The sequence below is a fragment of the Streptococcus sp. WB01_FAA12 genome (assembly GCF_012843315.1).
GTDB lineage: Bacteria > Bacillota > Bacilli > Lactobacillales > Streptococcaceae > Streptococcus.
In genome coordinates, this window is the sequence record NZ_JABAEX010000003.1 from 57,672 (window position 1) to 155,864 (window position 98,193).

General features: G+C 39.7%; 101 protein-coding genes, 1 tRNA gene, 1 pseudogene and 1 riboswitch (1 of these 104 cut by a window edge). Of the genes and pseudogenes, 90 read left to right on the forward strand and 13 right to left on the reverse strand.

Annotation, left to right across the window (positions count from 1 at the left end):
- The 11 genes from HF881_RS05450 to pflA form a co-directional block, all read left to right on the forward strand.
- On the forward strand, positions 1-30 hold the 3' portion of the coding sequence (locus tag HF881_RS05450; RefSeq protein ID WP_169446741.1) for an SDR family NAD(P)-dependent oxidoreductase. It extends 825 nt beyond the left edge of the window; the window shows 30 of its 855 coding nt (coding positions 826-855); the start codon falls outside the window, past its left edge; it ends in the stop codon at positions 28-30.
- Positions 31-247: 217 nt separating this feature from the next.
- Entirely contained in the window at positions 248-544 is a 297-nt protein-coding gene (locus HF881_RS05455; protein ID WP_169446742.1) for a hypothetical protein, read from the forward strand.
- 12 nt (positions 545-556) lie between these two features.
- Positions 557-1,429, forward strand: coding sequence for a 16S rRNA (adenine(1518)-N(6)/adenine(1519)-N(6))-dimethyltransferase RsmA (rsmA, locus tag HF881_RS05460; protein WP_169446743.1), 873 nt, complete (start codon positions 557-559; stop codon positions 1,427-1,429).
- A 1-nt stretch (position 1,430) separates the two neighbouring features.
- Positions 1,431-2,309, forward strand: a complete 879-nt coding sequence (gene rsgA, locus HF881_RS05465; protein WP_169446744.1) for a ribosome small subunit-dependent GTPase A — start codon at positions 1,431-1,433, stop codon at positions 2,307-2,309.
- Between the two features lie 10 nt (positions 2,310-2,319).
- Positions 2,320-2,976, forward strand: coding sequence for a ribulose-phosphate 3-epimerase (gene rpe, locus HF881_RS05470; protein WP_169446745.1), 657 nt, complete (start codon positions 2,320-2,322; stop codon positions 2,974-2,976).
- Positions 2,939-3,601, forward strand: a complete 663-nt coding sequence (locus HF881_RS05475) for a thiamine diphosphokinase (protein ID WP_169446746.1) — start codon at positions 2,939-2,941, stop codon at positions 3,599-3,601. The genes rpe and HF881_RS05475 overlap by 38 nt, the downstream gene beginning before the upstream one ends.
- Position 3,602: 1 nt before the next feature.
- Positions 3,603-4,859 carry a DNA recombination protein RmuC gene (locus HF881_RS05480; RefSeq protein ID WP_169446747.1) on the forward strand — a complete coding sequence of 419 codons (1,257 nt, stop codon included), beginning with the start codon at positions 3,603-3,605 and terminating at the stop codon, positions 4,857-4,859.
- On the forward strand, positions 4,849-5,790 hold the full coding sequence (locus HF881_RS05485) for a 3'-5' exoribonuclease YhaM family protein (protein ID WP_169446748.1): 942 nt from the start codon (positions 4,849-4,851) through the stop codon (positions 5,788-5,790). Before HF881_RS05480 ends, HF881_RS05485 begins: the two co-directional genes overlap by 11 nt.
- 104 nt (positions 5,791-5,894) lie before the next feature.
- Positions 5,895-6,722 carry a pur operon repressor gene (purR, locus tag HF881_RS05490; RefSeq protein ID WP_002874197.1) on the forward strand — a complete coding sequence of 276 codons (828 nt, stop codon included), beginning with the start codon at positions 5,895-5,897 and terminating at the stop codon, positions 6,720-6,722.
- A 66-nt stretch (positions 6,723-6,788) separates the two neighbouring features.
- The gene (locus HF881_RS05495) at positions 6,789-8,045 is read left to right on the forward strand and encodes a diaminopimelate decarboxylase (RefSeq protein ID WP_169446749.1); all 1,257 of its coding nucleotides are present in this window, start codon (positions 6,789-6,791) and stop codon (positions 8,043-8,045) included.
- Positions 8,046-8,162: 117 nt separating this feature from the next.
- Positions 8,163-8,957 (forward strand): pyruvate formate-lyase-activating protein, encoded by a 795-nt coding sequence (gene pflA / locus HF881_RS05500; RefSeq protein ID WP_169446750.1) that lies wholly within the window; start codon positions 8,163-8,165, stop codon positions 8,955-8,957.
- 73 nt (positions 8,958-9,030) lie between these two features.
- On the opposite strand, the gene yidC is transcribed toward pflA, so the two are convergent.
- Both yidC and HF881_RS05510 read right to left on the reverse strand, forming a co-directional pair.
- Positions 9,031-9,951, reverse strand: coding sequence for a membrane protein insertase YidC (gene yidC / locus HF881_RS05505; protein ID WP_169446800.1), 921 nt, complete (start codon positions 9,949-9,951; stop codon positions 9,031-9,033).
- Between the two features lie 77 nt (positions 9,952-10,028).
- Entirely contained in the window at positions 10,029-10,307 is a 279-nt protein-coding gene (locus HF881_RS05510; protein ID WP_001174620.1) for an acylphosphatase, read from the reverse strand.
- 33 nt (positions 10,308-10,340) lie between these two features.
- On the opposite strand from HF881_RS05510, the gene HF881_RS05515 reads away from it, so the two are divergent.
- From HF881_RS05515 to HF881_RS05565, 11 genes are all read left to right on the forward strand, one after another.
- Positions 10,341-11,081, forward strand: a complete 741-nt coding sequence (locus tag HF881_RS05515) for an RNA methyltransferase (protein ID WP_169446751.1) — start codon at positions 10,341-10,343, stop codon at positions 11,079-11,081.
- A gap of 54 nt (positions 11,082-11,135) precedes the next feature.
- Positions 11,136-11,819 carry a Bax inhibitor-1/YccA family protein gene (locus tag HF881_RS05520; RefSeq protein WP_125398448.1) on the forward strand — a complete coding sequence of 228 codons (684 nt, stop codon included), beginning with the start codon at positions 11,136-11,138 and terminating at the stop codon, positions 11,817-11,819.
- Positions 11,820-11,927: 108 nt separating this feature from the next.
- Positions 11,928-12,920 carry an aspartate--ammonia ligase gene (asnA, locus tag HF881_RS05525; RefSeq protein ID WP_061418164.1) on the forward strand — a complete coding sequence of 331 codons (993 nt, stop codon included), beginning with the start codon at positions 11,928-11,930 and terminating at the stop codon, positions 12,918-12,920.
- Between the two features lie 64 nt (positions 12,921-12,984).
- Positions 12,985-13,524, forward strand: coding sequence for a 16S rRNA (guanine(966)-N(2))-methyltransferase RsmD (gene rsmD / locus HF881_RS05530; RefSeq protein WP_169446752.1), 540 nt, complete (start codon positions 12,985-12,987; stop codon positions 13,522-13,524).
- Positions 13,514-14,002, forward strand: coding sequence for a pantetheine-phosphate adenylyltransferase (coaD, locus tag HF881_RS05535; protein WP_169446753.1), 489 nt, complete (start codon positions 13,514-13,516; stop codon positions 14,000-14,002). The genes rsmD and coaD overlap by 11 nt, the downstream gene beginning before the upstream one ends.
- Entirely contained in the window at positions 13,986-15,023 is a 1,038-nt protein-coding gene (locus HF881_RS05540; protein WP_169446754.1) for a SepM family pheromone-processing serine protease, read from the forward strand. Before coaD ends, HF881_RS05540 begins: the two co-directional genes overlap by 17 nt.
- Before the next feature lie 55 nt (positions 15,024-15,078).
- Entirely contained in the window at positions 15,079-15,309 is a 231-nt protein-coding gene (locus HF881_RS05545) for a DUF1146 family protein (RefSeq protein ID WP_080980999.1), read from the forward strand.
- Between the two features lie 23 nt (positions 15,310-15,332).
- Positions 15,333-16,613, forward strand: a complete 1,281-nt coding sequence (gene murA / locus HF881_RS05550) for a UDP-N-acetylglucosamine 1-carboxyvinyltransferase (RefSeq protein WP_169446755.1) — start codon at positions 15,333-15,335, stop codon at positions 16,611-16,613.
- On the forward strand, positions 16,603-16,794 hold the full coding sequence (locus HF881_RS05555) for a DNA-directed RNA polymerase subunit beta (protein WP_000791880.1): 192 nt from the start codon (positions 16,603-16,605) through the stop codon (positions 16,792-16,794). Before murA ends, HF881_RS05555 begins: the two co-directional genes overlap by 11 nt.
- Positions 16,795-16,834: 40 nt before the next feature.
- On the forward strand, positions 16,835-17,659 hold the full coding sequence (locus tag HF881_RS05560) for a DNA/RNA non-specific endonuclease (RefSeq protein ID WP_169446756.1): 825 nt from the start codon (positions 16,835-16,837) through the stop codon (positions 17,657-17,659).
- Positions 17,660-17,799: 140 nt separating this feature from the next.
- Positions 17,800-19,131 (forward strand): hemolysin family protein, encoded by a 1,332-nt coding sequence (locus HF881_RS05565; protein ID WP_169446757.1) that lies wholly within the window; start codon positions 17,800-17,802, stop codon positions 19,129-19,131.
- 137 nt (positions 19,132-19,268) lie between these two features.
- Here HF881_RS05565 and HF881_RS05570 read toward each other — a convergent pair.
- Positions 19,269-19,339, reverse strand: a tRNA-Cys gene (locus tag HF881_RS05570).
- Positions 19,340-19,643: 304 nt separating this feature from the next.
- Here HF881_RS05570 and HF881_RS05575 point away from each other — a divergent pair.
- From HF881_RS05575 to HF881_RS05595, 5 genes are all read left to right on the forward strand, one after another.
- Entirely contained in the window at positions 19,644-21,623 is a 1,980-nt protein-coding gene (locus tag HF881_RS05575; RefSeq protein ID WP_125425129.1) for a peptide ABC transporter substrate-binding protein, read from the forward strand.
- 66 nt (positions 21,624-21,689) lie between these two features.
- The gene (locus HF881_RS05580; RefSeq protein WP_125448778.1) at positions 21,690-23,186 is read left to right on the forward strand and encodes an ABC transporter permease; all 1,497 of its coding nucleotides are present in this window, start codon (positions 21,690-21,692) and stop codon (positions 23,184-23,186) included.
- Positions 23,186-24,112 carry an oligopeptide ABC transporter permease OppC gene (gene oppC / locus HF881_RS05585; protein ID WP_169446758.1) on the forward strand — a complete coding sequence of 309 codons (927 nt, stop codon included), beginning with the start codon at positions 23,186-23,188 and terminating at the stop codon, positions 24,110-24,112. Before HF881_RS05580 ends, oppC begins: the two co-directional genes overlap by 1 nt.
- 8 nt (positions 24,113-24,120) lie before the next feature.
- Complete coding sequence (locus HF881_RS05590) at positions 24,121-25,188, forward strand: ABC transporter ATP-binding protein (RefSeq protein ID WP_169446759.1); 1,068 nt, start codon at positions 24,121-24,123, stop codon at positions 25,186-25,188.
- 10 nt (positions 25,189-25,198) lie between these two features.
- The gene (locus tag HF881_RS05595) at positions 25,199-26,128 is read left to right on the forward strand and encodes an ATP-binding cassette domain-containing protein (protein ID WP_169446760.1); all 930 of its coding nucleotides are present in this window, start codon (positions 25,199-25,201) and stop codon (positions 26,126-26,128) included.
- Positions 26,129-26,216: 88 nt separating this feature from the next.
- Here the strand turns inward: HF881_RS05595 and HF881_RS05600 are convergent, their stop codons facing one another.
- Positions 26,217-27,656, reverse strand: coding sequence for a TrkH family potassium uptake protein (locus HF881_RS05600; protein WP_169446761.1), 1,440 nt, complete (start codon positions 27,654-27,656; stop codon positions 26,217-26,219).
- Between the two features lie 3 nt (positions 27,657-27,659).
- On the reverse strand, positions 27,660-29,009 hold the full coding sequence (gene trkA, locus HF881_RS05605; RefSeq protein WP_169446762.1) for a Trk system potassium transporter TrkA: 1,350 nt from the start codon (positions 29,007-29,009) through the stop codon (positions 27,660-27,662).
- Between the two features lie 399 nt (positions 29,010-29,408).
- On the opposite strand from trkA, the gene HF881_RS05610 reads away from it, so the two are divergent.
- The 10 genes from HF881_RS05610 (at position 29,409) to rpsI (ending at position 39,279) form a co-directional block, all read left to right on the forward strand.
- Complete coding sequence (locus HF881_RS05610) at positions 29,409-29,912, forward strand: tRNA (cytidine(34)-2'-O)-methyltransferase (protein ID WP_169446763.1); 504 nt, start codon at positions 29,409-29,411, stop codon at positions 29,910-29,912.
- A gap of 40 nt (positions 29,913-29,952) precedes the next feature.
- A riboswitch (FMN riboswitch) is annotated at positions 29,953-30,170 on the forward strand.
- A 153-nt stretch (positions 30,171-30,323) separates the two neighbouring features.
- The gene (locus HF881_RS05615; protein WP_132972649.1) at positions 30,324-30,887 is read left to right on the forward strand and encodes an ECF transporter S component; all 564 of its coding nucleotides are present in this window, start codon (positions 30,324-30,326) and stop codon (positions 30,885-30,887) included.
- Positions 30,877-31,527 (forward strand): phosphatase PAP2 family protein, encoded by a 651-nt coding sequence (locus HF881_RS05620; RefSeq protein WP_206283174.1) that lies wholly within the window; start codon positions 30,877-30,879, stop codon positions 31,525-31,527. Before HF881_RS05615 ends, HF881_RS05620 begins: the two co-directional genes overlap by 11 nt.
- 27 nt (positions 31,528-31,554) lie before the next feature.
- Positions 31,555-31,974 (forward strand): chromosome partitioning protein ParB, encoded by a 420-nt coding sequence (locus HF881_RS05625; RefSeq protein ID WP_169446764.1) that lies wholly within the window; start codon positions 31,555-31,557, stop codon positions 31,972-31,974.
- A 316-nt stretch (positions 31,975-32,290) separates the two neighbouring features.
- Positions 32,291-33,337 carry a phenylalanine--tRNA ligase subunit alpha gene (pheS, locus tag HF881_RS05630; RefSeq protein WP_169446765.1) on the forward strand — a complete coding sequence of 349 codons (1,047 nt, stop codon included), beginning with the start codon at positions 32,291-32,293 and terminating at the stop codon, positions 33,335-33,337.
- A gap of 127 nt (positions 33,338-33,464) precedes the next feature.
- On the forward strand, positions 33,465-35,870 hold the full coding sequence (pheT, locus tag HF881_RS05635) for a phenylalanine--tRNA ligase subunit beta (protein ID WP_169446766.1): 2,406 nt from the start codon (positions 33,465-33,467) through the stop codon (positions 35,868-35,870).
- Between the two features lie 251 nt (positions 35,871-36,121).
- Positions 36,122-37,015: an ABC transporter ATP-binding protein gene (locus HF881_RS05640; RefSeq protein WP_093585940.1), complete on the forward strand. Its 894-nt coding sequence runs from the start codon at positions 36,122-36,124 to the stop codon at positions 37,013-37,015.
- The gene (locus tag HF881_RS05645) at positions 37,012-38,211 is read left to right on the forward strand and encodes an ABC transporter permease (protein ID WP_169446767.1); all 1,200 of its coding nucleotides are present in this window, start codon (positions 37,012-37,014) and stop codon (positions 38,209-38,211) included. The genes HF881_RS05640 and HF881_RS05645 overlap by 4 nt, the downstream gene beginning before the upstream one ends.
- Positions 38,212-38,421: 210 nt before the next feature.
- The gene (gene rplM / locus HF881_RS05650; protein WP_001044624.1) at positions 38,422-38,868 is read left to right on the forward strand and encodes a 50S ribosomal protein L13; all 447 of its coding nucleotides are present in this window, start codon (positions 38,422-38,424) and stop codon (positions 38,866-38,868) included.
- Between the two features lie 18 nt (positions 38,869-38,886).
- Positions 38,887-39,279, forward strand: a complete 393-nt coding sequence (gene rpsI / locus HF881_RS05655; RefSeq protein WP_000075973.1) for a 30S ribosomal protein S9 — start codon at positions 38,887-38,889, stop codon at positions 39,277-39,279.
- A 105-nt stretch (positions 39,280-39,384) separates the two neighbouring features.
- Here rpsI and HF881_RS05660 read toward each other — a convergent pair whose 3' ends face one another.
- The 7 genes from HF881_RS05660 to HF881_RS05690 form a co-directional block, all read right to left on the reverse strand.
- A complete protein-coding gene (locus HF881_RS05660; RefSeq protein ID WP_169446768.1) occupies positions 39,385-40,602 on the reverse strand; it encodes a site-specific integrase in 1,218 nt (405 codons plus the stop codon).
- Positions 40,603-40,668: 66 nt separating this feature from the next.
- Entirely contained in the window at positions 40,669-40,932 is a 264-nt protein-coding gene (locus HF881_RS05665; protein ID WP_061418099.1) for a helix-turn-helix domain-containing protein, read from the reverse strand.
- 13 nt (positions 40,933-40,945) lie between these two features.
- Positions 40,946-41,599 carry a replication protein gene (locus HF881_RS05670; protein WP_061418095.1) on the reverse strand — a complete coding sequence of 218 codons (654 nt, stop codon included), beginning with the start codon at positions 41,597-41,599 and terminating at the stop codon, positions 40,946-40,948.
- A 204-nt stretch (positions 41,600-41,803) separates the two neighbouring features.
- Entirely contained in the window at positions 41,804-42,304 is a 501-nt protein-coding gene (locus HF881_RS05675; protein ID WP_231077322.1) for a hypothetical protein, read from the reverse strand.
- 102 nt (positions 42,305-42,406) lie between these two features.
- The gene (locus tag HF881_RS05680) at positions 42,407-43,495 is read right to left on the reverse strand and encodes a cell division protein FtsK (RefSeq protein WP_061418089.1); all 1,089 of its coding nucleotides are present in this window, start codon (positions 43,493-43,495) and stop codon (positions 42,407-42,409) included.
- Complete coding sequence (locus HF881_RS05685; protein WP_346775286.1) at positions 43,495-43,809, reverse strand: hypothetical protein; 315 nt, start codon at positions 43,807-43,809, stop codon at positions 43,495-43,497. The genes HF881_RS05680 and HF881_RS05685 overlap by 1 nt, the downstream gene beginning before the upstream one ends.
- An 87-nt stretch (positions 43,810-43,896) precedes the next feature.
- On the reverse strand, positions 43,897-44,346 hold the full coding sequence (locus HF881_RS05690) for a sigma-70 family RNA polymerase sigma factor (protein ID WP_061426700.1): 450 nt from the start codon (positions 44,344-44,346) through the stop codon (positions 43,897-43,899).
- Between the two features lie 466 nt (positions 44,347-44,812).
- Here HF881_RS05690 and HF881_RS05695 point away from each other — a divergent pair, with 466 nt between their 5' ends.
- The 53 genes and pseudogenes from HF881_RS05695 to HF881_RS05960 all read left to right on the forward strand — a co-directional run bounded on the left by HF881_RS05695 (position 44,813) and on the right by HF881_RS05960 (position 96,643).
- Entirely contained in the window at positions 44,813-45,313 is a 501-nt protein-coding gene (locus HF881_RS05695; RefSeq protein WP_101776660.1) for a modification methylase Sau96I, read from the forward strand.
- A gap of 224 nt (positions 45,314-45,537) precedes the next feature.
- A complete protein-coding gene (locus tag HF881_RS05700; protein WP_101776662.1) occupies positions 45,538-45,798 on the forward strand; it encodes a hypothetical protein in 261 nt (86 codons plus the stop codon).
- 92 nt (positions 45,799-45,890) lie between these two features.
- The gene (locus tag HF881_RS05705) at positions 45,891-46,082 is read left to right on the forward strand and encodes a hypothetical protein (protein ID WP_101776663.1); all 192 of its coding nucleotides are present in this window, start codon (positions 45,891-45,893) and stop codon (positions 46,080-46,082) included.
- A 101-nt stretch (positions 46,083-46,183) separates the two neighbouring features.
- On the forward strand, positions 46,184-46,531 hold the full coding sequence (locus HF881_RS05710; protein ID WP_101776664.1) for a hypothetical protein: 348 nt from the start codon (positions 46,184-46,186) through the stop codon (positions 46,529-46,531).
- A 309-nt stretch (positions 46,532-46,840) separates the two neighbouring features.
- Positions 46,841-47,257 carry a hypothetical protein gene (locus tag HF881_RS05715; RefSeq protein ID WP_169446771.1) on the forward strand — a complete coding sequence of 139 codons (417 nt, stop codon included), beginning with the start codon at positions 46,841-46,843 and terminating at the stop codon, positions 47,255-47,257.
- Positions 47,258-47,283: 26 nt separating this feature from the next.
- Positions 47,284-48,402, forward strand: coding sequence for a hypothetical protein (locus HF881_RS05720; RefSeq protein WP_169446772.1), 1,119 nt, complete (start codon positions 47,284-47,286; stop codon positions 48,400-48,402).
- A 93-nt stretch (positions 48,403-48,495) separates the two neighbouring features.
- The gene (locus HF881_RS05725; RefSeq protein ID WP_169446773.1) at positions 48,496-49,998 is read left to right on the forward strand and encodes a primase C-terminal domain-containing protein; all 1,503 of its coding nucleotides are present in this window, start codon (positions 48,496-48,498) and stop codon (positions 49,996-49,998) included.
- 88 nt (positions 49,999-50,086) lie between these two features.
- Entirely contained in the window at positions 50,087-50,248 is a 162-nt protein-coding gene (locus tag HF881_RS05730) for a hypothetical protein (RefSeq protein ID WP_169446774.1), read from the forward strand.
- Positions 50,249-50,256: 8 nt separating this feature from the next.
- Positions 50,257-50,460, forward strand: coding sequence for a hypothetical protein (locus HF881_RS10490; protein WP_000878299.1), 204 nt, complete (start codon positions 50,257-50,259; stop codon positions 50,458-50,460).
- A 15-nt stretch (positions 50,461-50,475) separates the two neighbouring features.
- Positions 50,476-50,898, forward strand: coding sequence for a hypothetical protein (locus tag HF881_RS05735; RefSeq protein ID WP_001292118.1), 423 nt, complete (start codon positions 50,476-50,478; stop codon positions 50,896-50,898).
- Positions 50,895-51,341: a thioredoxin domain-containing protein gene (locus tag HF881_RS05740; protein WP_101776668.1), complete on the forward strand. Its 447-nt coding sequence runs from the start codon at positions 50,895-50,897 to the stop codon at positions 51,339-51,341. The genes HF881_RS05735 and HF881_RS05740 overlap by 4 nt, the downstream gene beginning before the upstream one ends.
- Entirely contained in the window at positions 51,334-51,564 is a 231-nt protein-coding gene (locus tag HF881_RS05745; protein WP_009730751.1) for a hypothetical protein, read from the forward strand. Before HF881_RS05740 ends, HF881_RS05745 begins: the two co-directional genes overlap by 8 nt.
- A gap of 9 nt (positions 51,565-51,573) precedes the next feature.
- On the forward strand, positions 51,574-51,798 hold the full coding sequence (locus HF881_RS05750) for a multidrug transporter MATE (RefSeq protein ID WP_101776669.1): 225 nt from the start codon (positions 51,574-51,576) through the stop codon (positions 51,796-51,798).
- Between the two features lie 52 nt (positions 51,799-51,850).
- Positions 51,851-52,852 carry a hypothetical protein gene (locus HF881_RS05755; protein ID WP_169446775.1) on the forward strand — a complete coding sequence of 334 codons (1,002 nt, stop codon included), beginning with the start codon at positions 51,851-51,853 and terminating at the stop codon, positions 52,850-52,852.
- Positions 52,853-52,868: 16 nt separating this feature from the next.
- The gene (locus HF881_RS05760; RefSeq protein ID WP_169446776.1) at positions 52,869-53,696 is read left to right on the forward strand and encodes a hypothetical protein; all 828 of its coding nucleotides are present in this window, start codon (positions 52,869-52,871) and stop codon (positions 53,694-53,696) included.
- 119 nt (positions 53,697-53,815) lie between these two features.
- Positions 53,816-54,172: a hypothetical protein gene (locus tag HF881_RS05765; protein WP_169446777.1), complete on the forward strand. Its 357-nt coding sequence runs from the start codon at positions 53,816-53,818 to the stop codon at positions 54,170-54,172.
- Positions 54,173-54,205: 33 nt separating this feature from the next.
- Positions 54,206-54,493 (forward strand): hypothetical protein, encoded by a 288-nt coding sequence (locus HF881_RS05770; protein ID WP_084939918.1) that lies wholly within the window; start codon positions 54,206-54,208, stop codon positions 54,491-54,493.
- Between the two features lie 404 nt (positions 54,494-54,897).
- The gene (locus HF881_RS05775) at positions 54,898-55,233 is read left to right on the forward strand and encodes a hypothetical protein (RefSeq protein ID WP_169446778.1); all 336 of its coding nucleotides are present in this window, start codon (positions 54,898-54,900) and stop codon (positions 55,231-55,233) included.
- Positions 55,226-55,573, forward strand: coding sequence for a hypothetical protein (locus HF881_RS05780; RefSeq protein ID WP_169446779.1), 348 nt, complete (start codon positions 55,226-55,228; stop codon positions 55,571-55,573). The genes HF881_RS05775 and HF881_RS05780 overlap by 8 nt, the downstream gene beginning before the upstream one ends.
- A 2-nt stretch (positions 55,574-55,575) precedes the next feature.
- The gene (locus HF881_RS05785) at positions 55,576-56,364 is read left to right on the forward strand and encodes a DNA/RNA non-specific endonuclease (RefSeq protein ID WP_169446780.1); all 789 of its coding nucleotides are present in this window, start codon (positions 55,576-55,578) and stop codon (positions 56,362-56,364) included.
- Positions 56,365-56,374: 10 nt separating this feature from the next.
- Positions 56,375-56,824, forward strand: a complete 450-nt coding sequence (locus HF881_RS05790) for a hypothetical protein (protein ID WP_169446781.1) — start codon at positions 56,375-56,377, stop codon at positions 56,822-56,824.
- 10 nt (positions 56,825-56,834) lie between these two features.
- Positions 56,835-57,395 (forward strand): hypothetical protein, encoded by a 561-nt coding sequence (locus tag HF881_RS05795; RefSeq protein WP_169446782.1) that lies wholly within the window; start codon positions 56,835-56,837, stop codon positions 57,393-57,395.
- Positions 57,396-57,413: 18 nt separating this feature from the next.
- Positions 57,414-59,783: a MobP2 family relaxase gene (mobP2, locus tag HF881_RS05800; RefSeq protein WP_169446783.1), complete on the forward strand. Its 2,370-nt coding sequence runs from the start codon at positions 57,414-57,416 to the stop codon at positions 59,781-59,783.
- Positions 59,784-59,900: 117 nt separating this feature from the next.
- Positions 59,901-60,161 (forward strand): hypothetical protein, encoded by a 261-nt coding sequence (locus HF881_RS05805; RefSeq protein ID WP_169446784.1) that lies wholly within the window; start codon positions 59,901-59,903, stop codon positions 60,159-60,161.
- An 11-nt stretch (positions 60,162-60,172) separates the two neighbouring features.
- Positions 60,173-66,052 (forward strand): PBECR4 domain-containing protein, encoded by a 5,880-nt coding sequence (locus tag HF881_RS10495; protein ID WP_240956787.1) that lies wholly within the window; start codon positions 60,173-60,175, stop codon positions 66,050-66,052.
- 162 nt (positions 66,053-66,214) lie between these two features.
- The gene (locus tag HF881_RS05820; protein WP_169446785.1) at positions 66,215-67,960 is read left to right on the forward strand and encodes a DNA topoisomerase; all 1,746 of its coding nucleotides are present in this window, start codon (positions 66,215-66,217) and stop codon (positions 67,958-67,960) included.
- A gap of 2 nt (positions 67,961-67,962) precedes the next feature.
- Complete coding sequence (locus HF881_RS05825) at positions 67,963-69,813, forward strand: ATP-dependent Clp protease ATP-binding subunit (RefSeq protein ID WP_084910566.1); 1,851 nt, start codon at positions 67,963-67,965, stop codon at positions 69,811-69,813.
- A gap of 92 nt (positions 69,814-69,905) precedes the next feature.
- Complete coding sequence (locus HF881_RS05830) at positions 69,906-70,244, forward strand: hypothetical protein (protein ID WP_061409490.1); 339 nt, start codon at positions 69,906-69,908, stop codon at positions 70,242-70,244.
- A gap of 13 nt (positions 70,245-70,257) precedes the next feature.
- The gene (locus HF881_RS05835; protein ID WP_169446786.1) at positions 70,258-71,331 is read left to right on the forward strand and encodes a hypothetical protein; all 1,074 of its coding nucleotides are present in this window, start codon (positions 70,258-70,260) and stop codon (positions 71,329-71,331) included.
- 16 nt (positions 71,332-71,347) lie between these two features.
- The gene (locus HF881_RS05840; RefSeq protein ID WP_169446787.1) at positions 71,348-72,163 is read left to right on the forward strand and encodes an LPXTG cell wall anchor domain-containing protein; all 816 of its coding nucleotides are present in this window, start codon (positions 71,348-71,350) and stop codon (positions 72,161-72,163) included.
- A gap of 21 nt (positions 72,164-72,184) precedes the next feature.
- Positions 72,185-75,892, forward strand: a complete 3,708-nt coding sequence (locus HF881_RS05845; RefSeq protein WP_169446788.1) for an SspB-related isopeptide-forming adhesin — start codon at positions 72,185-72,187, stop codon at positions 75,890-75,892.
- Between the two features lie 77 nt (positions 75,893-75,969).
- Positions 75,970-76,407 carry a single-stranded DNA-binding protein gene (locus HF881_RS05850; protein WP_169446789.1) on the forward strand — a complete coding sequence of 146 codons (438 nt, stop codon included), beginning with the start codon at positions 75,970-75,972 and terminating at the stop codon, positions 76,405-76,407.
- 171 nt (positions 76,408-76,578) lie between these two features.
- Positions 76,579-76,824 (forward strand): hypothetical protein, encoded by a 246-nt coding sequence (locus HF881_RS05855; protein WP_000113751.1) that lies wholly within the window; start codon positions 76,579-76,581, stop codon positions 76,822-76,824.
- Positions 76,825-76,828: 4 nt separating this feature from the next.
- The gene (locus HF881_RS05860) at positions 76,829-79,957 is read left to right on the forward strand and encodes a VirD4-like conjugal transfer protein, CD1115 family (RefSeq protein ID WP_169446790.1); all 3,129 of its coding nucleotides are present in this window, start codon (positions 76,829-76,831) and stop codon (positions 79,955-79,957) included.
- An 82-nt stretch (positions 79,958-80,039) separates the two neighbouring features.
- The gene (locus HF881_RS05865) at positions 80,040-80,540 is read left to right on the forward strand and encodes a hypothetical protein (RefSeq protein ID WP_134805412.1); all 501 of its coding nucleotides are present in this window, start codon (positions 80,040-80,042) and stop codon (positions 80,538-80,540) included.
- A gap of 123 nt (positions 80,541-80,663) precedes the next feature.
- Positions 80,664-82,817, forward strand: a complete 2,154-nt coding sequence (locus HF881_RS05870; protein WP_044021374.1) for a pLS20_p028 family conjugation system transmembrane protein — start codon at positions 80,664-80,666, stop codon at positions 82,815-82,817.
- Between the two features lie 8 nt (positions 82,818-82,825).
- Entirely contained in the window at positions 82,826-83,107 is a 282-nt protein-coding gene (locus tag HF881_RS05875) for a BRCT domain-containing protein (protein WP_006151897.1), read from the forward strand.
- A gap of 147 nt (positions 83,108-83,254) precedes the next feature.
- Positions 83,255-83,563, forward strand: coding sequence for a DUF5592 family protein (locus HF881_RS05880; RefSeq protein ID WP_000274176.1), 309 nt, complete (start codon positions 83,255-83,257; stop codon positions 83,561-83,563).
- Positions 83,563-84,210, forward strand: coding sequence for a hypothetical protein (locus HF881_RS05885; RefSeq protein WP_044021373.1), 648 nt, complete (start codon positions 83,563-83,565; stop codon positions 84,208-84,210). Before HF881_RS05880 ends, HF881_RS05885 begins: the two co-directional genes overlap by 1 nt.
- 10 nt (positions 84,211-84,220) lie before the next feature.
- Positions 84,221-86,167 carry a virulence factor gene (locus tag HF881_RS05890; RefSeq protein WP_169446791.1) on the forward strand — a complete coding sequence of 649 codons (1,947 nt, stop codon included), beginning with the start codon at positions 84,221-84,223 and terminating at the stop codon, positions 86,165-86,167.
- Between the two features lie 19 nt (positions 86,168-86,186).
- The gene (locus HF881_RS05895) at positions 86,187-86,438 is read left to right on the forward strand and encodes a hypothetical protein (protein WP_001107251.1); all 252 of its coding nucleotides are present in this window, start codon (positions 86,187-86,189) and stop codon (positions 86,436-86,438) included.
- A gap of 15 nt (positions 86,439-86,453) precedes the next feature.
- Positions 86,454-87,794 (forward strand): CHAP domain-containing protein, encoded by a 1,341-nt coding sequence (locus HF881_RS05900; protein WP_169446792.1) that lies wholly within the window; start codon positions 86,454-86,456, stop codon positions 87,792-87,794.
- A gap of 14 nt (positions 87,795-87,808) precedes the next feature.
- Positions 87,809-88,399, forward strand: coding sequence for a hypothetical protein (locus tag HF881_RS05905; protein ID WP_169446793.1), 591 nt, complete (start codon positions 87,809-87,811; stop codon positions 88,397-88,399).
- 123 nt (positions 88,400-88,522) lie between these two features.
- Positions 88,523-89,341, forward strand: a complete 819-nt coding sequence (locus HF881_RS05910; RefSeq protein ID WP_044021366.1) for an AAA family ATPase — start codon at positions 88,523-88,525, stop codon at positions 89,339-89,341.
- A complete protein-coding gene (locus HF881_RS05915) occupies positions 89,338-89,610 on the forward strand; it encodes a hypothetical protein (protein WP_049510582.1) in 273 nt (90 codons plus the stop codon). Before HF881_RS05910 ends, HF881_RS05915 begins: the two co-directional genes overlap by 4 nt.
- 26 nt (positions 89,611-89,636) lie before the next feature.
- Positions 89,637-90,017, forward strand: coding sequence for a replication initiator protein A (locus tag HF881_RS05920; RefSeq protein WP_049510624.1), 381 nt, complete (start codon positions 89,637-89,639; stop codon positions 90,015-90,017).
- Positions 90,018-90,037: 20 nt separating this feature from the next.
- Complete coding sequence (locus HF881_RS05925; RefSeq protein WP_049510581.1) at positions 90,038-90,364, forward strand: hypothetical protein; 327 nt, start codon at positions 90,038-90,040, stop codon at positions 90,362-90,364.
- A 109-nt stretch (positions 90,365-90,473) separates the two neighbouring features.
- Positions 90,474-91,811, forward strand: a complete 1,338-nt coding sequence (locus HF881_RS05930; protein WP_169446794.1) for an ISLre2 family transposase — start codon at positions 90,474-90,476, stop codon at positions 91,809-91,811.
- 340 nt (positions 91,812-92,151) lie between these two features.
- Positions 92,152-92,847 (forward strand): annotated as a pseudogene (locus tag HF881_RS05935) (AEC family transporter); the annotation flags it as partial.
- 493 nt (positions 92,848-93,340) lie between these two features.
- Positions 93,341-93,952 (forward strand): rhomboid family intramembrane serine protease, encoded by a 612-nt coding sequence (locus HF881_RS05945; protein ID WP_084925547.1) that lies wholly within the window; start codon positions 93,341-93,343, stop codon positions 93,950-93,952.
- 226 nt (positions 93,953-94,178) lie between these two features.
- The gene (locus HF881_RS05950; RefSeq protein WP_169446795.1) at positions 94,179-94,865 is read left to right on the forward strand and encodes an XRE family transcriptional regulator; all 687 of its coding nucleotides are present in this window, start codon (positions 94,179-94,181) and stop codon (positions 94,863-94,865) included.
- A 3-nt stretch (positions 94,866-94,868) separates the two neighbouring features.
- Positions 94,869-96,284: a Y-family DNA polymerase gene (locus HF881_RS05955; protein ID WP_084925551.1), complete on the forward strand. Its 1,416-nt coding sequence runs from the start codon at positions 94,869-94,871 to the stop codon at positions 96,282-96,284.
- Positions 96,281-96,643 carry a hypothetical protein gene (locus HF881_RS05960; protein ID WP_084925553.1) on the forward strand — a complete coding sequence of 121 codons (363 nt, stop codon included), beginning with the start codon at positions 96,281-96,283 and terminating at the stop codon, positions 96,641-96,643. Before HF881_RS05955 ends, HF881_RS05960 begins: the two co-directional genes overlap by 4 nt.
- 320 nt (positions 96,644-96,963) lie before the next feature.
- On the opposite strand, the gene HF881_RS05965 is transcribed toward HF881_RS05960, so the two are convergent.
- On the reverse strand, positions 96,964-98,193 hold a 1,230-nt coding region (locus HF881_RS05965; RefSeq protein WP_169446796.1), incomplete at its 5' end, for an LPXTG cell wall anchor domain-containing protein.

A 98,193-nucleotide genomic window follows, 5' to 3' on the forward strand; every position in this document is an offset into this window, starting at 1 on the left:
CACCTGACTTTTTCAAGAGACAATCCATAAAGGATGAGAAAAATAAATTTCATGGGCTGTTTCAATAGTGGAAGGAAATTCAGATATCTAAATCTGTTTGGAGTGACCTTGGCAGAAGTGGAAGAGGTTATGAAATCTTATGATAATAGTTGAGCAGACCTCAAAATGCATGGAGAATGTGTTACAATAAAGGTACTTAGATTTATTTTGATAGCGTTCGAATAGAAACTTATAAGGAGAGAGCAAAATGAAAATACAAGTTGACAGAGAGTCTATCTGCATGGGGGATGATGTTTTTTCTCATCAGATGGATCTTGATATCCCGGAGGATATGACAGTTGAGGAGCTTTGTAGTTTTCTTCAAAAGGACAGATATCTGCCTGGATTGGATACGGAATGGCTTCTTCGACATGGTGGAAAGACAATAACAAGTTATAATACGGAAACAAAAGAACTAACAAATCCAAATGTTTATTTAAAAGACCTGATTCATCAGGGTTCTAGAGGAAATGATTTTGTTTGGATATATCGTCGTTCATATTAGAAAAGAGAATAAATGAGAATTGCAGATTATAGCGTGACCAAGGCAGTGCTGGAGCGTCACGGTTTTACCTTTAAAAAGTCCTTCGGGCAAAATTTCCTGACGGATACCAATATCCTTCAAAAGATCGTGGATACGGCTGAAATTGATGACCAGGTCAATGTCATCGAAATCGGGCCAGGAATTGGTGCTTTGACGGAGTTTTTGGCTGAGCGTGCGGCAGAGGTCATGGCTTTTGAGATTGACCATCGTTTGGTGCCAATCCTAGCTGATACCTTGCGTGATTTTGATAATGTAACAGTAGTCAACGAGGACATTCTCAAGGTCGATTTGGCGCAACATATCCAGAATTTTAAAAATCCTGATCTGCCAATCAAGGTAGTAGCCAACTTGCCCTACTATATTACAACGCCTATTCTCATGCACTTGATCGAGAGTGGCATTCCTTTTAGTGAGTTTGTCGTCATGATGCAAAAAGAAGTGGCGAATCGCATCTCAGCACAGCCAAATACCAAGGCTTACGGTAGTTTGTCTATCGCTGTGCAGTATTACATGACAGCCAAGGTTGCCTTCATCGTGCCTCGTACGGTCTTTGTTCCTGCGCCAAATGTGGACTCAGCTATCCTGAAAATGGTACGCCGCCCAGATCCAGCCGTAGCAGTAGAAGACGAGAACTTCTTCTTTAAGGTTTCCAAGGCTAGTTTCACTCATCGTCGCAAGACCTTGTGGAACAACTTAACAGGCTACTTTGGGAAAACTGATGAAGTCAAGGATAAGCTGACCAAGGCTTTGGACCAGGCAGGCTTATCTCCATCTGTGCGTGGTGAAGCTCTCAGCTTGGAAGAGTTTGCCAGTCTAGCAGATGCACTTAAAGGACAAGGACTCTAAGATGCAGGGACAAATTATTAAAGCCTTGGCAGGATTCTACTATGTAGAGAGTGATGGCCAAGTCTATCAGACACGTGCGCGTGGGAATTTCCGCAAAAAAGGTCATACACCCTATGTTGGGGATTGGGTAGATTTTTCTGCAGAGGAAAATTCCGAAGGTTATATCCTCAAGATTCATGAACGGAAAAACAGTCTGGTTCGTCCGCCTATTGTTAATATTGACCAAGCTGTGGTGATCATGTCCGTCAAGGAACCAGACTTCAACAGCAATTTGCTGGATCGTTTCTTGGTTCTTTTGGAGCACAAGGGCATCCATCCTATCGTCTATATTTCTAAAATGGACTTGCTGGAAGATAGGGAAGAATTAAGTTTTTACCAACAAACCTATCGTGCCATTGGTTACGACTTTGTGACTAGTAAAGAAGAACTTTTGCCTTTGTTGACAGGAAAAGTGACGGTCTTTATGGGGCAGACAGGTGTTGGAAAATCAACCCTCCTCAATAAAATCGCACCAGACCTCAATCTTGAAACAGGAGAGATCTCAGACAGTCTGGGTCGCGGTCGTCATACCACTCGAGCTGTTAGTTTTTACAACCTCAATGGTGGGAAAATCGCAGACACGCCAGGATTTTCATCACTGGATTATGAAGTGTCAACGGCTGAAGACCTTAATCAGGCCTTCCCAGAGCTTGCTAGTGTCAGCCGAGATTGTAAGTTCCGTACTTGTACCCATACCCATGAGCCGTCTTGTGCAGTCAAACCAGCTGTTGAAGAGGGTACCATTGCAACCTTCCGTTTTGACAACTACCTGCAATTCCTCAGTGAAATTGAAAATCGCAGAGAAACCTATAAAAAAGTCAGCAAAAAAATTCCAAAATAAGGAGAAACCTATGTCTCAATACAAGATTGCTCCGTCAATTCTGGCAGCAGATTATGCCAACTTTGAACGTGAAATCAAACGCCTAGAAGCAACTGGAGCAGAGTATGCCCATATCGATATCATGGATGGTCACTTTGTACCACAAATCAGCTTTGGTGCAGGTGTAGTCGAGAGCCTTCGCCCCCATAGTAAGATGGTCTTTGATTGCCACTTGATGGTGGCGAATCCTGAGCATCATCTAGAGGATTTTGCGCGTGCAGGGGCAGATATCATCAGTATCCATGTAGAAGCAACACCTCATATTCATGGAGCACTTCAAAAGATTCGCTCTCTTGGTGTCAAACCTTCGGTTGTTATCAATCCTGGTACACCTGTGGAGGCGATCAAGCACGTGCTTCACCTAGTTGACCAAGTCTTGGTCATGACAGTTAATCCTGGCTTCGGTGGTCAAGCCTTTCTGCCTGAAACCATGGACAAGGTTCGTGAGTTAGTTGCCCTTCGTCAGGAAAAAGGTTTGAGCTTTGAAGTTGAAGTCGATGGCGGGATTGATGACCAGACCATTGCTCAAGCCAAAGAAGCTGGTGCGACCGTTTTTGTAGCAGGATCCTATGTCTTTAAGGGAGATGTCAATGAACGAGTGCAAACTCTCAGAAAACAATTGGACTAGGGTTGCCGTTTTTGCAGGTGGAGACCGTGGTCATTATCGGACGGATTTTGATTGCTTTGTCGGTGTGGATCGTGGTTCGCTCTGGGTCTTGGAAGAAGATCTGCCTCTCGCTCTAGCAGTTGGGGATTTTGATTCGGTAACCGCAGACGAACGTCAGTTGATTCAAAAACGTGCTCAGCACTTTATCCAAGCTCGGCCGGAAAAAGATGATACGGATCTGGAACTAGCACTCTTAACGATTTTTGAAAAAAATCCTCAAGCTCAGGTGACTATTTTCGGTGCTCTTGGTGGTCGCATTGATCATATGCTGGCCAATGTCTTTTTACCTAGCAATCCCAAGTTGGCACCCTATATGTGTCAGATAGCGATTGAAGATGGGCAAAATTTGATTAGCTATTGTCCAGAAGGGACCAGTCAGTTAGAACCGCGTTCAGGCTACGACTATCTAGCTTTTATGCCAGTTCGGGATAGCAGGTTGACCATTCTCGGAGCTAAGTACGAATTGACTGAGGAGAATTTTTTCTTTAAAAAAGTGTACGCTTCTAACGAATATATAGATAGGGAAGTTTCGGTGACTTGCCCAGATGGCTATGTCGTCGTGCTGCATAGCAAGGACAGGAGGTAGGATGGAGACTGTATTATTACTATTATTAATTGCCAACCTAGCTGGACTCTTTCTCATTTGGCAAAGGCAGGATAAGCAGGAGAAACACCTAAGCAAGAGTTTGGAGGATCAGGCAGACAATCTTTCAGATCAATTGGATTATCGTTTTGAACAAGCCAGGCAAGCCAGCCAGCTAGATCAAAAAGATTTGGAAGTGGCTGTCAGCGATCGTTTGCAAGAAGTGCGAATGGAGTTGCATCAAGGCTTGACTCAAGTCCGTCAAGAAATGACAGATAATCTCCTCCAAACCAGAGACAAGACCGACCAACGTCTCCAAGCCTTGCAAGAATCCAATGAGCAACACTTGGAACAAATGCGCCAAACGGTCGAGGAAAAGTTGGAAAAGACCTTGCAGACGCGCTTGCAGGCTTCCTTCGAGACAGTTTCTAAGCAACTGGAGTCTGTCAATCGTGGCCTTGGAGAAATGCAGACAGTTGCCCGCGATGTCGGAGCCCTCAATAAGGTTCTCTCTGGAACCAAGACGCGAGGGATTCTGGGAGAATTGCAACTGGGGCAAATCATCGAAGACATCATGACACCAGCCCAGTATGAACGAGAATACGCAACGGTTGAGAACTCTAGCGAGCGAGTAGAGTACGCTATCAAGTTACCTGGACAGGGTGATCGGGAATATGTCTATTTACCGATTGACTCCAAGTTTCCACTGGCAGATTATTACCGCCTAGAAGAAGCCTATGAAGCGGGTGACAAGGACGAGATTGAACGCTGTCGCAAATCTCTCTTGGCAAGCGTTAAGCGTTTCGCCAAGGATATCAAGAGCAAGTATATAGCGCCACCTCGGACAACCAATTTTGGGGTCTTGTTTGTTCCGACAGAAGGACTTTATTCAGAGATTGTTCGCAATCCGGTCTTCTTTGATGATTTGAGACGGGAGGAGCAGATTATTGTCGCAGGTCCAAGTACCCTATCAGCCCTGCTTAACTCTCTATCAGTTGGCTTCAAGACTCTCAATATCCAAAAGAGTGCCGACCATATCAGTAAGACCCTTGCTAGCGTTAAGACCGAGTTCGGCAAGTTTGGGGGAATTTTGGTTAAGGCACAAAAACATCTTCAACATGCCTCTGGCAATATTGATGAATTATTAAACCGTCGTACTACAGCTATTGAGCGGACGCTCCGTCACATTGAGTTATCAGAAGGTGAGCCTGCGCTTGATCTACTCCATTTCCAAGAAGATGAGGAAGAATATGAAGATTAGTCACATGAAAAAAGATGAGCTGTTTGAAGGTTTTTACCTGATTAAGTCAGCTGACCTGAGACAGACGCGTGCTGGGAAAAACTACCTAGCCTTTACCTTCCAAGACGATAGTGGCGAGATTGAAGGGAAACTCTGGGATGCCCAACCTCATAACGTTGAGGCCTTTACCGCAGGGAAAGTAGTCCACATGCAAGGGCGCAGAGAAGTTTATAACAACACTCCTCAAGTCAATCAAATTACTCTCCGCCTGCCTCAGCCTGGCGAACCCAACGATCCAGCTGATTTCAAGGTCAAGTCACCAGTTGATGTCAAGGAAATCCGTGACTACATGTCGCAGATGGTTTTCAAGATTGAAAATCCTGTTTGGCAACGAATTGTTCGAAATCTCTACACCAAGTATGATAAGGAATTCTACTCCTATCCAGCTGCCAAGACCAACCACCATGCCTTTGAAACGGGTTTGGCCTATCATACAGCGACCATGGTGCGCTTGGCAGATGCCATTAGCGAAATCTATCCTCAGCTCAATAAGAGCCTCCTCTATGCGGGGATTATGTTGCATGACTTGGCTAAAGTCATTGAGTTGACGGGACCAGACCAGACGGAGTACACAGTGCGAGGCAATCTCATCGGCCATATAGCCCTCATCGATAGCGAAATTACCAAGACAGTCATGGAACTCGGCATCGATGATACTAGAGAAGAAGTGGTGTTACTGCGCCATGTCATCCTCAGTCATCATGGCTTGCTAGAGTATGGAAGTCCAGTCCGTCCACGCATTATGGAGGCAGAGATTATCCATATGATTGACAATCTAGATGCCAGCATGATGATGATGTCAACAGCTCTGGCTTTGGTGGACAAAGGAGAGATGACCAATAAAATCTTCGCTATGGACAATCGTTCCTTCTATAAACCAGATTTAGATTAATAATTTAAGAAAAACGAGCATTTTTTACGCAATAATGTTCGTTTTTTTATGTGAATGTGGTATAATGGATAAGATATCAAAATTAAATGGAATGGTAAATAAAAATGAAATTAAGAAGAAGTGATCGGATGGTTGTCATTTCCAACTATTTGATTAATAATCCATACAAACTAACAAGTCTCAACACCTTTGCAGAAAAGTACGAATCTGCTAAATCATCGATTTCAGAGGATATCGTGATTATCAAGCGTGCCTTTGAGGAAATCGAAATCGGCCATATTCAGACTGTGACTGGAGCAGGTGGTGGCGTTATCTTTACACCATCAATTTCTAGTCATGAAGCTAAAGAAATGATTGCAGACTTGCGTGACAAACTTTCAGAAAGTGATCGTATCTTGCCGGGCGGCTATATCTATCTGTCTGATCTGCTTAGTACGCCTGCCATTTTGAAAAATATTGGTCGTATCATTGCCAAGAGCTTTATGGACCAAAAAATCGATGCCGTTATGACAGTAGCAACAAAAGGTGTTCCGCTCGCAAATGCAGTTGCCAATGTCCTCAATGTTCCATTTGTCATTGTGCGCCGTGACTTGAAAATCACAGAAGGTTCAACGGTCAGTGTCAACTATGTATCAGGTTCCAGTGGTGACCGCATTGAGAAAATGTTCCTTTCAAAACGTAGCCTCAAAGCAGGCAGTCGTGTCTTGATTGTGGATGACTTCTTGAAAGGCGGCGGAACTGTCAATGGGATGATTAGTCTCTTGCGTGAGTTCGACTCTGAACTAGCTGGTGTCGCAGTCTTTGCAGACAATGCCCAAGAAGAACGTGAAAAGCAGTTCGATTACAAGTCACTCTTGAAAGTAACCAATATTGATGTCAAGAACCAATCCATCGATGTCGAGATTGGAAATATCTTTGACGAAGACAAATAAGAGGTAGAACTAAAGGTTGGAACGATTGTCCCAGCCTTTCTTTGCAAACAGAATAGAAGGAAGCTTATGAAAACACCATTTATCAGCCGAGAAGATTTAGAAACAATTGTTGCAGAGTTCCCGACTCCCTTTCACTTGTATGACGAGAAGGGGATTCGCGAAAAAGCAAGAGCGGTCAACCAAGCTTTTTCCTGGAACGAGGGCTTTAAGGAATATTTTGCAGTCAAGGCCACCCCAACACCAGCCATCTTGAAAATCCTCAAAGAGGAAGGCTGTGGTGTGGACTGTTCCAGTTATGTGGAGCTCCTGATGAGCCATAAACTTGGATTTGCAGGTCCTGAGATCATGTTCTCATCAAACAATACACCAGACCAAGAGTATGCCTATGCCCATGAATTGGGTGCAACTATTAACTTGGATGCCTTTGAAGACATTGAGCATCTAGAGCGAGCTACAGGTATCCCAGAAATCATCTCTTGTCGTTACAATCCAGGCGGAGTCTTTGAATTAGGAACAGACATTATGGACAATCCTGGGGAGGCCAAGTTTGGTATGACCAAGGATCAACTCTTTGAAGCCTTTGCAGTTTTGAAGGAAAAAGGAGCCAAGACTTTTGGGATTCATTCCTTCCTAGCATCCAATACCGTGACCCATCTCTACTATCCAGAGTTGGCTAGTCAGCTCTTTGAATTAGCTGTGGAAATCAAAGAAAAATTGGGCATTTCACTGGACTTTATTAACCTTTCTGGCGGAATCGGTGTTAACTACTGCCCAGATCAGGAGCCAAATGACATCGCTGTGATTGGTGAGGGCGTGCGAAAGGTTTATGAAGAAGTCCTCACACCTGCAGGACTTGGTCAGGTCAAGATTTTCACCGAATTGGGTCGTTTTATGTTAGCCCCTCACGGAGCTTTAGTCACAAGAGTCACTCATAAGAAAAAAACTTATCGTACCTATCTAGGTGTGGATGCATCAGCAGTCAACCTCATGCGCCCAGCCATGTATGGAGCCTATCACCATATCACCAATCTGACCCATCTAGATGGGCCAGTTGAGGTCGTAGACGTGGTCGGTTCACTCTGTGAAAACAATGATAAATTTGCCGTCAATCGCGAACTGCCTCATACAGAAATCGGTGATTTACTGGTGATTCATGATACAGGTGCACATGGATTCTCCATGGGTTATCAGTACAATGCCAAACTGCGCTCGGCAGAAATCCTCTATACCGAAGAAGGCAAAGCCCGTCAAATCCGCCGTGCAGAGCGTCCTGAGGACTATTTTGCAACCTTGTATGGTTTTGATTTTGAACCCGATCATTAAAAAAATGAAAATGAAAGTGAAAAACAGATTGCTTTCTAAAAAATAGACAAAAATCTTGTTTTTCCCTCAAGTCGTGATATAATAAAACTATAAAACGGTTTCAAGGAAGGTGACGATATGTCTGAAGAAACAATTGACTATGGACAAGTGACAGGAATGGTGCATTCGACAGAGAGTTTTGGGGCGGTAGATGGTCCTGGGATTCGTTTTATTGTCTTTTTGCAGGGTTGTCACATGCGTTGCCAGTACTGCCATAACCCAGACACATGGGCTATGGAGACCAATAAATCACGTGAACGGACAGTAGACGATGTCTTGACAGAAGCCCTTCGCTATCGTGGTTTCTGGGGAGACAAGGGAGGAATCACTGTCAGTGGAGGAGAGGCTCTCTTACAGATTGATTTCTTGATTGCCCTCTTTACCAAGGCTAAGGAACAAGGAATCCACTGTACCTTGGACACCTGTGCCCTGCCTTTCCGTAATAAACCACGTTACCTTGAGAAGTTTGACAAACTTATGGCTGTCACTGACTTGGTTCTCTTGGATATCAAGGAAATCAACGAAGAACAGCACAAGATTGTCACTAGCCAAACCAATAAAAATATCTTGGCCTGTGCCCGGTACCTATCAGATATTGGAAAACCTGTCTGGATTCGCCATGTGCTAGTTCCAGGTTTGACAGACAGAGATGAGGACTTGATCGAACTTGGTAAGTTTGTCAAGACCCTTAAAAACGTTGACAAGTTTGAAATCCTACCTTATCACACTATGGGTGAGTTCAAATGGCGTGAATTGGGAATTCCTTATTCGCTCGAAGGGGTAAAACCTCCAACAGCAGATCGCGTTAAGAATGCCAAGGAATTGATGGATACAGAAAGCTATCAAGACTATATGAAACGTGTACATGGATAAAAAGAAGCCTGATGGAAACATCGGGCTTTTGTGATGCAAAAAGACTTAGCCTTTCAGCTAAGCTTTTTGAGTCTTATCTAGATCGTTGTTTGCCAGAGTTGCGGTTTTTCTTTTTCTTATTGGTTGTGATAGCCTGAGGCTGCTTAGGAGTCACATCTTTTCTTGCACCTGCAGAAGGGCTGACTTTCGGAGGGTTCTTTTCGTATTCTTCACGTACTTTTTGACGAAGTTTTGGACGAACGACATAGTTGACGATAAACTGTTGGAGAATCATCATGAAACCACCGACAACCCAGTAAAGTGTTACACTGGCTGGTGAGAAGAGGGAGAAGATAACAATCATGAGTGGGCTCATGTAGATCATTTTCTTAAGTTGTTCTCTTTGCATCTCATCTTCTACTCCATGAAGCGAGAGGAGAGATTGGATGTAGTAAAGAATACCTGCAAAGGCTACGAGGAGCATGCTTGGTGAGCCTAGTTCGATACCGAGAAAGCTAGATCCTGCGACCCCTTCAGTATGTTGGGCTGCAAAGTAGATAGCAGAGAAGAAAGGCATTTGGAGCAAGATAGGGAAACATCCGACGCCTCCTAGCATGCTGATACCATGTTCTTTTTGGGCGGCAAAGAGAGCTTGTTGAGCCTCAAGTTTTTCTTCTTGAGTTGTTGCTTCTTTAAGACGTGTTTGATGTGGTTCAAGCACGTGTTTGAGGGCGTTCATCTTTTCAGAGTGAAGCGTCGCCTTCCACGATTGGTAGATACCGAGTGGCAAGATAATCAAGCGTACGATAATGGTGACGATGATAATCCCCATCCCAAAACCAAGTCCCATATCATTAGCAAAGTATTTGATGGCCTCTGCCATAGGCGCTCCGATGGTGTTCCAGATAAATCCAGTCGGTTCTCCAGTAGTTTTATCAACAGAAACACAGCCTGTCAAGATAAGTAGCATAGCCACTCCCATAGCAGAGAGGGCAAAACGTTTAATAGATTTCAATGTTTTCATTCCTTCTTTAAAAATTATACCTTTCTATTCTACTGTTTTTTTGTAAAATATACAATAGTTCTGGAGACCTAATTTGCGACTTTGAAGTCTGAATAGGAGGAAAAGTTGCTCATTTGTACATCTAGATAGGTAACTTTTGAGAAAGGTGTCGGACCTTTTCGGATTTCTTGGATAAATTTTGCCATAGTGGCAGAGGAGTCTGCCTGAGCGAGAATTTCCACTGTGCCATCGTCATTATTCCAGACACGACCAGTGATGCCACCGATTTCAAGCGCTAGAGTATAAACGCCCCAACGAAAACCAACACCCTGCACCCTACCTTGGGCAATCATTCTAACCTTTTGCATACTAACCCCCTTTAATTGTGTTATAATGTTTCTATGACTATTATAACCTCAAAAGCTAATTCTGTGGTAAAAAATGCCAAGAAATTGCATCAAAAAAAATATCGAAAGTCTGCTTATTTGATTGAAGGCTGGCACTTGTTTGAAGAAGCTGTTCAAGCAGGAGTAACGATTGAGAAAATCTTTGCTCTGGAAAGTCACCGAGATCAGTTAGCTGCTTTTCCTCAAACTGTCTGGGTTTCAGAGGAGATTTTGCGGGACTTAGCAGATACGCAAACCCCTCAAGGCATTGTCGCAGTTATTCAAAAAGAAGAAATGGGACTGCCTGATCTCCGTCAGGGTAAGTTTCTATTTTTAGAAGATGTTCAAGATCCTGGTAATGTTGGCACCATGATTCGGACGGCGGATGCTGCAGGTTTTACAGGGGTCATTGTTTCAGACAAGTCAGCGGATATCTACAGTCTCAAGACTTTGCGTTCCATGCAGGGAAGTCATTTTCATTTGCCCATCTATCGTATGCCTGTTGCCACCTTTGTAGAAGGGGCTAAAAAGAGTGGCTTGCCCATTCTGGCAACGACCTTATCTAAAGAATCCAAGGACTATCGTGAACTTTCTCCCCTAGAAAACTTTGCTTTAGTCATGGGAAATGAAGGACAGGGAATTAGTTCTGTCATGGTTGAGAGTGCTGATCAGTTGGTTCATATAAGCATGAAAGGTCGAGCAGAGAGTCTCAATGTTGCCATTGCAGCAGGCATTTTGATGTTTTATTTCAGCTAATTTATAAAATCTTTGTTATAATCAAGACATATTTATAGAAAAAGGAGAATCGGAATGAATCAAACAATTATTCAAGAACGTTCAGGGCTCAATCAATTTTACGCTAAGGTTTACGCCTTTGTGGGACTTGGGATTGGTCTATCAGCTCTCGTGTCAGCTTTGATGTTGACAGTCTTTCAATCCCAATTGGTCTATTTTCTAATGCATGGCCGTCTCTGGCTGATGATTGCAACTTTTGCAGAACTTGCTTTGGTCTTTGTTGCAAGTAGCATGGCTGCAAAAAATAGCCCAGCAGCTCTCCCAGTATTTTTAGTTTATTCTGTTTTAAATGGCTTCACACTTAGCTTTGTCGTAGCCTTCTATACACCTGGGACCGTATTATCAGCCTTTGTATCCAGCGCCCTTCTCTTCTTTGTCATGGCGGCAATCGGAATTTTCACTAAGAAAGATTTGAGTGGAATGGGCCGAGCTTTGATGGCGGCGCTTGTTGGTCTCATCATTGCCATGATTGTGAATATTTTCTTAGCTAGCGGCTTCTTTGACTACATGATTAGTATTGCCATGGTCTTGGTTTTCTCAGGTTTGATTGCTTGGGACAACCAAAAGATTCGCTATGTTTATGAGCAGTCACGAGGACAAGTAGCGACAGGTTGGGTTATCTCAATGGCGCTCAGTATCTACCTAGACTTTATCAACCTCTTCCTTAGCATTTTACGAATCTTTGGTCGAAACGATTAAAGAATTATAGAGTCAGTGTTCTAAAGAGCACTGACTTTTTCTTATTTACTCTTTCCTTTTCTTGAAAATAGGTGTATAATGCTTTTAACTAATTTTTTAGGAGTAGTTATGAAGAAAAGCTTTATTCATCAGCAAGAAGAAATTTCTTTTGTTAAAAACACCTTTACCCAGTATTTGAAAGATAAGTTAGAAGTTGTCGAGGTTCAAGGTCCTATCTTGAGCAAGGTCGGGGATGGGATGCAGGATAACCTGTCTGGTGTCGAACATCCAGTATCGGTGAAGGTCTTGCAGATTCCAGATGAAACCTATGAAGTCGTTCACTCACTTGCCAAATGGAAACGTCACACTTTGGCTCGCTTTGGTTTCGGTGAAGGAGAAGGTCTGTTTGTTCACATGAAGGCCCTTCGTCCAGACGAAGATTCGCTTGATGCGACCCACTCTGTTTATGTGGACCAGTGGGACTGGGAAAAAGTGATTCCAAATGGTCAACGCAATATCGCTTATCTCAAAGAAACAGTTGAGAAGATTTACAAGGCCATTCGTCTGACAGAGCTAGCAGTAGAAGCCCGCTATGATATCGAATCTATCTTGCCAAAACAAATCACCTTTATCCATACAGAAGAGTTGGTGGAACGTTACCCAGACTTGACACCGAAAGAGCGTGAAAATGAAATCTGTAAAGAGTTCGGTGCAGTCTTCTTGATTGGTATTGGTGGCGAGTTACCTGACGGGAAACCTCATGACGGTCGTGCCCCTGACTACGATGACTGGACAACAGAGTCTGAGAATGGCTACAAGGGATTGAATGGGGATATTCTAGTTTGGAATGAACCTCTTGGTTGTGCCTTTGAACTTTCCTCAATGGGGATTCGGGTAGATGAAGACACGCTTCGTCGCCAAGTTGCCCTTACAGGAGACGAAGATCGTCTTGAGTTGGAATGGCATAAGGCTCTGCTTAACGGCCTTTTCCCATTGACAATCGGTGGAGGTATCGGACAGTCTCGGATGGCCATGTTCCTTCTTCGTAAGAAACACATCGGAGAGGTTCAGACCAGTGTTTGGCCTCAAGAAGTTCGCGATACGTACGAAAATATTTTGTAGAGAATCGAACCGTAAGGTTCGGTTTTCTTTCTCTTTTTGCCTATAATTTGGTATAATAAACGGTATGAAAATCGTATCAGGAATCTACGGAGGGCGTCCTCTCAAGACGCTAGAAGGCAAGACGACTAGGCCGACATCAGATAAGGTGCGTGGAGCTATCTTTAATATGATTGGCCCCTATTTTGAGGGTGGACGTGTCTTGGATCTTTATGCTGGCAGTGGCGGTTTATCTATTGAGGCAGTATCGCGTGGCATGTCCCATGCTGTTTTAGTAGAACGGGATCGAAAGGCACAAGCTATCGTCGCTGAAAATATCCAGATGACCAAAGAAGTTTCTAAATTTCAACTCTTAAGGATGGAGGCTGAACGGGCCTTGGAGCAAATGAATGGTCCCTTTGACCTGGTCTTTTTAGATCCTCCCTATGCCAAGGAACAAATCGTTGCAGATATCGAAAAAATGGCAGAAAGAAACCTTTTCTCCGAAGAGATCATGGTCGTCTGCGAAACCGATAAGTCTGTAGAACTTCCGGAAGAAATCGCCTACTTAGGCATCTGGAAGGAAAAAATATATGGGATTAGTAAGGTGACAGTCTATGTCAGATAAAATTGGATTATTTACAGGTTCATTTGATCCGATGACAAATGGACATCTGGATATCATTGAACGTGCCAGCAGACTCTTTGATAAGCTCTATGTCGGGGTTTTCTACAATCCCCACAAACAAGGCTTTCTCCCCGTTGAAAATCGCAAACGAGCAGTTGAAAAAGCTGTGGCGCATTTAGGTAATGTAGAGGTGTTGGCTTCTCATGACCAACTAGTCGTCGATGTCGCAAGAAGACTGGGTGCTAAAACTCTTGTCCGTGGCTTGCGGAATGCCACCGACTTGCAATACGAGTCTAGTTTTGATTACTACAATCATCAACTGGCTCCAGAAATCGAAACCATTTACCTATATAGTCGCCCAGAGCATCTTTATATTAGCTCTTCAGCCGTGAGAGAGCTCCTGAAGTTTGGTCAGGAGATTCAGCAATATGTCCCAAACAGTGTTGTGGAGGAATTAGAACATGAAGAAAAAAACTAGATGGCCCTTATATGTCATCCTAGCACTAGTATTGACTTTTTTAGCCTTTGTAGTACCTTTACCTTACTACATAGAAGTTCCAGGTGGAGCGGAAGATATTCGTCAAGTTTTGAAAGTAAATGAAACAGAAGATACAGAAGCAGGAGCTTACCAGTTTGTAACAGTCGGTATTCGACATGCAACCCTGTCGCATCTTGTCTATGCTTGGTTAACACCTTTCACGGATATTAGAAGCGCTCAGGAGACAACGGGTGGCTCTACAGATGCAGAGTTTATGCGGATCAATCAGTTCTACATGCAAACATCCCAAAATATGGCCAAGTATCAAGGCTTGAAGACGGCTGGCAAGGATATCGAACTCAAGTACTTGGGAGTTTATGTCTTGACCGTGACAGAAAATTCAACTTTTAAGGGCATTCTGAACATTGCGGATACAGTGACGGCTGTTAATGATAAGACGTTTGACAGTTCCAAGGACTTGGTTGATTATGTCAACTCTCAAAAACTAGGAGATCCAGTCAAGGTAACCTACGAAGAAGACGGAAAAGTCAAGACGGCTGAAGGTAAAATTATCACTCTCGAAAACGGGAAAAACGGGATTGGGATTGGTCTGATTGACCGTACGGAAGTGACCAGTGATATTCCAATTCGCTTTTCAACGGCTGGTATCGGGGGGCCAAGTGCCGGTCTCATGTTTAGTCTCGCTATCTACACCCAGATAGCAGATCCAGGTCTTCGTAATGGCCGCATCGTTGCGGGAACGGGAACTATTGATCGCGATGGAAATGTTGGTGACATCGGTGGAATTGACAAAAAAGTAGTTGCAGCCTCTCGTCAGGGAGCCAACATCTTTTTTGCTCCTGACAATCCAGTCACCGAGGAAGCAAAAAAAGCAGATCCCAATGCGAAAAGCAACTATGAAACAGCCCTAGAAGCTGCTAAAACAATCAAGACAGAGATGAAAATCGTGCCTGTAAAAACCTTGCAGGATGCGATTGATTATCTTAAAAACAATCCCTAATCCGTAGAAAAATCGAAAACTAGCGCGTAAGCGGATAAGGTGGTATAATAGTCAAATGGTTCAATTATTATTCACTTTAAGTAGTCATATGCTCTTTATTTATTTGAGTTTTTATCTTTTGAAAGATCTTGTGAGATGGGAAAAGGTTTTAAAAGTGACCGCTATTAACACAAAAAAAGTTCGTTTATTGGTAGGCTTCTTTAGTATTGTAATGGGCTACATCTTGAGTTCATTCTTTATCAGTTTGTACCAACTGTGGCAAGAAGCACTTAGAGGACTATTATAAAATCAAAAGTAAAGGAAACAACTATGGAAAAAATTGTGGTTCAAGGCGGAGATAATCGTCTGGTCGGGAGTGTGACCATCGAGGGAGCAAAGAATGCAGTCTTGCCCTTGTTGGCAGCGACTATTCTAGCAAGCAAAGGTAAAACAGTCTTGCAGAATGTTCCAATCTTGTCAGATGTTTTCACCATGAATCAAGTGGTTCGAGGTCTGAATGTCAAGGTGGACTTTGATGAGGAAGCTCATGTTGTCGAGGTCGATGCGACTGGAGATATCACGGAGGAAGCTCCGTATAAGTATGTTAGCAAGATGCGGGCATCGATCGTTGTTTTAGGACCAATCCTTGCTCGTGTAGGCCATGCTAAGGTATCCATGCCAGGTGGTTGCACCATCGGGAGTCGTCCGATTGATCTCCACCTCAAGGGTTTGGAAGCTATGGGGGCTAAGATTACCCAGACAGCTGGTTACATCGAAGCCAATGCGGAACGTCTGCACGGGGCTCATATCTACATGGACTTTCCTAGTGTCGGCGCAACACAAAACCTGATGATGGCAGCGACTCTAGCTGATGGTGTGACAGTGATTGAAAATGCTGCGCGTGAGCCGGAAATTGTTGACCTTGCTATCCTTCTAAATGAAATGGGAGCCAAGGTCAAGGGAGCTGGTACTGAAACAATTACAGTGACTGGTGTCGAGGAACTCCATGGAACAACTCATAATGTGGTACAGGACCGTATCGAAGCTGGAACCTTTATGGTTGCGGCAGCCATGACTGGTGGCGATGTCCTCATTCGAGATGCAGTCTGGGAGCATAATCGCCCCTTGATTGCCAAACTTCTTGAAATGGGAGTTGAGGTGACGGAGGAGTCGGAAGGTATTCGTGTCCGTTCTCAACTGGAAAATCTCAAAGCTGTTCATGTAAAAACCTTGCCACACCCAGGATTTCCAACAGATATGCAGGCGCAATTTACAGCCTTGATGATAGTTGCAAAAGGGGAATCAACCATGGTGGAAACTGTATTTGAGAATCGTTTCCAACATCTGGAGGAAATGCGTCGGATGGGCTTGCATTCGGAGATTGTCCGTGATACAGCTCGTATTGTCGGAGGACAGGCTTTACAGGGGGCAGAAGTTCTATCAACGGACCTTCGTGCCAGCGCGGCCTTGATTCTGACAGGTTTAGTAGCGCAAGGGGAGACAGTTGTCGGTAAATTAGTCCACCTTGATAGAGGTTACTACCGCTTCCATGAGAAGTTAGCTCAGCTAGGAGCAAAGATTCAGCGGATTGAGGTTAAGGATGAAGAATAAAAACATACGTTATGTACTCCGTCGCTTACTGTTAATTTTTATCGTACTCTTGTTGGGATTCCTTGCTTTAGGAATCGGCTTGATGATCGGCTACGGGATTCTAGGAAAAGGACAGGATCCGTGGGCGATCTTGTCTCCGGCAAAGTGGCAAGAATTGATTAGTAAATTTACAGGAAATTAGACTGGGAAACCAGTCTTTTTCTAAAGAAATAAGGAGAAAAATGAACAAAAAAACGAGACAGGCTCTGGTAGGGTTACTTATATTCTTACTCTTGGCTGCTGGAAGCTATTATATCAAGCAGATGCAGTCGGCGCCAAACACCTCTAAAACCAAAGTTAGTCAGAAAAAACAAGCTTCAGAAGCTCCTAGTCAGGAATTGGCTGAAAGTGTCTTAACTGAGTCAATCAAAAACCAAATTAAGGGTGGTCTAGAGTGGAATGGGGCGGGTGCCTTTGTTGTCAATGACAATAAAACCAATTTAGATGCCAAGGTTTCTAGCAAACCCTATGCGGATAATAAAACAAAACCAGTCGGGAAAGAGACAGTCCCAACTGTTGCCAATGCTCTCTTATCCAAAGCTACTCGTCAGTATAAGAATCGTGAAGAGACTGGAAATGGATCCACCTCTTGGACTCCACCAGGGTGGCATCAGGTTAAAAATCTAAAGGGGGCCTATACACATGCAGTTGATAGAGGACACCTGCTGGGCTATGCCTTGATAGGTGGTTTGGATGGTTTTGATGCCTCTACCAGCAATCCCAAGAACATTGCAGTCCAGACAGCTTGGGCAAACCAAGCGCAGGCTGAGGATTCGACAGGTCAGAACTATTATGAGAGTTTGGTCAGAAAAGCCTTGGATCAAAATAAGAGGGTTCGTTACCGCGTGACACTCCACTATGCTACGAATGAGGATTTGGTTCCTTCCGCTTCACAAATCGAAGCCAAGTCTTCAGATGGCGAATTGGAATTCAATGTCCTAATCCCCAATGTTCAAAAGGGGATCCAGCTTGATTATCGAACGGGTCAAGTCACGGTGACAAACTAGAACCAATCTATTAAAGGAATAAAAATTGCTCCCTTGTCTGTTAGTGATAAGGGAGCGATCGTGCAAATTAGAAAATAATGTGATTCCTAGGCCGATTTATGATATAATGGAACACAAGATACTATTTTAGGAGAAAGACCATGGAAGACCCGAGCAGTCAGGATTTGTTACTGCAATTTGTACTTTTAGTTGTATTGACCTTTTTAAATGCCTTTTTCTCAGCCGCCGAAATGGCGATGGTGTCACTAAATCGTGCCCGAGTAGAGCAAAAGGCAGAAGAGGGAGACAAACGTTACGGTCGTTTGTTAAAGGTACTTGAAAATCCTAATCACTTTTTATCAACGATTCAAGTTGGTATCACCTTGATTACCATCTTGTCAGGGGCCAAATTGGCGGATACCCTTGGACAAGTGATCGCATCTTGGATGGGAAGCGGAGAGACGGCTTACGCCATTGCAAGTTTTCTCTCTTTGGCAATCTTGACCTATATCTCCATTGTTTTTGGTGAGCTCTATCCTAAGCGGATTGCCCTCAATTTGAAAGATGCTTTGGCGATTCGAACAGCACCAATTATTATTGGTCTTGGAAAGATTGTAAGTCCCTTTGTCTGGCTGTTATCTGCTTCAACTAATTTATTGAGTCGTGTGACGCCAATGACCTTTGATGATGCTGATGAAAAGATGACACGTGATGAAATAGAGTACATGTTGACTAAGAGCGAGGAAACCTTGGACGCAGACGAAATCGAGATGTTACAAGGGATTTTCTCTCTAGATGAACTAATGGCTCGTGAGCTAATGGTGCCTCGTACAGACGCCTTTATGGTAGATATTCAGGATGACAGTAAGGCGATTATCGAAAGTATTTTGAAGCAAAATTTCTCACGTATTCCTGTTTATGATGGGGATAAGGACAATGTTATCGGTTTGATTCATACCAAGCGCTTGCTAAACGCTGCCTATGCGGATGGTTTTGAAAATATTGTCTGGAAACGAATCCTCCAAACGCCACTATTTGTGCCTGAAACTATCTTTGTGGATGATCTCCTTAAAGAGCTTCGAAATACCCAAAATCAAATGGCTATCTTACTAGACGAATACGGTGGTATGGCTGGTTTGGTAACTCTGGAAGACCTCCTGGAGGAAATCGTCGGCGAAATTGATGACGAAACGGACAGAGCAGAAATCGAAGTCCATCAAATCGGTGAGGATACCTATATTGCACAAGGAACCATGAATCTTAATGACTTCAACGACTATTTTGGCGTTGAACTAGAAAGCGACGATGTGGATACTATCGCCGGTTATTATTTGACGGGTGTTGGTACGATCCCAACAACTGAAAAAATCAGTTATGAACTGGTCAGTCAAAACAAGCAGGTTATCTTGACCAATGATAAGGTGAAAAATGGACGTGTTACCAAGGTAAAAGTTCAAATCACCGAAATAGAACCCGAAGAAGAAACCGAGTAAAACAGTGATTTTCGTCACTGTTTTTTATTCGTCCCAAAAGATTTTCAAAGTTGTCCTTATTTGTCCGAAGAAAAAAACAAAAAAGCCCGATTTACGGGCTTTTCATTCGGTTAATTCCTGTTATTTCAGGTATTGAAAGGCGGTAGACGGATTTGAACCGACGATCAAGCTTTTGCAGAGCCGTGCCTTACCACTTGGCTATACCGCCTCAACGTTTAATATTATACCTTGAAAATGATTCTACGTCAATAGTTTCTTAATCGAAAATCCAATTTAGAAGATTGCCCTTTCTGATTGGATGGAAAAATGGGGAGAGAAAATCTGAAAATCAGGCTTTATAGAGCCTTAACTTCCCTTTTGATTCTATAGATAGTAAACAAAGAATAGAAAAATTTGATAAATGAAAGTTTTTTGTGGTTACACGCCTAAATATTCTGAAAATTCGTTTACTTTTTGAGAAATCTATGGTATAATTGGCAATAAGCCTAAATTTTTTAAGAGGAGTTACATACATGAAAAAAAGTAGAGTATTTGTTACAGCAGGGATTGCTTTGCTGGCAACTGGTGTTCTCGCTGCTTGCGGTTCTTCAAAATCATCTGATTCAACAGCTCCAAAATCCTACGGTTATGTTTATTCAGCTGACCCAGAAACATTGGATTATCTCATTTCAGGGAAACAAAGTACCAAAATTGCCACTTCAAATGGTATCGATGGTCTCTTTACAAACGATAAATATGGGAATTTGACTCCTGCAGTTGCAGAAGACTGGTCAGTTTCAAAAGATGGTTTGACTTATACCTACAAGATTCGTAAAGGTGTTAAATGGATGACATCAGATGGCGAAGAGTATGCTGAAGTGACAGCTAAAGACTTTGTAAATGGCTTGAAACACGCGGCTGATAACAAGTCTGAAGCACTTTATCTAGCAGAAGATTCAGTTAAAGGTCTAGCTGACTATAAAGCTGGAAACAATAAAGACTTTTCTTCAGTAGGTGTGAAGGCAGTTGATGATTATACACTTGAGTATACTTTGAACAAACCCGAACCATACTGGAACTCTAAGATGGCTTACTCAATCTTCTGGCCATTGAACGAAGAATTTGAAAAATCAAAAGGATCTGACTTTGCTAAAGCGACTGACCCTACATCATTGCTTTACAATGGACCATTCTTGCTGAAAGGTTTGACTGCTAAGTCTTCTATCGAGTTCGCTAAAAATGAACAATACTGGGATAAAGACAATGTTCATCTTGATAAAGTAACACTTGCTTACTATGATGGTTCAGACCAAGAGTCTATTGAACGTAACTTTACAAGTGGAGCTTATAGCTATGCCCGTCTTTACCCAACAAGTTCAAACTACTCTAAAGTAGAAGAAACCTACAAGGAAAATATCTTCTACACCCCATCAGGACCTGGTGTTGGTGGTTTGGGTGTGAATATTGACCGCCAAGGTTACAAATACACTTCTAAGACAACTGACGAAGAGAAGACTTCTACTAAGAAAGCCCTTCTTAACAAGGACTTCCGTCAAGCCTTGAACTTTGCCTTTGACCGTACGTCTTACTCAGCTCAAGTAAATGGTAAAGAAGGTGCTCCTCGTGCCGTTCGTAACCTCTTTGTAAAACCTGACTTTGTCTCTGCTGGCGAAAAAACTTTCGGTGACTTGGTGACTGATAAGATGGCTACTTACGGTGATGAATGGAAGAACGTAAACTTTGCTGATGGTCAAGATGGACTCTTCAACGCAGATAAAGCCAAAGCTGAATTTGCGAAAGCCAAAACAGCATTGGAAGCAGAAGGTGTAAAATTCCCTATCCATTTGGATGTTCCAGTAGACCAAACAGCTAAAAACTATATCGCACGTATTCAATCCTTCAAACAATCCGTTGAAACAGTGCTTGGTGAAGGCAATGTAGTCATCGATATCCAACAAGTTTCTAAAGATGAGTTTACTAATATTACCTACTATGCGGCGAATGCAGCAGCAGAAGATTGGGATCTCTCAGGAGCAGTTGCATGGAACCCAGACTATGAAGATCCGTCAACTTACCTTGATATCTTGAAAACAACGAATGCTGAACAAACAAAAACATACATGGGTTACGAAGGTGCAGATAACGCTGCGGCGGCTCAAGTTGGTTTGAAAGAATACGATAAACTAGTTGATGAAGCTGCTAAAGAAACAAGCGATTTGAATGTTCGTTATGAAAAATACGCGGCTGCTCAAGCTTGGTTGACAGATAGCTCACTCTTCTTGCCAGCTATGTCATCAAGTGGTGCTGCACCATTCATTTCTCGTGTTGTACCATTCACAGCATCATACAGCCAGTCTGGAGATAAGGGCTCAGATGTATACTTCAAGTATATTCAGTTACAAGACAAGGTTGTAACCAAGGCTGACTATGAACAAGCTCGTGAGAAATGGCTCAAAGAGAAAAAAGAATCAAACGAAAAAGTTCAAAAAGAATTGGCTAATCACGTTAAATAAATAACTCTCAAGAGAACTTTCTCTCCATGAGGAGAAGGTTCTTTTGGGATTTTAAAAGGAAACGATATGAAGAAATATATTTTTATGCGTGTATTGCGTTCATTGGTGTCTATCTTCTTGGTGACAACCTTGACCTACACGATTATCTATACGATGGTTCCTCGAAAACTGATTTTCAAGCAGGATACCAACTATAACAAAATTGCAACGACGCCAGATAAACGGGATAATTATGAAAATACCGTTTATGAGCGGATGGGCTATATCGAGTACTACGATACCAAGGAGTTGCAAGAAAAAGCGAGCACAATGGACTCATCTGTAACAGTGGATGCCAATGAGACTAACAAGGCAATCTACGAAAAATACATCAACCAACTAGGGAATGGTTGGACACTCGGTGTATTCTCAGAAAGTGGTCAATTCTATGCCACGCGTGAAATTCCAATTTTTGAACGTGTTTTCAAATTCTACTCGAACTTGCTCGACATTGATCATACAAACAAGATTCAAGACCCTGAAAATCCAAACTTGGAACGTTATCTTCGTTTTGAAAATGACCCTGCTATCGGTTGGTCATTAGTTGGTTCAGGTACAAAACATAAATATCTTTTGTATTTCAATAATCAGTTCCCATTTGTACACCAAAACTTTGTGAACATTAACTTGGGTGACTCTTACCCAACTTATGCAAACACACCAGTGCTTCAAGTTATCACACAGGGTCAGGGACAAACCAAGACATCAGAAGTTCAATTCCCTACGGGTAAAAAGACTTCCTCTGTAGATATTTACTCTCGTACCTACAAGTCACCAAGTCAAGCAGATGCGCGTGAGGTAGCTAACTATGGCAAGGACGACCCATATACAGCTACAGAAAGTAACTACCAATATCCATCAATGATTGCAAGCTCGGCTGTTGCTGGTTTGATTGGTTTGATTATTTCTTATGCTATCGCAATTCCTCTTGGATCTGCTATGGCTCGCCACAAGAATACTTGGATTGATAGTTTCTCTACAGGTGCTCTAACCTTCTTGCTTGCCCTTCCAACGATCGCTTTGGTTTACATCGTGCGCTTGATTGGATCATCTATTGGTCTGCCTGATTCATTCCCTATCTTGGGGGCTGGGGATTGGCGTTCCTATGTCTTGCCTGCAGTCATTCTAGGTTTGCTGGGAGCACCAAGTACAGCAATCTGGATTCGTCGTTATATGATTGACTTGCAATCTCAAGATTTCGTTCGATTTGCTCGTGCAAAAGGACTGTCTGAAAAAGAAATTTCAAATAAACACATCTTTAAAAATGCTATGGTTCCATTGGTTTCAGGTATTCCTGGTGCCGTAATCGGAGTTATTGGTGGTGCAACATTGACAGAGACAGTCTTCGCCTTCCCAGGTATGGGTAAAATGTTGATTGACTCTGTTAAGGCATCAAACAACTCAATGGTAGTTGGTCTCGTCTTCATCTTCACATGTATTTCTATCTTCTCACTCTTTGTAGGAGATATCTGGATGACCATGCTTGACCCACGTATTAAATTGACAGAGAAAGGAGGCAAATAATGTCAACAATCGGAAAAGAAAAATTTCAGTTCGTAAAACGTGACGATTTTGCCTCTGAAACAATTGATGCTCCTGCCTATTCATACTGGGGTTCTGTATTTAGACAATTTCTAAAGAAAAAATCAACAGTCTTTATGCTAGGAATTTTGGTAGCCATTATCCTGATGAGCTTTATTTACCCAATGTTCTCAAAGTTTGACTTTAACGATGTAAGCAAGGTCAATGACTTTTCTGCTCGTTTTATCAAACCAAATGCTGAACATTGGTTTGGTACAGACAGCAATGGCAAATCCTTGTTTGACGGGGTTTGGTTTGGGGCGCGTAACTCTATCCTCATCTCTGTCATTGCAACTTTTATCAACCTTGTGATTGGGGTTATTGTTGGTGGAATTTGGGGAATTTCAAAATCCGTTGACCGCGTCATGATGGAAGTTTATAACATTATTTCAAACATTCCATCTCTCTTGATTGTCATTGTCTTGACTTACTCAATTGGTGCTGGTTTCTGGAATTTGATTTTTGCCATGAGTGTGACAACTTGGATTGGGATTGCTTATATGATTCGTATCCAAATCATGCGTTACCGTGACTTGGAATACAACCTTGCTTCTCAAACACTTGGAACGCCAACCTTTAAAATCATCGTTAAAAACATCATGCCACAATTGGTATCTGTTATTGTTTCTACAATGACCTTGATGTTGCCAAGCTTCATCTCTTATGAAGCCTTCCTTTCCTTCTTTGGATTGGGATTACCTGTAACAGTGCCAAGTTTGGGACGTTTGATCTCAGATTACTCACAAAACGTTACGACCAACGCTTACTTGTTCTGGATTCCGTTGACAACCTTGATCTTGGTATCCCTATCTCTTTTCGTTGTTGGTCAAAACCTAGCGGACGCTAGTGATCCACGTACACATAGATAGGAGTAGACATGACAAAAGAAAATAATGTAATTTTGACTGCTCGTGATATTGTCGTGGAATTTAACGTTCGTGACAAAGTTCTGACGGCTATCCGAGGAGTTTCTCTGGACCTGATTGAAGGAGAAGTTCTTGCCTTGGTAGGTGAGTCTGGTTCTGGTAAATCTGTATTAACAAAAACCTTTACAGGGATGTTAGAAGATAATGGACGTATTGCCCAAGGAAGCATCGACTATCGTGGACAAGACTTGACCGCCTTGAATTCTAACAAGGAATGGGAGAAGATTCGTGGTGCTAAAATTGCGACCATCTTCCAAGACCCCATGACAAGTTTGGACCCAATCAATACAATCGGTAGCCAAATCACGGAAGTTATCGTTAAACACCAAGGGAAAACAGCTAAGGAAGCCAAAGAGATGGCAATCGACTATATGAACAAGGTCGGAATCCCAGATGCTGAAAAACGTTTTGAAGAGTATCCTTTCCAATATTCTGGAGGGATGCGCCAACGTATCGTTATTGCGATTGCCCTTGCCTGTCGTCCAGATATCTTGATCTGTGACGAGCCGACTACGGCCCTTGATGTAACCATTCAAGCGCAAATCATTGATTTGCTTAAAACTTTGCAAAATGAGTACCACTTTACCATTATTTTTATCACCCATGACCTTGGTGTGGTAGCAAGTATTGCTGATAAGGTAGCGGTTATGTATGCTGGGGAAATTGTAGAATACGGTACTGTTGAGGAAGTCTTCTACGATCCACGTCATCCATATACTTGGAGTCTCTTGTCTAGCTTGCCTCAGCTTGCTGATGATAAGGGGGAATTGTACTCTATCCCAGGAACACCACCGTCTCTTTATACTGAGTTGAAAGGTGATGCCTTTGCCCTTCGTTCAGATTATGCGATGCAAATTGACTTTGAACAGAAAGCACCTCAGTTTTCAGTCACTGATACTCACTGGGCTAAGACTTGGTTGCTTCATGAGAATGCTCCTAAAGTTGAAAAACCTGGAGTCATTGCAGATTTGCATGACAAGATTCGTGATAAAATGGGCTTTGCTCATCTAGAAGACTAGGAGGAAGGAAATGTCTGAAAAATTAGTAGAAATTAAAGATTTAGAAATTTCCTTCGGTGAAGGAAGTAAGAAGTTTGTGGCGGTTAAAAACGCCAACTTCTTTATCAACAAGGGAGAAACTTTCTCTCTTGTAGGTGAGTCTGGTAGTGGGAAAACAACCATTGGTCGTGCCATTATTGGTTTAAATAATACCAGTAAAGGAGAGATTATCTTTGATGGCCAGAAAATTAATGGCAAAAAATCTCACAAGGAATCCTCAGACTTGATTCGTCGTATCCAGATGATTTTCCAGGACCCTGCAGCCAGCTTGAATGAGCGTGCGACGGTTGACTATATCATCTCTGAAGGTCTTTACAACTACCACTTGTTTAAAGACGAAGAAGATCGAAAAGAAAAAGTTCAAAAGATGATCCATGAAGTTGGACTTTTGAAAGAACACTTGACCCGTTATCCACATGAGTTTTCTGGTGGTCAACGTCAACGTATCGGGATTGCCCGTGCCCTTGTGATGGAACCTGATTTCGTTATTGCGGATGAGCCAATTTCAGCCTTGGACGTATCAGTGCGTGCGCAAGTCTTGAACTTGCTCAAGAAGTTCCAAAAAGAGTTGGGCTTGACCTATCTCTTTATCGCGCATGACTTGTCAGTTGTTCGCTTTATCTCAGATCGTATCGCAGTTATCTATAAGGGAGTTATCGTCGAAGTGGCGGAGACAGAGGAGTTGTTTAACAATCCTGTCCACCCCTACACTCAAGCGCTTCTATCTGCTGTACCGATTCCAGATCCAATCTTGGAACGCAAGAAGGTCTTGAAAGTGTACGATCCTGACCAACATGACTATGAGACAGACAAGCCATCTATGATAGAAATTCGTCCAGGTCACTATGTTTGGGCTAACCAAGCGGAAGTTGCTCGATACAAAGAAGCTCTTAAAAAATAAATCGATTAGGAGAGGACCGAAAGGTCTTCTCGTTTTTAATAGAAAAATCCCCCTTCTACTAGCTTGTAAAAGGGGAATTGTATTGTAATTAACGTTTAGACCAAGTGCGTTTCATAAAGAGTAGTAAAATTGGGTAAATCTCTAAGCGGCCTGCAATCATTGCAAAGGAGAGCAGGATTTTAGAGATGGGACTAAAGATGGCAAAACTAGAGGTTGTACCTAGAATAGGTCCGATATTGTTAAAACAGCTGAAGACAGCACTGGTCACGACTAGAAAATCATTGCTATCAAGACTGACGATAAAGATGAGAGAGAGTATAATCATCACGTAGATGGCAAAATATTTAAGAATCTTGTGCTGGGTATCCTTATCAATCACAGTTTTGTTGACATGTAGAGTCAAGACACGGTGAGGGGATAAGATGGACAAAATCTGATTTTTAGCAATTTTTGAGAGGATGAGTCCTCTGATCACTTTGAGACCACCTGCAGTTGAGCCAGCCGATCCACCGATTCCCATGAGGAAGAGGAGGATAAATTGGGAGAAGAGGGGCCAGTTGGTAATATCTCCGTAACCAAAACCTGTTGTCGTGATGATATTGGAAACCTGGAAGAAGGCCATTTCAACACTTTTAGAGACACCTTGGTAGAGGTGGAGCGTATTAAGAGTAATCAAGCCGGTAGAAACTAGGACAATGATCACATAAGCTCGCAGTTCTTCATCTCCAAAGAAAGCTTTAACCCGACGGAGCATGAGGTAGTAGTAGAGATTGAAGTTAACCCCAAAAACCAAGACTCCGATACTAACTAGATAGGTGATGAGTGAGCTACCGTAGTGGGCAATTCCGTCGTTATAGACGGTGAAGCCCCCAGTTCCCGCTGTTCCCATAGCAATGACAAAACTATCATAGAGAGGCATGCCTGCTAGATAGTAGATGACCACAAAAAGGGAGAAGAGAGCTAGATAAAGCAGATAGAGGATCTGGGCAGTGTTTTTTAGTTTGGATACGACCTTGCCAAAGACAGGTCCAGGAACCTCAGCCTTCATCACCTCTAAGTGACTATTTTTGGCATTGTCCATAATGGCAAGTGCGAAAACAAGCACCCCCATCCCTCCGATCAAGTGGGTAAAACTTCGCCAGAAGAGGAGGGAACGACTGAGAACGGAAACATCGTTCAGAATAGTTGCTCCTGTAGTTGTAAAACCAGAGCTGATTTCAAAGAAGGCATCGATGACGCTTGGGATTTGTCCTGAAAAGACAAAGGGGAGGCCACCAAAGAAAGACCAGAGAATCCAACAGAGGGCAACGATTAAGACCCCTTCCTTGGCGTAAATCCGTTGATTTTTCGGTTTCCGTAAAACGCCAAGACCACCAAGAAGGACTAAAATTCCAATCGTAGAAAAGAGAGCGATAAATACTTGACTGGATTCTTGGTAATAGGTTGCTACACCAACAGGTACTAGAAGGAGAACAGCCTCAATCAAGAGAAGTTTTGAGAGGAGGTAACGAATCATACTTTTATTCATTTTTTACCTCTCAAACAAATCATAAATCTTGGTGATGTTTGGCAATAAGGTCGTCACGAGTAACTTGTCTCCCACCTCAAGCATATCCTCTCCAGTAGGGAAGATTGTTTTTCCTTTTCGGATAATGGCTGCGATGAGAACCCCTTTTTTCAATTTCAACTGTGATAGAGGCTTGGCAGTCATTTTATTGGCTTCTTTGATATGGAATTGCAGGGTTTCAATTTGGCCATTTGCTAGATGGTGCATGGCTTGAAGGTCTGAGTATTGGGCGTTTACCCGACCACGGATAAAGTGCATAATGGTATCTACTGCGATGATTTTCGGCGTAATGATACTTGAAAAATCAGGTGCATGGATAATCTCTAGAAGACTAGTTCGGTTGACTTTAGTGATGTTTTTTTGAACACCAACACGGTCAAGGAACATAGAGGTGATGATGTTTTCCTCGTCAACCCCAGTTAAGGTTGCGACCGCATCGTAGCTAGGAGCACTTTCTTCCAGTAAGATGTCCTTAGCAGTTCCATCTCCTTGTACGATATAGAGATTTGGGAATTTTTCACTAAAGAAACGAGCTCTTTCAGGATTGATCTCGATAACCTTGGTATCGATGCGACTGTCTTTCAAAATGCCAAGTAGATAATAAGCGATTTTTCCAGCTCCAACGATAAGCAAACTTTTTACTGCACGCGATTTGAAATAGTTGTGGAAAAGCATCATATCCACACGATTTCCCGTAACAAAAATCCGATCCTTGTCCTGGATAGTGATATCACCACTTGGAATCATGAGTTGATGGTCTCTTTCCATAGCGCAGACAATGATGTTGCCAAATTTTTTACGGAAGTCTGAGATTGGCATTTGACAGAGCCCGCTAGAATCCTTGATAACAAACTCCATCAGGCTGACACGACCTCCAGCAAAACGCTCAACTGAGAGGGCGTTAGGGAAATCGATGATATTTGAGATGGCACGGGCTGCTAGGAGTTCTGGATTAACGATAAGTGAAAATCCAAGAATATTTTTCTCTTTAAAATAGGCATTAGAGTATTCAGGATTTCGCACTCGAACGATGGTTTCTTTAGCGCCCATTTTTTTAGCAAGTACCGCTGAAATCATATTCACTTCATCGTATTCAGTTAGAGCGATAAAGATATCACACTCTTGGACGCCGGCTTGCTCCAAGATGGCAAAGTCAGCACCATTTCCAAGGAGGCCCATGATATCAAAGCGACTGACAATATGGTTAAGTACAGCTTCATTTTGCTCGATGAGGACAACGTCATGGTCTTCCGCTACCAGTGAACGACAGAGGGCAGAACCGACTTTCCCTCCACCAACAAGGACAATTTTCATATAAAAAACCTACTTTTTCATGATGTAACTATCATACCCTTTTTTAGCAAAAAATGCACTTGCCAAGCCGATTTTTGGGAGAAGAAAGGACTTTTTCAAGTTTTTGAAGATAAATATGCTTATCTTCTATAAAAATGTATCTCAGATGAAGTAATTTCACTCTCTTGATAAGGCTGTTCTGAAAGTGAATGTCCGAGTATGAAAATATAATAAAAAAAGTAAAAAATCAAGTCATTTCTATTGACAATGATTCTGAAAATGTTATACTAAGAAAGTAGTTTCGCTGATTTACTTCAAACCTGTTGTGAGGTAAGTTAACGATGCCTTAACCACGCTGTTTGCTGAGCTTGACTCCGGGCAGTGTGGCTATTTTTTTGCAATGATAAAAGGAAGCCAATTATGACAAATCACATTGTTTTATTTGAACCTCAGATTCCACAAAATACGGGCAACATCGCGCGTACTTGCGCTGCCACCAATTCTCCCCTTCACATCATTAAACCGATGGGATTTCCGATTGATGACCGCAAGATGAAGCGGGCTGGTTTGGATTACTGGGACAAGTTAGAGATTCATTTTTATGATAATTTGGCAGACTTCATGTCTCAGATGAAAGGGCAAGTCTACCTGATTTCGAAATTCGCAGAAAAGGTTTATTCTGAGGCGAATTTGGCAGGCGGTGAGGATCATTATTTTCTTTTTGGGCGTGAGGATAAGGGTTTGCCAGAGGACTTTATGCGTGAACATCCAGAGAAAGCTCTCCGTGTCCCGATGAATGATGAACATGTCCGCAGCCTCAATGTTTCCAATACGGTCTGCATGATTGTCTATGAGGCTCTTCGTCAGCAAAATTTTTCTGGTTTAGAGCTCGTTCACACCTATGAAGCAGATAAATTGAAATAATCAAAATGCTTGAACTTGCAAGCGTTTTTTGTTATGATTAAAGGGTCTTCAGGGCTGGGTGTAATTCCCGACCGGCGGTGACTTTAACTAGCTATTTTGGCTTACTCTTCGTTGTCTTGTCTCGATATACTCAAGTATTATCTTCGACTGCGACGCCTAGATTAATCTAAAATATCTTAGTTAAAGAAGTCCGCGAGCGCAAGCTGATGTGGTGCGATTCCACAACCGACAGTATAGTCTGGATGGGAGAAGACGAAAGAATGGCTTTGTCTGTTCGGATATGTTTATAGATGAATTGCAACCGCTTGCTCAACAGAGTGAGGGGGAACTTTTTGGATATAAAAAGTGAGAATAGATAGAGGGATCCTTTCCAACTTCTTCTGATTTTATAGAAAATTGGAGGAACCTGTTATGACAAACACACGTCGACTTTCGACCATTGCGATTTTATCAGCCATTTCATTTGTGCTGATGTACTTTGACTTTCCGCTCTTGCCAGCGGCGACCTTCCTCAAGATCGAGTTTAGTATCTTGCCAGTCCTTGTGGGCTTGGTGGTGATGGATTTGCCTGCTGCTCTAGGGATTCTCTTACTTCGATCACTCTTGAAGTTGCTTCTGAATAGCCAGGGAGTGAATACCTACATTGGCTTGCCAATGAATATCATAGCTTTGGGAGTTTTTGTTATCGCTTTTGGTTTGATTTGGAAAAAGGAACGTAGCACCCTTCGTTTCCTACTAGCATCTCTAGTGGGAACTATAGGATTGACTTCAGCGATGTTGGTTCTCAACTATGTCTATGCTGTTCCTTTGTACGCGCGGTTTGCTAACTTTGATATTGGAAAAATTTTGGGACTTTCCAACTACCTAATGACCATGGTATTACCTTTTAACTTGATTGAAGGTGTAATCTTTGCCGTTTCATTCTGGTTGTTATACGTCCTCTTGAAATCAACCTTAAAACATTATGAGAGATAAACAAACATTTTTAATGAAGGGCAGTTTTGCCCTTTTACTTTTCGTCCTTCTTGGATATATGGCTAAGTTCTATCCTGAAACGCTGGTCGGTTTTGATCAACCGATTCAGACTGCCCTTCGTGGGGACTTGCCAGATTATCTGACAGTTCTGTTCCGTGCCCTTACGCATTTGATTGATATCCCAGTGATTATCACTTGGGTTGTCATTACAGCCTTTATCTTTTATCGTAAGCAGTGGAAGATAGAAAGCTACTTCATGGCGGGCAATCTAGCCTTAGCTGGTCTTTTAATCGTGACCTTTAAAAATATTTATCAGCGCCCACGACCAGCTATCTTACACTTAGTCGAGGAGAAAGGATTTTCCTTCCCAAGCGGACATTCTCTGGCTGTAACCTTGATGATAGGCACTCTGATTGTCATCCTCAGTCAACGGATTAAAGATCCGGTTTGGAGAAAAATTGTGCAAATCGTCCTTGGCTTCTACCTAGTCAGTGTGCTTCTATCTCGGGTCTATCTGGGAGTTCACTACCCATCAGATGTTCTTGCCAGTTTCTGTGTGGGCTTGGGAGTCTTGTTTATCGAGTTTCCCTTCTATGACAAGCTCCGATTCCAATGGCGATTTAAAGGCAAGCAGAAGTGAGTATCAAATTCCTTTGAGGAAAAAGAAATGAAAGTCAATATAACAGATCTCCATCCGACTCAACTATACTTATCAGAAAAGAAGTTACAAGATATCCAGATGCTGTATCAGTCGGCAGAAATAATCAATGTTGCTCCAATCAGTATTCTTGCGTTCGGAGATTGCTTGTTGATTACAGATGGCCATCACAGGGCTTATCAAGCTTTATTGGCGGGTAGGAATATGATTTCTGCTGAGTGGGATAGAGATGGTGGCGATGAACTATATCATCTCTATGCGCAAGCTTGCGAGGAAAGAAAGATTTACTCTGTTTTGGATTTAAAAGACCATATCTTACCTCAAGATGAGTATGAAGCAAAATGGTATAATTGGTGTGATGGATTTAATCAAGCAGCAGCTCTTTTATTGAAAAGGAAAGCAGAAGAAACAGATTCTACAAATAGGTAATGCATTGTGTTTTGTTCCTTTTTATTTTATATTGAGAATAGTCTAATCTAACTTGTTTTTTAACTAAAAATCTGATAAACTATGTAGTAATTGAATAGGAATCCGCAAGACTAGTAACTCAAGGGAAGTATATCAGGGAGGAGAGCCGTGACTGCAAGCTCTCTATATGAAAGCTGGGTGAATTCGCTTGCGCATGGATTTAGAAATGAAGGTCTGACTTGTCAGATGAAAACGGATGGTACCGCGTGTCAACGCTCCGAGTGGAGTTTTTGGCATGTGGTTTTCTTTTTATCTACGAGAGACTGATGGAGGAATTATGTCAACTATTGAAGAACAATTAAAAGCGCTTCGCGAAGAGACGCTGGCTAGCTTGAAGCAGATTACTGCTGAAAATGAAAAAGAGATGCAAGAATTGCGTGTCGCTGTCCTTGGTAAAAAGGGTTCGCTTACGGAGATTCTTAAAGGAATGAAAGATGTCTCTGCTGAAATGCGCCCTGTCATCGGGAAACATGTCAATGAAGCTCGTGATGTCTTGACAGCAGCCTTTGAAGAAACAGCTAAGCTTTTGGAAGAAAAGAAAGTCGCGGCTCAACTGGCTAGCGAGAGCATCGATGTGACACTTCCAGGTCGTCCAGTTGCGACTGGTCACCGTCATGTCCTCACACAAACCAGTGAAGAAATTGAAGATATCTTCATCGGTATGGGTTACCAAGTCGTGGATGGTTTTGAAGTGGAGCAAGACTACTACAACTTTGAGCGCATGAACCTTCCGAAAGACCACCCAGCCCGTGATATGCAGGACACTTTCTATATCACAGAAGAAATCCTGCTCCGTACTCACACGTCTCCAGTTCAGGCGCGTGCTATGGATGCTCATGATTTTTCAAAAGGTCCCTTGAAAATGATCTCACCAGGGCGTGTGTTCCGTCGTGATACGGACGATGCGACCCACAGTCACCAATTCCATCAAATCGAAGGCTTGGTTGTTGGGAAAAATATCTCTATGGCAGACCTTCAAGGAACGCTTCAGTTAATCGTTCAAAAAATGTTTGGTGAAGAGCGTCAAATTCGTTTGCGTCCATCTTATTTCCCATTCACAGAGCCATCTGTTGAGGTGGATGTTTCCTGCTTCAAGTGTGGTGGAGAAGGCTGTAACGTATGTAAGAAAACAGGTTGGATCGAAATCATGGGTGCCGGTATGGTTCACCCACGTGTCCTTGAGATGAGTGGTATTGATGCGACAGTATACTCTGGTTTTGCCTTTGGTCTTGGACAAGAGCGTGTAGCTATGCTCCGTTACGGAATCAACGATATCCGTGGCTTCTACCAAGGGGATGTCCGTTTCTCAGAACAGTTTAAATAAGATTGAAACCTGAAACACAGTCCTAAACAGTCGCTCACATTTCATATAGTTAAAAAGAAACGACTGACTCGAAGAAAAAGAAAGGAATTGAAAAGGTCTTACTTGGTGGGATCTTACAATCAGAATTATGTTAGTATCTTATAAATGGTTAAAAGAGTTGGTGGACATTGATGTACCATCACAAGAGTTGGCTGAAAAAATGTCAACTACAGGGATCGAGGTCGAAGGTGTGGAATCACCTGCTGCTGGTCTCTCAAAAATTGTCGTCGGTGAGGTGCTTTCTTGCGAAGATGTACCAGAAACACACCTCCATGTTTGTCAGGTTAACGTTGGCGAAGAAGAAGCCCGCCAAATCGTTTGTGGTGCTCCGAATGTGCGTGCTGGTATCAAGGTCATGGTGGCTCTTCCAGGTGCTCGTATCGCTGACAACTATAAAATAAAAAAAGGAAAAATCCGTGGACTTGAGTCACTTGGAATGATCTGTTCACTTGGTGAATTGGGTATTTCTGACTCCGTTGTGCCAAAGGAATTTGCAGATGGTATTCAAATCTTGCCAGAAGATGCAGTACCAGGTGAGGAAGTTTTCTCATATCTAGACTTGGATGATGAAATCATCGAACTTTCTATCACACCAAACCGTGCAGATGCTCTATCTATGCGTGGGGTTGCTCACGAAGTAGCAGCTATCTATGACAAGGCAGTTAGCTTTAAAGAATTTACTCTTTCAGAAATGGACCAAGCCGCTGCAGATGCTCTTTCTGTCAACATTGACACAGACAAGGCACCCTACTACGCTGCTCGTATCTTGGACAATGTGACCATCGCCCCAAGTCCACAATGGTTACAAAACCTCCTCATGAACGAAGGTATCCGTCCCATCAATAACGTAGTGGATGTGACAAATTACATCCTACTCTACTTTGGTCAACCTATGCATGCCTTTGACTTGGATACCTTTGAAGGGACTGACATCCGTGTGCGTGAAGCGCGTGCTGGTGAAAAATTGGTGACCTTGGATGGGGAAGAGCGTGAGTTGGAAACAAATGACTTAGTTATCACTGTGGCTGACAAGCCAGTAGCCCTTGCAGGTGTTATGGGTGGTCAAGCAACAGAAATCTCTGAAAAATCTACTCGTGTTGTCCTTGAAGCAGCTGTTTTCAATGGCAAATCAATTCGTAAGACCAGTGGTCGCCTTAACCTTCGTTCAGAATCATCTTCTCGCTTTGAAAAAGGAATCAATGTGGCAACACTCAATGAAGCCTTGGATGCTGCAGCTAGCCTGATTGCCGAACTTACAGGTGCGACGGTGCGTAAAGGTATCGTTTCAGCGGGTGAACTTGATATTTCTGATGTGGAAGTTTCTTCAACTCTTGCTGACGTTAACCGTGTTCTCGGAACTGAGCTTTCATATGCTGATGTAGAGGATGTCTTCCGTCGTCTTGGATTTGGGCTTTCTGGAAATGCAGAAAGCTTTACAGTCAGCGTACCGCGTCGTCGTTGGGATATTACTATTGAGGCAGACCTCTTTGAAGAAATCGCTCGTATCTATGGTTATGACCGCTTGCCAACTAGTCTTCCAAAAGATGACGGTACAGCAGGGGAATTGACTGCGACACAAAAACTTCGCCGTCAAGTTCGTACTATTGCTGAAGGAGCAGGTTTGACAGAAATCATCACCTACGCTCTAACAACTTCAGAAAAAGCAGTTGAGTTTACAGTTCAACCAAGTAAGCTGACAGAACTCATGTGGCCAATGACAGTGGACCGTTCTGTCCTCCGTCAAAATATGGTCTCAGGTATCCTTGATACAGTTGCTTACAACGTAGCGCGTAAGAACAAAAACTTGGCTCTTTACGAGATTGGAAAAGTCTTTGAACAAACAGGCAATCCCAAAGAAGACCTACCAAACGAAATCAACAGCTTTGCCTTTGCCTTGACAGGCTTGGTTGCAGAAAAAGACTTCCAAACAGCAGCGGTTCCAGTTGATTTCTTCTATGCTAAGGGAATCCTGGAAGCCCTCTTTGCTCGTTTGGGGCTCCAAGTGACCTATACAGCAACAGCTGAAATCGCTAGCCTTCACCCAGGACGTGCAGCCGTGATTTCACTCGGTGACCAAGTTCTTGGTTTTCTTGGACAAGTACATCCAGTCACTGCTAAGGCTTACGATATCCCAGAAACTTATGTAGCGGAGCTCAACCTTTCAGCCATCGAAGCTGCTCTACAACCAGCGGCTCCATTTGTGGAAATCACGAAATTCCCAGCAGTCATCCGTGATATTGCCCTTCTTCTCAAAGAAGAAATTAGCCATCAAGAAGTTGTAGACGCTATCCAAGCTGCAGGCGTGAGACGATTGACAGATATCAAACTCTTTGACGTCTTCTCAGGTGAAAAATTGGGACTTGGTATGAAGTCAATGGCCTATAGCTTGACCTTCCAAAATCCAGAAGACAGCTTAACGGACGAAGAAGTAGCTCGCTACATGGAGAAAATCCAAGCATCACTCGAAGAAAAAGTTAAGGCAGAAGTGCGTTAAACCATCAATCCATCCTTCGGGGTGGATTCTTGCTTTTCAAAATGACAATTCAGGATCAAAAATGGGCAATTGGGGAGTAAAAGCACCTGTATGCACTTTAATGGGCTATAATTGTTCTATCACTTAGGCACTTAAGACCCTTAGGGGAAGTAGTTTTTAAGCTGGGATGGACAAGATAAAAATGTACATAAATCCTTGTAAAGGCTATCAAAAAGGAGTATAATAAGTGCAAGATATTTCGGAGGTGGAAAATGCTAGAAGTAAGAAATCTAGAGAAAAGTTTCGGTTCCAAGCAAGTCTTGTTTGGTGTCGATTTTCAAGCAAGTCCAGGACGGATTCTGGGACTGGTCGGGAAAAATGGTGCTGGGAAAACAACGATTTTCCACAGCATGTTGAAATTTTTGGACTATCAAGGAGCAATCAGTCTGGATGGGCAGGAGATTCGTCAGGAAACCTACGCTCGGATTGGTTATCTGCCTGAGGAACGCAGCCTCATGCCTAAGTTGACAGTCCTTGAGCAAGTTCGTTACTTGGCTACTCTAAAAGGCATGGATGCTAAGGAGGTCAAGGAAAAACTCCCTCAATGGATGGAAAAATTAGAAGTGAAAGGCAAATTGACCGACAAAATCAAGAGCCTCTCCAAAGGGAATCAGCAGAAAATTCAACTGATTATCACCCTAATCCATGAACCAGATTTGATTATCTTGGATGAGCCCTTTAGTGGTCTGGATCCAGTCAATACTGAGTTGCTCAAGCAGGTCATCTTAAAAGAAAAAGAGCGTGGTGCGACCATTATCTTTTCTGACCATGTCATGACCAACGTCGAGGAGCTTTGCGATGATATCCTGATGATTCGTGATGGGCGTGTGGTCTTGCATGGACCAGTTCAGGATGTTCGCAATCAATACGGGAAAACACGTCTTTTTGTTTCAAGTGAACGAAGCAAGGAAGAATTGGAAAAACTTCCTCATGTCAAACAGGTGAGCTTAACCAAGCAAGGTAGTTGGAAATTGATCCTCGATGATGAGAGTGCTGGAAGGGAACTCTTCCCAATCCTCACTCAAGGTCAATACATCGCGACCTTTGACCAACAAGCTCCAACAATCGATGAAATCTTTAAACTAGAATCAGGGGTGGAAGTATGAGAAATATGTGGGTTGTAATGAAGGAAACCTATCTTCGACATGTCAAGTCGTGGAGTTTCTTCTTTATGGTGATTTCGCCGTTCCTCTTTTTAGCCTTATCTGTAGGAATTGGCTATCTCCAAAATTCTTCTATGGCCAAGAATAGCAAGATAGCAGTAGTAACAACTGTGCCATCTGTGGAAGAAGGGCTCAAGGGTACTAATGGTATCAACTTTGATTATAAGGATGAAGCCAGTGCCCAAGCTGCTGTCAAGGATGAGAAAATCAAGGGTTACCTAACTATTGATCAAGAGGATAGTGTCATCAAAGCCGTCTATCATGGTGAAACCTCTCTTGAAAGTGGCATCAAACTAGCAGTAACCAATAAGTTAAATGAACTGCAATACCAACTCAATCGCTCAGCAGCCAATTTGTCTCAAGAACAGGAGAAACGCTTGAGTCAAACTGTTGACTTTACTGAGAAGATTGATGAATCTAAGGAAAACAAAAAAATTGTTCAAACCATTGCGGCCGCAGGGCTTGGTTTCTTCCTTTATATGATTTTGATTACTTATGCTAGCGTCACTGCTCAGGAAGTAGCCAGCGAGAAAGGAACCAAAATCATGGAGGTGGTCTTCTCTAGTATCCGAGCTAGTCATTATTTCTATGCTCGCATGCTGGCTCTGCTTCTTGTGATTTTGACCCATATTGGGATTTACGTCGTGGGTGGACTTGCTGCCATTCTGCTCTTTAAAGATATCCCTATCTTGGCACAATCTGGTATTTTAAACCACTTGGGAGAGGCTTTCTCGCTCAATACCTTATTGTTTGTCTTGGTTAGTCTCTTTATGTACGTTGTTTTGGCAGCCTTCCTAGGATCCATGGTTTCTCGCCCTGAGGATTCAGGAAAGGCCTTGTCGCCGTTGATGATCTTGATTATAGCAGGATTTGTGGGGGTAACTTCTCTAGGTGCTGCTGGTGACAATTTAGTTCTGAAAATTGGTTCCTACATTCCTTTCATTTCGACCTTCTTTATGCCATTTAGAGCTATAAATGGTTATGCAAGTGGTCTGGAAGCTTGGATTTCTCTTGCCATAACGGTTGCTTTTGCAGTCACTGCGACAGTCTTTATCGGACGTATGTATGCCAGTCTAGTCCTTCAAACGGATGATTTGGGAATCTGGAAAACCTTTAAACGTGCCTTAGCTTACAAATAGGAGAGCCTCGCGAAAGCGAGGTTTTTCTAGATGTTAAACAGCGAAATCGGTAAAAATATTTTTCATATCTATTGACTTTTAGTAGTAAAATTTGGTATGATAGTAGACGGTATTGTTTACCCCATTTGTAAGGCCCCGGAACCTTTCAAATACCCCGCGGACCGGAACATCCGCCCTGTAAACAAAAACGATATTCATATAGGAGAAATCATGAACAAAACTACATTCATGGCTAAACCAGGCCAAGTAGAACGCAAATGGTACGTTGTTGACGCAACTGATGTACCTCTTGGACGCCTTTCAGCAGTTGTTGCTAGCGTACTTCGCGGAAAAAACAAACCAACATTCACACCACACACTGATACAGGTGACTTCGTAATCGTTATCAATGCTGAAAAAGTTAAATTGACTGGTAAAAAAGCAACTGATAAGATCTACTACACTCACTCAAACCACCCAGGTGGATTGAAACAAATCTCTGCTGGTGAACTTCGTTCTAAAAATGCAGTACGTTTGATCGAAAAATCAGTTAAAGGTATGCTTCCACACAATACTCTTGGCCGCGCTCAAGGTATGAAATTGAAAGTATTCGTTGGAGCTGAGCACACTCACGCTGCACAACAACCAGAAGTTCTTGATATCTCAGGACTTATCTAAGGAAAGGAACAATAAAGTATGTCACAAGCACAATATGCAGGTACTGGACGTCGTAAAAACGCTGTTGCACGCGTTCGCCTTGTTCCAGGAACTGGTAAAATCACTGTTAACAAAAAAGATGTTGAAGAGTACATCCCACACGCTGACCTTCGTCTTGTTATCAACCAACCATTCGCAGTTACTTCAACTGTAGGTTCATACGACGTTTTCGTTAACGTTGTAGGTGGTGGATACGCTGGTCAATCAGGAGCTATCCGTCACGGTATCGCTCGTGCCCTTCTTCAAGTAGACCCAGACTTCCGCGATTCATTGAAACGTGCAGGACTTCTTACACGTGACTCACGTAAAGTTGAGCGTAAGAAACCAGGTCTTAAGAAAGCTCGTAAAGCATCACAATTCTCAAAACGTTAATCAATACGATTATATCAACGTTTCAAAGCACTCAAGAGTTTACTCATGGGTGCTTTTTTTGTGTTTTTTGAAAAAGTTCACCTCAAAGTTTACCTTATTTTAACCTTATTGTTTTAGAGACTTTAAGGCAAATTCACCGACTGCCATAGGGACTACGTTAGAAGTATTGACATAAATCTGTGTTGTACCTGTGTCGCTATGTGTTAGAGCTTCGGAAATGGCTTCTAAGCTCATTCCAGCCTGTTTAGCGAGCGTTGCTCCCGTATGACGTAGTTTATGTGGTGTAGCGTGTGTAAGCTCTGGGTGTCGCTTTCTGATAGTTTGCATCTTATTATTAAGATAGTCAGAATGTAGGGGTTTATTGATATTCCCTCTGGTATCTATATAAGTGAAGATGAATTGTTCTGGATTACTGATGATACCAAACTTTGCTAGTTCATATTTTTGTTGTTTTTTCCATAAGGTTAGGAGTTGAAGCAAGTCACTAGAAATAGAAAAGATAGTTTTTTTATTTCCTTTGGTAGATTTTACTTGTCCGTATCTATCTAAAGCCTGAATTAACTGAATCTGAGATTTTGAAAAGTCGATATGTTTCCACTGGAGAGCATATGTTTCTGATTTTCTATCTCCAAGGAAAAAAGTGAGATAGAAAAGGACGTAATCTTTGAGTGATATTCTATCATTCTCTAAATCCTCTTTAAAGGCTGAGAACCATTCTTGGAGTTGCTCATGAGTTAAATATAAATCTTCATCACGTTTTGATTCTGCAAGTTGAATTTTTTTAACAGCCTTAATTCGTCTTAAAGTTTTTGCAACTCTATTTGCTTCAATATATTCAAGTTCTTCTGCCCAATCAAAAATAGAAATAACGTAACTTCGTAAAGTTTTGAAGTTGGCATATTCGTTGGCTTTTGCCGTCATCAAATTTAGAATAACCTGTTTATTTTGGTTTAAAAATTGAATCGTATAGTTGCCAAGAAGTGATAGTATATGCTTTTCAAAACATGTTTTGGTATTAGCAATTGTTGACCTGCTTGGTGGCTTAGAAGTTGATGTAGTTTGTCCTGCTTTATAGGATTCCCACCAAATATTATTATAGAAGTCTGAGAAAAGAATATCTTCTTTTCCTAGTCCTGAAAACGCATTGTCTTCAATTTGGTTTAACTTCGTGAGTAAGTCTATCTCTGCTTGTCGTGCCTCCTTTCTTGTTTTGAATCGTTTATCGTAGTAGTTGTTGCTGACGATTCCAAGTGGCATTCGAGCTTCTATTGGAATGTAGATTTTTAAACGATAAGTACCATTTTTTGTTTTAGTGATAGTCATGATATTCTCCTTGTGTATCGAACCAGAAAATATCATGACTATTATAAAACAAAAATCTTGATATTTCTAGTTATGTGAGTTTAGCCATTGGTCGATAGCGTCTTTATGGAATCGAATCGTTTTACCGATTTTGATTTTGGGTAGGCCTTTTACAATCCAAGAATCCAGTGTATTGTTTGATATACCTAAATAGTTACAAGCTTGTTGCTTGTTCAAATAGGGGCTATCGATACCGCTCTTGTCTAATTGCTCTCTGATTTCTTTATTTATAAGATTAGAGAGTAAAAGTTGAATTTGATGAATTTGCTCATCTGGTAAGATTACTTGCATAGCTTTTCCTCCATTATACTTCTATTGAAGTAGTGCTTGATATGACGTCACTAGTTTCATTCGGGGTATTCGTCAAAGAATTTTCTGATGAAGTTATTTTGCTTTTGTCTGTGCTATACCTTCGTGAATCTAAATACTTAGCAAAAAAGTAAGTTTTATCTACGATAAGCCTTAATAAGATCGGATTTTCTTCTCTCGCATATCTAACCAGATGATTAAACTCTGTGAAATTCTTCTTGTCTATCACATCAATGATGGCTGATAGAAAATCATCGTTGTTATTGTTTATGAGGAATTTGTCTAATTCAAATCCGCATCCTATTTCTATATCATCAATTTTGTATTGAGTCTTTTCAGGATTCTCCGCATGAACAAAGTAGTCATACATCCCCTTGGGAGACATAATGGGCTCTACATGAGCAGGCCCCTTTAATTTATCCTTGATGAGTTCAGATACTTGATTATAGCTTTTAAGCGAATCAAAGAAAAAGGCTCCATGCTTATGAGCTTTCTTAAGTTCCCCTGTTTTTCGATTGATATCTCTATCATGCCAAGGTGATAAGATAAAGGGGATATGAAAACCTTCAAGGATTTCCAAATAGTTTTCTGGGGCGCTCTCTCTGTAGAAAAGAAAAGCCCATTTATTAGAACGTTGTTCTTTTGCCATATTCAATATGTCTCGCTTTCAAATTGTATTTCTATCTATAAGGAGATTTAGAGGGGTGTCTTCGGAAGGTGGGACACGCTTTATTTGATATTTTTGTGATTATTGATTATTGGACTAACGGGGTCGTAGTAACCCGTTAGTCCGTAGACCAAAACAGAAGGGCGCTAGGTGGCGCTCACTTCGTGCGCCAAAGCGCCCTTCCAATCATTTGCGTCTTGTTCCGATAAAGTAGAAGTCCATGCCCTTTCTTTCAGGTCGTGAAAAATAATAGTCTGGATTGCGACTAGAAACTTCTTCACTGATGATTGTTTCCAAATCCTTTAAGATTTTAATGGCTTGTTGGGATTTGGGAACAGGAATAATCAAGGTTGCGCTTCCTTCTCTTATATCTACAACCACTTTCTGAATTGCTTTATTGAACTGTTTATTGACAGGACTGTATCTTTTTATATTCCCTTGCTCGCTTGTGCTTCCAGATTCTGAGTGTTCTCTTTGAATAAGAAAAAGGCGAAGTGAAAAGGTCTGTATGATGGACTTAAAGAGGTTAGATACTCTATCTTCTCTCTGTCGTATCTTAATTTCATAGCCAAATAATCCAAAGAATAAGAGAAGGGACAAGAAAGAGATAGATGAGCTGATAAAGTGAAGCAAGTGCAGGAAATCAAACAGAGATGTGAAATAAATACTGTTTTCCAAGGGATTCATTCCAAGCCTCAATAAGATTGAAATAAGCATAGATAGGATTCCTATTATAAAAAGGGTGGTTGCTGGATGAATGGTTTTTTGAAAATTCGTTTTTATCATAGTCTATAAAATTCCTTTCGTAGTGTAATAGGTGGGGCAGAGGAGGGGGAGAACTTGATAAGGATGTTCGTTATCAATGATTTGAATTAAGCCAGTTCCTTTGCCGATTGGAATAACAATGCCTTCTGGGTCAAGGTCGGGAAACAAAAATTGTGTGGTCTTTTTATTAATGTTTCCAATTTGTATAAGAACGTTTAATTGTTCTCGAACAGAAACTGGTATGGTAGTATGATCAAAGCGTTGACTGACTAGAAGTAAATGAACTCGTGTGGAACGTCCCAGTAACGCGATTTGAGATAATAACGAGAAGAAGGAATCTTTTATGGTTTTGTTGACCCCTTCTGACAAGGCAAGGACTTCATCAATGACAATGCTTAGATGTTTAAAATCGTGCCTAGGATTTTCAAACAGGATGGCTTGCCTTTTATGGATGATGGTCAGACACTTGCTTAAGTTTTCATTGATTTCTGACACAAAGTCAGACTTAGAACGGTTTTCATGAGGGTGAATGACAGGGATTTGGTATTCTCTTGCCCAACGTGATGGGGTATCAAACTTAGGGTCAATGATAATCAAGTCAGAAAAGTTTCTGAGGACACTTAAAAGGTAGGTAAGGGCATAGCTTTTTCCACTACCTGAATTTCCCGCAATCGCAAGGGATGTTACCTTGTCATAGTTAATGGTTAGATTTTTCATAATAGGAATATTATTACACTTTAGATTTGAGGCAAATGTCTCAAGTTCTGGAATAACCAAGCGTTCCGAAATTCCGATTTTCCATGGGAAGAATAAGCCTCGCTGAACATGAATATCCTCTGTCTTTAATGCGATAAAGTAAGCAGAATTTTGCTTTAACAAAGTATATTGTGGATAGAGGGAGGCGTTTGCGATTAGAAAAATCTTTTGATACAAGTCATCATCGATGATAAAGCCACAAGGAAGCCGAGGGACAAAGATAAAGCCGTCTTCTCGGACGAGAATGTTAAAAGAGTTGGTGTAGGATGTTTCACCCTGTAATACAGAGCCCAAACCCATGTTCAAGCTCTGTAACAGGTATTGTTCCAACTCTCTTTGTGTGAGAGTTGAAACCATTAGTTCACCTCTTTCAATCCATCAGCTTTGAAGTAAACATTGTAGTTAACTTCGCATGCTACTAGATTTTCAAATGAAATTAGAGATAGGTAGTCTGGTAGTTCAGGTGCTTCTGTAAATTTTACTTGAAAAGGTGGAAGTCCTTTTTGACCAAACCAAGCCTTATATGCGATAATTTCACCGGTTGGTTTATTATCTTCATATTTTTGTTGGGGTTCGAGTTCGTCACTCAATAAGTAGATAGGTTCGGTAAGGTCAACGTATTGTTGAGCGATGTGGTTTGAGTAACCGCCTTTGCGGTGTTGTGGTTTAATTTTCATATGGATATACCTTTCTATAAGTAGATTTAAAAGTGAGAAGAGACAAGCTCGGTTTCATGTCATGAGCTGGACAGTCTTTATTTACTCTTCTAGTTTTTCCCTCAGAAGTTTGAGCGATTTTTCTAGCCTTCTTTTGACTGTTTTATCACTGAGGTGAACTTCTTCAGCTAATTGAGTAAAATTTTTATCTTCAAAGAAGTAACCAAAGATAATGATTTGTTCGATGTCGTCAAACTCGTCAATTGTCTGATAGACAATCTTGGTATCTTCTTCATAAATGAGTGACTCAAGAGGATTGGAGTGTCTGGAATTGTCAGGTAGAAAGTCAAGCATTTCTTTCCTCTTATAGATGAAATTGAGGCTGAGTTTTCCATGATACCTGTCTTTCCTCTCTGCGTTATCAAATGGTAATGATAAAAGATGGACAACTCTTTTCCAGTCGCCACGTTCAATCGCTTCCTTGATTTCTTTTTCTCTTCGGATAGCGACCTTGTCAGGTTTGGGTTGTTTTGAGTTCTGTTTTTTTGTCATAATTCTTTACCTTTCTTTTGGACAAAATAGTGAATGGACTCTTGCTCGGTTTAGTGTCATGAGCTGGACAGTTGTTCTTATTTATAAGGAGATTTTTTGGGAGTTTTCGGACTAAAAAGTGAAAAAAGTTCAGAAAAAACAAAAAATCCCCCACAGCACTTGTGGGGGAGGGAGGGTAGGATAAAGATTTGTAACGGAAGTAAGTGGTAAGAGTTTTTAGAAAATCAAATAATTCAATATTTTTAGGAGAACAGAGAAATCTGTTCTCTTTTTTGTTCGCTTAAAATTCTATTTGAAAGGAGTTCAATGATGATAGGATTAGAGATTGTAATGAATTTAGACACGTTAGAAATCTTTGACGTTATCGATCATGATGAGAGTGGAAATAGCGAACAAGCGCCTAAAACCATCCAATTAAGTTTGTTTGACTCAATGACGTGCATTTGACAGAAGGAGATAAATCAGGATGGACAGAGAAGCGCTATACAATGAATTAATTCAAAGCGAACCATTAGGTTTCATTGATCCATTCTCAGATCTTGGGGAGTTTGACCCTCTTCAGCTGAAATTTAAACAACCCGTAAAAGACTTAGTGAATCGATATTCAGGACAACCTTACAGCTTGGCCTGGCAACATAAAATTATGGAAATGCGGAAGTTGTTTATTGCCTATCAGATAGCATTAAATGAAGAAGATAAGCAGATAAACTTTCAGCGAAGAACAAGAAGCGAAGAGTCCAAAGAACATGCTACTACTATTGTAACAACATATTTGAAGTTGGGATTTAGTTTTAAAGAAATTGAGAAGCGTGTTTCTTTATCTTACAAACAACTTCGTCGAGGATGGAGAAGAAGTGATCACATCATGACAAATAGTCCTGAATTTTATAGCAAAAGGGACTTATCCGAAGGTTACTGTTTACCGAGTAAGAAGCTACCTAAAAGTATGAGAATAAATGAGAGATAGAAAATGGAAATGGGTATTTGTAGACGATGTTCTTGCAACTGGGTTACACCTTGCATCAATGAAAAGTATGGTCCTTGTTGGTGGGTAGATAAAAACAGAACGCTGTGTAGTCACTGTTTTTATGGATTTAATGATGAATCTTGTCAGACAAAAGTTTATTACAGACCAGGTTGTTATCAGAAGAATTATTGAATAAATGAGAATGAACATAGGAGGAAAGAACTATGAAAAATACAGACTGGAAAAAAATTACACAAAGACCCCTTACTAGCGAAGAAAAAAAGGAATACGGAGATGAAATTGAATTCATGTGGGATGGGAAAATCCCTGAATTAGACGAAGAGGTTCTTGTTTACACAAGTGAAAGTGAAGAAGTGTATACAGATATCTGGGTTGATTTTAACGATGGTATTGGTTTTGAAAATACTTGTAGTAGTGTTATTTATTGGATGAGTTTTCCAAAACCGCCTGAAATCAAGGAGTAAGGATATGAAATAAAAGCCATCTCAAAAAGGAATTTGTAACGTATGTGCTTGCTACTGGGTAACATCTTGTACCAATAAAAAGGAGGATTGATATGGATGAAGAAGATATTAAATTGTTTAATGCTGCTTTTTTGTGTCTGGGAATAGTAGGGGTAATAGTTATCGCTTTGATAGCTTTCCAACCTGATGGTTATCAAAGATTCTTAAAGTTTATAGAAATAACTTCAGAGGGCTTTGAAAAATTTTCTAATATCATGAACGAATTACTTTCGTTCTGGAATTGATTTATCGAATTGGCTTGAGAGAGATTGGGAATTTGCAGGTGCTGAGAATAGATTATCTCACGGAAAAAAGAAAAAAGCCCAATTGGGTAGGAGGAACTTATATGCTTAATAACTTTAGAACAGCGAGTGCTTATGCAAGCGCTCGTAGACAACAAAAGACTGCTCAAAGAAAAGTCTTCTGGGATAGTTTTGGGGAAATCACTCCTAGCGAGTGGGCAAACGCCAAGCTATCTGGAGAGGTTGAAATTGGGGTTTCAAACGATAGCATCAAGGGTAGAGAAAACCTTCCTAGATTGGATTACAAGCTAGGTTGGTTGCCAAACGGACATCGTTACCGTTTAGGTGCTAAAAAGAAACCAGTATCAAAGATTATGCCTTTCCAACCACGGAAAGACGATGACGATCTTCTGAGCGCAGAAGAGTTCGAGCGGCTGTTAAGTACACTTTAAAAAGTATTCTGTTGTTAATTTATTTTAAAAGCCTAGAAATAAGCAAGAAGGAAAATATGATTTTGTTATTTATTATATTATTTGTTGTAGGAGTGTGCATTTCATTCAGTGGAGTATTGATCATAGCTAAAAATACAGACATTAGACTTGGATGGAGTGGTGAGAAAGATTTCTTTTTGTCTCTAAGTCCTTTGGAATGGGGGTTAAGTCTCTTTTTAATTATTGTAGGAGGGGGAATGATTTACCTATCGTGTAAGGAGTTGTTGCCGTATCTTATAGGTTCATTTGAGTTGAAATAGGAGGCATAGTATGACAGTATTGTATTATTATCTTTTTATAAACAAGGGTATCTTGAAATCAATAAGAGAGAACATTCTTTATTCTAAGAGTGTATGGAAAGTGCTAGTAAATATCATTTATGGAGCTATCTCGTTTAATGCTATCCCTTTATCTTATTCTTGGTTTTTAGTATATCTCAACAACTGGATTGCTATGTCGTCAGTTAGTTCGGGAGTTATTGAGAATAAAGTAATGGCGTTCATGCTGCTATGCTTTTTAGTTATCTCTTTCATTGATATAGTCGGTTTGCTTCTTATCACAGTACTAGGAACTGTAACTTTAGCTTTTATGATACTGGCAAGATTCTTTGACGAACTATTTGACAGAGAACGAAAGAACGAGAATAGAAAAAGACTTAAACATATACATAAATCATTGACTAAGTAGATTGGAGTTTAAATAGGAGGTATAGTATGACAGTATTAAATCTACATAAAAAAGAGTGCCTAGAGATTGCTAAAAGGATTTTGGATTGGAATTTTATCGATCCAATTTTAGTCAAAACGAACTCACGCAGCCACATGGATACTCTAATGATTATAGACGGAAAAAAACTAGCTGAAAAGCTAGAGTTGGAAATCAAGAGCAGTCTGGAAAGGAGTGACTTATCGAATAGCTATCTTGTAGAGTTTGATTTTGATAACCCAAATTTACAAAGCGATAGCTTATTCTTTGAGAAAATAATTGAATCAGCAGTTTTTTATCAAGTTCCAGAAAGTATTTCTGAAGCTAATAAGGATTTACAATGGTTCAAAAAAGTTATCTATGAGAACGGATATTCTAAAGAGGAATTGAGGAAAGAGTTTGGAATTGGTGAAGTCAACCCAAAATTGAACATGGAATTTTTAGACTTAACAATCGCATCACCGATTGTAGTGGAAACTGTTTTCCTAAGACAGACAACAGGAACTGAGGTTGGGCGATTTCAGCAGTGTATATTACCACATGAAAGAGGTTTTGAACCATCTGTCGAAATTAGAAAACATTATATAACAAAACAGTTTGAGCAAAAACTCCCAGTTCAAATTCTTTCAACAAAAACAATTACAACAAAAAATATGTTATCTAATGGATACACTTCCAATAACTTTATTGTCAAGGCGATCCTTGAACGTATTTTAAAGGAAATCGAGAACACTATTGAATATCAGACAATGGCTGGATTGACTGAAGAGCAATACGACTTTGTGAATTGGGCAATGCAGATTGCAAAAACAGTAGATGAACGTATCCGTCAGTTTGATAATTTGTGTTATACAAAGGAAGAGCTAAAGGATATGACTGATATATCTAGTAGCATGATAGATAAAGTAGAATATGTTTATATGATTGAGTTTGACGGTATCTACAATCGCTTAGTGAAAGCTGAACGCTTGCAGAAAATCCTTGCTGACGGCAGCCTTTTAGGCCAGAAAGAGGAAATTGAATTGAAAGAAACAAGCACTGGTCTGGAAGTGAAAGATACAGACATTGAACACTTAGAACAATCGTATAGTGCTTTGACTATCAACGCAGTACCACTCTATTACTAAAATATTGATGATTAGCGCTTTTGGAAATATATTTTATAAGTGTATTTGACTTCAAACTATAACTAGTGAAGGGATACGAGAGACCTAAAAATCATGAAAAAGATTGATTTATTAAAATGCTTATCCATCATCACAAAAGATGGGTTAAGAACACAAAAATTTAAGAATAGCCATCTACAACTTATCTCTTCAGCTGAAGAAGGAAGACGAGGGTCTGTATTTGCGTATCGTTCAAAAGCAAATATGGTGAAGGCACGTGGTGTTGTTTTAACCTCTGTCGAATCATTGCTGGAGAACCAGGATCAGTTTACACACTGGACGCCTAACGTATATTGCTATGGAAGCTATAGTGATGCTGGTCGACGGATTACACGTGGCCACTCTGAAGATAATCTTAGACAGATTAACACATTCTATATTGACTTCGATATTACCTCTGCAGCTGAAGAAATGACGACAGGAGATATTTTAACTGCTTCCCTGGAGTTAGGTTTTATGCCGACTTTGATTCTAAAATCTGATAAAGGATTTCAAGCCTATTTTGTCCTCTCAGAATCAGCTTATGTTACAGCTCATTCCCAATTTCGATTGGTAAAGGTGGCTAAAGCTATCTCTCAAAATTTGAGAAATTACTTTGCTCAAACTTTACCAGTAGATATGACCTGTAACCATTTTGGAATTGCTCGGATTCCTCGAACTGATAATGTTGAATTTTTTGAAGCTGACTATACCTATTCCTTCCAGGAGTGGTTAGATTGGTCGATGAAGCAATCAGACCTTCCCTTCCCAAGTAAAAAACCCAATTTGACGGTTATTTCAGGCTCTGAAGGGGTAAAACAGATTGATGAACCCTGGTATCAATTGCTGATGAGAGAGGGGAATATCAAAGGTGGAAAAGCCTTGATGGGAAGAAACAACGTTCTTTTCACGCTTGCTTTAGCCAATTTCTCTTCAGGAATCGATCAGGAAGAGTGTGAGGAGGTTCTTTCTAGTTTCAATGCAAATCTAGACGAACCACTTTCTTCAGCTGAATATCATAAGATTATCACTAGCGCCTACTCAGGAAAATATGAAGCTGCTAGTCGTGACTATGTAATGACTTTATGTAAAGCATGGGTCAATCAGGAACTCAAGGCTTCAGATCTCTTTGTGAAGCAACGTTGGTACAAGTTTAAGAAGAAACGTGCTGACAGAAAGAATAGTCATCTTCATGAATGGAAAACAGACGTTATGGCCTATTTAGAAGGCTTCTATCAATCTGAGGGTCCATTTATCCAGACGACAAAAAAAGAGATACGAGAGAAGTTGAACATTCCTGAGCGTTCATTAGACAAAGTATTGAAGGTTCTCAAAACAGAACAAAAGATCTTCTTCACAGTCAAACATGGCCGTAGAGGAGGCATCAGATTAGCCTCTATCAAAGCAATCTTGCTTTCCCTTATTCAGGTAAAGAAAGAACGTCAGGAGGCTTATATGGCCAATATTGCTGCTTTCTTTGAAGAAAGCTTAGAGTTCACTCAGAGAGTGATAGAAAGGGTTAAAGATGGCTTTAAACAAACACAACAACTATCTCTATTTGAACTTGATATTGGATAATTTTAAAAACCCGCAAACTGCCTTTACATTATATCTATGATTATTACCAAGATATAAATGTACATAAAATAACCTATGGAGGAATGATATGATTTTGATTTTAGTTGGATTGTTTAGTCTTATATTTGTAGGAGGATTTTTCTTAGTTCTCTCACTTATAGGGATTCGTCAACAAGTTCGTTTTGAAAACGGATATGATGCTGAGTTAGAGACAGATCAGCTGGCAATGATTAACCAAAATAGAAAGTGAGAAGAAGAATGAAGTACGTAATTTTCAGTTTTGAATTAGGTGACTATATTTGTAATGGGGAGAATAAAGTTTTAGTTTTTGATACCCTGGGACTAGCTTTTCAGTATCTTCAAAAACATTACCGTAAACCACTTCCTGAACAAAGAAAAAAGAGATTGATTCACTATCCTGATGTGTATCAAGCTCCGTTTAGACTTCTAAAAGTTTGTTAGGAAGGGGAAAGGTCGATGTCAGAGTTATTCAAAATTATTCGAGGCTATTACCTAACAGGGGTTGGCCAGGAACCATTGGCTTATTATTTTAAACTTTCATCGGATAACTTAAAATTTGAGTCTGTTTCTGCAGGTGATGTCGCTTTAACTTTTTATCAAAACGAGGAGAGTATTTCTAGCATTCCAGCGATTATTAGAGTAGATAGTGTTATCTCGAATGATAAAATGATTTCAGATTACCTGCAGGAGGAGTTGAGAGATCATTATCCAATGTTACCAATTGTCCGTGTATTGGATTCCGAGGAATTTGATCCTTTGCTGTTTCAAGAAGTGATGACAACGTTCACTAACTTGAAATCAGAAATAAAAGAATTGGCCAAGATTGATTATGTTCAAGGTTCCATATTTGATTTTATGGATGAGGAGGAAATAGGATGAGAGAGATTTTTAGACACGTTAAGTTAGCTCTAGGGGCTATTCTTGTCATTTTAGTTGTGAGTCTCGCAGTTCTAGGAGGGTATAGGGTGTATAAAGATCATTTTATCTTAGATTACGATCCTCACCTTACTCAGAAGGAATACCAGAATACTGTACTTGATCAAAATGTAAACCTAGTATTTTATAAAAAAGATTGTCCTTACTGTCAGGTTGGAAAAAGTGTAGTTGTAGATGCAGCCAATAAAGGTTCCTATCCAACATTTTACATTGATACTCAGACAGAAGAAGGTCAAAAGTTGGTAGAAAAATACCAGGTTGAAAAAGCTGCAACTATCATCAAGATTCGTAAGGGAAAAATAAAGAAATATCTATATGCTTCAAGAGATTCAGAGGAAAAGATTGTAGCAGATGAGAAGAGTATTCAGGAGGCCATAAATGACTAAAAGGGTAAAGCTAAGTAAATGGGCCGAGACAGCTTTTCAAAATGATTGGGAACTATGGCGTACTAGGACAAATGAAGGAATGGTTGTTTTAGGAAAATTATCAGATGGAACGTTTACCCTACATCGTTTTAATGATGAGGGAGGAAGACTAACACATATTTCGCAAGATGAGGCTCTTTGGTTGACATTGGATTTGGCACCTGAAAAGTTAGGTTGTATTTAAGGAGGTAGTATGTATCAAATTTTAAATGCTATTGCGCATGGCGTGGTTGGAACTTTCTTGATTGCGATCTGGTTCGTACCGCTCTTCAAGATAACTATATGTGATAACTTTGGAAATGAAATCAAAACGAAAAGGTTGCCATTAGCCTTCTTAATGTTACTAAAAAGTGTTTGGCCGAAAAGTAAGGTTTCATTTATTTGGAAAGGATATAAGAGGCATGAGAAACGGAGGTAAGGCACTGGTATAAAAACAAAAATTTACATAGAGTAGAAAGGATATATCCATTATGATAGATACAATCAAACGCTGGATTGAAAAGATAAAATCTAGCCCAATTTTGAAGCCATTTATTAAGACTAAAGTTTGGTTTCAAGAGAATATTATTAAGAGAAAACTAGTCATTTTCTCAATGTTGTTTGTGACTTGGTTAAGTCTTTTGATGGGAGCAATTTTCTCACCACAAAGACAAACCTATACTTCAGAACAACTCAAAACAAAGCAAGTTTTTGCGAATGGGAGTGGTGAGATGAAACTGGTTAGCCAGGAATATTCACCAGATACTGGAATTATCGTTTTACAATTTGAGACGAAAGATGCTACGACTTCGATAGATCGGGGTATCGATGCCAAACGATTGAAATGGAAACTCTATGCGCAGCATAAAGACTCAAAAATAGAGATGGATGTTGTGCCAATCATTGATAATAAAGTATCAGTTATTATTAAAGGAGTTCCGAAAAATTTTGGTGCATTTGCGATCGATGTGACGAATCAGACAGTCTCTTCTAGCTCAATTGATGTGAATATTTCATCACCATCCAGTGATTCTAAAAAGGTTTCTCAGAAGAAATCTGGAGAAGAGGACACTGTACAATTCTTTGTAACACCTCAAAATCCTCAGCTTGAAATCAAAGCTATTGAAGTTGTCTCCAGAGAAGAATTTACTCTTCAGGAAATCGAAAAAGAGATCAATTTCCAGAATGAACAGTCTCAAAAATTGACAACATCAATTTCTCAATTGAAGGAATCTATTGAAGATGATAATTCACGAAAAGCGAGTCTTCAAGCAGAAGCAAAATATCTAATAGGTGATGATCTCGAAGCCAATCAAAAGAATATTGCTACGCTGGATACAAACATCGAAACGAAGAATAGAACCATCGAAACAGCCTATAAAAACATTGAAAAGTTAAAGGCTAAATTGGAGTCTTTGGACAAGAAAAAACAGGCAGTCAAAGATGGTACATTTGAATTTTCAAACCCTATTGAAACTGTAGAAATGAATTAAAGTGAGGTAAAATAAAATGAAAAATTTAATTAAAATGGTAAAAGAAACTGATAAATTGGGATATAAATTATCTGCAATTTGTGGAGTGAATTGGTTTATTAGACAAGCCTTTAAATGGCAATATTTATTTTTTGTAATGGTTACAGGCGCTGTTCTTATAAAAGAAGTTTCCGTAATACTTGAGGCTGATCCAAAGATTTTTGGAACAATGATGTGTTTGATTATTTTATGTGCGCCTTTTACGAAGTTACGTTTAGGGGCTGAAATGCAGATTATAAAGATGTTTATAAGAAATATTGTACTTGCTATCATTTTTACAGCTGCATTAGAAAAACCAATACAAGAAAACGAATCATCGTTCTGGCTTTTAGCCCTAATCTTTAGTATCGGTATTTATTATTTCATGAAGTGGTTTCAAGCAAAACTTTTTCAGCGATATCTATTCAAAAATGTCTTAAACAAGGATTACCTTGGAATCCGAAAATTAAAAGATAAGTTACCTCCTAAAATCAATCTTTTTACGGATGCTGATGAAGGTGATGCAAACCAACGAATGATTACGATTAATCAGCGAGCAGTGAAAAAGGATTATCAAGATGTTGTAGAATTAAGTTTTTTGAATAGAGAAAAACGGACAGGTATTTCCTATTATAGAAAAGCATGGAATGGTTCTGAAGCTCCTCTTGAAAGAGAATTTGTAGATATTGAAGAATTTTATCATCCAGTCTTCAGTGTCTTCCCTTTTGGGAAAAAACATGATTTTTATTTTGAGATGATTCAATTTGATGTAAGTAAAAAGAGTGCATTTTCTATGAAAGCCGAGTTCGTGTTTACCAACAAATAGTAGTCAAAAATCTCCTTAATTTTTGAATTGAGGGGATTTATTTTTATGATTGTCCCTTTAAAAAATTTTTTTCAGTTATCTCTTATACTAGAATCAATCAAAAAAAGAAAGGCAGAAAAATGAAAGAACAACTAAAATTAGCACCAAAGGAAAATCAACCAGTTAGAAAGCATCGTACTGTTTTCACAAGTACAAAAGGTTTGATTAGAAAACAGAAGTGGGTTGTGCTGGATATTGATGAATATGGAATAACCTATCATAGTAATCCAGGATATAAAGGAGAAATGTTTTCTTCAATGTACCTCGTTCTACAGGAAATTAAAATTGATGAACGTTCTTTCACACTAACCATCAAGAAAAATGTTCATGAAATTTATGTGATTGATTTGAAGAAATTAGATGGCGATTTGTGGAGCAACTTCCAAATTATAAAAGAAAAAATTACCAGCTTTGCAGGAAATAAATTAAGGAAATAAGAAATACGAAATTAGAAAAAAGGAGAAGTAATCATGGCCAAAAATGATTTAAAAAAAATTGATAATCAACTAGAAGAGGCAAAGAAAAGAGTTGCCCTTTTGGAACAGGAACGTAAAGAAGCAGAAGAGAATCTTCAAAAACAAATTGGTAAAATTTATGTTCAAATTCAATTGAAGAAAAATAAAAATCAGTCGTATGAATCAATTTTTGAAGAGTTAAAAATGGAATTAAACCTTATCAAAGAAGATGAAAAAGAACAACGTTTAGCAGCGAAGAAAAATCGTGAAGAAGGAAACTTTCCAGCTGAAAATCAGTCTTAATTTTTGAGTTATGAAGTTTCAAATTAAGTCAAAAATGGTGTAAGTAAAAGTATGTAAATAAGAAATACAGTGTAAGTATAACACCTATAAAGTGTGTAAAGGTAAGTATAGCATGTGTGTGTAAGTAGGTGAAACCGAGAAAATTACCGGTACCGGAAACGTTGATACTATCAACATATCACGGCACGTGATATCAGTTTCCCTTATGCTCTTTTCTACCACAACACACCTAAAAAGGACCTTAGTCCCTCTGTGTGTGTTAGTGTGTTGAAAAACCGCAAAAATAGAACCGTATCGGTTCGTGATGTTGCGAGGTTGAAGTTTTCTTTTTTGCTTCTTTTTGCTTTTGCTTCGACAAAAGAAAAAAGAAGGGCGCTATTTTTTAGAAAGGAAAATTTAAAATAATGGCAAATATAAAACAAAATCGAATTGAGATTAGAGGCCTTACTGATGATGAAATTAATTATCTAAAATCTCTTGCGAAAAAAAATAAAGCCAACTCATTTAACGATTTTTTACTTTCAATCTGTCGTGAAAAAATTGAGTACGGCAAATTTAATCGTGCTCAAGATTTGTATGTTGCTCATTTGGAAAATATGAAATTAGCTTCTGACCATGTTCTGGAACAAATGAAAAAACAGACAAGGATACTCTCTGAATTTGAAGAAAAAATGGATTGTTATGGCGATCATATTTCACGCTGGTTAGAGTATGAAGGAGAGGTGGAAAGTGATGACTAAAAATTTTTTAATTCGAAATGTTCCCGACGATATGTTTGAACAACTTCAGGCTATTTCAAAAAAATATAACTATCCAAGTTTCAATGAGTTTATGTTATCGCAAGTTCAAAATATCGTAATGAATGACGGATTGAATTTGTACAATAACCAATTTGCGGAAACATTATCTGATATCAAAGAACAACAAAGTCAGATTTTAGAATTGATGTTGAAGAATGACATTTCTCTTTCTGCTTTAAATGTTAAACAAGATATTGTAAATGAACTAACCACAAATTGGTTACATTTTATGGATGATGTATCTGCACTTGAAGCTGAACGACGGTCAGGTGGTGTTTGAAAATGAAGAAGAATAAATCTCTGTTCATCATTCTCATTTTTCTTGCGATCTTTATCGTACAACCTAACAATTTTAATGCTATCAAATCTGGCTTGACACAAAATGATATTCCGAATCAATTGAACATAGCCGATTCAGCTGAAGAAAAAAATCCCAACTCAAATTTGAATTCTACTCTAAAAAATGATGATTTGAAATCGAAGGAGTATGATGGAAAAAATCAAGTGATTGTTGTCAATGAAAAATCACAATTTATAAAAAGCGAATTGAGTTTAGAAAATGGCAGCTGGGAAAAATATTCTGATCTAGATTTTTTAAATCGTGTAGGAATTGCTGAAGCGATGTTGGGAAAAGAATTGATGCCAACGGAAGATAGAGAATCTATTTCGTCTGTCACACCAACAGGGTGGAAAAATAAAAAAATAATTTTCAACGGGCAAGAAGATTATTTATATAATCGTTCTCACTTAATCGGTTTTCAATTAAGTGGAGAAAATGCGAATGCCAAAAATTTATTTACAGGTACACGTGCTTTAAATGCAAATTTTGAAGATGAACAATCATCAATGGTCTACTATGAAAATAAAATTGCTAACTACATAAAAAATACGAACCACCATGTTCGCTATCGAGTAACTCCCATTTTTAGAAATGTGGAATTAGTTGCCAGAGGAGTTCGTATGGAAGCACAGAGTATTGAAGATGATGAGATCTCATTTGATGTATATATCTTTAATGTTCAACCAGGATATAAAATCAATTATTTGACAGGATCATCTCAGAAAAATTGAGGAGGGAAAAATGAATCCAAGACTTAGCTTATATTTTAGCGAAGAAACACATGAAAAATTTAAGGAAATAAAATCCTACTTGAAAGAATCGTCTGCTTTGCAGAAACAGTATCGAAATAATTCAGCAACGCTTGTCACTTTGATTGAAGTTTTTTATAAACTTTTTATTGAATTAGGAGAAGGAAAAAATTTCTATGAGCGACTGACTCAGCTGGAAAAAAAATTGGGGGATGCCTTTGATTCTGGAAATGATAACAAGGCGATTCATCGTCAACTTGATCAAATTCTCTATCTAACGCTAACCAACTTTCATGCTATTACGAAAGATGATTTTGATGTTCAAGAATTGGAATCTATTCATTCACGATTGGATCCTACACAGCATGAATTGATGGCAAGAATCAACGATGTCATTCAAGAAGATATTGCACGTGGTCAAACTATCAAACATTCTCATTGAGGTACAGTAAATGGTAGATATTGTTGAAATCTATTTAGAAACAGGAGATTTTCATGAAGCGGTGAAACAGTCAGGGCTGCCTACTCATATAGCTCATTTGAAATTAATAAAGAGTGGCTGCCTTAAAATTCAAGATAAAATTCAGTATGGTTCTAGGACAGCTAAGCTCGGGGGAATGGCCGAGGAGCTTTTTCAAAAGTATGTTCCAGATGCAACGGATGCGAATAAGTATTTCAAGAAAAATAATCCAGTATATGATTTTTGGCTAGATGGTCTAACGATTGATGTAAAATACAGCTCATTGTATAAAAGGAAAAACGGGAACTCTCATCACTGGCAATTGAGGACGAAAGGGAATCAAGATTTTATTGTCGCCTTTTTAGAACGAGAAAGTGGTTCAGAGTTAGAAGAACCAAATATCTTATTGATTCCCATGCAATTTATTGAAGAGCAAAAAGAATTACATATTTCTCAATCAGGACAGTGGATCAATGATTTTCAAGTTGAACCTGAAGAATTACAACCGTTATTAAAAGACTATGCTCTTTTAAGAAAAAATGGACTATTTTAATTCAAAGAGAGGAAAATAATGAACGTATCTTCTAGTCCAAGTATTACCTTCATGCTGCAATACACTGAAGCAAATAGTGGCTTTGTAGACTACACTAATAGAGACGAAGCTGTTGAGGTTGATAACGAATTAAATTTAGAAACACACAGACAAAATATCGAGTCTCTAACTGAAGATGAACTACAAAAAATTCAAGCTGAAGTTCCAGAAACGAAACTAAATTTTCAGGAATACATTGATTATATGAATCGCTCTTATGCTACTGAAAATCAAAGTGAAGAGATGACAGCTATTTTTACAAAAGAGGTCAATTACTTGCAGCGTAGCAAAGTAACTGAATTGAAAAATAAGTTAGAACAGGCTTATCAAAATGGCTCTCTTCTATGGCAGGGTGTTATCTCTTTTGATAATGATTTTTTGGCCAAAGAGGGATTATATGACCTGGAAACTGGTAAAGTCGATCAGCAAGCTATCAAGTCGGTCATACGTGAAGCATTGCCAAGATTGATTGAAAAAGAAGGATTATCCGACTCATCATTTTGGTGGGCTAACATTCACTTGAATACGGATAATATTCATGTGCATTTTGGTTTATCAGAAGTCGAGTCTGCAAGAAAAAAATTTTTCTATCGGCCTCGTGGACGGATGGAATATAGAGGTAACTTTTCCCAGAAAACCATTGAACGTTTTAAAAGCGATGTTTTTCATGGCCTGTTGAATGAACAGACTAGAGGAATGATTGTTCGACGAGAACAAATTTTGGCCAATATCAGAAGTGAGTTGATCAATTCTGTATTTAGAGATCAGATGGTACGTTCTTCAGCTGAAAAAAATTTTCTGGAGCAGGCTTACAACCATTTACCAATGGATAAAAAATGGCGCTATGGCTCAAATGCAAGAGATTTTGCAGTCAGTAAATTCTTCCTGGATCGCTATCTGGATTCCTATTTAGAAAATGATGGGAAAGAGCTCTATCAAGAATTTCTGAAAGAAACGAAGGACTTCCTAGAAACCTATAGAGGAGCTTATTCGTCTGGAAAAAAATCAACCTACGAGAAGATTCGGAAACTTGATGGTCGTGTTGAGAAAACACAACAGGAGGCTGCAGGCTATCATCTGCAGCAATTAATAGCGAATCGAGAGAAGGAGTTGAGAGAACGATTAGCAAATAGAATCTTGCACCTATTTCGTGAGAATGCTCCTGAAATAGCTGACGTTCGGCTGGAAAAAAATTTGGCCAATTTCTCAGTAAAGAATCAAAAATTAATTTTAGCCCAGGATCCTAACGCAAGTGTCATCAAAACACTGGATGCCTGGAAAAAACTGGGTTATGATTTGAAAGATGGAGCAAAACCTATTGAAATCACAAAACCAGTCTATGCTGCTTATGATAAACACGGAACAGGTTTGGGACGTCCTGAATATGTTAGGGAATTAGTTTATGATGTAAGTCAAATGAAAGAAGACTTACTGGAGAAGCAACTTAGTTTAAGAGACTTGTCGCTATTTTCTTCAGCTGATTTGAAAGATCTTGTAGAAGCGGCTAAAAAGAAAAGTGATCGATCATTAAGAGAGCGGAATGAGTTAGGAACATTCCGCTATGCTTTAAAATTGAGCTTATTGGAGGAAAAACAGAGTAGTTTATTAGTTCGTAAAACTCTTTTTGATCAAATTCAACCACTTGAAACCGATAAGCCATTTGTTGAATTGAAAAAGCAGGAGATTCTTCAAAGACTGAAGCTGACTGAATTGCAACTGACTCCAAATTATAAACTAGGTGAAGCAGACCAATCTCTAAAACAATCTCTTGCTAACCAATTTGAAGATAGTGTTTCATTTTCAGTAGAAAAGGCTGATTCATTAGCAATTCAAGCACCTATTAAACGTCTGAAGGGAGAATTAGCAGCAGTTCAACCTCTTCAAGATGAAGGAGTGCTAACTATTCTAAAGGGCTATCCTATTACGAAAGATGGCTATATAGAAGAGTTACAAACCCATATCTCAATTTTTCAGCTGAAACATCAGATTTACAGTCGAAACAAGGAAATTTCACAAACGACTGATCAAGCGACTATTCAAAAATTAAAACGGGAGAATGCGAAAGGATTTTCTGAACTCAAATCACTTTATCAAAAAATATTGCCAGAGGAAGAAAGCAATCAGAAAAGTCAGTTAGCTCAAGCTGTTTCACATAAAATGCAAGAAAGGAAGAACTTGCAAAGAAAAAACGTCCAACAATCCCAAGGCAAAGCAATCATCAATACAGATTTCATGAGAAATTTGACCAATTCTCTTCAAAGGGCCCAACGTGCAAATAAAAAAGCCCTTATGGAACGTGAGAGAAGTGATGAGAGGCAAGAACTTGAGGAAAAAGGACAAAGTATATAAGAGTCATTGTAAAAGCAATGGCTTTTTTTGTTGAAAATGGAAATCTATTGTCCCTTTAACTGGAATTTCTTGGTTATTGCATAGAATAGAAAGATAAAAAGAGAAAGGAGAAGAAAAATGAAGCTATTATTTCCAGATGTCACAGTTGAAGACTTTGATTTCTCAGTCGAATGGTTAATTACGGCAATGAATGCTGATAGCAAGCAAGTGCATTTTGAGGGTCAAGGAAGAAATTCTGATTTAGAAATGGTTCTAGATTTTAAGGAAAATTCTGAGCTATTTGAATCTTTTTCAGTAGGGGAATTGGTTCACTTAGATCCAGAAACGTTTCTACAAGCAGAGAAAGAGCCGTATAAACCACAGTATGAAGGATTTTAAGGAGATTTTATATGACAGAACAAGAATCAAGACGTGGTAAAAGTCGTAGAGAACGTGTTGAATTTGCACGTTCTAGAGATATTTTGGATGTTGCAAATGAGCTTCAGATGGAGCTGGTTCGCTCCGGACGAGACTATCGATGGAAAGAACATGATAGCCTAGTTATTTCACCTGATAAAAATTTATGGAAATGGTTCTCTAGAAATACAGGTGGAGATGCGATTTCTTTGGTTGAGACGATAAAGGAAGTAAGTTTTAACCAATCTGTAGATTTTTTGAATGATGGAAACTTTAAAGAGTTCCAAATGGTTGAAAGACCTCAAGAAGATTTTAAATACTATCTTGAGAAATACGAGCAGCCATTTTCAGCTGGAAGAGGTTACTTACGAAATCAACGTGGATTATCAGATGAAACAATTGATTATTTTTTGGAGCAGGGTGTTTTAGCCCAAGCTAACGCCAAACTTGACTATTTTGCGGAAGGCACTGGCGGAGTTACAACAAATGCGATTGAGCCAGTTATTGTCTTCAAGTCCCTTTCTTCTTCAGGTGAAGTTGTTGGAGCCTCTTTACAAGGAATCCAGGAGAATTGGGAGAAGTGGCCAAAACATGGATATGCTAAAGTGATTATGAAAAACTCCGATCCTATGACAGGTATTCATGTTGATATTGGCAGTCCAAAACGATTGATTTTCACTGAAAGTCCAATTGATTTAATGTCCTACTATGAATTGCACAAAGATAGTCTTCAGGACGTCAGATTAGTTTCTATGGATGGTTTGAAAGAATCGACTATAGGCCGTCATCTATCTCAAATTCAAGCTGAAATTTCAGGAAAACCACTAAGATGGACACCTGAACAATTAGCGGACGGACTTCAAGTAGCTATTGATCATCACTTTTTTGAAGATGGGAAAAATGCGGATTTGATTACTCTAGCTTTAGATAATGATAAAGCAGGTAGAACATTCATTCAAGAATTGGAGGCAAAAGGAGCTGTTATCAATTCAGATCTACCAGAACTAAAACCAGGACAAGATAAAACGGACTGGAATGATGTTCTAAAGAATCAACAGGAAGAAAAGCCTGACAACAGTCGTCTTGCCCAGGCACGTCGAAAATTGGAACGACTAAGGGGTGAACAAGACGAGGCTATTTCAAGAGCTTATTCCCACCAAGCGCTAACAAATGGGCAACCCATGAATGATAAGCGAGGAGGTGCTAGCTTTAAACGTAAGCAAGAACAAATAGAAGATCAAGTCTTCTCAAAGATGGATGAGATTAGGCAACAGGAAGAGCGAGTAGAGCGCCTGGAGCACCAACAACATTTGAAAGAAATGGGGTTGAATCGTCAGGGAAGTGGTCTGGAGATGAGTGTTCAAAATATACCTAGAATCCGTGAAGAGTTAGAAAAAGCTAAACGTGGGGAGTCGTTCTTTACCAAATCTACTCTCAAACGCTATCAAGAAGAGTTGACTAGACTTGAAGCCATATCTGAACAAATGGGTAAAACGAGCATTCAACCAGCAACTCAAGCCTTAATTGATGAAGGGCTAGTGAACCAGTGGCAAAAACAACCAAATACGTATTTTGTAAAAGGGTTACGAAGAGTTGCCCTGGAGTTGACTGAAGAAGGAGAGTTTCAATTATCTTCACAAACTAAGTATCATCCGAAAACAGATGAGGAAAGACTGAAGGTGGATGAATTACTTGCCAAACAAGGGCAAGAAAATGTAGGATTAACGCCCTCGAATCAGGAAAAAACAATCTCACCACAACCAGAGCCTATTGAAAAAAATCAAGGCGAAGCAGGGTGGTTAGAAAAAAATTGGGACAATCTCACGTTTTCGATAGAAAATAAAAAAACAGTCGTCATTGATCCGACTAGTATAGATGAGATGGTTGAAGAAAAACAAACTCCAGAAAATCAAGAATCTATTGTCAATACAGAGGAGAATGCTGGAAGATTGATGAGCTATGAAGAGGTAAAACGGGAAAATGAAGCATTAACAAAGAGTTTAAATAATCGGATTCAATCTGGAGAATTATCAATCGAATTTGCACCAGATTTCTATCTGTATGATGTCTTTGCAAAGTTAGGAAATAGCCATCCTACAAAATATCTCAGCGATAAAAAAATGGAAGTGTTGTCTCCCATTCATTCACTTTTGACCTCTATTGATGATCAAACGATTGATTTATACAAGAAAAAAGGGACTCCTGAGCAAGATTCCTTATATCAAGCATTGAAACCTCATCAGAGAACTTTGGGAGTAGATATTTCAACCCGATTTATTGGTGAACTTGCAATAGCAGCCTACAGTACCAACAAGCAGATAGAAAGCCTCTCAAGTGACAGTTTCGGCGTCTATTTTGGTGAAAGAACCCTTGATAATCTATCACAATCGGTTGAGCGAATGCTGGAGTATCCATTGATTGAATCGGGAACAAGAGACTTTGCCCATGGTTTTGTGACAACACCAAACACATTGTTCCACTATTTGGAAGAACAAGAGGGAGAAGTGGTTTTAAATCGAGAATTATTGGATAACTTGATGTCACGTCTTGAGACTCATCCTATTAAGATAATGGAGGATTCAGAAGAAGTGGAGCCAGTTAGACCAGTGATTGTTCTAAAACAAGATGAGCTATACAGCGATTATTGGCGTGTTTATCAAAGCGACGGTGAGCTTGAATTCTATTTATTTGAGGATGGTCAGTTTGGCTATCGCCAATATGGTTCACTTAGCCAGAAAGAAGATAATATTGTTTTTAAATACCATTCAGAACCAGGTAAAACGGAGTTTCTAGCTACTCAAATGGGTTATGATAGTTTAAAATACATTGTTGTTAAAGATTGGGAGTCTCTTTTTGATGAAAATAAAGCGTTACTGCGAGAAAACTTCGTTTTTGACGACTTAGAGAACTTCTTGAAAAAGTCGAATTATTTTGAACTAGATTACTGGACTTTCAATAGTGGATTGAAAGAAGATGAAGAGTTTTTAAACGAGATTACAAAAAAAGCTCATGATCAAAATCAAGAGCTTTCTAATAACACTGGGGGCGAACTATTGAATCGCAATTCCAGTTTTTTAGGAGTGGAAACTCCAGGGACAGCACCGCAGCCCGTTGAGAAAAATTCTCAACCTGATTTTCCTGCCAATGTTCATCTTCATTTTACCATCGATGAGGATCGAATGTCAAATAAAATATTCAGAAAAAACATGCGGACGTTAAATTTATACGCAAACGCAATGAGAGACTCGGCTCAATGGTATCTAAAAGAAATGTCAGGGACAAGTATCCATTATGTTTATAAGAATCCAGAAGAAAAGCAATTCCAAATTCTAAATGTTAAATTTGACAAGAAAAATTGGATGCACTTAACTGGAGTAACACCTGTATATAATGAGTGGGTAGAACATTTGTCTGAGTCATTTGTTGAAGATGTTGCAGCTGGAAAAGGGCATTTCAAAGATTTAAAATTTGCGCAGGGAATGTCGGATAAACTAAAAGTTTTGAACTTATTACCTGAGGTGATAGAGTCAGACTCCTTTGTGTTTAACGATCTTTCATCTGTAAAGAAATTTAATAATCTGGATCTTTCAAAAGCAATTAGACCAGAAGATACTGATTTGTTATTGTTATTCAAAGAAAAGGAATTTACTCATGTCCCTGCATCTTTAATGAGAGTGAAGGGGGATTTAAGTAAACAACTGGAAGATATAGATACTGGCACAATTCTCGGTGTCTATAGAGAAAGAGATGGTCACATTGAGCAACTGTCAATTAATGAGGAATATGTTAAAGATGGTGGCGAGGAAATGTTATCTGTCTTAAAAAATAAACAGTATGAGGAGGTTTCTGAAGAACCTGAACCACCAGCTCCAGAGAATACACTGAATAAAACCTCACTTGATTCAGCTACCTTTACTCAAGTCTTAGATACTGTCTATAATTTAGGTGTGCCTAGTGACATCTCAAAAACTCCAGAAGAATTTCATCAAGCATGGAATCAATATCTTGACTATGCGAAGAAATACAATGATGAATTTGATCAGATTGTCACAGCAGCTGGAGAAGATCATCTTCTAAATACAAATTCAGATTTTTATAAAGAATGGGAACAAGATCATATCTATAAGGAAAACTACCATGTACGTCTCCAATGGTCTGAGGATCGCCCAGATGGGCCGAAATTGCCATTTAAAGAGACCGAGCTGATATCTTATCAAGATTTCGCTAGGGAGCTATATAAGGCCAATCAGGACTTTTATCCAATTCATCAAGAAGGAATGAAACAAGTAACTGCAGGCAATACTGAAGACTATATCCCTCCTACCAAAATTAAGTTTGATGTCTATGCTCCAGGTGGTGAAGTGATTAAGGAGGGAATTCGTTATGATATTGGAGATGAGACTACACCAATTTCACAAATGCTAGGGTTAGGCTATCGTCGACTCAACGGTCAATCTGAACTAGCATCGATGGATGAAGAAATTCTTTCTCAGCTGGAAAATAGAGTGGTGAATAAGGAAATTTCCCAGGAAGCAAATGAATCATCTCGATTGATAGAAGAAGGAGAAGGTCAAACTCCTGACACTAGAAAAACGGTAGCTTTTCAATCTTCTAAGCAAGAAACTAAAACTAATTTGCTTCAGCGTGTAGAGGAGATTCTGAAAGAGGAACCTATTTCGGATTTGGAGACTCCTGAAGTAAATTCAAGTAGTATTGATTATGCTAGTTTAACACCTCATGAATTGAGTGAGGTTGCTTTTCAAAAAGTGAGAGAGTACACAGAAACACCAGAACGGTTAGAAGAGTATTTGAATTTTATGAGTAAGTTTCCAGAGCTGTCACCTAGAAATGTAGCGTTGATTCAGGAACAGTGGCCAGGAGCGAATGCAGTCGCAACCTATAATCAATGGCAATCGATGGGGGAAGTTCTTGGGATTACTTCAGATCAGGTATTTGAAACTAGAAATACCTATACCAATAAAAAAACAGGTCGAACAAGAGAAGTTGTTCATAACAATCTTTCGGTTAAGACAGGAGAAAAATCACATATTACCTTGTTTAGACCTATGATGGTTGAAATGATTCCTGTATTGGATGAAAATGGGAACCAGGTAAAAAATGGAAAAGGTAATCCAAAATATAAAAGACTTTCTGAAGCGACACCTGAAGAAAAAGCTTTAAAGAAGGAAGGGAAATTGAAATCTCGCTTCTTCCAGGAAAGAGATTCAAATACAGGCTTAGCTAAATTCGCTACGTATAAAGTATTTGAGTTATCCCAAACAACCTTGAAGCCTGAATTTTATCCAAAAGCGATGCCAAATCGTCACTATGATTTTAATTTGGATCATGTTCGTACGAAAGAGGTGCTTGAAGGACTTTCCGATTATGCAAATAGTATCGGTGTAACCATCTATCAAGATGATGCAAAAGAGTTGAGAAGTGCGAAAGGATCTTTTTATCCAGATGAACAAAAGATACTTTTGAATCCAGATAATACTCCTGGAGAAGTCATTGCAACCACCATTCACGAGTTGGCGCATGCTAGTCTACATAATCCTAAATTTGCTAACTCGTATAAGGAGGATGTCTCAAAAGATCGTAGAGAACTTGAAGCTGAGATGACAAGTTATCTCGTTTCTAAGCATTTTGGGTTAGATACCTCTGAGAAAGCCATTCGCTATATGGCAATTTGGACTGATAATTTGACCTCTCTTGACGATCAACAACTAGCGCAATCTATGAAACGGATTCATGGAACAGTATCTAAGATTGTAAAAAGTGTTGAACAACATACAAAGCCTTACCAGTTAAACAGACAGGTGGTACAAAATCAAAATTTTATCCAAAGCCCAAAGAAGGGGCTTAAAGTCTAGAAAGAGTGCTCTTTAAGAGCCTCTTTTTTTGTATATAAAGTTATATAACTTTTTGTGCTATTTTTTGATATCAACTCACTCTATTCTTTGTCGATGTCCCTTTACAAAAGATTTTTTAATTATAGCTTACAATGACAGAAAATGAAGTAGAAGGAGAATGATATGGTTATAGTTATTCTGGCTGAAAAAGAGAAACAGGCAGAAGCTTATGCTACAGCTTTGGGACAATTTAGTAAAAAGAAAGGTGTCTATGTCATTAGGCAGTCACTCTATTTTCCAGCTGAAGTACATGTGGTGGCTGCTGAAGGGCACCTATTTGAATACAGTGAACCAGACAACTGGTCACTTGATAAATTACCCCTAACAAATGTTTCATTTAAGCAACATCTGAAAGAGGACAAGGATTCGAGAGAAAAATTTAAGAGAATCTATGATGAAGTGGTAGCAGCGGATCAAGTGATTATTGGGACGGATGCTGATAGAGAAGGAGAGCGAATTGCGTATTCTATTTTATCGCATATACCAGGAGGGAAGGAGAAAATTTGGAAACGTCTTTGGGGAAGCTCCATGACAAAGAAAGCTCTTCAAAAAGCTTTTCAGGAATTGAAGGAACCTTCAGAGACCTATAATTACTATTTGGAAGCTGAAGCACGTGCACAAAGTGATTGGTTGGTAGGAATGAACTTATCACCTCTTGCAACACTTGATCTTCAAGCAAGAGGACAACTCCCTCGAACAAAAGGTAGCAGTCTATCGGTTGGCCGAGTGCAAACACCAGCGGTCAGACTAGTTTGTGAGAATGATTTAGAGATTCGCAACTTTACTCCAGAAAAATATTGGAAGCTTCAGCTGGAGGATAAGAAAAATGGGGTATTCTTTACTACCAAAGATAAAACTAAAGATAGTGAGGCTATTTTAGCCTCTTCAAGGGAGTTATCAACCACCTCTGTTATTTCTTCAGTTGAGGTAGAAAATCAACAGAAATCCGCTCCACAACTATTTACCTTGTCTGCATTACAAAGTTTTGCAGCAAGTGCCTGGAAATTTGACTCAGATAAAACAGAGAGCATTGTTGAGGGACTGTATTTGGAAGGATTTCTCTCCTATCCACGACCAGATTCAGAATACATCAATCAATTTGAGTTTGACGATTTAAAAGAAAATCTATCTGCCTATCAAAAAGCTATTAATTGTCATTTTGAGCCAGCGTTTTTGGAGCCTAGAGAAGATTATGTCAATGATGAAAAAGTGTCTGGTACGAGCCACTCAGCCTTGATTCCGACTGAAAGAATTCCAAACCTTTCAAATTTAAAAACTGACCAACGATTGATTTATGAAGCAGTTGTGAAGCAGGCAATCTTGATGTTTGCGGATGATTGTTATTATTCAACCAAAACAATTGAAGTAGAAAATAATGGTCTTGTTTTTAAAACAAAGGGTAGAACGCTTCATAAATTAGGATGGGCTGAATGGAGTTCTCGAAAGGTACGAGGTTCTGTTGAAGTTCCTGATTATCAAGTAGGAGATAGAATTGAGACACAAGTCCAGATTGTAGGGGGTGAAACAAAACCACCTAAAAGACTAACTGAAAGCCAATTGATTGGCCAAATATTTCCTAAATATGGCTTAGGAACACAAGCCACTAGAGGAGAAATCATTAAAAAAATTCAGAGCAAGGGCTATGTTGTCAAAGATAAAAAAACAGGTCAACTAACTCCTACCAACAAGGCCTATCTACTGATCAATTATCTCTATGACAATGAGTTCTCTGATCCAGAGACAACAGGAGGCTGGGAAATGTTTCTATCTCAGATTGGAGAAGGGACAATCAATCCACGAGAATTTGTGGATGCGATAAAAGATAAGCTCACTCTTCAAATCAAGGAAGTAAAAGAAAGAGGTGATTAAGTGTGACTACTGAAGAAAAGAAAAAAACACCCTATTTAGATCGTTATACAGATAATTTGACAGAAAAAGTTTCAAAAAAAGCGGAAGATTATCAGGTGTACGGACGTGATAAAGAAGTAGAAGCTGTTCAGACCACTCTTCTCAGACGAACTAAGAATAATCCCATTTTGGTAGGAGAAGCTGGAGTTGGAAAAACAGCTATTGTTGAAGGATTTGCTTTAGCCATTTTAAGAAACCAGGTATCTCCCAAATTAAAAAACTTGACCGTGCGCTCTCTGGAACTATCTAGTTTAATGTCAGATGAGGATGGAGGATTTATTGTTAAGTTTAAAAAAATTATTGAGGAGATGGTAGAAACCAAAGGAGAGAATCTTCTCTTTATTGATGAATTTCATACTATTGTTGGTGCTGGTGGTTCAGATAAGGGCGCTTTGGATGCTGGAAATATTATTAAACCAGTTTTGTCACGTGGTGAGATGCAATTGATTGGCGCAACTACTTTAGATGAATTTCATGAATATATTGAAACGGACCGAGCGCTTGAGCGAAGGATGCAGCCAATTAGGGTTTCTGAACCAACAACTACTCAAGCGATTGAAATTCTTGAGCAAGCTAAAACTATTTACGAAAATTTTCACCAGGTGTCTATTAGTTCTGATGCTGTAAAACAAGCTGTACTTCTATCTGTCCGCTATATACCTGATCAATTTTTACCTGATAAAGCCTTTGACTTAATAGATGAAGCAGCAACAATTTGTTCTACAAATGGATTAGGCGATGTCAGGAAGCAAGAAATTGCAGAGGTGCTGAAAAATAAAACAGGTATTCCTGTCACGACGATTTTGAAAGGTAACAAGGAAAGACTAGATGGTTTAAAAGAAAAGCTGTCACGACGTGTTAAAGGCCAAGATGAGGCTGTAGATGCTGTTGTGGATTCTATAACTGTTGCACAAGCTGGTTTACAGGATCAAAGAAAGCCTCTATCCTCCTTTATGTTTCTAGGAACTTCTGGGGTTGGAAAAACAGAGCTTGCCTTGGCACTAGCAGAGGGAATATTTGATGATGAAGAGGCAATCATTCGCTTTGATATGTCTGAGTATAAACAAAAGGGAGATATCACAAAGCTGATTGGCGATCGCCAAACTAGAACGAAAGGACAATTGACTGAGAAAGTTAAACAAAAACCTTATAGCGTTATTTTGATCGATGAGGTGGAGAAAGCACACTCAGAAGTTGTAGATTTATTTTTGCAGGTGCTTGATGCAGGGCGCTTGACTGATTCAACTGGAAGGCAAGTAAGTTTTAAGAATACGATTGTCATTATTACTACGAATATTGGTTCGCAAAAAATTATTAATCAGTATGAATTGAAAGGAAATTTTAAAAAACTAACAGATAGGGATAAAGTACAGTTTGAAAAGAGCATGACGTTGGAGTTAGAAACTAAATTTCGACCAGAATTTCTCAATCGAATTGAATATAAATTGATTTTTAACATGTTAGACGAGGAAGTGAATAAGGAAATTATTGTCAAACAACTATCAGAAATTCAAGAAAGAATGAAGAATCAACAGTTGACTCTCTCTTATGAAGAAAGTTTGGTTACTTATTTATTGGATGTAGGAACCAATATAAAGGATGGGGCACGGCCACTGGAAAGAGTGATTAAACATAAAGTTCTCCCTTTAATTTCTAAAGAGTTTTTGAACTTATCTGATCACAATCAAGAGTATCATTTTCATCTTTGGGTAGAAGGTGATGCACCAGATGAGAATCACCGTGAAGATAAAAGAAAAATATTATTCGATGTTGAAACTGAAAAGACGTCATTTGGTGAAGCATTATTTTCTTAAAATTCACCTTAAAAAAAATGATTGTCCCTTTAAAAAATTTTTTTCAATTATCTATTATACTAACGTTGTCAAAAAAACAAAGGAGGATTTCTATGAAAAATTATTTGACAAGACAACTTCAGCAAGTAAAAACAAAATCACAGATGTTTTTATTGAGCCTTTCCCTGTTTCTAACAGGATCTACAGCCTATGCGGACGATCCATTTGCTAAGTCGGATAACTTGGCGAAACAAGGAATTACAAAAGTTCAGTTAGTCAGTGTTGCGCTATTTGGTCTAGCTGCCGTTGTCACTTCGCTCATTTATGCATTTGGTGGACGAGAGTTAAAAGCCTCAATGAAAAAAAATTGGATTTCAATTGCAATTGCAATTATTGGTGTTTCTGCAGGTCCAAGTATCATTGAATGGATTTTTGATTTTGTGAAAAATTAAGGGGTGGTGATATATGGCTTTTGCGCTCTTTAATAAAGGTCGCTGTACGATTACAGATGACTTATTTCTAGAAATCACCTGGGAAGATGGAAGAGGTCCAGAGGATGATAGTGAGTTGTTTGATATCCTCGAGGGATTGGATCATCTTTCTGATTTTTCTCAGCCGATTGCAAAAAGTTTGCCCTACCTAACATTTCAACAAGCCGAATTGTTATTTAAAGAGTTAAAACAGGCGTATGGTCAGTTTCAGCTGAAAAAAGTAGCAATTGCCCATCTGGAAGGAAAAAGCGTGGTGACAGAAGGGGAGGTTTATGCTAGTCCGTTCCTTATTACTGAAGACTATGAAAACCTCTTGCTTCCCCTCATTCAATCGATACTTACTCGCTCTGAATTTGGGAATTACAGCTATCAAGAAAAAAGGGAGTATTTTGAGAACCAGATTTATCCTGTATATAAACAAAGTTTGGGATTATCCGATTCTTCTCTTCCGCTTTTTCCAGCTGAAGGTGAGACAGAGGCTGTTTCACAACCAAATCGCTTGCCGCCTGTTCCAAATGCAAGGGATCAAACAGATGTTGCGGCTCCCGTATCTCAAAAGCGGTCAACTTCTCTGAAGAAATTTTATCTATTTTTAGGTGTTTTTGGAGTGTTGTCAGTAATAAATATCATTTGCATATTTTTTACTTTCGCTCAACTATCAAACCAGTCAGAAAAAGTAAATTTCTTATATCAGGAACAAAAAAATACTCAACTTATCATTTCAACGAAAAATGAAGTTGATGTATTTAGCCGTTATTTCTTACCTTCTTATTACTCGGGCAAAAAAGAAAACCTAGTAGATTTTCTTTCTGAAGGTGATGCAAAATTTACCAAACCAAAAGAAGGTATTTTACAGTCCGTTATTTTAGAGAAATTGAATTATGATTCAGAAACTCAAAGATATACGGTTTCCTATATCCTGTCTGTCAAAAGAGGGGATAAATCATCTAGCGTTAGATTAACTTTTGATGTAAAAGCGTCTGCTTCTTCAAAATATGGATTTGTTGTAGAAACAGAACCAAAGGAATCAAATTATCTTAAAAATTAGAAAAGGAAAAATCACAATGAACAAGAACAAAAACCAAGTATTAGCTACACTCGCGCTATCAACACTCGTACTTTTACAAGCTGGCGGATTTGCATCGGCAGACGAACTTGCACCAATTGATTCTTCAGCACCAACGACAGAAGTAGTTACGCCGACAGCACCAAGCGCATCAACAGAAACAGAGGTTCCAGCAAATAAGTCAACAGAGCCTTCAGTTACTCCAGTTGATCCGACAGCTCCCTCTGACAAGGATAACGCAGGAAGCCTTGACGGAGTGCCAGCTGAAAAACCAGCACCTTCAGATAAGGCGCAAGACAAGGATAATGCAGGTAGCCTCGATGGTGTTCCAACACCATCAGATAAACCACAAGACAAAGACAACGCAGGAAGTCTTGACGGAGTGCCAGCTGATAAACCAGCACCTTCAGATAAGGCGCAAGACAAGGATAATGCAGGTAGCTTAGATGGTGTTCCAGATGAACAGCCAAAAACTACTGATCAAGCGAACCAGCAAGGGAAGTCACAAATTGGAACCACTTCAAGCTCAACAGGTCAGGTGGTTCATGATGTGACAAAAGCACCTGTTCAAACCAGTACAGGTGATTCCATTGTCAGCACTCAAAACGGGAATCTTATCCTTGAAGATGGTTCTGTAGTTGCTCCTGAAGCACTTGGAGCTGTTACAAATGAAGACAAGACTATCAGTGTTTCAACTGCAGATGGTAAAATGGTAACTTTGCCAAACACAGGAACAAAACAAAGTTTCCTAGCTGTAATCGGTGGCATGTTGTTTACTGCGGTTGGATACTTCTACAAGAAGAAATTATTTTAATTAAGTGAAGGAGAAAGAAATATGACAGAAAAAACAAAAGGACACGGATATTTCCGTAAGAAAAAATGGGCTAAAGGTTTAGCATCAGGTATTGCAATTGCAGGTTTTATCGCCTTCTCTGCAGGTTCAGCATTTGCGGATGAGGCAGTCCAACCTGAAAGCAAAAATGATAATAACATCTATGCTACACAAGCTGGTAAAGCAACAGGAAGCCAGCCTGTAGCAATTGATAATACAGCAGTCTCAAAGGCTGCTGACAAGGCTAAAAAAGCTGGAGTAGTTGTATCTGAAACACCAAGCGTTGATAAGGGGACAGATACCACTGCTCCAAAACTTGAACAGTCTAAGTCTGAGATTAAACAAGATCAGGATAAACAAGTTCAGGAACTTGAAGCCACAACTACAAAACAAGTTCAAAACAACGAAGCTTTCAAGGAAGCACAGGAAGCTATTCACGCTAACAATCAATTTGTAGCTGATGAAAAAGCCAAGCATGAAGGGGCAACAACTGTCACAGTGACGAATAACGGTTCGACTGCCACAGATGGTTCAGCAGACCAAAACAAGAAAGCTACTCAAACAGCTAAACAGGTCTTGTCAGATAACCAACAAGCAGTAACAGAATACCTGGGTGAAAAAGCTAAGTATGATGCTACTGTCAAACAAGCTACGATTTTGAATCAGGCTGTAGAAGCCGCTGCTACAGACTTGAAGAAACAGGACGTAACGGTTAATGTAGTGACACGTACAGTTTCTTCAGTCGCAGAAGTAGAAGCGCTACAAAAGCAAAATGAACAAGCTATTGCGACCGCAAAAAGAAAAGGTGAGCTCAACAAAGCTCTTCTTGATGACTACTCAGAAAGCCAAACTGCTAGTCACGAAGTCAATCAGGATGCTGACCGTAAGTTGGCTGAATTGAAAAGCTCTGGTGTACTTTTAACCTCTAAAACAAAGGAAGTTTCTTCAGCTGAAGAAGCTAAGCAAATTGGGAAACAAAACCAAGCAGCTTATGATCAAGCTAAGCGAGACCAGGCGGAATGGCAGAAGAAGTACAATGAGCTTCGTGCTAAGACAAGCACGGAAGGCTACACTAAAGAAGTAGTCTTGCAAGCCCTTAGCGTTGCGACAGCAAATCCTGAAGCAACAGTAGAGTCCTCTGCTTCAGGAGCGCAGGTAACTACCAAAGATTACATCGCTTCATCAAATGGAACGTCAGGCTATACTCGTGTTCTTGACTCGACTAAAGTCTTGAAATATAAGGATGTTGGCACTGGATGGAAAACAGAAGTTGACTACACTAATCTGAAAGGTTTGACTGTTTCAACTGCAGATGGTAAAAAGCATGATATTTCTCGTATCCATCGAAAATTCGAGATTCTTAATCAAGGGAAGACAGGACTAAATGATGTCTATGTCTTGAACGATCCGACTGAGGGCTTTGTAGTCGCTCGTAATGATGGAGCTGGTGGAGCAGCAGACTACATGAATTTCTTGGTTACGGATACCTACTACTACAATGTGGATGGGAAAGAAGTAGCCTTCCAAGCAAGTGAAAAAACTCCTGCTACTCTAACCTATTCTTCACTCAATCACAATCGTATTGGTTGGGAAGGTGCGAAAGCCATTAACGGAACCCATGTTGAAATTAACGGCTCTACAGTTACAGAAAACAAAGATTATGGCTATGTTTACGCTGAAGAGTACAACCGCCAAGAAGATGTGGGGCATCTTTGGGATACATCTGACTCACCTTACCAATATAAGGGCGCTGCACTTGGTGTCTTTAAGAAAGGGACAGCTTTCACAACCGAGTTTATTCAATGGGATGGACCAGAAAGTCCAAATGGCCAAACCTATTGGTTCGCTTTGAATACAAAGGTTGTAACGCCAGTCGTTGAAGTTCCAGCTACTGCAACTATCACAAAAACAACCGTGAAGCCAGTTAAGACTGAACCTGTATCAGCGGAATTGGTCAAAGCAAAGAATCCAGCCAAACCAACCTTGGCGCTTAAAACTCTTTCTGAAACCAAAAATCAGAAATTGACAGCAAGTTATCACGGCTATAAATTGCAGTATAAACCAGTTGTCAGCAAATCTGTAGCAGATACAGATAAGACCAACACAAATGGTCAAGAAGTAGCTAAAAATGCTACTCAGACCTATACATTGACCCATGACAATATCTATGCGAACCTGAAAAAAGGGGACAAGATTACCATCATTGATCCACTTGAAGCTGGAGCAGTTTCTGATGTGGCTGTCACAAAGGCAGCTACAGAGAAAACGGGATGGGGCGTTGCCTATGATGCAGGAAAGAATACGTATACCTTTACTGCAACCTACGAAGGGAAGCGCCTAGAAGCTCCTGTGATTACCTGGAAGCCAATCTATGATAAAGGTTTCTATGACAACACTTATAAAGTGTTGGTGAATAACTATGAAGTTTTCTCAAATACTGTTACGAACTACACTCCAAGACCTCCAAAACCAGTTAAAGCGGTTCTAGATCGTGCTGGTAAGGACATCAATGGTGCGACAACATTTGATCGTAACGTGACCTTCCGCTTGATGACGGACTACAGTCCTTATACCAAAACACTTGCTTCAACACAAGCGATTGGTAAGAAGTTTGGAATCTTTGACGATGTTCAAGACAAAGCCTTCACAGTTGACCACAGTAAGATCAAGATGACTGCTGCAGGTAAAGATGTAAAAGACTTGTTTGACATGTATCACGTCCTTTCAGACAAAGGGCGTACAGATGCAATCAATAAGATTCTGAAAGAATTGAACTTGAATCCTAAGGGGGAATTCTATCTCTGGTTAGCAAAAGATTCCAAGAGTTTCTATCAAAACTATGTGAAGCAAAATAAAAACGTGACGATTGATCTCCCAGCTAAGCTCCTGGTTAAAGCAGGGGAGAAAGTCGAAAACGATCTTAAACAAATCGACTTTGGCAATGGCTATCAATCAAACCTTGTCACTATCTCGGTTCCTGATGTGAATCCAGAGAAACACGCCTTGGATCAAAAGGATAATAAAAAAGTCTTGGACGGCCAAGAAGTACAGATTGGTCAATACATCCGCTATCTACTTGATGGCGTAACCGTGCCTACTAAACATGATAGCCTCTTCCAATATGATGGTAGTGATCAGTTGGATGTGGTTCATGATCGATTCACAGGTAAGTGGGAAGGTATTTTCAAGGGTACAGAGTACACAGCTGAGAAGGACCTTATCTTGACTTATGATGTCATCCTGAAGGATGGAAAAGTAGTCAAAGCTGGCGACAAGATCGCCAAAGGTACAGCTTATGCCTTCTTATTTGAAGTGAACCAGGATACGGATCCTAACTTCCTCAAGAAAATTGTGACCGTTAAATGGAACGAAAAGGAAGGCAAATGGTCGTATGTTATTAACCAGGATTTCCTAAATTCTTTAGGTGTAAAAGGCACGTTCGATGCAGACTTCTATCTAGAAGTCGAACGCATCAAGGCTGGTAAGGTTGAAAATACCTTTATCAATACAGTCAATTTACAAGAGATGACGGCTAAAGTTACAACAACGCCGGAACCTCCAAAACCAGAGCCTAAAGAACCAGGCAAGCCACAACCTCAGCCGTCACTACCAAACACAGGAACAGCAGCAAGCATGCTGCCAACTTGGGGTGTGATTTTGGGGTTGATGAGTCTTGCAGTAGCAGGGCTTCGTAAGTCGAAAGAAAACTAACTTGATGAACTAAAATGAAAGGATGACCACAAGCTGGGGTATAACTCTCTTGTGGTCTTTATTGAAAGGAGAAAAAAATGCAAGTATTTATCGCTTCTGGACGTGTTGCATTCATACCAAGCGATTCTGTAGGTCAAACTAAAAATGGTCATACCAGTTTCAAATTTGAGTTCGTTTGTGATTCAAGTATGAATGATGATACAAATAAACCAATTTCTAGTTTCTTCCATGTACAAGTATACGGAAAACAAGCAGAATTGATGGCTCAGAGTCTATCAAAAGGCTCTCCAATCCTCTTAAAAGGAGAAATTATCCAACGACCATATAATGATGAACAGGGTCAACGTCGGACGTATCAGTTTATTTCCCCAAATCAACAAGGAGGAATCTCTTTCCTTGAAAATAAGGAAGCATCTAATCGACGTAAGCAGGAACAACAGGGATTTTCTCAGCCGACAGCAAGTTCTATCCCTACACCCTATCCTGAACCAATGGATGCGGATTCCCCATTTTAAAGGGATTGAAAGCATACAAGAACACTTGTGTGCTTTTTTTGTTGTTCATTTGTTGCATAAAAAGTTATATAACTTATTGTGTAACAATATCTTTTGTCCCTTTAACAAAGAATTTGATATTATCCCTTAGAATAGAGGGGAATTAAGAAATAATAAGAAAGGAGTGCAACAATGGCAAGACAAAAATACAATTATCTGTCTGATGAATTGATTGCAGAATCTCTTCAGGTGACCAATTACTTAGAACAAAGTCGATCCAGTCGATTGAATGTTCTTCAGTTGGATGGAGAGAAATGGTTAGAAAGTTACTTTCACCGTTATGAAAAAGCCTCTCCAAGGCTACAGTTTCACATATTTCTCTTTTCGAGCTTCTATACTCGAAAAATGGAGTGGTTCTTGGAAGGTGTGAGGGGGTAGTAGTTTGTTTGAGTTATTTGAAGTAGTATTTTACACCCTTATCCAAGTGATTCGAGCCAGTTGGTTCAATACCCTCCTTTTTCTAGGAGTCGCAGGTTATTACCTCTTCAGACTCTTTCAACCTTACTTTTTAAGGCAGTATCAGCGGTTACTAAAAAGCAAGAGTTTTCTTCAGCAGATTTTTAAAAGAGGTTGGAAAGGTCGCAAAACGATTGATTGGGAACAGGTATGGAAGCAATCAGCCAGAGGGCTGTTCAAATGGGTAAAGTTATTGATTCCAAAAATCATTGCGCTTGTCTCCCTCATTCTTTGGAATATTCTCTTTCGAATTGTTTATATGATTCCCTTTGTAAAACGGGAACGAAAACGGTTTGATAAAGAAATGAAACCCATTCTTTATTTTAAAAGTTATCGTAGCTTCGTCTATATGGGATTAGGTTTTAGCTTTATTGCTTTTATCTTAACCAATTACCTGGTTACTGTTTTGAGGGCTACAATCCGCTTTCTCTACTTTAGTATTTGGTCGTTTAAAGATGCTAGTAAGGCCGTAAACTTTGACTTAAACAGCCTCTTGTTTCAAAGTTTATTGAATGTAAAAGTCTTTTGGATTGCCCCGATTTTAGCTTTTCCTCTCTTTCTGATGGGTCTAGTCCTTGCTTGGAAATCTGCTTGGATTAACTTTGAGCAGTTTCGTGACTACAACCATAATGAGGAGGGGGATGACCGTTTTGTGACGGTTGATGAAATTCGTCGTCAATACAAAAAGATCCCCAATAAAGCTTTAACTTATCCAGGTGAGGGTGGGGCTCCTGTATTTCATGAACTGAATCATGATTTGGCAGGGCAAACACTCCGAACGCAAATGTTATGGCAAAATAAGACAATCAGTCGATACGTGACCAATGCGGAGCGCATTTTGGGCATGCAATCTTTTCCTTCGGGATATTATTACATTGAAGATAAGCCGACGAATCTGTTAGGGATTGGGATGACTCGTTCAGGTAAGGGGGAAGGTCAGATCACGACAACGATTGATATCAACAGTCGTGCGGAGTTGCAGCCATCGCTGGTTCTAGCAGACCCGAAAGGGGAACACTACCAAGCCTCTTACAAAACGATGAGGCAACGTGGCTATGAAGTTGATGTGCTTTCTTTCCAAAATATGGATTGGTCTATGTCCTACAATCCTTTGGCTCTAGCTATTGCAGCCGCCAAGAAAGGTTACTATGAGAAAACGCAAACCTATGTCAATGCAGTCGCAGAATCCATTTTTCCCAAACAAAAAGGCGGAGAGAAGGGAAATGCGGAATACTTCCGAAAGTCTTCTATATCCCTATTTAACGCTCTGACAATGGCTTTGATGGATCGAGCTAATGAAACCTATCAAAATGGTGAAGATGATGCCTGGGATACCATTACCATCCCAAACGTTGCGAAATTCTTGGCGACAATGGGATCAGAAGAAGTCTTTGTGGATGGAACGGGAGAAGTCGTTGAGAATCCAACTAGAGAACAACAGGTATCCAAGAAATCAAAAATCACGGTCTATTTTGATAATTTGAGACAAGTGAATCAAAAAAAATTCTCCAAATTCAGACAAATGGCAGATATCGAATTTCGTGCCTCAGACTTTGGTGGTGATGAGACCAAAGGAAATGTCTACTCTAGCATGATGACAGGAATCAACCTGTTCTTGCAAGATAACGTGGCCAAACTCACTTCTAAAAACTCGATTGATTTAGAGTCTTTTGCCTTCCCACGTCGATTGTCTGTTAAGTTGAGATCAAGCACCAACAGTCAATTAAAAAATGAGTTCAAGCATAAGACTGCTAGGGTAACCATTACAGGCTTGAAGAAATGGGGTAAAGTTGAAAAGCAAGTCGATTATGTGAAGCAAGCGACAGCTCTTATTGATGGAGAAGGCTATCTGACTTATGCCATCGAACCTAAACTTCCAGATCAGTTTACGGTTACGATTGATTTTAATCATAAGAAAAATGGTAAGTCTCCAGTTCGGGATCGGGTCTTCCAATTCTCAGCTGAAAAAGTCTATCGAAAAGATGGAGATAGGTTAGAACTAGATGAGTATACCAAGAAGCCAATTTTAGATCATATCGATGTAAGGGTTCTGAAGAGCAAAGAAGACACTCAAAATCTTCTCCAAGAGTCAGATATTGAGTTGATTTACTCCGATAAACCAAGAGTCGTCTATCTGGTAACACCACCAAACCGAACAGAGTACAATGGGATTGTCTCTTTGTTCTTGGATCAGTTGTACAATGCCAACTATGACCTTGCCTTAACAAATGGGCGGAAATGTATCAATCGCATTCTCCATATCTTGGATGAGTTTACAAACATTCCAGCTATTCCTCACATGGATACGAAAATTTCTATCGGATTGGGGCAAAACATTCTCTATTATCTTTGGGTTCAAAACTTGGAACAATTGGTTAATGTCTATGGTGAAAATGTTGCGCAAACGATTCTGGATAACTGTTCATTGAAAGTTTACGTCAAAACGACGTCTCCAGATACCAATAAGAGATTTAGTGGGGAGTTGGGTACACGTACCATTACTCGCAGAAGACGCTCCAGCAATATCTTGGACGAAGCCAATCCAAATGTAGCTGTCGAGAATCCAAAACAAGAGTTGTTGACACCAACACAATTGGCCAAACTCCAGGAAGGAGAAGCGGTTATCTTACGTGGAGTCAAGGGACGGGATAATGTTGGACGTAAGGTCACAACGGATCCAATCTTCGCACATGATAAGAACAGCTTCCCTTACAAGTACATGTTCTTACAAGAGGAGTTTGATACATCGATGACTCTTGCGGATATTCCAGTCGAAAGTGCACACCGTGAGCTAGAGCTCCAGGAAATAGCAGTTGATGCTGGTACAGCCTTTAATAACATTATAGACTGGAGGCAACGTTTGACTATGCCTCTCCTCAGCAACAATGGAGAAACTCCTAAACTATCAGGTCGTCATAGTAAAGGACAAAAGGTACAATCCCAATCATTTACTTCCACAGATGAACTATTTCAGGCAACTGTAGCTAATGTCATTCAAGGCGACTATGATTATTATGATGATGGAGACGACTTCTTTGCGGATGAAGTTATCTAAAAAGATATACAATAAGTTATATAAACACTTGCAAGAAAAAATGATGTTTGTTATAATGAAATAAATAATGATTAGGAGAAAAATGATGAAAGCAAAGTACTTTTTAAGAATTGTTTTAGTAGGTTTAGCCTTGATTATACTTGGAGCTTGTGGTCAAAAATCACCTGATTCTATTGCTAAAAATGTGCTAAAAGATAGCTATACAGGCTTTTCACAAGAAGATGGTTATGAGAGTCTTGATTTTAAAGGTGGAGTAGGAACTACCTTAAAATTTGACAAAGAAAAGCGAACTATTTCAAATAACGACGGTGAAAGTATTAACTACAGTGTGCTTTCAGAAGAACAAGTAAAGTCGATTCCAGCCTCTTTCAGGGGAACTATTGTTAGTTTAGAAAGTCAACTGAAAGGAAAAGACACTTTTACAATCGCTGTTGATTATAGGGATATAGGTAAGCCTGAAGAAGCAGAGGCTTATTATCAAGTCGTCTTGACCGAGGGTGGTAAAAAAATCCGAATCATTGAGCTACGTCGTGGCTATAAAGAAGACAATGCTTTCTATGATTTTAATGGAACAGCAGATTAACTTACAGAAAAGTCTCAATTACTTGAGGCTTTTTTGTTGTCAGAATTTCATTGTCCCTTTAAAAACGATTTTGTTATTATCGAATATGATAGGGGTATCTTAAAAAGAAAGAAGGTACCTTTAGTGCACTATCAAACCTTTTCAGATTTGATGAATGAGGTCAAGGATCTCAATGGTGAAATCACAGGCGAGAATGCAAAAAAACTGGCGGAATTCTATTCCTACTGGGGAAACTATTTAGAACCGACTCCTGCATTTATGGCATTTCTAGCCTATTTGCCAGGAGGGATTGCCAAGGCTCTTTATCAAATCACTTCCAGCCTAGAACATGTTTTTAATAATATGTTCAAGCTCTTTGGGCTTTTCGGATATTTGGGGGATCAGAAGACAGTCATTGGTCAATTTTTCTACTGGTTTCAGATATTAGGAACGTCCTTGTTTACTCTGATTTTGGTTGTGTCGGTCGTCGTAGGAGTCTTTACTAAGCCAGTAAAGTATAAGGGGGTGATTATTAATTTCCTTTTGGTAACTGCAGTAACCTCGGTTTTGCCTTTAGCTTTGACCACCATCTCAACAGCAGTGGCACAGGATGCCATGTCTATCCAGACAGTCTCCAGTGAAGCGCCATCTGGTAGTCAACCAACTTCCTCCTTGGCTCTTCAACCTATGAAAAATAATGTGGTAGACCTAAAAGTCTTAATATACAAAGATTTTTCTACAGAGTTGTTTCCAATGGATGATTATGGCTATATCAAGCCTGTTCAGGAGGGTTCTACCCCTGTCAATAATATCACGGATAATTCTGACCAACGTGATACGGCAGATTTTGCGACCAAGATTGATTTTGGAGCAAACTATGGTACGACAAATCCAAAAATGTTAGATGATATACAGAAAAACGACAAAGTAGCAGGAATTAAAGGATTGTTCCTACATAAGTTAAATTCCAATAATACTGGAGTTGAAAGTATTACAGAACACCGAGTCATTAATCAATTGAGTGCTTTTGAATCCGTTTATATGCGCTATAAAGTCAACTGGATAGGGATGTTCCTCCAGTATATTATCCTTGTTGTTCTATTGGTCAGCATGATCATTAAGCTCGTTAAATCAATCTTTGATATTCTGATTGAAGCAATGATTTCTCCAATTCTTGGATATAGTTCTCTATCAAATTCAAAGAAATATAAAGAGTTGTTAAGAACCATTGGAGGTGCCTTAGCAGGAATCTTCTTTGAGGTTATTATTATGCGTGTAACACTTGAGATTTTCAGAGATTTACCAATCCTTTCTGTTTCAGCAGTATCTAAGCTTTCAGGCGGATTCTTTGATGGGCTGAACATGTGGGAGCAGTGTCTTGCAGCTGCCTTTGTCTATATTGGAGTATTCTTTGCGGCAATGCAAGGAGTGGCCATGATTGAACGCTGGCTTGGAGTTTCAACAGGACATAGCGAAACAGCTCAACAATTGCTTGGTGCTATGATGATGGGCAATGCCTTTGCGGCTGGAGCAGGAGGTGTCTTTAATGGCGGTATGGCGCTTGGTCAATTTGGTATGGATATGGCTAAAAAAACTCCAGATGCCCTGTCTAAAGGCAGTCAGATTCTGGGGAATAGTCTTGCCAGAACTGGAGGTGGTATTCAAGGTGCTTTGAACTCTATAAAAGACCAGGGCTTGATGAATGCGGCCAAAGGTGGTGTAAGTAATATGGTTGATTTAGCAGAATGGAAAGCATTTGAAGCCATGCAAAATACGAAAGGTGCAGTTGGCAATGCTTTAAATAACTTGGATGATAAAGCCGCCTCTGCTCAAAATGCGACCTATAACGCTTTGAAAAACGATGCGGTTCCTGGAATTGATCAATTTGGACCAGTTGACATTCCTGAGCCACCAATCGCTCCAGGAACAACGGATGCACCTATTGTTGATTCAACTCCTTCAGCTGAAGAAATAGGGTCCCCAATTCAAGATTCACCTCATCTAACTGGAGGAACGGAGCCACCAATCCAAAATTCATCTCATCCAACCGGAGGATCAGCATCACCAACTCAAGATTCATCTCATCTAACTGGAGGAATGGAGCCACCAACCCAAGGTTCATCTCCATCAGTTGTAGAATCGACACAAGCACCGAAACAACCAGACTCTTCTCAACAAAAGTTTCAACAGAGCATGAGTCAAATGAATTACATGAACCAACAGATGCAACAAGCAGGACAGCGTATGCAGGGAGGACGTCATATCACAGGTGCTGAAAGTCCTGAAGAGGAGGAATAGGATGAATTATGGATTTAACAGGGAAGAATATTGTTATCACAGGAAGCTTACGTCCTCTAACTAGAGAAGAAGCCATACGATTTTTAGAAAGTAAAGGGGCTGTCGTGCAAAACTATGTGTCTTCTAGGACAGATATATTGGTTGTAGGACACAAGCAGTTGAATCTTTTTGATCCAGATAAAAGTTCTAAGAAGCATGATGCAGCGCTTAGAAGACTATCAGAAGGCCAATTGATTACTTTTCTTTCTGAAGAATCATTCTTTGATTTAGTTAAGAAGTCTCAAGATTGAGGCTTCTTTTATTGTGCAAAAAAGTATATAACTTTTTGTGTAATTACTTCCTGAAAGATAATGGCAAAAATGCTATTGTCCCTTTAAAAGATATTTTCGATTATTCATTATAATGTGAGTGTCAAAACAAATATAAAGGAGAAATTCATGTACGGTGAAAAATACGGTGTACCTAGAGATATCTATGCCAAAATTAAGATTATAGGCCTTCTTATCCTAGATATTGCTTTTGTAGGAATTACTGGAGTAATCGCTTTGAGCGTTGGCTTAAAAATATTTCCTAAAAGCCAGTGGATACAGATGTTCGCATTCATTTTTTTAACACCAGTTCTGAGTTTGTATCTGGTGTTACCAGCTAACGGTGGCAAAAAGAATTGGCACAGCATGTTTCTTTTCTTCAGACGAAGAAGAAAACGTTATATTAGCTTGAATTATATCAGAAGGAGAAAACCATAATGGCGATTAAACAAATTCAACCTCCAAAAAATGAGAAACGTCCGCTGGGACGTATTCAAGAAACAAAGAAACAAACGCAGGAATATTTTGATTTGCATTCTTGCGTTGAGTTGTTGGATGTAAAATCAATCATTCCAAACAGCCAGGCTTATATCCAGTTAGTTGATTATGGCTACTTGCAGCTGATGGAGATACCAGGTAAAGATCTAGGTTCGATGTCTTATAACGAAGTTATGAGAACCATTGAAAATTTTGAAACCTGGTTGACTCGATTTGGACCGAATATCCAAGTGGAGACGACAACTTTGCCAACAAATACAGACACGCAAATTTCTGACTTGCGCCATCATTTGGATTTAGTGCGACAAGATATGTCCAAGTTATCAGTAAACGATAGACGTTTTTTACAACTCAAGGATCGTGAGATTTGGCTTCAAAGCCAAATTAAAGTTGAAGAAAGCATCCGACAAGAAGTCTATAATACAGAGTTTATACTGTGGCTATTTGCACCTACAACAACTGAATTGGACGAATTGGTTCGGAAGGCTAAAACCTATGGAAATAATGATTTTGTTCCACAAAATATCAGCTACAGGAAGAAAATTCAAATTATAAAGCAATACAACAATATGAATGAGAAAGTGTAGGAGGGATAGCATGCCTGATTTATCAAAACGTAGACAAAGACAACTAAAAAATGAAGGATATGACCTTGCTTTTCTTAGCCAGATTCAACCGCAAGGAAATATTGATTTTCAAAAGGATGACCGCTCCTGGATAAGTGGAGATGGGCACCATACGGTCTTACACTATTATGAGTATCCAACTGAAGGGATGGATCGTTTTTGGCTTTCTGAATTGTTGTTGATTCCTGGTACACGTTCCTTCCTGTCACTGTACAAGGAGGATAACAGACAGCTTCAAAAAGAGATTGAGGACTCTATTGAAGAGAAGTCAACACGGATTACAAACAATAGTAAACTAACCAATAATCGGAAAGAACTAGATGAGATTGATAATCTTAATAAACTAAGCCGTGAAATTGATAAGCGAAATATAGCTATGTATGGGATGTATATTCGTGTCTTTGTGTTTGCATCAACAAAAGAAGAATTATTTAAGAGGGTTGAAGAAGTCAAAGACAAAACGTCGAAATTCAAATCCACTATTCTGTCTGGAGAATTAGATTTTGAATACCATGCTCCATTTATTCCAGCCGAATATCAGATTGATTTGCCCAATCATCGAAGAGGGATACCGACTCCAGCTCACTCAATAGCTGGTGGATATTTCTTTAATCATACGAAGCTAGAAGATGAGAAAGGCTTCTATCTTGGATGGACTCCAACGAACGGAGCAGTAAATTTCAATTTTCTAGAACGTGACGAGAAAAGAACACGCTCCTTTATGATCCTATCGGGAAATCCAAAGATGGGACAACGATCTTTTCTTATGAAACACACAGATGGTCTCTATGCGAAGGGTCATTATATTCGTAACTTTGATGCTACTGGCCAGTTTCTTGATCAGACACGAAAACAACATGGATTGATTCTTGATTTATCAGGAGAGGCTAACCGTATCAATATCTTCCAGGTATTTCCAACAGTAACCAATGAAGCAGGAACTGAAATTGATAAGAAGAAATCTTACAACCTTCATATCGAGAAACTGAAGAGTATCTATAAACTCCTGAATAATGAAGTGACAGGAGACGATTTAATTACATTTGGAACTCTCCTGAATGATTTCTATATTGAGGAAGAATTGTGGGCTCGAAATCCTTCGTTGAATCCAGAAAAACTGAAAGCGACGGATATTGTGAAGGAAGAGTATCCTATTCTGTCTGATTTTATTTTGTTTGTTGATGCCTACAAACGTCGGCTGGAACAAACTAGTGCGGATGAAGCCGAACACAAGGCTGTTAAGCGTATTTACAATACGTTTAACGAACTATTGACAACAAACGCAGAAATTTTCGAGGGAACAACCGAATTTCAAGATATCTCTTCAGAGCAAGTTGTGACATTTGACTTCTCAGGTTTGAAGAACGCCCCTCATTTGTTAAATGTTCAAATATTCTCTGTTCTTTCACTTGTCTCGGCTGATATTGTCAATAACGGAAAACGCTGTAAGCAATTACTGAAGAGACGTCCTGACTTAACGGAGATGGATATGCAGCACTATATTGTCAATATTAGTGGGGCACAGACACTCATTGACCCTAAGCATGAAAGTAGTGTCAACCTTCTGGCTGATATGATTGATACAATGGGCGAAAACTTTGCTGGTGTTGTATTGTCTGTTAATTCACTGCGAGGGATTCTGTTTGAGACGGGGATTGGCACTCATAAGGATCCGTACGTAACGGCAGTCCAGAGGATTTTTGGTCTGATGCAATATAGAGTTTTTGCTCAGACGGACGAAACCAGTGTTCCTCTACTAGCTAACGCCTTATCTGGATCAATGAACCAGTCTGAACTAGAGACTTTGCCTCGTCTGAAGAAAGGACAGTTATTCATGAATATTGCAGGGGTAGGAAATCTGGTCTTTAACCAACAGCTGTTAGCCCCTGAAGTTGAGCGCTATGGCGGTATTGAGTAAGAAAGGAAGGTAAACCAGAATGGCCAAAAATAAACTAGGAATGATTGCCAGGACTAAGCAGAGATTTGATCAATACGTATTGATTCGTAAATATCGCATGCAACAAGAAAGAGATTATTTCGCTTCAGAGGGAGAATCTGATCCAAAACGCCTGGAAGCACAAAAAGAACGAGATAAGGAGTTTTTGAACGGTCTCAAGAAGATTGGAATAGGATTTATTGTATTTTTAGTTTTTTATGGAATTTTGCGAACAATATTAGGATTGTGGTAAATAAGCGAGGTATCCATGAAAAAAATATTTAAACTGAAGATTCTCATTCCTTTTGTGGCTCTCCTATTAATTATCAATGTTGGGATAACCATGTTAGTTGGGATAATGGGAGCTGTAACCAATAATGGAAGAAATGATTGTGGTGCCGTAGAAACAACATCTTCAACCAGCGACTCAACAGTTTCTTCAGCTGATGGTTCCATCGATGACTTTGTAAAAAAGCATAAAGAAGCCTATATCCTGTCTTGGAAGGCAGGAGGTTTCCTACCTTCAGCCTCTATCACTCAAACAATGATAGAGAATGGCTTTAATTTTACGAATCCTAATGGTACCTCCTTCTGGAAAGCTCACAATATGGGAGGTGTTAAAACCTCTAGCAAAAGTAATTTTCCAGTTACTCTTGCGACGTATGGTGAAGATAGTGTTGATTTAAGTGGGACAAAGCCTGGAGCGAATGTCGGAGACGGCACAGGAGGAGCTTATACTTGGTTCTCTAGCTACGATGCAGGAATCGTAGGGAAATCTGAGTTTATGGCTCACCAGACACTTTATAAAGGGGCTATAAACAATACAAATGGTATTGCTAGCCTATCTGCTATAGCAGATGGTGGATGGGCCACAGATGGCACTTATAAGAGCAAACTAACTGATATGTACCAAAAACTAGGTACGAAGTATCAGTGGCTTGATAAGGAAGCTATTGCTGCTCATGGTGAGAAACCTTATGAAGGATCCAGTACACAAGACGTCAGTTCTTCAGATAGTGCGGTGTCTTCTTCAGCTGAAAAAAGTGGATGTGGAGAATCAGGTAGCAGTGCCGATGGAACGGGAACTGTGCCTTCAGATGCGACTGCATGGGGGTATAAACCAGAAGACTTACCAGATAGCTTGAAATCATTCATTATTGATCCCAAGAGCTTAGGCATGGATTATGCCAAGTCTATAGGATGGTATAATCCTGGAAGTGACGAGTATGCTGGACAATGTGTGAATCTTACAATCAGCATGGGAAATCAATTATGGGGCCATTCTGGCTCAGTACAGGGAGATGGGAAAGATCAGGCGGCAGCGTGGGCTGCAATATTTGGAAACTCAGTTAAGACTACACCTAAAAAAGGCGCTATTTTTTCTACACAGGTAGGGGGCGGAGGATATGGTCATACTGGTATTGTATGTCATGTTTTCGAGAATGGCTCCATCTTGTTTGTAGAGCAAAATACACCTCTGAGTGGTTGGGATCAGTTCAAAACTCCATATACATGGAATTATCGTATTTGGACTAAATCTCAACAGCAAGAACAGGTAATCTCTTTTGCTTATCCAGATGACAGAGAAGCTAAATTAAGTTCAAATTAAAAGGAGGATATAAGATGATTGATTGGATAAAAGAGAATATGGTTGTATCGATTGTAGCAGGTGTTCTATTGATTTTGGCAGGAATAGGGATTGTGTCGAGTTTCAGACCATCTCAACAAACCAAAATAGAGAAACCAGCTCAGGTGAGTTCTTCGGGAACCTCTCAAAACGGACCGTCTTCCAAAGAGGAAACAGTAGATGAGAAGCATTATCGGACAGCTAAACTAAAACTAGAACGTCCCTATGCAGAGGCAACACTGGAAGATAAAAAGGAAGTGTTAAAAGCCTTTGAAGAAGCAGTAGCAGATATAAAAAAGACGAAGTTTCTGCCAAATGTCAAGGGAACAATCGAGAATCATTTATCTATGACACAGAATGCGATGGTTCAAACCTTTGCGATGGCTCTTCTGACGAATCAGTATGATTTCCAACCTGAACAATTGGAAGTGATGCCAACTGAATCAGATGATGTTATTCAATTTTTGATTGTTCTAACTAAAAACGGAGAAGAGAACAGCTATTTCGTTGGCAATTTCAATACTACGGTTCAACAAATCCAGCTAAAAGCCTATGTTGGTGGAAATATAGGTGGTACATACGGCTAACAAGTTGCACAAAAAGTTATATAACTTTTTGTGCTTTTATATTGACAAGAAAAGTTGCTTTAGGTATAATTAAGTATATAAAAAGTTATATAACAAAATACACAATTATCCAAGGAGGGAATCATGAAGATTCAGACAACGAACTTAGGAAAAGGTGGCGGCGGTAAGACTACAGATACCTTTAATGAAGGGGATTGGTTGGCACGTGTTAAGGGGCTTAGAACACTACTCATTGATGGAGCCTGGGAATGCAATTTGACAAGAACATTTGATGTAAAATGTGAGAAAACCGTCTATGATATATTTACGACTGGAGAGTATGAAATTGTACCAATATCAGAAAACCTTAGTCTGATTTGTGGTGATGAGCGTTTGACGGATGAGCAGTTAGATCTTGCTAGTCGAAACAACAAATATCTTCAGTTGTTTATGTGGTTTAGCGAACATTACGAAGAGTTAGAAGCACAATTTGATGTCATTCTGATTGATACGCACAATGACGAGAGCCTAGTTACGGCTAATTTTATAGCTGTGTCAGATATTGTCTTGGCTGTTTCTGATGCCTCTCTTAATGGTTTTCGTGCCTGGTTATCTTTGAAAAATTTTGTAGACTTCATTAAGAGCGAAGCTATCGAAGTTATTACTAAGAAAAGCTATGTTAAAGCAGAACCTTATCTTATTGGAAATAAGATTAAGTACGTTGGAAACAATGTAACAGACACCTGTAAACAATTTTTAGAAGTTGTTGAAGAAGATCAGGCTTACCTGGGATCTATCCAGGAGAAAGAGCTCATGGCCAAGAGTCTTGTGATCAGTCAGAGTGTCTTTGAGCAGCATGAAGAGATGACAGCTAACCAAAAAGAGACACATCAAAAGTTTTATGATAATATAAACTACGTATATGAAAATATTTTGAGTGTGTTAGAAGGAGAGGTAGCATGACAGAGAATCGATTCGCACAAGTAAAACAAACATTCCAAAGTACACCAAAGAGAGAAAAGATTCCTTCGTCTAGGAAACAAAATCAGGAGGCTAGAAAGTCTCCTGAAAGCTACAATAAAAAGCAACGTTTCCCTTTCTCTCTGCATCATAATGTTCGATATGATATGTTAGATGCTTTAGTAGAGTTTCACGGTGAAAAATCAGCTTCATCTTATCTTGAGAATCTGATTATAAGAGAATGGGAAAAGATGGAGCGAAAGAAAAAATAGAGTTCCATAAGAAAGGAAATATAGCAATGAAATACTTATCAGATCTATCAGATATTCCAGAGTTTTCTTCAGCAGCAACAGATTCAGGACAATTCTTGATTCCTCGTCCAATAATAGACAATCCACAGTTTAATGATCTGAAGAGTAGTGGAATCTTTCTCTATATGCTTTTATTAAATCGTTTAAGAGGAGCGGTTGACTTTGAATTAAAAGGATATGATGAAAATGGAAATACTTTTGTATGTTACCGTGTAGAGGAGCTAATGGAGGCTCTTCAATCAGGTGAAAGCAAAGTAATTTCTTTGAAAAAGAAGCTAAAGAATCATGGTTTAATTGAAGAAGTCCGCCAAGGATCTAATCTACCCAATAGAATTTATCTAACAGATGAGATTTTAAATTATTACTGATGAAGTAGGAGGAATCTACAATGATTTTCATTGATATTAAAAGACTTGTTCAGCTATTCTTTATTTTTATCGGAGCTATAGCAGTCTATGTATTTTATAAGACGTTTGGTCTTAGTATGGTGTTTATAATTGTTTTAGGGTTGGCCGTTTTGAAATTCGCTCCAGCTTTCCTTCCAGTTGTATTATTACTGTATTTGGGACTTCACTTTACAGGTGGTTTTAGCTTTATTGCAGATGGAATTGTGACGGTTTTATGGAGTATTATTTTGATTCCTATGGGGATAGCAACTATTGAAATGAGCAAATCCTATTTTAGTAAGAAAGAGAAACCCTGGTATGACAAGTAAGAGTTTATCTGAAAAGATAGGCTCTTTTTTTGTCAGAACAAAGGATTATTTGAACATTCAGGTCAAAATTTATTAAAATAAGCGTAATTTTAATAAGGGAGGATTCTGAATGGCTTTCTTTGATGAGAGAGAACTAAAAAATCAATTGCTGTTTCAAAATGCAAAAGAATTTTATAACTTTGTTTCTAGGTATGATGAGGAGATGATCCCAGTCATGAAAGCAAAGGGCTATACCTGTATTCATTCAATGGAACGAACCGTCGCTTTTACATTTGGAGAGTTTACTTTTAGAAGAAGACGTTGGAAAAAGGGAGATCATTGGGTTATTCCAGTAGATGAAAAATTAGGACTTCAGAAGAATGTCCGCTTCTCCTGGGAATTTATGTATCAGGTGGCTAAATTATCTACTTTAATGCCCTATGATAAAGTAACTCAGGTGATCCAATTGACTTATCACATCTCTATCACAAAGCCAATTGTAGTAAAAGCTGTAAAAATTTGCGAGAAGTTATTGGAGGAGAGAGAAGGCTATCGATATTATGAAGAGAATAAAGAAGTTCGCAAAAGAAAAGCCCAGGTTATTTATATTGAGGGTGATGGTGTGATGGTTAAAGCACGTGACACACAGAAGGATAATAAACATTACGATTTATCCCATTTTGTAGTTCATACAGGAAGCCAGAAAGTTGGCAGCAATCGATTTGAACTCCAGGACAAAAAGGAATTTATTGGCCTTGACAATCGCTTAGTGAGGGAGCAGGTGATCGATTATCTGTTCAATAATTACGAAATTACGAATCAGACTTTATTGATTACGAACTCTGATGGAGGTCATGGATATACACCCTATGTTTTCAAAGAGATTGCGAAGGTTCTGCGAATTAAACGCCACGAACATTTCTGGGATGAGTATCATGTAAATAAGGAGTTGAAGAATTATCTAAAATTTTACTCTGAGGATCTATTAGAGAGAGCTTTCCAGGCGATTAAGCAACATGATAAGCAGTTAATGAGAACTGTCCTAGATACGACCGAAAGTTATATCGAGACAGAAGAAGAACAAGAGTTATTTGAGAAGTTCAAGAGTAAAATATTGAGAAATTTCCAATATACCAAGCCAGCCGAACAGAGGGGATTCAGTCATGCAGGAATCGGGATAATGGAGAGTCAGCATCGTAAGGTCACTTATAGAATGAAAAAAAGAGGAATGTATTGGACTCTTGCTGGAGCTGAAACGATGAGTCGAATTATTGTTTTGAATTATGAGGATTCCTTGAGAGAATTATTCTTCGGCACCTGGAGAGAAGATTATGAAAAATTTATTTCTTTGGAGGAAGTTTCTGCTTATACCATTAAAAAGAGAATGAGTAAAACGGATAAAGAAAATACATCTAGATATCAATGTTACCCTGATAGCAAAAGATTATCTTACTTCCGAAAACAATAGAAGTACATAACAAAGTATATAAAAAGTTATATAACAATAACCTTTGTAAAATAAGGTCTTTTTGTGCTACAATCAAACATAAAATGCTTGCACGGTATGTAAAAATGTGTTATAATCTACTTAAATTAATCGAATAAAAAAAGACGAAAAGTGCGCTAACACTTCTCGCCTTACCGAGTAAGAACTCGTCCTTCTTACTCAGTCTTTAATTAATGATACCTGATAAGTGTATCAATGTCAAGACTGAGCAAGAAATTTGTTCAGTCTTTTTTTAAAACTCGGTGATGTTCTCCTAAAAAATGTATGAATTTAGGCGTTCTAAAAAATTCTACCGCATACGGCCTTTATAGCGGTAAAACTTTTTAGAGTGCGCCCAGGCCGTCGAGGAACCATGATTAATACCTTCGTGAATGCCAATACCATTTTTATTGGTTTGCCTTTAAACATAGCTCTGTTTGGAAATCAAGCTCTTCCCTACTTCTTGGTGTATTATATTACAAACACGGTATCTACTTGGACATTAGGTGTCTATCTAATGACCTCGGATAGCAAAGAAGGGGCTTCAAAGCAAGCTCAAAAATTCAATTGGAAGAAGCTCTTCCCAGCACCTTTATTGGGATTTCTCGTAGCCCTCGTATTTTTAGTGCTCCGTCTTCCTGTCCCAAGTTTTGCGGAAAGTACCTTGACTTATATTGGTAGTTTAACAACGCCATTATCTCTTGTTTATATCGGTATTGTTCTTGCTAAGGCCGGCTTGAATACGATTACTTTTGATAAAGATACAATTGTCACTTTAGTTGGACGCTTTATCCTAGCTCCTCTGATCATGCTTCTTGTATTGAAGTTCTTTGCCCCAAATATGGCAACAGCAGAATTTAAGACCTTTATGATTCAGTCTGCTACACCAGCTCTAGCAGTTCTTCCAATCCTTGCCAATCAAGGAAAAGGGGATGTTGAGTTTTCAACGAATGTGGTGACTCTAAGTACGGTTCTATTTATCGTTGTTATTCCAATATTACAAACTTTGTTAGGATAAGAAGGAAGAGGATAGGATTGAAAGTTCTGCGTTAAGAAATTCCCCTATTTAAAAAATATTGATTCAAATTTTATGAAATGAATAAGTGGTTTTAGTTCTGAAAAGCCTTGATATTACGCTATTTTTAGTCCAAATGAAACTCATACTTTCCAAACCAGGTCTTAAGAAAGCTTGTAAAGCATCACAATTTAGTAAACGTTAATTCGAGAGAATTACTATACTTACAAAGAGCACCTTTTGGGGTGTTCTTTTTTATATTTCCATACTAAATTGGTGCAATTGACACAGTTGTTGCGACTTTAGTCGAATACAGTCAGTTGCCTCAAAACGTTAATTAACACGATACTATCAACGTTTTGAAACACTTAAGAGTTCACCTCATAGGTGCTTCTCTGTCTAACTTAATTTTATAAATTAGGAAATAAAAAAGTGGTATAATAGTCATAGATAAAGAACTGCAAAAATGAGAAATATGTAGAAGAAAATTATTAACATGAAAAGTATCCTCAAAACCTACCCAGTTGTCAGCACTTTAACTTTCATTTGTTTATTTTTAGGAATTCTCACTTCTATTTATGGGAATGCTATGTACGACCTATTGGCCTTTCATTCAAAACCAGTGTATTATTGGCAGTATATGAGTGGAACCTTGATGCATGGAAGTAAAGGAGCCCCCCTCTGGTTTTTATGGGTACATCTGTTTTTAAATGGGCTCATGATTCTACCTTTTGGCGGACTGCTGGAAAGGAAAAGAGGCTCCAAACATGTCTTGGTTATTTTTGTTACTGCGACAGTCGTCTCTTCTATCGCCTTTCACTTGTTAACACTGGGGCAAAAAATTCAGGCGACTGGGATTTCTGCGGTTGGTTATGCTTTTATAACTGGAGGAGTCATGCTCCTATTAAATATATGGAAAGAATTTTCATGCACCGTAAAACTGTTTTATCTTTTCTTAATCCTTCTATCTAGCCTGATGCTTTTACCAATGATCACCGGATGGATTTCTACCTTCTTGCATCTTTCGGGGATTGCTAGTTACCTTTTGCTTTTATCCTCAGCCACTGCCTTAAGGAAAATGCTTAAGGCATCCGTTGATTCATCATGATATTAAGATTTACAGACATTCAAGAATTTTCTCTTGGATGTCTTTTTTATTCAAAATAGATAAGTGTTACTGCTTAAACTTGATTTTCCCAGTGGACAATCGTTCGCTTTTTTTATATAATAAAACTAAACCGAATTGGTTGAGTGTTGAAAGTGTAAGCTCAACCGTCGATTTGTCTTTCTAAGGGATATAATGTCCATTAAAGCGTCACACTAGGAGGTGAATCATGTATCAACCAGAAAAACTCAAGGCTCGGAGAAAAGAGTTAAAATTGACACAGAAGGAAATTGCAGACCAGTTGGGGATTAGTTTTCAGGCTTATTCAGCCTGGGAACGTGGCATTAAGGAGCCTTCTAAAGAGAAGGTTGCTCAGCTAGAGAAGATTTTAAAAGTCGCAAAAGGGTATTTCACCCAAATCGAAATTGTCCGTCTTTACGATAGTCTTTCCAAGCAAGGAAAGGAAAAGGTTGTTCTCTATGCTCGCAACCTAGCTCAAGAGGAACAAGCCCAGAAGGTTACGGCTATGCCAGAGCGTCTCTACGAGTACCGTGTCTATGAACGCATGTCAGCAGGGATCGGGGCTTCGGTTTATGATGATCGAAACTTTGATACGGTTTATTTCAATGAAGAACTGGCTCATGATTTTGCTTCATGGGTGGCTGGGGACTCCATGGAACCTAAATATCAAAATGGCTCCGTGGCTCTGATTCGGGAAACAGGATTTGATTATGATGGGGCTGTTTATGCAGTGGTTTGCAATAACCAGACCTATATCAAACGGGTTTATCGTGAGGAAGATGGCTTGCGTCTGGTCTCTATCAATCCTAAATACAAGGATATTTTCATCTCCTATGAGGAGGATCCTCGGATTGTGGGGATTATCGTTGGGAATTTTGTACCAATGGAGGGCTAGCTTATGGGCTACTTTGATTATTCCAGAGAGCCCAAAAGTGATATTGCCTTTGTCGATATGAAATCCTTTTATGCCAGTGTCGAGTGTGTGAAAAGGGGATTGCATCCGCTGAAGACCTCACTTTGTGTCATGAGTCGCGCGGATAATTTTACTGGCCTGATCCTAGCCTCCTCTCCCATGTTTAAGAAGATTTTTGGCAAGTCAAATGTTGGTCGGGCCTATGATCTGCCCTTTGATATCAAGACCCGCAAATTTTCCTATTATAATGCCAGAAAGCAAGGGTTACCTACCGACTCGGACTATGTGCGCTATATTGAAGATTGGGCCCAAGTCACCTTGATTGTGCCACCTCGGATGGACGAGTATATCGCAGTCAATATGGAAATCCAGCGAATCTTTCAAAATTATGGCAGTCCAGATGATATTTATCCTTACTCTATCGATGAGGGCTTTATTGATCTGACTAGTTCGCTTAATTATTTTGTCCCAGACAGGCAGATTTCTCGCAAAGACAAGCTGGATATGCTTTCCGCTCGTATCCAGAGGGATATTTGGAGGCAGACAGGGATCTACTCTACGGTGGGTATGTCCAATGCCAATCCCTTACTAGCCAAGTTGGCTCTGGATAATGAGGCTAAGCACACTCCGACCATGAGGGCCAACTGGTCTTATCAAGACGTGGAAGAGAAGGTCTGGGCTATTCCCAAGATGACGGATTTTTGGGGGATTGGCAGGCGGATGGAGAAACGCTTGCATACTCTAGGGATTTTTTCTATCAAGGAATTGGCAACCAGCAATCCAGACCAGCTAAAGAAAGCTCTCGGTCAGGCTGGCCTGCGTTTGTGGTTTCATGCTAACGGGATTGATGAGAGCAATGTTCATAAGCCCTATAAAGCCAAGTCTCAAGGTTTGGGAAATTCTCAAATCTTGCCGAGAGACTACGTGAAGTTACGGGATATCGAAATTATTCTCCGAGAAATGGCAGAGCAGGTGGCTATTAGACTGAGAAGAGCGGGCAAGAAAACAACCCTTGTCTCTATCTATGTTGGTTTCTCTAAACAGGAGGTCAGGCCGTCTATTCACACACAAATGAAGGTCGAACCTACCAATAATACCGCTATCTTAACGGATTATGTTTTGAAGCTATTTCATAACAAATACACTTCTGGAGCGGTCAGAAGTGTCGGAGTCAACTATTCAGGATTTGTGGACGAGTCCTTTAGTCTGCTCTCTCTCTTTGATGATGTTGACAAGTTAGAAAAAGAAGAAAGGCTCCAGACGGCTATTGACTCCATTCGGGAACAATTTGGTTTCACTTCTCTCTTAAAGGCCAATGCACTGGAAGAAGCCTCTAGGAGTCTTGCCAGAAGCAAGCTGATTGGGGGGCATTCTGCTGGAGGATTAGATGGATTACAATGATTGATCGTTCTTATTTACCTTTTCAATCTGCGCGAGACTATCAAGATCCAGGTATGCAGAAGTGGATGGGCTTTTTCCTCTCAGAGCATACCAGCTCGCTTGGTGAAGAAAAAAATCGTGTTGATTTTTCGACGAATTTGGATTCAGTCGAGAAACTACTCTTGCTTTCTCAGCTTTATGTTGGGCAACTGAAGGGATGCTTTGTGGTCAAGGAAAAGAAACAGAAAACCACTATCATTGGTGAAGTGAAAGAGTTGTCCTCTAAAACCTTATCTATTAGAACAAACGAGGGATATAGGTTGATAGAGGTTGCAGATGTTTTAGAAATTCAACTGTTGGAGGAGGAGATTGATGATTAGAAAAGAGCTACATGAAAAAAACTGCAGATGGACCTTGAACTCAACTAGCTTTGAAGATACGAGCAGAAGAGCGATTTCCATCGCAAGAGATAGTCATATAAGAAAAAAACTTTATAGTTTTTTCTGACAATTTCCTTGAAATCGCAGTTGAATTTGAAAACACTTATCCTCAATGTTCATCTTATTTATAGATGTATACCAGAACATCCATGTGAATTTATGGATGTTTTTTTGCTTTCCATTGATAAAAAAGAGAAGACCAGATGGTCTTCTCCACGGGGGAACTGAAATAATGGGAAAGAATTAATCAAAGATTTTGATTAGTCTTTGAAATTCTTTTTGAAGATGAGGAGAGACAAGATAGAAGTAATGGCTGCCAAGAAGAGGAAGGCAGTTGCTTCTTGTTCCCCAGTTTCTGGGAGTTGTCTTTTCTTATCTTCTTTTACTGTAGTTGCAACAGGAGCTTTTTCATCTTTTACTGGTGAATTGTCTGTTACGACTGGAGTAGGTTTTTCAGTCTCTCTTGGTAGAACGTATTCAGGAAGAGTCACAACTGGTGGAGCCTCTGTTCCAACTGAGCTTTGTTTACTACCTACCTCAATCACTCGATCTTGAGCCGGAGTCGATTCTGTTTGGAGAACTTTGCGCTTGTCACCGTCCACTTCAACATACTCGACTAGCAGACCGTTTTTACCTTCTGATAGGATTTGCTCTTTTCCTTTATCTAGTAGGGTATTTTCGCGATGGATAGTCTTGAACGGTACGACCTTATTGACAATTTCCAAACTTGGAAGTGTAAAGACAAGGTTCTTAACTCCTTCTTCAGGAGATGAAGAAGTAATCGGTTTTTCCGGTTGAGCTGGTTTCTCCGGTTGAGCTGGTTTTTCCGGTTGAGCTGGTTTTTCAGGCTCAGCTGGTTTTTCAGGCTCAGCTGGTTTCTCCGGTTGAGCTGGTTTTTCCGGTTGAGCTGGTTTTTCCGGTTGAACTGGTTTCTCAGGCTCGGCTGGTTTCTCCGGTTCAGCTGGTTTCTCAGGCTCAGCTGGTTTCTCAGGCTCAGCTGGTTTCTCCGGTTCAGCTGGTTTTTCAGGCTCAGCTGGTTTTTCAGGCTCAGCTGGTTTTTCCGGTTCAGCTGGTTTTTCCGGTTCAGCTGGTTTCTCCGGTTGAGCTGGTTTTTCAGGCTCAGTCGGTTTTTCAGGTTCAGCTGGTTTTTCCGGTTGAGCTGGTTTTTCCGGTTGAGCTGGTTTTTCCGGTTGAACTGGTTTCTCAGGCTCGGCTGGTTTCTCAGGTTCAGCCGGTTTTTCCGGTTCAGCCGGTTTCTCCGGTTCAGCTGGTTTCTCAGGCTCAGCTGGTTTCTCAGGCTCAGCTGGTTTTTCCGGTTCAGCCGGTTTTTCCGGTTCAGCCGGTTTTTCCGGTTGAGCTGGTTTTTCCGGTTGAGCTGGTTTCTCAGGTTCAGCCGGTTTTTCCGGTTGAGCTGGTTTTTCCGGTTGAGCTGGTTTCTCAGGTTCAGCCGGTTTTTCCGGTTGAGCTGGTTTTTCCGGTTGAGCTGGTTT

Excerpts from the sequence above, each read along its gene's own strand:
- HF881_RS05455 (WP_169446742.1), top strand. The coding sequence starts at position 248 with ATGAAAATACAAGTTGACAGAGAGTCTATCTGCATGGGGGATGATGTT.
- rsmA (WP_169446743.1), top strand. The coding sequence starts at position 557 with ATGAGAATTGCAGATTATAGCGTGACCAAGGCAGTGCTGGAGCGTCAC.
- rsgA (WP_169446744.1), top strand. The coding sequence starts at position 1,431 with ATGCAGGGACAAATTATTAAAGCCTTGGCAGGATTCTACTATGTAGAG.
- rpe (WP_169446745.1), top strand. The coding sequence starts at position 2,320 with ATGTCTCAATACAAGATTGCTCCGTCAATTCTGGCAGCAGATTATGCC.
- HF881_RS05475 (WP_169446746.1), top strand. The coding sequence starts at position 2,939 with ATGAACGAGTGCAAACTCTCAGAAAACAATTGGACTAGGGTTGCCGTT.
- HF881_RS05480 (WP_169446747.1), top strand. The coding sequence starts at position 3,603 with ATGGAGACTGTATTATTACTATTATTAATTGCCAACCTAGCTGGACTC.
- HF881_RS05485 (WP_169446748.1), top strand. The coding sequence starts at position 4,849 with ATGAAGATTAGTCACATGAAAAAAGATGAGCTGTTTGAAGGTTTTTAC.
- purR (WP_002874197.1), top strand. The coding sequence starts at position 5,895 with ATGAAATTAAGAAGAAGTGATCGGATGGTTGTCATTTCCAACTATTTG.
- HF881_RS05495 (WP_169446749.1), top strand. The coding sequence starts at position 6,789 with ATGAAAACACCATTTATCAGCCGAGAAGATTTAGAAACAATTGTTGCA.
- pflA (WP_169446750.1), top strand. The coding sequence starts at position 8,163 with ATGTCTGAAGAAACAATTGACTATGGACAAGTGACAGGAATGGTGCAT.
- HF881_RS05510 (WP_001174620.1), bottom strand. The coding sequence starts at position 10,307 with ATGCAAAAGGTTAGAATGATTGCCCAAGGTAGGGTGCAGGGTGTTGGT.
- HF881_RS05515 (WP_169446751.1), top strand. The coding sequence starts at position 10,341 with ATGACTATTATAACCTCAAAAGCTAATTCTGTGGTAAAAAATGCCAAG.
- HF881_RS05520 (WP_125398448.1), top strand. The coding sequence starts at position 11,136 with ATGAATCAAACAATTATTCAAGAACGTTCAGGGCTCAATCAATTTTAC.
- asnA (WP_061418164.1), top strand. The coding sequence starts at position 11,928 with ATGAAGAAAAGCTTTATTCATCAGCAAGAAGAAATTTCTTTTGTTAAA.
- rsmD (WP_169446752.1), top strand. The coding sequence starts at position 12,985 with ATGAAAATCGTATCAGGAATCTACGGAGGGCGTCCTCTCAAGACGCTA.
- coaD (WP_169446753.1), top strand. The coding sequence starts at position 13,514 with ATGTCAGATAAAATTGGATTATTTACAGGTTCATTTGATCCGATGACA.
- HF881_RS05540 (WP_169446754.1), top strand. The coding sequence starts at position 13,986 with ATGAAGAAAAAAACTAGATGGCCCTTATATGTCATCCTAGCACTAGTA.
- HF881_RS05545 (WP_080980999.1), top strand. The coding sequence starts at position 15,079 with ATGGTTCAATTATTATTCACTTTAAGTAGTCATATGCTCTTTATTTAT.
- murA (WP_169446755.1), top strand. The coding sequence starts at position 15,333 with ATGGAAAAAATTGTGGTTCAAGGCGGAGATAATCGTCTGGTCGGGAGT.
- HF881_RS05555 (WP_000791880.1), top strand. The coding sequence starts at position 16,603 with ATGAAGAATAAAAACATACGTTATGTACTCCGTCGCTTACTGTTAATT.
- HF881_RS05560 (WP_169446756.1), top strand. The coding sequence starts at position 16,835 with ATGAACAAAAAAACGAGACAGGCTCTGGTAGGGTTACTTATATTCTTA.
- HF881_RS05565 (WP_169446757.1), top strand. The coding sequence starts at position 17,800 with ATGGAAGACCCGAGCAGTCAGGATTTGTTACTGCAATTTGTACTTTTA.
- HF881_RS05575 (WP_125425129.1), top strand. The coding sequence starts at position 19,644 with ATGAAAAAAAGTAGAGTATTTGTTACAGCAGGGATTGCTTTGCTGGCA.
- HF881_RS05580 (WP_125448778.1), top strand. The coding sequence starts at position 21,690 with ATGAAGAAATATATTTTTATGCGTGTATTGCGTTCATTGGTGTCTATC.
- oppC (WP_169446758.1), top strand. The coding sequence starts at position 23,186 with ATGTCAACAATCGGAAAAGAAAAATTTCAGTTCGTAAAACGTGACGAT.
- HF881_RS05590 (WP_169446759.1), top strand. The coding sequence starts at position 24,121 with ATGACAAAAGAAAATAATGTAATTTTGACTGCTCGTGATATTGTCGTG.
- HF881_RS05595 (WP_169446760.1), top strand. The coding sequence starts at position 25,199 with ATGTCTGAAAAATTAGTAGAAATTAAAGATTTAGAAATTTCCTTCGGT.
- HF881_RS05600 (WP_169446761.1), bottom strand. The coding sequence starts at position 27,656 with ATGAATAAAAGTATGATTCGTTACCTCCTCTCAAAACTTCTCTTGATT.
- trkA (WP_169446762.1), bottom strand. The coding sequence starts at position 29,009 with ATGAAAATTGTCCTTGTTGGTGGAGGGAAAGTCGGTTCTGCCCTCTGT.
- HF881_RS05610 (WP_169446763.1), top strand. The coding sequence starts at position 29,409 with ATGACAAATCACATTGTTTTATTTGAACCTCAGATTCCACAAAATACG.
- HF881_RS05615 (WP_132972649.1), top strand. The coding sequence starts at position 30,324 with ATGACAAACACACGTCGACTTTCGACCATTGCGATTTTATCAGCCATT.
- HF881_RS05620 (WP_206283174.1), top strand. The coding sequence starts at position 30,877 with ATGAGAGATAAACAAACATTTTTAATGAAGGGCAGTTTTGCCCTTTTA.
- HF881_RS05625 (WP_169446764.1), top strand. The coding sequence starts at position 31,555 with ATGAAAGTCAATATAACAGATCTCCATCCGACTCAACTATACTTATCA.
- pheS (WP_169446765.1), top strand. The coding sequence starts at position 32,291 with ATGTCAACTATTGAAGAACAATTAAAAGCGCTTCGCGAAGAGACGCTG.
- pheT (WP_169446766.1), top strand. The coding sequence starts at position 33,465 with ATGTTAGTATCTTATAAATGGTTAAAAGAGTTGGTGGACATTGATGTA.
- HF881_RS05640 (WP_093585940.1), top strand. The coding sequence starts at position 36,122 with ATGCTAGAAGTAAGAAATCTAGAGAAAAGTTTCGGTTCCAAGCAAGTC.
- HF881_RS05645 (WP_169446767.1), top strand. The coding sequence starts at position 37,012 with ATGAGAAATATGTGGGTTGTAATGAAGGAAACCTATCTTCGACATGTC.
- rplM (WP_001044624.1), top strand. The coding sequence starts at position 38,422 with ATGAACAAAACTACATTCATGGCTAAACCAGGCCAAGTAGAACGCAAA.
- rpsI (WP_000075973.1), top strand. The coding sequence starts at position 38,887 with ATGTCACAAGCACAATATGCAGGTACTGGACGTCGTAAAAACGCTGTT.
- HF881_RS05660 (WP_169446768.1), bottom strand. The coding sequence starts at position 40,602 with ATGACTATCACTAAAACAAAAAATGGTACTTATCGTTTAAAAATCTAC.
- HF881_RS05665 (WP_061418099.1), bottom strand. The coding sequence starts at position 40,932 with ATGCAAGTAATCTTACCAGATGAGCAAATTCATCAAATTCAACTTTTA.
- HF881_RS05670 (WP_061418095.1), bottom strand. The coding sequence starts at position 41,599 with ATGGCAAAAGAACAACGTTCTAATAAATGGGCTTTTCTTTTCTACAGA.
- HF881_RS05675 (WP_231077322.1), bottom strand. The coding sequence starts at position 42,304 with ATGAATCCCTTGGAAAACAGTATTTATTTCACATCTCTGTTTGATTTC.
- HF881_RS05680 (WP_061418089.1), bottom strand. The coding sequence starts at position 43,495 with ATGGTTTCAACTCTCACACAAAGAGAGTTGGAACAATACCTGTTACAG.
- HF881_RS05690 (WP_061426700.1), bottom strand. The coding sequence starts at position 44,346 with ATGACAAAAAAACAGAACTCAAAACAACCCAAACCTGACAAGGTCGCT.
- HF881_RS05695 (WP_101776660.1), top strand. The coding sequence starts at position 44,813 with ATGGACAGAGAAGCGCTATACAATGAATTAATTCAAAGCGAACCATTA.
- HF881_RS05700 (WP_101776662.1), top strand. The coding sequence starts at position 45,538 with ATGAAAAATACAGACTGGAAAAAAATTACACAAAGACCCCTTACTAGC.
- HF881_RS05705 (WP_101776663.1), top strand. The coding sequence starts at position 45,891 with ATGGATGAAGAAGATATTAAATTGTTTAATGCTGCTTTTTTGTGTCTG.
- HF881_RS05710 (WP_101776664.1), top strand. The coding sequence starts at position 46,184 with ATGCTTAATAACTTTAGAACAGCGAGTGCTTATGCAAGCGCTCGTAGA.
- HF881_RS05715 (WP_169446771.1), top strand. The coding sequence starts at position 46,841 with ATGACAGTATTGTATTATTATCTTTTTATAAACAAGGGTATCTTGAAA.
- HF881_RS05720 (WP_169446772.1), top strand. The coding sequence starts at position 47,284 with ATGACAGTATTAAATCTACATAAAAAAGAGTGCCTAGAGATTGCTAAA.
- HF881_RS05725 (WP_169446773.1), top strand. The coding sequence starts at position 48,496 with ATGAAAAAGATTGATTTATTAAAATGCTTATCCATCATCACAAAAGAT.
- HF881_RS05730 (WP_169446774.1), top strand. The coding sequence starts at position 50,087 with ATGATTTTGATTTTAGTTGGATTGTTTAGTCTTATATTTGTAGGAGGA.
- HF881_RS10490 (WP_000878299.1), top strand. The coding sequence starts at position 50,257 with ATGAAGTACGTAATTTTCAGTTTTGAATTAGGTGACTATATTTGTAAT.
- HF881_RS05735 (WP_001292118.1), top strand. The coding sequence starts at position 50,476 with ATGTCAGAGTTATTCAAAATTATTCGAGGCTATTACCTAACAGGGGTT.
- HF881_RS05740 (WP_101776668.1), top strand. The coding sequence starts at position 50,895 with ATGAGAGAGATTTTTAGACACGTTAAGTTAGCTCTAGGGGCTATTCTT.
- HF881_RS05745 (WP_009730751.1), top strand. The coding sequence starts at position 51,334 with ATGACTAAAAGGGTAAAGCTAAGTAAATGGGCCGAGACAGCTTTTCAA.
- HF881_RS05750 (WP_101776669.1), top strand. The coding sequence starts at position 51,574 with ATGTATCAAATTTTAAATGCTATTGCGCATGGCGTGGTTGGAACTTTC.
- HF881_RS05755 (WP_169446775.1), top strand. The coding sequence starts at position 51,851 with ATGATAGATACAATCAAACGCTGGATTGAAAAGATAAAATCTAGCCCA.
- HF881_RS05760 (WP_169446776.1), top strand. The coding sequence starts at position 52,869 with ATGAAAAATTTAATTAAAATGGTAAAAGAAACTGATAAATTGGGATAT.
- HF881_RS05765 (WP_169446777.1), top strand. The coding sequence starts at position 53,816 with ATGAAAGAACAACTAAAATTAGCACCAAAGGAAAATCAACCAGTTAGA.
- HF881_RS05770 (WP_084939918.1), top strand. The coding sequence starts at position 54,206 with ATGGCCAAAAATGATTTAAAAAAAATTGATAATCAACTAGAAGAGGCA.
- HF881_RS05775 (WP_169446778.1), top strand. The coding sequence starts at position 54,898 with ATGGCAAATATAAAACAAAATCGAATTGAGATTAGAGGCCTTACTGAT.
- HF881_RS05780 (WP_169446779.1), top strand. The coding sequence starts at position 55,226 with ATGACTAAAAATTTTTTAATTCGAAATGTTCCCGACGATATGTTTGAA.
- HF881_RS05785 (WP_169446780.1), top strand. The coding sequence starts at position 55,576 with ATGAAGAAGAATAAATCTCTGTTCATCATTCTCATTTTTCTTGCGATC.
- HF881_RS05790 (WP_169446781.1), top strand. The coding sequence starts at position 56,375 with ATGAATCCAAGACTTAGCTTATATTTTAGCGAAGAAACACATGAAAAA.
- HF881_RS05795 (WP_169446782.1), top strand. The coding sequence starts at position 56,835 with ATGGTAGATATTGTTGAAATCTATTTAGAAACAGGAGATTTTCATGAA.
- mobP2 (WP_169446783.1), top strand. The coding sequence starts at position 57,414 with ATGAACGTATCTTCTAGTCCAAGTATTACCTTCATGCTGCAATACACT.
- HF881_RS05805 (WP_169446784.1), top strand. The coding sequence starts at position 59,901 with ATGAAGCTATTATTTCCAGATGTCACAGTTGAAGACTTTGATTTCTCA.
- HF881_RS10495 (WP_240956787.1), top strand. The coding sequence starts at position 60,173 with ATGACAGAACAAGAATCAAGACGTGGTAAAAGTCGTAGAGAACGTGTT.
- HF881_RS05820 (WP_169446785.1), top strand. The coding sequence starts at position 66,215 with ATGGTTATAGTTATTCTGGCTGAAAAAGAGAAACAGGCAGAAGCTTAT.
- HF881_RS05830 (WP_061409490.1), top strand. The coding sequence starts at position 69,906 with ATGAAAAATTATTTGACAAGACAACTTCAGCAAGTAAAAACAAAATCA.
- HF881_RS05835 (WP_169446786.1), top strand. The coding sequence starts at position 70,258 with ATGGCTTTTGCGCTCTTTAATAAAGGTCGCTGTACGATTACAGATGAC.
- HF881_RS05840 (WP_169446787.1), top strand. The coding sequence starts at position 71,348 with ATGAACAAGAACAAAAACCAAGTATTAGCTACACTCGCGCTATCAACA.
- HF881_RS05845 (WP_169446788.1), top strand. The coding sequence starts at position 72,185 with ATGACAGAAAAAACAAAAGGACACGGATATTTCCGTAAGAAAAAATGG.
- HF881_RS05850 (WP_169446789.1), top strand. The coding sequence starts at position 75,970 with ATGCAAGTATTTATCGCTTCTGGACGTGTTGCATTCATACCAAGCGAT.
- HF881_RS05855 (WP_000113751.1), top strand. The coding sequence starts at position 76,579 with ATGGCAAGACAAAAATACAATTATCTGTCTGATGAATTGATTGCAGAA.
- HF881_RS05865 (WP_134805412.1), top strand. The coding sequence starts at position 80,040 with ATGATGAAAGCAAAGTACTTTTTAAGAATTGTTTTAGTAGGTTTAGCC.
- HF881_RS05875 (WP_006151897.1), top strand. The coding sequence starts at position 82,826 with ATGGATTTAACAGGGAAGAATATTGTTATCACAGGAAGCTTACGTCCT.
- HF881_RS05880 (WP_000274176.1), top strand. The coding sequence starts at position 83,255 with ATGTACGGTGAAAAATACGGTGTACCTAGAGATATCTATGCCAAAATT.
- HF881_RS05885 (WP_044021373.1), top strand. The coding sequence starts at position 83,563 with ATGGCGATTAAACAAATTCAACCTCCAAAAAATGAGAAACGTCCGCTG.
- HF881_RS05890 (WP_169446791.1), top strand. The coding sequence starts at position 84,221 with ATGCCTGATTTATCAAAACGTAGACAAAGACAACTAAAAAATGAAGGA.
- HF881_RS05895 (WP_001107251.1), top strand. The coding sequence starts at position 86,187 with ATGGCCAAAAATAAACTAGGAATGATTGCCAGGACTAAGCAGAGATTT.
- HF881_RS05900 (WP_169446792.1), top strand. The coding sequence starts at position 86,454 with ATGAAAAAAATATTTAAACTGAAGATTCTCATTCCTTTTGTGGCTCTC.
- HF881_RS05905 (WP_169446793.1), top strand. The coding sequence starts at position 87,809 with ATGATTGATTGGATAAAAGAGAATATGGTTGTATCGATTGTAGCAGGT.
- HF881_RS05910 (WP_044021366.1), top strand. The coding sequence starts at position 88,523 with ATGAAGATTCAGACAACGAACTTAGGAAAAGGTGGCGGCGGTAAGACT.
- HF881_RS05915 (WP_049510582.1), top strand. The coding sequence starts at position 89,338 with ATGACAGAGAATCGATTCGCACAAGTAAAACAAACATTCCAAAGTACA.
- HF881_RS05920 (WP_049510624.1), top strand. The coding sequence starts at position 89,637 with ATGAAATACTTATCAGATCTATCAGATATTCCAGAGTTTTCTTCAGCA.
- HF881_RS05925 (WP_049510581.1), top strand. The coding sequence starts at position 90,038 with ATGATTTTCATTGATATTAAAAGACTTGTTCAGCTATTCTTTATTTTT.
- HF881_RS05930 (WP_169446794.1), top strand. The coding sequence starts at position 90,474 with ATGGCTTTCTTTGATGAGAGAGAACTAAAAAATCAATTGCTGTTTCAA.
- HF881_RS05945 (WP_084925547.1), top strand. The coding sequence starts at position 93,341 with ATGAAAAGTATCCTCAAAACCTACCCAGTTGTCAGCACTTTAACTTTC.
- HF881_RS05950 (WP_169446795.1), top strand. The coding sequence starts at position 94,179 with ATGTATCAACCAGAAAAACTCAAGGCTCGGAGAAAAGAGTTAAAATTG.
- HF881_RS05955 (WP_084925551.1), top strand. The coding sequence starts at position 94,869 with ATGGGCTACTTTGATTATTCCAGAGAGCCCAAAAGTGATATTGCCTTT.
- HF881_RS05960 (WP_084925553.1), top strand. The coding sequence starts at position 96,281 with ATGATTGATCGTTCTTATTTACCTTTTCAATCTGCGCGAGACTATCAA.